Source organism: Modestobacter sp. SYSU DS0290 (assembly GCF_054050955.1).
On the sequence record NZ_JBJHAI010000010.1, the window covers coordinates 56,085 to 149,249 of the forward strand.

The following is a 93,165-nucleotide window of genomic DNA, read 5'->3' on the forward strand; positions in this document are numbered from 1 at the left end:
AGGCCCCGGCCGAGGGAGGGCACCGCTGATGCGCGTGGCCATCGTGGGGGCGGGCGCCGTCGGCCGTTCCATCGCCACCGAGCTGCTCGGCAACGGGCACAGCGTGATGCTCATCGAGCGCAACGGCTCGCGGGTCAAGCCCAAGGCCGTGCCGGGCGCGGAGTGGGTGCAGGCCGACGCCTGCGAGGTCTCCTCCCTGGAGGAGGCCCAGCTGGCCACCTGCGACGTGGTCATCGCCGCCACCGGTGACGACAAGGCCAACCTGGTCGTCTCGCTGCTGGCCAAGACCGAGTTCGCGGTGAACCGCGTCGTCGCCCGGGTCAAGGACCCGCGCAACGAGTGGCTCTACACCGAGGCCTGGGGCGTGGACGTCGCGGTCTCCACGCCGCGCGTGCTGGCCGCGCTGGTCGAGGAGGCGGTCACCGTCGGCGACGTCGTGCGGCTGATGAGCTTCCGCAAGGGCGCGGCGAACCTGGTGGAGATCACCCTGGCCGAGGACACCCCCTGGGTGGGCCGGCCGCTGCGCGAGGTGCCGCTGCCCCGGGAGACGGTGCTCACCACGATCCTCCGCGGCGACCGGGTGATCACCCCCGACCCCGACGAGCCGCTGGAGGCCGGGGACGAGCTGCTGTTCGTCGCCCACGGCGACATCGAGGACGAGCTGCAGCAGACCCTCTGCCCCGACGGCAGCTGTTGAAGGACCCCCGTGACTAGGCGGGGCGCTGCTCGTCGGGAGCCGGCTCCGGGGAGCGGTGGCGGTGCAGGCGGGCGACCACCCAGAGCGTGACGACCAGCTGGACGGCGGTCACCGGCAGGCCGAGCACCACCGAGGACGTGCCCAGCCAGCCCACCTCGTCAGCCCAGTAGAAGACACCCTGGACGACGGCGCGGAGCAGGAACACCCCGCCCCAGAGCACGGTGAGCCAGGAGTAGGCCCGCAGCATCCGCGGGTCGTCCCGCCAGTGGACCTCGGGTGCGACGTCCGGCTGCCGGGCCTGGGTGACCGCCTCGGCGGCGGCGTCGACGTCGACCGCGGGCACCGGCCTGCGGCTCCCGGGGAGCCGGTCCCGGAACGAGGGCAGCCGGTGGGCCGCCATCGCGCCGAGGTGGCTCGGCGCCAGCCACTCGGCGACGACGCCGACGAGGGGCCGGCGGAACGCCAGCGAGCCGATCAGCACCACGCCGATGCCGGCGTTGCGCACGATCCCCAGCACGAAGAAGTCCCGTGCCTCGCCGGTCCGCCAGGCGATGACGACGGCGACCGCCACGGCGAACAGGCCGCTGATGGCCTGCTGCACGGTCTGCCGCCGGACCAGCCGCAGCAGGAAGACCACCACCGCTGCGGCGACCGCCGTCCAGATGCCGACCCGCAGCCCGCCGATGGCGTTGGCGACGACGAAGGCGACGGTCGGCAGCGAGGCGTCGACCATGCCGCGCCAGCCGCCGAGCTGGTCGAGCACCAGGTGGCGGTCGAACGTGAACGCCGCCGAGTCGTCGGCCGGGCCGCTCCCCGGTGCCCCGGTCACCGCCGGGTCACCCGGCGCTCAGCTCGTACCAGGGGTTGTAGATGACCTGCCGGCCGTCGAAGGCGGCGAAGCGGCCGCGCGCGGTCAGCCGCCGCCCGGGCTCGATCCCGGGGATGCGCCGCCGGCCGAGCCAGACGAGGGTGACCGACCCGGAGCCGTCGAACAGCTCGGCCTCCAGGGTGGGGACCGTCTCGCGGGGGGTGTAGACGACCGACTTCAGCCGGCCGGTGACGGTGACCACCTCGCCCTTGCGGCAGGCGCTGACCGGGGCGCAGCCGGCGGAGACGACGTCGGACTGCAGGGCGCGGGCGTCGACCTCGTGGTCGTCGGCGGTCAGCTTCTGCAGGGTGCGGGACAGCCAGCCCCGCGCTCCCGGCTGGGCGGCCGGTGCCCCGCCCCGTGTCTCGGCCCTGGTCTCGGTCACGGTCCCAGCGTAGTGCCGCGCCGGGCGGCTGTCGGGCGTGTGCTGAGCCACTCGACGGTGCGTCGCCAGGGCTCACCGGCGACGTCGATGAGGGCCATGTGGTCACCGGCCACGAGGTCGACCTCGACCCGGTCACCGGCGCGCCCGGCCGCCGCGGCGTACCGCTCGCTCTGCGCCGGCGGGACGGAGGTGTCCTGCCTCCCGTGCACGCACAGCGTCGGGGCTCCGGTGGGCAGCAGCCGGACCGGGTCGGCGGCGGCGTACCGCTCGGGGACGTCGTCCGGGCCGCCACCGAGCAGCTCCTGGGTCGCGCCGTCGCCCAGCCCCGCCTCGGCCGCGGCCACCAGGTCGAGCACCCCGGCCTGGAGCACCGCGCTGGTCACCCGCACCCGGGGCCCGGCACCGGGTGCGCCCGGCGGCAGCGACCCGCGTCCGGCCAGCCAGGCGGCCAGGTGCCCACCCGCCGAGTGGCCGACCACCGTGACGTCGTCCAGGTCCAGGCGGCCACGCTCGGGCAGCTCCGCCAGCGCGTCGACCGCCGCTGCGACGTCGGCGAGGGTGGCCGGCCAGCCACCGCCCGCGCCGACCCGGCGGTACTCGACCGCGACCGCCGCCCACCCGCGGCCGGCCAGGTCGGCGGCGAGGGGGCGGGCCAGCTCGATGCCGTACGGAGCGCGCCAGAAGCCGCCGTGCACGACCACCGCGACCGGCGCAGGTGCGTCCCCGTCCGGCAGGGTCAGCTCGAGGAACTGGTCGGCCGCCGGCCCGTAGCGGTGCACCGCGGGGGTGGTCACCCGACCCCGCCGGCCGGCGGGGTCGCCGGACGGCCGGCCTGCTGCTGGCGGGCGAGCTGCTCGGCGGCCTGCGCGGCGGCCTGCGGCGGCAGGGACAGCGGCAGCGGGTCCCGCACCGGCATCGGCTGGCTGCCGCGCACCACGACGATGTCCCGGAACGCGTCCTCCAGGGCGGTCGCGTCGCCGTCCGGCGCCGCGGCCGGCCCGCTCAGCAGCCCGCGCAGGAACCACCGGGGGCCGTCGACCCCGAGGAACCGGGCCGCCCGGCGCTCCGGCCTGGGCGTCGCAGGCTGACCGGGCTGGGCCGCCGTCGTCGCCACCACCGTGCCGGTCAGCTCCGGGCCGAACGGCCCCTCGGTCTCGGCGAGGCGCCCGCCCTGGCCGCTGGCGCTGCGGGCCAGCTCCGCGCGGACCTCGTCCCACAGACCGCCGGCGCGCGGCGCGGCGAACGCCGAGACCTGCAGCAGCGACTCCCCCGCCCGCAGCGTGGCGGCGACCACCTGCTGCTGCTGGTTGACCTCCACCCGCAGCTCCATGCCGGGGACGGCCGGCAGCCGGAGTGACCCGAGGTCGATGCGGGGCAGTCCGTCCTCCGGGGCGTCCGCGGCGTCCCACGGCCCGGAGGTCTCCAGCTCGACCCGCTCGCGGACCTGCGGCTCCGGCGGGACGCCGCGCTCGCGCAGGGTCCGGTCGATCCGGTTGCGCCGTCGTCCGATGGGCATCTCAGGGCCGTCCTTCCGTGGGGTCTGCGGTCAGCGCCGTGTCGTCTGCGGCCAGTGCCGCGGCGCCGCCGGTGGAGCCGTGACCGCCGCTGCCGCGCTCGCTGCGGGGCAGCTCGGTCACCGGGACGAAGCGCGCCCGCACCACCGGCTGCACGACCAGCTGGGCGACCCGGTCGCCGCGGGAGAGCCGGAGGGTGGCGCTGGGGTCGAGGTTGACCAGGTTCACCCTGATCTCGCCGCGGTACCCGGAGTCGATCGTGCCGGGGGCGTTGACCAGGCTCAGTCCCAGCCGGTGGGCGAGGCCGGACCGCGGGTGCACGAACCCGGCGTACCCGGCGGGGATGGCCACCGCCACCCCGGTGCCGACCAGCGCCCGCTGGTGCGGGGCGAGCTCGACGTCCTCGGCCACGCACAGGTCGGCGCCCGCATCACCGGGCAGGGCGTACGCGGGCGCCACCGCGTCGGCCGCGGTGAGCAGGACCGGGACGTCGAGGGAGTCGTCGGCCGGGGCCGGGCTGCCGGGGTGGAGTGCGGACACGGCGCGAGGCTAGCCGCGGGGCAGGGCTCAGGACCGGGGCGGGGGCAGCGGGGTCCGCAGGTCGGCGCGCACCCGGTCGGCCAGCGTGACGGTCGCCTTCCGGTTGCCCCGCGCGGCCAGCGTGGCACCGACCAGCAGCGGGGCCAGCGAGGTGGTGCTGCGCGCCATCCGGCGGGTGAGCTGACGGCGCAGCGCCGACGCCCCGGCCGAGCCGATCATCCCGAACAGCCCACCGCCGGAGGACGTGCCGACGGCGCGCTGGGTGCTCCAGCTGGTCAGGTAGGCGGAGGCGCGCTGACGGGCGTCACCGGCTGCCGGTCGCCCGGCGAGCTCGTGCAGCTCCCCGACGAGGACCACCTCGACCGCGGCGGTCAGCGCGGTCTGCGCGCCGAGCTCCAGCGGGACGGCGAGCAGGGTCGGCGGGGCGAACCACTGGGCCGCCGCCAGCCCACCGGTCGCCGCGCCGACGGCGCCGGTCAACCGCGCCGCCCGGGCGACCAGGGCCTCGGCGATCTCCTCGTCGGTGGCGCCGGGGTGGGCGGCGCGCAGCCGCGCCCGGTCCCGGACCGGCAGCCGCGGGGCGGCGGCGGTGAGCAGGTCACCCAGCAGCCCACCCGGTGCCGAGGCCCCGCCCGACCGGCCGGCCCCCCGCCCGGTGCCCGCAGCGCGGTCGTCGCCGCTCCGTGCCGATCGGGCCGCGCCGGCGATGGCGGCGGCCACCTCCGACAGCACCCGGCCAGCGGCGGCCGCACCGGGCCGGTCCTGGCCCGGCGACGGGTCCGAGGGCCGGGTCGGCGTCCCGTCCCGGCCCAGCAGCCCGGCGACGGCCTCGGCCAGCGCCCGGGCCGCGGGCCCGAGTCCGGAGCCGACGACCTCGCCGACCAGCGGCTCCTCCCCCGCCCCGACGGGTCGGGTCGGGGGGACGTCCCGCGGCGCGCCGCTGCGGTGACCGGGCTGGCTCATGGTCTTCCCCCAGGTGAGGTGCTGGAACGGCCCCGCTGCAGGGCCCCGCCGCGAGCGTGCGAGGGGTGGCGAGCAGCGGGGTCCTGCATCAGGAGCAGTCGCGGCAGAACAGCTGGTCGCCACGGGTGGAGGCCAGCCGGCTGCGGTGCTGCACGAGGAAGCAGCGGGAGCAGGTGAACTCGTCCTCCTGCTTGGGGAGCACCCGGACGGTGAGCTCCTCGTTGGAGAGGTCGGCGCCGGGGAGCTCGAGGTTCTCGTTGAAGTCGGTCTCGTCGACGTCGACCGAGGACGACTGCGCCTCCGCGCGGCGGGCCTTGAGCTCCTCGAGGGAGTCCTCCCCGAGCTCGTCGGCCTCGTTGCGGCGGGGGGCGTCGTAGTCGGTGGCCATGGGGTGCCCCTTCTCTGTAGTCATCGCGGGCGCGCTGCCCGTTCGTCGCCGGCGGCGCCGTGGCGCCACCGGCCGGTGGTACCGGCCGCCGGAGCGGCCAGGTGTCTGTCGCCGGCCGGGGCCCACAGGTGGGCGCCAGCACTCCGGCAGGCCCCCCAACGCGGTCCGGCCCCGGTTTGTGCCCGCCCCGGCGGGAGCGACACATCGGGCGTGCGGAGCGGCCGCCGAACGGCTGCCCAGCACGGGGAGCGCCAGAGGCTACCCTGCGCCGATGGCGACTCCGGTGGGTGCCGATCCGGCCGTGCTCGGGCCCCATCTGGCCCGCGTCCTCGGGGACGAGGCGTGGCGTTCGGTGCGGGTGGAACTGATCACCGCGGGCATGTCGAACCTCACCTACGTCATCACCCCCGCGGGCGGCTCCGCCGACGACGCGCTGGTGCTCCGCCGGCCGCCCACCGGCGCCGTCCTGGCGACGGCGCACGACATGGCGCGGGAACACCGGGTGATCTCCGCCCTCGCCGGCACCCCGGTCCCGGTGCCGCGGACCGTGCACCTGGAGACCGACCCCGCCGTCCTGGGTGCGCCCTTCTTCGTGATGGAGCGGGTGGTCGGCGTGCACGTGGCCACGGCCCTGCCACCGGGCTACGCCGACGACCCCGGACGGCGCCGGGCGGTGGCCGACGGCCTGGTCGACGTGCTCGCCGACCTGCACGCGGTCGACCCGGCCGCCGTCGGGCTGGCCGACTTCGGCCGGCCCGAGGGGTTCCTGCACCGCCAGGTGCGCCGCTGGACCACCCAGTGGGAGGCGACCCGGGACACCGACCGCCCGGCGCTGGACGCCCTGGCCGCCGAGCTGGCCGCCCGGGTGCCGGAGAGCCGGCGGTCGGGCATCACCCACGGCGACTACCGGCTGGACAACTGCCTGCTCGACCCGGACCGGCCGGGCCGCGTGCGCGCGGTGCTGGACTGGGAGATGTCGACGCTGGGCGACCCGCTCACCGACCTCGGAATGCTCTTCGTCTACTGGCCCGAGGCAGGCGAGGACGCCGCCCTCACCATCTCGTCGGTCACGACCCTGCCGGGCTTCCCCACCCGCCGGGAGCTGGCGCAGCGGTACGCCGAACGCACCGGGGCCGACCTGACCGAGCTGTCCTGGTACGTCGGCTTCGCCTGGTTCAAGTTCGCCGCGATCGTGGCCGGAGTGGTGGCGCGGTCCCGGGCGGGCGCGATGGCCGGCAAGGACACCGCCGGTTTCGCGGAGAAGATCGGCCCGTGCGTCGAGCGGGGACGCGCCGCGCTGGCCGACGGTGCGCTCTAGCGACCCCACCCGCCACTAGAGTCACGGGCCGTGAGCGAGCCGGGAAGTGACAGCACGCAGCGTCCCCCCGGCACGCGAGGGCGCCGCCCCCTCCCGGCGCTGGTCTTCCTGCTGGTGCTGGCGCTGGCGGCGCTGGCCGTCTGGTGGAACGTGCTCGGCGACGAGCGCGATCGCGAGGAGGCCCGGGCGGCCGCGTGCAGCAGCGCCGACGCCGTCCCGACCGAGCTCGACCCCGCGACGGTGACGCTCCGGGTGTTCAACGCCACCGACATCGGGGGCCGGGCCGGCGAGGTCGCCACCCAGCTGCAGTCCATCGGCTTCGTGGTCGAGGAGATCGCCAACGACCCGACCGACAACGAGGTCACCGGCGTCGGCGAGCTGCGGTACGGGAAGGCCGGCCGCGAGGCCGCCGACTACGTCCAGCTCTACCTGCCGCAGGCCACCGAGCGCCGGGACACCCGGTCGACGGCCCTGGTCGACGTGGTGATCGGGCCGGACTACGCCGGCCTGGCCTCCGCGGAGGAGGTCGCCGCCGCGCTCGCCCCGGCCGAGGACACCGCCACCTGCTGAGCGGGCCGGCGGGCACCGTGGTCAGCCGGCGGCGTGCAGTCGCTCCAGCAGCTCCACCAGCGCCCCGGCCACCTGCGGGGCCGCCGCCACCGCCATCGGCTCGGCGAAGGGCCGCCCGGCGGTCCCGGTGACCACCAGCCCGGCCTCCTCGGCCACCAGCGCCCCGGCCGCGTGGTCCCAGGGCTTGAGGTCCAGTTCGTAGTAGGCGTCGACCCGCCCGGCGGCCGCGGCGCACAGGTCCAGGGAGGCGCAGCCCCACCGGCGGATGTCGCGCACCTCGGGCAGCAGCTGCGCCACCACGGCGCCCTGGGCCCGCCGCTGCTCGACCCGGTAGCCGAACCCGGTGGCCACCAGTGCCTGCTCCAGCGACGCCGGCGAGCTGCCGTGCAGCTGCATCGCGGCGCTGCCCGGGGCGGTCAGCCAGGCGCCGCCGCCGCGCACCGCGGTGAACAGCTCCCCGGTCGCCACGTTGAGCACCACCCCGACCTGGGTGCGGCCGTCGACCTCGGCGGCGATGGAGACGGCGTACGCCGGCAGCCCGTAGAGGAAGTTGACCGTCCCGTCGATCGGGTCGACGACCCACCGGACGCCGCTGGTCCCCTCCCGCGCGGCGCCCTCCTCGCCCAGCACGCCGTCGTCGGGCCGGGCCTCGGCGAGCCGGCGGACGATCAGCGCCTCGCTGGCGGTGTCCACGGCGGTGACGACGTCGACCGGGCTGGACTTGGTGTCCACCTGGTCGGCCGCGGTGCTGCGGCCCGCCCCGACCAGCGCGGCGGCCTCCTCGGCCGTGGCCCGGGCCAGCTCGAGCAGCTCGGCGCGCAGGTCGGGCGCCGCGGCGCCCCGGGGGGATGAGTGGGTGCCGGAGGTCATCACGGAGAGGGATCCTGCCCGACCTGCGTGCCGTCGTCCCGACGGGTCGCTAGCCTCCCCCCGTGCAGGGCTTCGGAGTGGACATCGGTGGCAGCGGCATCAAGGGCTGCGTGGTCGACCTGGACAAGGGCGAGCTGGTCGGTGAGCGGGTGCGGATCCCGACGCCGCAGCCCGCGCTGCCCGACCCGGTCTACGACGTGGTCGGGCAGATCGTGACCTCCTTCGGGTGGGAGGGGCGGATCGGCGTCACCTACCCCGGGGTGATGAAGCACGGCGAGGCGTTCACCGCCGCGAACATGGACAAGAGCTGGATCGGCACCGACATGGCCGCGGGGCTGGAAGCGGTCGTCCCGGGCACGGTGCAGACCCTCAACGACGCCGACGCCGCCGGCATCGCCGAGATGGCCTACGGGGCGGGCCGGGACGAGCGCGGCCTGGTGCTCATGCTGACCTTCGGCACGGGCATCGGCAGCGCGCTGTTCATCGACGGCCGGCTCGTGCCCAACACCGAGTTCGGGCACATCGAGGTCGACGGCGAGGACGGCGAGAAGCGCGCCTCCGCCTCCGCCCGCGAGCGGGAGGACCTGAGCTACCCGGAGTGGGCCAAGCGCGTCGACCGGTACCTCGACGTGCTGGAGCAGAGCCTCTGGCCCGACCTGATCATCGTCGGCGGCGGGGTGAGCAAGAAGTCGGAGAAGTGGGTGCCGCTGCTGTCCACCCGCACCCGGGTGGTCCCCGCGCAGCTGCTGAACGACGCCGGCATCGTGGGCGCAGCGCTCGCCGCGGAGCAGCACATCGGCCAGTGAAGGCCGGCCGGGGCCCCCGACCCTCCCCCGGCGGGGGGACGGCGCAGGTGACGGGGCCGCTTCCCGGCCAGAACCAGTGGACCGGTGCCCAGGCGTCGTTACAATGGAAGAGCCCCACCAGCGCCGCTCCCCCAGCCAGCAGGACATCCCCTCTCGATCACCCGGTCAAACACCGGGCGGTCCGCCGTCGGGACCTGCCGCCGGGTCGGCGCCCGGGGCCGCTGCCCGCGGGCCACACGGTCCTCGAGGAACGCACCGCAGTACGGGAAGGAACCTGAGTGCCCGCCGATCAGCAGGGTCCGGAAGCAGCCGGCGTGAGCCGCCCGAGGACGGTCGCCGCGCGTGCCAGTGCCTCGTCGCAGTCCACCGCCACCGTGACCGCCGCCGCGAAGAAGGCCCCGGCCAGGAAGGCCGCCGCCAAGACCACGGCGAAGAAGGCCCCGGCACGCAAGCCGACCATCACCCCCTCCCCCGGCAGCGGTGAGGGCACCGTGCTGACCGCGGTCGCCTCCGACGGCGCAGCCGTCGCCGTCGTCGACGCGGGCGCCGAGGGCCTCAAGCTCGACGAGACCGTCGTCACCGGCAAGGACGGTGTCGCGGTCGCCGAGAGCGACGAGAAGGAGGCCGAGGGCGGCACCGACTTCGAGTGGGACGACGAGGAGGAGTCCGAGGCGCTGCGCCAGGCGCGCAAGGACGCCGAGCTCACCGCGTCGGCCGACTCCGTCCGCGCCTACCTCAAGCAGATCGGCAAGGTCGCGCTGCTCACCGCCGAGGAGGAGGTCGACCTCGCCAAGCGGATCGAGGCCGGCCTCTACGGCGCCGAGCGGCTGCGCCAGGTCGAGGAGGAGGGCCAGAAGATCTCGCCGCAGATGCGGCGGGACCTCAACTGGATCGTCCGTGACGGCGAGCGCGCCAAGAACCACCTGCTGGAGGCCAACCTCCGTCTGGTGGTCTCCCTGGCCAAGCGCTACACCGGCCGCGGCATGGCGTTCCTGGACCTGATCCAGGAGGGCAACCTGGGCCTGATCCGTGCGGTCGAGAAGTTCGACTACACCAAGGGCTACAAGTTCTCCACCTACGCCACCTGGTGGATCCGCCAGGCGATCACCCGCGCCATGGCCGACCAGGCCCGCACCATCCGCATCCCGGTGCACATGGTCGAGGTCATCAACAAGCTCGGCCGCATCCAGCGCGAGCTGCTCCAGGACCTGGGCCGTGAGCCCACCCCGGAGGAGCTGGCCAAGGAGATGGACATCACCCCGGACAAGGTGCTGGAGATCCAGCAGTACGCCCGGGAGCCGATCAGCCTCGACCAGACCATCGGCGACGAGGGCGACAGCCAGCTCGGCGACTTCATCGAGGACTCCGAGGCGGTCGTCGCGGTCGACGCGGTCAGCTTCACGCTCATGCAGGACCAGCTGACCAGCGTGCTGCAGACGCTGTCGGAGCGGGAGGCCGGCGTGGTCCGGCTGCGCTTCGGCCTCACCGACGGCCAGCCGCGCACGCTCGACGAGATCGGCCAGGTCTACGGGGTGACCCGCGAGCGGATCCGGCAGATCGAGTCCAAGACGATGTCGAAGCTCCGGCACCCGAGCCGGTCGCAGGTGCTGCGCGACTACCTGGACTGAGGAAGGACCCCTCTCCACCCACGCCTCGCAGGCTCGGCGCGGGACCCTGGAGAGGGGCCGGACAGGGCCCCCGAGCGATCCGCTCGGGGGCCCTGCTGCGTGCCGGGGCCGCTGCGGGACGGCGCCCTCAGGGCTCGTCGTCCTCCGCCGGGATCGTGTCCAGCACGGTGGCGGCGACCGCGCGGGCCTCGTCCTCGAACTCGGCGTGCAGGGACCGGAACACCTGCTGGGCCCGCTCCGCCGGCCAGCCGGGCGGCAGGTGCCGGGCCGGCAGCCGCGGGTCCCGGCGGATCACCTGCAGCCAGTCGGCGTCGAGGGTGAGCTGCTGAGCCAGCCCGGGCAGGCGCGGCCGCCGCTCGGGGTCCTCCCACCGCTCCAGGAAGCCGGTGTAACGGCTCGCGATCGCCGCCAGGTCCCAGGCGTCCCGGACCATCGCATCGACGTCGGTCGGTGGCAGGGCGCTGGCGGCGAAGACCCGGAGGAGCGGGGCAACCGCCGGGTCCTGGCCCACGGCGGTCAGGTCGACACCGGAGGGCGCCACCCACAGGCCGCCCTGCAGCGGGGCGAACCCTGCCCACGTCAGCTGGGAACGCAGCTCGTGCCGCTGCCGCTGCCAGGACTCCGGCAGCGAGAAGCCCAGCAGCACCCACGTGCCGTCCCACTGCTCGTTCACCACGCCCGTCTGCCACACCCGCCGGCCGCCCTCGCGCAGGACCTCCTGGCAGCGCCGGGTCAGCCCCAGGTAGACCTGGCGGCCACGGCGGACCCGGCGGAGCAGGCCCGCCCGGGCCATCCGGCTCAGCGTCGAACGCGCCGCGTGCTCGGACACCCCGGCCCGCTCCAGGACCTCGAGCAGGCTCCCGGTGGCCACCAGGACCTGCCGGTCGAGCACGTGCTCGCCGAAGAACGCCAGCAGCAGGCCCTGAGGGCGCAGGCCGCCGGCAGCCATGTCGGCCACGCCCTCGGCCCCGGCGCCCACGCCGTCCCCGAGCGCACCGGCCCGGACCACGACGTCGGCCGGATCCGTCTCGTCGGACAGCACCACGGCACGACCCTAGCCGACCGCGTTGGGCGCTGTGACGACGGCCACAACAGTGGCGCCCGGTCTCAGCGCCGGCACCGTCCCGTCAGCTGGACGGCGGCCGGGCCGCCCTGGGCGCGTCGTCGCGACCACTGGCAGCATCCGGGGCGCTCGGTGTGCGTCGGAGCACACCCAGGTGAGACCGGGGGACGACCATGACCCACCCTGCACGCCGGCGGCGCCCACGAACCGTGGCCCTCGCCGCTGCCCTGCTGCTGGCCGCACCGCTGGCCGGCGGCGCCGCCCAGGCGACGCCACGGACCGCGGCCGCACCGGCCACCGCCGGCTGGGTCAACGGGTGGCAGGGCAGCCCCACCGCAGGCGGCACCTTCGACCGGGCGTCCTGCCCCGCCGACGTGGGCCTGGACAACCAGACCGTCCGCAACATCGTCCCGGTGAGCGTCGACGGCAGCCAGGTCCGGGTGCGGATCTCCAACGCGTTCGGCCGGGCCCCGCTGCGGGTGGGGGCCGCCTCGGTCGCCGTGGCGGGCCAGGGTGCGGCCACCGCCCCCGGCACCCTCCGGCCGGTGCTCTTCTCCGGGAAGCCCACCGTGCTCGTCGCGGCCGGCGGCGAGGCGCTCAGCGACCCGGTGCGGTTGGACGTGCAGGCGCTCCAGCGGCTCGCCGTGAGCGTGCACCTGCCGGGGAAGACCGGCCCGGCCACCCAGCACAACAACTCGCGCGAGACCAACTACCTGGCCAGCGCCAACCGCACCGGCGACGCCGCGGGGACGCCCTTCACGACCCGGATCGGGTGCTGGATGTTCGCCTCGGGGGTGGACGTGCTGGCCGGGCCGGACGTGGTGGGCACGGTCGTGGCCCTCGGTGACTCGATCACCGACGGCGACCAGTCGACGGTCGACGCCGACCAGCGGTACCCCGACTGGCTGGCCCGTCGGCTGGACGAACTGCCCGGCCCCACGCTGGCCGTCTCCAACGCCGGCATCGGCGGGAACGAGCTGCTGTACGACCGGGTGCCCGAGCTGTTCGGCGTCTCCGCGGCGGCGCGGTTCGACCGGGACGTGCTCACCCAGGCCGGCGTCCGTTCGGTGATCGTCCTCGAGGGGATCAACGACATCGGTGCGGAGGGAGCGCGGGCCGGGGACCTGATCGAGGTCTACCGGCAGCTGATCACCCAGGCCCACGCCGCCGGCCTGACCGTCTTCGGCGGCACGCTGGTGCCCTTCGGCGGGTCGAACGCCCAGTTCGGCGGCGACTACGGCAGCCCGGTCGGCGAGGCGCAGCGCCGCGCGGTCAACGACTGGATCCGGGGCAGCGGGGCCTTCGACGGCGTCTTCGACTTCGACGCCGCCCTGCGCGACCCCCGCGACCCGAGCCGCCTGCTGCCGGTCTACGACAGCGGTGACCACCTGCACCCCAGCGACGCCGGCTACCGGCGCATGGCCGAGGTGGTGGACCTGGGCCAGCTGGTGGCCGGGGCGACCCGGCGCTGAGCCGCGGCGGCCACCCGCCGGGGGACCGGCCCCGGCGGGTGGCCGCTCCGTCCGGCTCCCGGGCGACCGTTCCGCCACTGACGGGTGACGAGGCGGTGTACTGCGGCACGGACCGGGTAGACGGCGTAGCGTGGGCCCCGTCAGAACAGCAGCGGACCCACCGCCGGCCTGTGCCGGCGCAGCACGATCAGCACATGAACCACTCGGACCCAGTTCCGAAACCAGTGACGTCCCCTGCTGACCCGATATCGGCACCACTGCACCCCGTCGGTCACGTACTCATCTCATTCGGCGAGTCCGTGCACACCGGGGTGTGGATCGGGAACACGAGGGGCCATCCTGGCGCTGTGCAGGAGGCCGATCCGCAGCCGCGGGTCCGTGCGGTAGAGAGCGAGTGATGAGCCAGATGACCCAGACGCTGACGACGACCCCGCCCACCGACGACCTCGTCGTTCCCTTCCACTGCGACCGCTGTGGGGCTCTGGCCAAGGTGCGCGTGGTCCTCGGTAACGGAAGCGACCTCGTGTTCTGCGGGCACCACGCCCGCGAGTACGACAGCAAGCTCCGCGACATCGCCGTCGACATCATCGAGACCGACGGCGAGGCGCGCTTCAGCAACTGACGAGGGCCTCTATCGTCGCGCCAGCGATGAAGCCCTCACTCGACGAAGCCGCCGGCTCCCCGCACCCGCCCCGCGCGGACGGGGGGCCGGCGGCTTCGTCGTCCCCGGGGCGGCGCGGCCGCCCCGACCGAGCAGGAGTGCGTGACATGCCGCAGGAGCCCGCCCGAGACAGCGACACGGTGCGGCTGCACCCGGACGGCACGGTGAGCAGCGCCCGCCCGGCCCCGCCGCCGGCCGCCGTCACCCCGCCTCGCACCGCCGCCGCCGTCGGGCCGTCGGAGCCGGACGCAGTCGTCGAGGCCGCGCCGGCCGACGAGGCCGCCCCGGCCGACGAGGCCGCCCCGACCGACGAGACCGCCCCGACCGACGAGACGTCCTCCTGGTCGGCCACCCGGCCGGTCGAGGTGGCTGCGGCCGGGTCCGGGGTCCCCGGCGCCGGACCCTCGGGTGGGTCCGGGGACGACGCCCCCGCTGCCGACGAGACCCGGCAGCTCGACCCCACCCCCGCGGAGTCCACGCCCCTGCTGCCGGTCGATCCGGGGACGCCGGCCGACGTCGATCCGCCCGCAGACGCAGCCGCAGCCGCCGGCGACGGAGAGGGCGACGGCCCGGACGGCCCGCCCGCCGATGACGACGCCCCCGGCCGCCCGTGGTGGCGGCGCACCGCCGTCCTGGCGCCCGTGGCCGCGGTCGTCGTGCTCGGCGGCGCCTACGGCATCGACCTGGCGGTCTCCTCCGGCGACGTGCCCCGGGGCACCGTCGTCGGCGGCGTGGACGTCGGTGGCCTGACGCCGGCCGCGGCCGCCCAGCGGCTGGAGGACGAGCTGGCGCCCCGGGTCACTGCCGACCACCCGGTGCGCGCCGGTGACGTCGAGGGCGTCGTCCACCCGCCGGCCGCGGGGATCACCCTCGACGTCCCGGGCACCGTGGACGCCGCCGACGACCAGCCGCTCAACCCCTGGACGCGGTTGACCTCGCTGTTCGGCGACCGCACCGTCACCCCGGTGCTCACCGGCGACGAGACGGCGCTCACCGCCCAGGTCGACCAGCTGGCCGCCACGGTCGACCAGCCCCCGGTCGAGGCGACCGTGGCCATCGAGGGCACCGAGGCCCGGGTGGTCCAGGCCGAGGACGGGCGCACCCTGGACCGCGAGGGCGCCGCCGAGGCGATCACCGACGCCCTGGCCAGCGGTGGCGACCCGACGCAGACCATCGAGCTCCCCGTCGAGGTCGACCCGGCGAGCGTGCCCGACAGCGAGGCCCGGCGCGTGCTGGAGGAGACGGTCACCCCCGCCCTGTCGGCCCCGGTGCGGGTCGTGGGCACCGACGGCGCAGACTCCGCGGAGATCCCGGTGCCGGCGATCGCCGCGGCGCTCACCTTCACCCCGCAGGAGGACGGCACCCTCACCGCCGCCATCGACCCCGAGACGCTGCAGACGCAGATGGGCGAGCAGTTCGCCGTCTTCGGCTCCCCCGCCCAGGATGCCCGCTTCGAGGTCTCCGGTGGCTCGATCGCCGTCGTCCCCTCGGTCGACGGGCAGGGCATCAACCCCACCGACCTCGCCCAGCAGCTGATGCCGGTGCTCACCCAGCCGGCTCCGCGCGAGGTCACCGCCGTCCTCGGCCCGGTGCCGGCGTCCTTCACGACCGAGCAGGCGGAGGCCCTGGGCATCAAGGAGGAGGTCAGCTCCTTCACCACCAACTTCACCAGCGCCGCCAGCGGCACCAACATCCGGGTCGTGGCCGCCGAGGTGGACGGCGCCCTCGTCCGCCCCGGTGAGACCTTCAGCCTGAACGGCTACACCGGGCCCCGTGGCACGGCGCAGGGCTACGTGCCGGCCGCGGTGATCAGCGGCGGCGAGCTCTCCCAGGCGGTCGGCGGCGGGATCAGCCAGTTCGCCACCACGATGTTCAACGCCGTCTTCTTCGCCGGCCTCGAGGACGTCTACCACAAGCCGCACAGCTTCTACATCAGCCGCTACCCCGCCGGCCGGGAGGCGACGGTGTACGAGGGGCAGATCGACCTCAAGTGGCGCAACGACACCGACACCGGCATCTACGTGCAGACCGAGTGGGTGCCCGGGTCGATCACGGTGACCTTCTGGGGCACCAAGTACTACGACGTGAAGTCGCTCAGCAGCGAGCGCCGCAACCTCCGCGCCCCGGCCCAGCAGGAGAAGATCGACGACGGCAACTGCACCCCGCAGTCCGGCTCCACCGGGTTCGACATCACCGTGACCCGGGTGTTCCAGGACCTGAACACCGGCGCCGAGCTGCGGCGGGAGGCCTTCCAGACCCGCTACGCCGCCGAGGCGGTCATCCGGTGCGTCCCGCCGCCGGCCGAGCCGGCACCGGCTGACCCGGCCGCGTCCGGGTCGCCGACATCGACGCCGCCGGCCGGCTGACCCCTCCCCCGCGCGGGGGCGGCCCGCCCGGTGGACCGGGCACGCGCCGGCGGGGAGACGTGCACACTGGGCAGGTGGCCGCCGCTGTTCCGCACCCCTCCGTGGAACGGACGACCCCCGAGCGGGACCCCGCGGACCCGGTGGCGCCACCGCCCCCGGGCGCCACGCGGGTCCGACGCACCCGGGTGGCGGGCTGGCCGGCCCCGATCCGGGTGCCGCTGCAGGTGCTCGGGCGCACGCTGGCCAAGGCCTGGCAGGACCGCATCCTCGGGCTCTCCGCCGAGGCCGCGTTCTGGCAGATCCTCTCGGTCCCCCCGCTGCTGATCGGGCTGCTCGGTTCCCTGGGCTACCTGAGCTCGTGGATCGGGGAGGATGCGGTGCGGGAGGTCGAGGCCGAGCTGGTCGCCGCCTCCGCCGAGGCGCTCACCGAGGGGGTCGTGGCCGACCTGGTCCAGCCGACGCTGAACGACATCCTCGGCTCCGGCCGGCTGGACGTCGTGAGCCTGGGTTTCCTGGTCTCGTTGTGGGCCGGTTCCTCGGCGACGGCGACGTTCATGAACACGATCGTCATCGCCTACGACCAGCGCGACGTCCGGGGCCCCATCCGGACCCGCCTCATGGCGCTGTGGCTGTTCGTGATCGGCCTGGTCATCGCCGTGCTGACCCTGCCGTTGCTGGTGCTCGGCCGCGGGACGCTGGTCGCGCTGCTGCCGGCCGACTGGCGGAGCACTGCCACGGTGCTCGTCGACGCGGTGTACTGGCCGGTCGTGGTGATCGGGCTCGTCCTGGCGCTGACCAGCTTCTACCACGTGATCCTGCCCCGGCGGATCCCCTGGCACCGGCACCTGCCCGGCGGGCTGTTCGCCGTCGGCTTCTTCATCGCCGCGGCGGTGGTGCTGCGCGGCTACGTCGCAGACATCCTCACCACCGCGCTGCCCTACGGCGCGCTGGCGGCGCCGATCGCGGCGCTGCTGTACTGCTTCCTGCTCGGCTTCTCCATGCTGCTGGGCGCCGAGCTCAACGCGACGGTCGAGGCCCGCTGGCCGGCGCCGCGCAAGCGCCACGAGGACCGTCGGCAGCGCCGCCGCGCCGCGAAGATCGAGCTGGAGGCCCACAAGCTGGGCATGCGCTGAGGCCGTGTGCACTGTCGGCCTACCGGCCTCCCCGCGGCCACGTGCCTGGTGCCGGTGCACTGAGCCGTTGCCCGGACCCGCGGCGGGAGCCTCCGGCCCCACCCCGCCGCTCCGGACGCGCGGCGCGCGACGAGCGCCGGTAGGCCGGCAGGTCGCCCAGCCCCTTCCCCGCTACTTCTTGAGCTGGTTGTAGACCTCCTGGCAGGCCGGGCAGACCGGGCTGCCCGGCTTCGGGCTCTTGGTCACCGGGAAGACCTCACCGCAGAGCGCCTCGACCATCGTGCCCATGACCGCACTCTCGGCGATCTGGTTCTTCTTCACGTAGTGGAAGACCTCGTTGGCGTTGCCGGTGTCGGCGTCGCGGACGTCCGGGCGCTCGAGGATGTCGGCGCTGCTCATGGGCTGCTCCCTCAGTTCTCGGGTTCGGGCCGGGATCCGGTCCGTAACGGGCCGCCACCATGATGACAGGGTGCCGAACACCTCCCCCGTCCCTGCGCCCGTCGTCTCACCCGAGGTGGCCGACGCCCTCGCCGCCGGCCGCCCCGTCGTCGCCCTGGAGAGCACCCTGCTCGCCCACGGCCTGCCGCGTCCGGAGAACCGGGCCGCCGCGGACCAGGTGGAGGCCGCGGTCCGGGCCGGCGGGGCCGTGCCGGCGACCATCGCGGTGCTCGACGGGGTGCCGCACGTCGGGTTGACCGCAGCGGAGGTCGACCGGGTCTGCGCCGACGAGGAGCTGGCCAAGCTCGGCGTCCGCGACCTGCCGGTCGCCGTGGCGCTGGGGCTCAGCGGCGCCACCACCGTCTCCAGCACCGCTCTGCTGGCGGCCCGCGCGGGGATCGGGGTGTTCGCCACCGGAGGCCTGGGCGGGGTGCACCGGCACGCCACCGACACCTTCGACGAGTCCGCCGACCTGGTCGCGCTGGCCCGCACCTCGCTGGTGGTGGTCTGCGCCGGGGTGAAGTCGATCCTCGACGTGCCGGCGACGCTGGAGCGGCTGGAGTCCCTGTCGGTGACCGTCGTGGGCTACCGGACCACCCGGTTCCCCGGCTTCTACGTGGCCGACTCCGGCTCCTCGGTCGACTGGTCGGTCGACAGCCCGGCCGAGGCGGCCGCGGTCTTCGCCGCCCGCCGGGACCTGGTGCCCGGCGCCGTCGTCGTCGCCCATCCGCTGCCGGCCGACCAGCAGCTGGACGCCGGCCTGCACGACCGGGTGATCGCCGACGCGCTCGCCGCAGCCGACGCGGCCGGCGCCCGCGGCAAGGACGTCACCCCGTTCGTCCTCGGCCACCTGCACGAGGCGAGCGGTGGTGCGAGCCTCGAGGTGAACGTGCGGCTGGTGCTGCGCAACGCGGAGCTCGCCGGCCGGATCGCGGCGGAGCTCGCGGCGCTCCCCCGCTGACCCGGCGGTGACCAGCTCCCGGATCGTCGTCGTCGGTGACGTCTGCACCGACGTCGTCGTCCTGCTGGCCGGCGAGCCCACCCCGGACTCCGACCGCCCGGCGCGGATCAGCAGCTCCGGCGGTGGGGCCGGGGCGAACGTCGCCGCTCACCTGGCCGGGCTCGGGACGCCGGTGCTGCTGGCCGGCTGCACCGGGGACGACCTGCCCGGCCGGGCGCTGGCGGCCGACCTGGCCGCGGCCGGGGTCGGCCTGGGCCTGCGCACCGTCGCGGGCGAGGCCACCGGGACGGTCGTCAGCCTGGTCGAGCCCGGCGGTGAGCGCAGCATGCTCGCCGACCGGGGCGCCAACCTCGCGCTGCAGCCGGACGACGTCCCGGCTCCGGGGGCCGGTGGCCACCTGCACCTGTCGGGGTACACGCTGCTGCACCCGCGCCCGCGGGTCGCCGGGCTGGCCGCGATGGCGGCGGCCCGGGCGGCCGGGTGCACGGTCTCGGTCGACCCGGCCTCCACCGGTCCGCTGCGCGAGCACGGCGTCGACCGCTGGCTGGCCGACACCGCGGGCGCGACGGTGCTGCTGCCCAACGCGGCCGAGGCGTGCCTGCTGGCCGGCACCAGTGACCCGGCGGAGGCGGCCCGGCTGCTGGCCGAGCGGCACCCGGTCGTGGTGGTCAGCCTCGGTGCCGACGGCGCGCTCTGGGCGGCGGGGGACGTCCTGGTGCACCGGCCGGCGTATCCGGCCACCGTCGTGGACACCACCGGGGCCGGGGACGCGTTCGCCGCCGGCGTGCTCGCCGCCTGGCACGCGGCCGGCGGCCACCCGGAAGCCGGGGCGGCGCTCGACGCGGGGTTGGCCAGGGCCGCCGCGGTGGTGGCCAGGGCCGGAGCCCGCTGACTCACATGTCGATGACGCGGGCCTTGCTGCTGCCGGACTCCAGGATCCGGTCCGGCGGCGAGGGCCGGTAGCGGTTCGGGTCGAGCTTCTTCTTCGGCGGCCGGTCGTTGGCCATCACCACCGCGATCCACGGCAGGATCGTGCCGAGGACCGCGAAGCCGATCATCAGCCACAGCGAGTACTGGTAGCTGACCGCTGCGGCGATGACGCTGAGGCAGCGGATGCCCATGGTGATCAGGTATCGCCGCACCCGGGCGTCGTGCTGTTCGGAGACGCTGGGAGCCGCCTCGGTGATGAGCAGCGGCTCGCTGCTGTGCTGCCGGCTGGTCGACTGACTGGAGGCCACGGACGCCCTTCCCTGGACCGGGCCGGGGGAAGGGCGGCGGTGGTCGGCTGTGGGTCGTGCTGGGTGGAACGACCGGCCCCCGGAGCCCCCGGCTCCTCGCCCGCCCATCGTGCCACTCGATCGCGCACCATGCAGGTGCCCGGACGGGCTCGTCCGGCGAGTCAGCCGCGGGTGGCCTTCGCCTCCTTGGCGGCCTGCTTCACCGACTGCTTGTGAGCGCGCACCTCGGCCAGCGAGGCCGGGTCGGTGATGTCGGCGACCGAGCGGCGCGAACCCTCCTCGCCGTACTCCCCCGCCGCCTCCCGCCACCCCGGCGGGGTGACGCCGTACTGCTTGCCGAGCAGGGCGACGAAGATCTTCGACTTCTGCGCGCCGAAGCCCGGCAGCGCCCCGACCCTCCGCAGCAGCGTCGCGCCGTCCGGGGCCTCGGCCCACAGCCGCTCCGCCGAGCCGTCGTAGCGCTCGACGAGCAGCTGGCACAGCGCCTGGGCGCGGGTGGCCATCGAGCCCGGGTACCGGTGCACGGCCGGAGGGCCCTGGAACACCTGCGCCAGGTGCTCCGGGTCGGCGGTGGCGATCGCCGTGGCGTCCAGCGGGTCCACGCCCAGCCGGTCGGCCAGCAGGCGGGGGCCGGCGAACGCGCGCTCCATCGGGAACTGCTGGTCCAGGAGCATCCCGAGGACGAGCGCGAGCGGGTCGCGCCCCAGCAGGTCGTCGGCGGCGTCGTCCTGGGTCAGGTGGAGGGTCGGCACGCGGTGATCCTGCCGCACGGGGAGCGGCAGGTGCCGGGGATCGCCCGGTCGGGCGAGCAGGTACCCGCACGCGGAGTCGACGTGGAGCTCGCGGAGCGCGGGAAGCCGGCGGAGCGTCTCGACCCCCTCGGCGATGACGTGGGCGCCGAGGGCGTGGGCCAGGGGGACGATCCCGGCGAGACGGCGTGGCCACCCGCGCGGGGCGCCACCCCACCGGCCGGCGCCGGGCCACCGTCAGGATGGCCCGGTGCGTGCGGTCGTGACGAGGGTGAGCTCGGCGTCGGTGACGGTGGACGGCGAGGTCGTCGGGGAGATCGGCGCGGGGCTGCTCGCCCTGGTCGGCGCCGGGCGCGACGACGACGCCGACCGGGCCCGGGCGCTCGGGCGGAAGGTGCAGGAGCTGCGGGTCTTCCCCACCGACGACGGCGCCCGCTCGGTCGCCGACCTCGGCCTGCCGGTGCTGGTGGTCAGCCAGTTCACCCTCTACGCCGACACCCGCAAGGGCCGCCGTCCCTCCTGGCAGGACGCCGCGCCGGGCGAGGTCGCCGAGCCGCTGGTGGCGGAGGTCGTCGCCGAGCTGCGCCGCCGGGGAACGGTGGTGGCGACCGGGCGGTTCGGCGCACGGATGCAGGTCGCCTCGGTGAACGAGGGCCCGATGACCTTGCAACTGGAGGTCTGATCCGGTCAGCACCGGGTACGGGACAGAGTGCTGTCAGTCACACCTGGCCGTTGCCTGTGAGTTGTCCGGGGTCGGAACACCCACCCCACCCGGTCCGTTGCACACGACGTACCACACAGGACCTCACGGGCGGAGAGCCACCCCGGGCGCCACCGGGCCGACGCTCTGACCGACCACGCCGGGATGTACAGCGAGCCGACGCAGGCCGCGGTGCATCCGGACACCGAAGCAAGGACGAAGACTCATCGTGACGCTGCTGCAGTCCTCCACCACCGACACCCTCGAGGTGCGCTCGCCGCGCCGCGCCCCGGACACCAGTGGCCTGGTGTCGACGGACCTGGTGCGCGTCTACCTCAACACCATCGGCAAGACCGCGCTGCTGACCGCCGAGCAGGAGGTCGAGCTGGCCAAGCGCATCGAGGCCGGCCTCTACGCCGACCGGCTGCTGGGCGAGAAGAAGCTGACCCCGGCGCTGACGCGTGACTACAAGCTGCTCGCCGCGGACGGCAAGGCGGCCAAGGCGCACCTGCTGGAGGCCAACCTCCGGCTGGTCGTCTCGGTGGCCAAGCGCTACACCGGCCACGGCATGACGTTCCTGGACCTGATCCAGGAGGGCAACGTCGGCCTGATCCGCGCGGTCGAGAAGTTCGACTACACCAAGGGCTTCAAGTTCTCCACCTACGCCACCTGGTGGATCCGTCAGGCGATCACCCGCGCCATGGCCGACTCCGGCCGGACGATCCGGCTGCCCGTGCACCTGGCCGAGCAGGTCAACAAGGTGGTGCGCACCCGCCGCCGGATCCACCAGGAGCTGGAGCGGGAGCCCACCCCCGAGGAGCTGGGGCTCGAGCTGGACATGACCCCGGAGCGGATCACCGAGCTGCTCGAGTACTCCCGCGACCTGGTCAGCCTCGACCAGACCGTCGGCGCCGACGAGGAGTCCCGGCTCGGGGACTTCATCGAGGACGCCGACGCCGCGGTCGCCGAGGACGCCGTCGCCTTCCAGATGATGAAGGGCGACGTGCGCAACGTCCTGGAGACCCTGGAGGAGCGCGAGCGCGACGTCGTGATCATGCGCTTCGGCCTGGACGGCGAGCAGCCGCGCACGCTGGAGCAGATCGGCAAGCGGTTCGGGCTCTCCCGCGAGCGGGTGCGCCAGATCGAGCGGGAGACGATGGCCAAGCTGCGCGACCCGCAGCGGGCCGACGCCCTCCGGGACTACCTGGGGTGAGGACCCGCTGACCGCCACGCGTCGCACGCTCGGCGCGGGCCCCTGCAGCGGGGCCGACCACGAGAGCCCGTCACCCACTGGGTGACGGGCTCTCGTCACGTCCCCGGGCGGAACATCCGGCGGGGGCCGGTGTCGATGCGGGCGGTGGGCGGCCCCACCCGGACCGCCGCGCCGGCCACCACCAGCGAGCGGCCGCCGTGCCAGGCGTCGGCCGGGCCGACGATCACCGGCTCCAGGGTCAGCCCGAGCACCTCCGGCAGGTCGTCGGCCAGCCGGGCCACGCGCAGCAGCAGCTCCTCCAGGGCGGCGGTGTCCACCGGCGCGCTGCCCCGGTAGCCGTCGAGCAGCGGCCAGGCCCGGGGCTCCCGGACCAGCTCGTGCGCATCGAGGTCGGTCAGCGGCAGCGTCCGGTAGGCGCGGTCGCCCAGCAGGTCGGTCGCCACCCCGCCGAGCCCGAAGCTGACCAGCGCACCGAACGACGGGTCGTCGACCACCTCGACCACGGTGCCCACCCCGGGCGCCGCCTGCTCCTGCACGATCACCGGGTCACCGGCCGGGATCGCCGCGAACGCGCCGCGCACGTCCTCGGCGTCGGCCAGGTCGAACCGCATCCCGCCCAGGTCGCGGCGGTCGCGCAGCCACGGCGCCGTCGACTTGAGCACCACCGGGTAGCCGATCTCCTCCGCCGCGGCGACCGCCGCTTCGGCGTCCTCCACCCGGCGCGTGCCCAGCAGCGGGATGCCGTAGGCCCGCAGCAGGGCCATCGTCTCCTCGTCGGTGAGGTCCCGACCGGCGGGCGTGCCGGTCAGCGCCGCCAGCACCACCGAACGGCCGGCGTCCTCGTCGACCCCCGGCAGCTCCGGGACGACGCCGATCGGCCGCCGTCGCCAGCGGGCGTACTCGCTGACCTTGGCCAGCGCGATCACCGCCCGCTCCGGCGTCGAGAACGACGGCACCGACCCGCGGGCCGGCATGCCGTGCTCGTCGCGCACCGCGAGCTCGTCGGGGATGCCGTCGGTCGAGAGGTAGTTGGCCACCACCGGCTTCGCCGACGCCACGGAGACCTCGCGCAGCACCCGGCCGAAGGTGTGCTCCCCGCTCAGCAGGGGCGGCAGGAACACCGCGACCACCGCGTCGACCGCGTCGTCGTCGACCGCGGCCTGCAGGGCGGCGCGGAAGTCCTCCGGGCCGCCCTGGGTGCCGATGTCCACCGGCCGGTCGTGCGCCAGCTGCAGGCCCTGGTCCAGGACGGCGTCGGCGACCAGCACCCCCATCGCCGTGGAGTTGCCGACGATCGCCACCCGGTCCCCGGCCGGCAGCGGCTGGTGGGCCAGCAGGGTGCCGACGTCGAACAGCTGGGCCAGGGTGTCGACCCGGATGACCCCCGCGGAGGCGAACAGCGCCGCGACCGACTGCTCGGGCACCGCGACGCTGGTGCCGGCCAGCCCGGCGGTCATCTTCACGTGCCGGCCGCTCTTCACCGCGACCACCGGCTTGGTGCGGCCGACGCTGCGGGCCAGCCGGGCGAACTTGCGCGGGTTGCCGAAGCTCTCCAGGTGCAGCAGCACCACCTCGGTGGCCGGGTCGGTGGCCCAGTACTGCAGCAGGTCGTTGCCGCTGACGTCGGCGCGGTTGCCCGCGGAGACGAAGCTGGACAGCCCGATGCCGCGGCCGCGGGCCCGCTCCAGCAGGGCGACGCCCAGCGCGCCGGACTGCGCGAAGAACCCGACGCGGCCGCGCCCGGGGACCTGGGGCGCCAGGCTGGCGTTGAGCCGGATCGCCGGGTCGGTGTTCACGATGCCCAGGCAGTTGGGGCCGACCACCCGCATGCCCGACGCCCGCGCCGAGGCCACCAGCGCGCGCTCCGCGGCCCGCCCCTCCGGCCCGGTCTCGCCGAACCCGCCGGAGATCACCACCAGCCCCTTGACCCGCTTGCGGCGGCAGGCCTCGACCACCCCGGCGACCTCCTCGGCCGGCACGGCGAGCACCGCCAGGTCGACGTCGTCCGGGATCGCCTCGATGTGCGCGTACGCCGGCACGCCGCGGACGTGCCGCACCGCGGGGTTGACCGGGTAGATCGGCCCGGCGAACCCGTACTCCAGCAGGTCGTGCAGCACCGCCGACCCGACCTTGGTGGGGTCGTTGCTCGCGCCGACCACCGCCACCGAGCCGGGGGTCAGCAGCCGGCCGATGGACCGCGACTCGCTGCGCTGCTCCCGCTCGTGCGCCACCGCCAGTGACTGCTCGGTCGGGGCGATGGGGAAGGTCAGGTGCACGACGCCGTCCTCGTAGGACCGCTTGGCCGAGTAACCGGCGTCCTGGAACACCCGCACCATCGCGCTGTTCTGGCTGAGCACCTCGGCGACGAAGCGGCTGATCCCCCGCTCACGGGCGGCCGCGGCCAGGTGCTCCAGCAGCACCGACCCCAGGCCGCGGCGCTGGTGGGCGTCCTCGATGAGGAAGGCCACCTCCGCGTCGGCGGTGCCCGGCAGCCGGTCGTAGCGGCCCACGCCGATCAGCTCGTCACCGAGCAGGACGACGAAGGCGACCCGGTCGACGTGGTCGACGTGGGTGAACCGGTGCAGGTCCTTGTCCGACAGCCGCCGCACCGGCCCGAAGAACCGGTAGTAGCGGGTCTGCTCGCTGCTGCGGTCCATCAGCCCGACGATGCCGTCGGCGTCCTCGGGCGTGATCGGGCGCAGGTGCACGGTGCCGCCGTCGGCGGCGACGACGTCGGCCTCCCAGTGCGGTGGCGGGGGCGCGGGAGCCGGGCTGGTGGGGGTGCTGGTCGGTTCAGTCACGAGGGTCGTCCGGGTCGAGTCCGAAGTAGGGGAAGGCGGCGGTGCGGGTGCGCAGGATGGCCCGGTCGACCCGGTTCTCGGTGAACGGGTCCCACCGGGAGAAGCCCACGTAGCCGCCCTCGGTCATCGAGTCGGGTGGTTCGGCCCGCAGCCCGCGCCGGCGGACGTCGTCGCGCCAGGTCTGCGGGATCTCCGTGGTGGGGGCCAGCCGGTCGCCGCCGGCCTCGGCGATCAGGTGGGTCCAGGCCCGGGGCACGCAGCGGACCAGCCCGTAGCCGCCGCCGCCCAGCGCGATCCAGCGGCCCTCGCAGACCTCGTGGGCCAGGTCGTGCACGGCCCGGTAGGAGGCCCGCTGACCGTCGACGGTGAGCCCGAGGTCGGCCAGCGGGTCCTCGTGGTGGGCGTCGCAGCCGCACTGGGTGACGAGGATCTGCGGGGCGAAGGCGCGCACCACGCTGGGCACGACGGCGTGGAAGGCACGCAGCCAGCCGGCGTCGTCGGTGCCGTTGGGCAGGGCCAGGTTGACCGCGCTGCCCAGGGCCTTCTCCGGGTCGCCGGTCTCCTCCGGGTAGCCGGTGCCGGGGAAGAGGGTCAGCGGGGTCTGGTGGATGCTGACGGTGAGCACCCGCGGGTCGTCGTAGAAGGCGGCCTGCACGCCGTCGCCGTGGTGGACGTCGAGGTCCACGTAGGCGATCCGCTCGTAGCCCTGACGCAGCAGCCAGGCGATCGCCACCGCCGCGTCGTTGAAGACGCAGAAGCCCGACGCCGAGGCACGCATGGCGTGGTGCAGCCCCCCGGCGATGTTCACCGCGTGCTGCGCCCTGCCGGAGTGGACCTGCTGGGCGGCGAGCACGCTGCCGCCGGTGATCAGCGCCGCGGCGTCGTACATGCCGGGGAAGACCGGGTTGTCGGCGGTGCCCAGGCCGTGCCCAGCCGCGGCCGGGTCGTCCGGAGCACGCCGCACCGCCTCCAGGTAGGCCGGGTCGTGCACGAGGGTGAGCAGCTCGGCGTCGGCCGGGGTGGGGCGCAGCACCTTCAGCCGCGGCCGGTCCAGCACGCCGAGCGACTGCGCCAGCCCGACGGTCAGCTCCAGGCGCAGCGGGTGCATCGGGTGGTCGCCGCCCATGGTGTAGCCGAGCAGGGCGTCGTCCCAGACGACCGCGACGGAGTCGCTCACGGCCCCTCCCTCGCTGGTCCTCGTCCGCAGCAGGCCACGGCGGCGCCGCGGCCGCTGCTGCTCCCCGGTGAGCAGCAGGCACTGCCGTCCCCGGACGCTACCGGGCACCGGCCGTCCCGCGCCGCCGCCGGCGTCGGGCTCGGCGGAGCCCGCCCGGTGTCCGCCGCCTCGTAGAATCGTCGGCACCTGACGGAGGAGTGGACGTGAACGACCTCATCGACACCACGGAGATGTACCTCCGGACCATCTTCGAGCTCGAGGAAGAGGGCATCACCCCTCTCCGGGCCCGCATCGCCGAGCGCCTGCACCAGAGCGGCCCGACCGTGAGCCAGACCGTGGCCCGCATGGAGCGCGACGGGCTGCTCACCGTGCAGGGCGACCGGCACCTGCAGCTGTCCGACGAGGGGCGGGCGCTGGCCACCGCGGTCATGCGCAAGCACCGGCTGGCCGAGTGCCTGCTCGTCGACGTCATCGGCCTGGACTACGCCGACGTCCACGAGGAGGCGTGCCGCTGGGAGCACGTCATGAGCGAGGCGGTGGAGCGCAAGCTGCTCAGCCTGCTGAACAACCCGACGGTCTCCCCGTTCGGCAACCCGATCCCCGGCCTCGACGCGCTGGGCGGCGACACCTCCGCGGTGCTCGACGCCCTGACCCTGCTGTCGACCACGGCCACCCCGGAGGGGCGCCAGGTCGTCGTCCGGCGGATCAGCGAGCAGCTGCAGGAGGACGCCCAGCTCCTCCGGTCGCTGGCCGACCAGGGCGTGCGCCCGGGGTCGACGGTGACCGCGTCGCTGTCCAACGGTGCCGTGCTCGTCGACGGCGTGCCGCTGGAGGCCGGCGTCGCCCAGCACGTCTTCGTCAGCGCGGTCGACGAGGACCTCACGCCGGTCGAGGCCGCCGAGGCGACCGCCGGCGTCAGCTGACCGCACCACCGGCCCCCTCCGTGAGCCGCGACCCCACCCGGGGTCGCGGCTCACGGCGTTCCACGGGCCCCCACCCGCCCATCGGGTGACCAACTCCTTCGCCGGGCTCATGACCTCCTCACTACGCTCGGGGCACCCGCCCGGACGCACAGAGAGAAGGCCCCGGTGAGCGACTCCGCAGCTCCCTCCGGCGAGCAGCCGCAGGACACCCCGCCCACCCCGTTCCACCGCCTCGCCGACTTCGTGGCCCTGCCGCGGCTCGGCGGGCTGGCGCTCTCGCCCGACGGCACGCGGCTGGTCACGGCGGTGGCGACGCTGGACCCGGCGGGCACGGCCTGGCAGTCGGCCCTGTGGGAGGTCGACCCCGCCGGCACGCGCCCCGCGCGGCGGCTGACCCGAGGGCCGGTCGGTGAGTCCGCACCGGTCTTCACCCCCGCGGGCGACCTGCTGTTCACCTCCGCCCGCCCCGACCCCGACGCGGGCAAGGACGCCGGTGACCCGAAGCCGGCGGTGTGGTGCCTGCCGGCCGACGGCGGGGAGGCGCGGCTGGTCCTGCAGCGCTCCTCCGGGGTCAGCGGCGTGCTGGTGGCCGCCGACACCGGCGAGGTCGCGGTGATCGCCTCGACCCTGCCCGGCGCCACGGACGCGGAGGCCGACCAGGCCCGGCGCACGGAGCGCAAGGACGCCGGCGTCACCGCGGTGCTCCACGAGAGCTACCCGGTGCGGTTCTGGGACCACGACCTCGGCCCCGCCGTCCCGCACGTGTACTGGGTGGGGCGGCTGCCCGCGGACCCGGCCGCCGGCACCCGCCCGGAGCCGGCGGAGTGGCGGGACCTGACGCCCGCGGCGGGCGCCCCCCTGGGCGCGGGCGACGACCTCGCCGTCTCCCCCGACGGGCGGTTCGTGGCCCGCGGCGAGGACGTGCCCGACGGGCCGGCGGGCCGCCGCTCCCGGCTGGTGCTCACCGAGGTGGCCACCGGGGAGACCCGGGTGCTCGTGGACGACCCGCAGGCCGACGTCCACTCCCCCGCCTTCTCGCCTGACTCGGCCCGGCTGGTGTGCGTGCGCGAGTCGGTCTCCTCGTTCGCGGAGCCGCCGGACTACACCCTGCTGCTCGTCGACCCGGACACGGCCGACTCCCGGGACCTCACCGCGGGCTTCGACCGCTGGCCCAGCGCGCCGCAGTTCTCCGCCGACGGCACGACCGTGTACTTCCTCGCCGACGACGACGGCCGGCACGCGGTCTTCCGGGTGACCCTGGACGGGGCGGCGCCCGTGCGGCTGACCGGCGACGGGGCCTACAGCGACCTGCAGGTGGCCCGGGACGGCACCGCGCTGTACGCGCTGCGCTCGGGCTACGACTCCCCGCCCGTGCCGGTGCGGCTGGACCCGGTCGCCACCGGTCAGGAGCCGGCGCCGCTGCCCAACCCCGGCACCGTCGACTCCTTCCCCGGCACGCTGCGGGAGCTCCAGGCCACCGCCACCGACGGCACCCGGGTGCAGTCCTGGCTGGTGCTGCCCGAGGGGGCGAGCGCCGAGCGGCCCGCGCCGCTGGTGCTGTGGGTGCACGGTGGCCCGTTGATGAGCTGGAACTCCTGGTCCTGGCGGTGGACGCCGTGGGTGCTGGCCGCCCGCGGCTACGCCGTCCTGCTGCCCAACCCGGCGCTGTCGCAGGGCTTCGGGCAGGACTTCGTCCGGCGGGGTTGGGGCGAGTGGGGCGGCGCTCCCTACACCGACCTGATGGCGGCGGTGGACGCTGCGGAGGCGCTCCCGGAGATCGACGAGACGCGGACCGCGGCGATGGGCGGCTCGTTCGGCGGCTACATGGCCAACTGGATCGCCACCCAGACCGACCGCTTCCGGGCGATCGTCACCCACGCGAGCCTGTGGCACCTGGACCAGTTCGGCGGGACGACGGACGCGGCCTACTACTGGGAGCGCGAGTTCGGCGACCCGCTGACCGAGCCCAAGCGGTACGAGCAGAACTCCCCGCACCGCTACGCCGACGCGATCCGCACGCCGATGCTGGTCATCCACGGCGACAAGGACCACCGGGTCCCGATCGGTGAGGGCCTGCGGCTCTGGTACGACCTGCAGAAGCGCGGGGTGCCGTCGAAGTTCCTCTACTTCCCCGACGAGAACCACTGGGTGCTCACCCCCGGCAACGCGACGGTCTGGTACGAGACGGTGCTGGCGTTCCTCGCCGAGCACGTGCTGGGCCAGGAGTGGGAGCGCCCTGCCCTGCTGTGACCCCCGTACGGCGGTGACCCCTCACCAGGGCCACCAGTCCGGCGCCGGGGGGGGGGGGGGGGGCCCGCCCCGCCCGGCGGCGGCGGGGGTGGGGGCCCGAGTCCCGGGATCCCCCCGCCGCCGCGACCCCGCCCATCCCCCCCCCCCCCCCCCCCCCCCCCCCCCCCCCCCCCCCCCCCCCCCCCCCGCCCCCCCCCCCCCCCCCCCCCCCCCCGGGCCGGCGGCGGCTTCGCGGACCAGCTCGCGGATCGCCGCCGGCGGCAGGCACGCGTCCAGTGCCCGCCGGAGCAGCACCGCCAGGGTGTAGCCCGGCTCGCTGGCCAGCGCCCGCTCCAGGGCCACGTTGGCCAGCCCACCGTCGCCGCGGGCCCACGCGGTGACCGCCAGCAGGGTGGCCGGCGCCGCGTCCAGCGGCGCCGGTGCCCGCCGGGTCAGCTCGGTGAACACCTGCTCGGCGCCCGCCGCCGACGAGCCGGTGCACAGCCCCATCGCGCGGTCCCGGACGTCGACGTCGCGCAGTCCCCACGCCAGCCGGGCCACCTCGAGGTCCGGCAGCCCGGTCGTCGTGCCCGGGCCGCACCGGTCGACGGCCGCCCGGAGCAGCTGCCAGGACTCCTCGGCGACCTCCTCCCACGCGGTGCCCAGCAGCCGCCGGGCCATGGCCTGCCCGATCTCGTCGCAGGCGCGGGCCATGCCCTCGGCCGCCAGGAAACCGACCGGGGCGACCCGCCGGACCAGCGCTGCCCGGTCGGGCTCCACGACCCGGCCGTCGACCGCCGCGGCTGCGGCCAGCTCGGTGCCGGACGGCACCGGCGTGCCGGCGCCCGGGCCGCAGCAGGCGTCCGGGCAGTCGTAGGACCACCAGCGGCCCTGCCGCACCAGCAGCACGTCCCGGACCGGCACCCCCGCCGCGTGGAACTCGAGCACCACCCGGCGGACCAGCTCGCGCTGCGGCAGCTGTGGGTCGGGGGCCAGGTCGTCGTCCTGGTCGGTCACCACCGCCACGACGACGGCCGCCGGGCGGTCGGTGAGCAGTGAGCGGACCAACCCGCGCACCACCTGGTCCCGGTGCTCGGGCAGAGGCAGGTCGACCCGCCCGGTGAGGCCCACCTCGGACGGCCGGGAACCCCGCAGGCTCACCGCGACCAGCGACTCGGCCGGGCGGAAGCCGACCAGGACGGGCAGGGCGGCGGCGAGGGCACCGGGGTCGGAGAGGCGGACGGGGAGCGGGCGTTCGGCTGCGGGCATGGCGACGACCCTGACCGCGGAACGGCCGGCGATCACCGGTCCGGGGCAGGTTGTGGACGGAGCGGCCGACTGTGGACGGCGACCGGCCGGCGGCGCCGCTGACCGGCCAGGCTGCTGCCCGGCGTGGACAGCACCGAACTCATCCGCGTCACCACCACCGGCGGTCAGACCGACACCTACACCTACGGGCGTAAGGACTCCGACGGCGTCCCGCTGGTCGAGGCACACCGTCGGCAGCAACAGCACCGCCTGCATCGCCCACGACCCACAGGGCACCCCCCCTCGCACTCCGCACCGCTGACGGCCAGGTGCACTACTACGCCCAGGACGGCCTCGGCCCCATCCCCAGCCTGACCAACCAGGACGGGGTCCACCACCGGCACCGACAGCTACGACCCCTGGGGTGTGACCACCACGGCACAGAACAGCTCCGAGGCGACCCGCTACAACCCCTACGAGTACGCCGGCGGCACCGCCGACCCCACCAGCAACCTCACCCACTTCGGGCAGCGCTGGTACGACCCCGACACCGGCCGCTTCACCCAGCAAGACCCCCTTGAGACCCTCGCCGGCCCCACCCGCGCCAACCGCTACGAATACGCCGCCAGCAACCCCAGCAACTACGTTGACCCAGTCGGCCAGGACTGGCAGGACTGGGTTGCGGGAGCCGCCAGCGCAGTCGGCGGCTGCCTGGGTGGCCTCTCGGCTAGCAGCACCGCAGCTGGCTACGCGACCGCTGTAACTGCCAATCCGCTCGCAGGGGGGGGCAGTGCTCGGAGCATCGTGTCCGGGAGGTGGAGCGCTTGGAGTTTGGGGAGGTGCGGAGGCACTTGGATAAGTTGGGCTGGAGCGCTCGATGACACCGCGGCAGCAGTTGATCGCAGTTCTTCTCATCCAACTGATGGTGGGAATCGCTGGGATCTATTGGGGAGTGCAAGAGGGTGGCGTGCGAGGCACCTTGGTGCTGATCCTGTGCATTGGGGTGATGGCCTGTCTCACCGTCTTCTTGGTGGTCTTCGCCCGGAGTCGACGAAACGACAGGTAGCCCCTCTGTCACGCATCACTTGAGCGTTACGCTCAGGTGATGTGTTCGGGCCGTTGATTACCACTGGTACTGCGTCAGTCTTTTGACTGGCGCAGTACCAGTGGCATTTGTTGGTCACCTTTTCGAGAATCGGCTCAGCGGCACTGGGAGCTGTCTCCTGCCTCCAGGGCGAAGTCACAACGGCTCGCTGCGCCATATGAGGTTTCGCAGATGGCAGGTCAGGAAGCGGCACCCCGAGAGGCCGCTCCGCAGCGGGCACCTGTTGGCGCAGGAGGAACCGACGGTCACAGATGAACTGAATGCGGGTACTACGCCCGGTCGGGTGGCGCCTGCCCCGGCCCGAGGGCTTCTGGAGGCTCCACGGCCGCGTCGGCTGCAGTCGGGGCCGAGGTGGCTCCGCCACCCTGCTCGAGCCGCCGGATGTGCTCGATCATGTCCGCGACGCCGGTCAGGCTCGCCGGGGAGGCGCAGCGCGACGTTCTGCCCGTGCCCGCTCCCACGACCGCCCCGACGGTGGCCCGCGCGGCGGAGCGCGGTGGCCGACCCGCGCGACGCTCCCGGTCAGACCTCGTACTGGACCGCCGACCTGCTCGCCAGGTGCGGGCGCACGTGCTCGGCGATGACGGCCAGGTGCCGGGGGTCCTCGGCATAGGCGCGGAAGGCCTGGACGTCGGGGAAGTCGGCCACCAGCGCCGTGTCGGCGTTGCCGTCGACCAGGCCGGCGTCCGGGCCCACGGCGAAGGACGTCATGCCCCCGACCTCCTCCGGCAGCCGGCGCAGCGCGGCCAGGGTGGCGAGGCGGACCTCCGGGGAGGTGTCCGGGGTCCAGGTGAAGAGCACGACGTGGCGCAGCATGCCCGCACCCTGCCAGGCCGCCGGCCGGCGTGCGACGGGGCGCCTCCGCCGGTCCCGGCCGTGCACGGGACCGGCGGGGGCCGCTGGTTAGAGTCCGGGCATGGGACGGTCGTTGCGCGTCGCACTGCTGTCCTACCGGAGCAAGCCGCACGGCGGGGGGCAGGGCGTCTACGTCCGGGCCCTCTCGCACGAGCTGCGCGAGCTCGGCCACCGGGTGGAGGTGTTCAGCGGCCAGCCGTACCCCGAACTGGCCGACGGGGTGCCGCTGACCCGGGTGCCGAGCCTGGACCTGTACCGCGAGCCCGACCCCTTCCGCACGCCCCGGCCCGGCGAGTTCCGCGACCTGGTCGACGTCCTGGAGTGGGCGACGATGTGCACCGCAGGCTTCCCCGAGCCGCTCACCTTCAGCCTGCGGGCGGCCCGTCTGCTCCGCCGCCGCACCGGCGAGTTCGACCTGGTGCACGACAACCAGTCGCTGGGGTGGGGGCTGCTCGGCCTGCGCCGCGCCGGGCTCCCGACGGTCGCCACGGTCCACCACCCGGTCGCGATCGACCGGGACCTGGAGCTGGCTGCCGCGACCGGGCTGCGGCGGCAGCTGACCCTGCGCCGCTGGTACGCCTTCACCGGCATGCAGGCCCGGGTGGCCCGGCGGCTGGACGGGATCACCACCGTCTCGGAGAACAGCCGGGCGGACATCGCACGGCACATGCGGGTGCCGTCCGGCGCCGTCGACGTCATCCCGGTCGGCATCGACCCGGAGGTGTTCCACCCCGGGAACGCACCCCGCGACCCGGCGACGGTGCTGGTCACCACCAGCGCCGACGTACCGCTGAAGGGGCTGGTGCCGCTGCTGGAGGCGGTCGCCAAGCTGCGCACCGAGCGGGAGGTGCGCCTGGTCGTGGTGGGCAGCGTCCGCCCCGGTGGCCCGGCGGCCACCGCCCTGGAACGGCTCGGGCTCCACGAGGCGGTGCGCGTGACCGGGCCGGTGCCGCAGGCGGAGCTGGTGCGACTGCTGCAGACCGCCACGGTGGTCGCCGTCCCGTCGCTGTACGAGGGGTTCTCGCTGCCCGCGGTCGAGGCGATGGCCTGCGCGACGCCGCTGGTGACCACCGACGCCGGGGCGCTGCCGGAGGTGGTCGGTTCGCACGCCGGCGTGCAGGTGCCCGCCGGCGACGTCGACCGGCTCGCCGCCGCGTTGCAGCTGGTGCTGGACCATCCCTCGCTGCAGGAGCAGCTGGGCCGGGCCGGGCGCACCCGCGTTCTGGCGAACTACACCTGGCGCCGCACGGCCGAGCGCACCGCCGCCTGGTACGAGGAGGTGCTCGCCCGCCGCCCGCGGGACGGGCACCGGGCAGGGAGCGCGACCGCGTGCTGACCGTCGACTACGAGCTGCTCGACGTCGGCCCGGGGATGCGGGTGCTCGACCTGGGCTGCGGCGAGGGCCGGCACGCCTTCGAGGCCTACCGCCGGGGCGCCTCGGTGCTGGCGATCGACTGGGGCATCGCCGAGGTGTCCACCACCCGGACCTGGCTGCGGGCGATCGCCGCCGCCGGCGAGGCACCGCCCGGCGCGGCGGCGGAGGTGGCGCGCGCCGACCTCCGCGCCCTGCCGGTGCCCGACGCCAGCGTCGACCGGGTCATCGCCTCGGAGGTCCTCGAGCACGTCCCGGACGACCGGACCGCGATCGCCGAGATCGCCCGGGTGCTCAAGCCCGGCGGCCGGGTCGCGGTCACCGTCCCCCGCTACGGACCCGAGCGGGTCTGCTGGGCGCTGTCGGACGACTACCACGCCAACGAGGGCGGGCACCTCCGCATCTACCGCGGCGACCAGCTCTGGGAGCGGCTGGCCACCGCCGGGCTGCGGCCCACCCGGACCCACCACGCGCACGCGCTGCACGCGCCCTACTGGTGGCTCAAGTGCGCCGTCGGTGTCGACCGGGACACCCCGGCCACCCGGGCCTACCACCGGCTGCTGGTCTGGGACCTGACCCGCCGGCCGTGGGTGACCCGCACCGCCGAGCGCCTGCTGGACCCGCTGGTCGGCAAGAGCCTCGTCGTCTACGCGGAGAAGCCGCCGGCAGGGGGGCCCGGTGACTGACCTGCTGCCCGAGGTGCCCGGCGTGCTGCGCGCCGACCAGGTGCGGGCGACCGTCGCCGCCATCGCCGCCGAGCAGTCCCCCGACGGGGCGCTGCCGTGGTTCCGCGGCGGCCAGCTGGACGCCTGGGACGCCGTGGAGGCGGCGATGGCCCTGGACGTCGGCGGCGAGCACGCCCGCGCGGCAGCCGCCTACGACTGGCTCGCCGCCCGGCAGCGGCCCGACGGCTCGTGGGCGGCGGAGTACCGGGACGGCGTGGTCGTCGCCCCGGGCACCGAGAGCAACCACGCCGGGTACCTGGCCGTCGGCGTCTGGCACTCCTGGCTGGCGACCGGCGACGCCGGACTGGTCGACCGGCTGTGGCCGGCGGTCCGGCGGGCGCTGGACCTGGTGACGGCGATGCAGCTGCCCGGCGGCGCGATCAGCTGGGCCCTCCGGCCGGACGGCACCCCCGACGGCACGGCGCTGCTCACCGGCAACGCCAGCCTGTTCCAGGCGCTGCGCTGCGGGATCGCGCTGGCCGACCTGGTCGGGCAGCCGCAGCCGGACTGGGACCTGGCCGCGACCGGTCTGGGCGTGGCGCTCCGCGAACGGCCCGCGGCCTTCGCCGACCGCTCCCGGTGGTCGATGGACTGGTACTACCCGGTGCTCGCCGGCGCCGTCACCGGCGGCGCCGCGCACGCCCGCCTGGCCGCCGGGTGGGAGACCTTCGTGGTCCCCCGCCTGGGGGTGCGGTGCGTCGCCGACCGCCCCTGGGTCACCGGCGCGGAGACCTGCGAGCTGGCGCTGGCGCTGGCCGCCTGCGGACGGCCGGACGACGCCGCCGAGCAGCTGGCCGCGATGCAGCACCTGCGGGCCGAGGACGGGTCCTACTGGACCGGGCTGGTCTACCCCGACGACGCGCGCTGGCCGGTGGAGCGCACCACCTGGACCGCCGCCGCGGTGGTGCTGGCCGCCGACGCGATCGCCGGCACCGGCCCGGCCAGCCGGGTGTTCGCCGACCCGGACCACCTCGAGCTCGCGGCCGGGGACCCGGTCGCCGATGTGATCGAGGACCGGGGTTGACCGGCCCCGGCCCCGGGCAGGCACCCCCCGTGATCACCGAGCTAGACCCCGCGCGGCCCGCGGTGACCTGCGTGGTGGCCAGCCGCAACCGGCGGGAGGACCTGCTCGCCAGCCTGCCCCGGCACGAGGCACCGGTGGTCCTGGTGGACAACGCCTCCACCGACGGCACCGTCGAGGCGGTGCGCGCGGCCCACCCCGAGGTCACCGTCGTCCCGCTGCCCGACAACGCCGGCGCCCTCGCCCGCACGGTGGGCGTCGAGCGCGCCGGCACGCCGTTCGTGGCCTTCACCGACGACGACTCCTGGTGGGCGCCGGGCGACCTGGCGCGCGCCGTCGAGGTCATGCGCGCCCACCCCCGCCTGGGGCTGCTCGCCGCCCGCATCCTGGTCGGCCCGGAGGAGACGCTCGACCCGGTCTGCGAGGTGATGGCGGCCAGCCCGCTGGGCACCGACCCGGACCTGCCCGGGCCCTCGCTGCTGGGCTTCGTGGCCTGCGCGGCGCTGGTGCGCACCGAGGCGTTCACGAGCGCCGGCGGCTTCGACCCGGTGGTCCGCTTCCCCGGCGAGGAGGAGCGGCTGGCCCTCGACCTCGCCGCGGCCGGCTGGGGCCTGGCCTACGTCGACGAGGTCACGGTGCACCACCACCCCTCGACCCGGCGGGAGGCATCCGCCGTCCGGCAGGCCGGCCTGTGGCGCAGCCGGGTGCTGACCGCCCTGATGCGCTACCCCCTCCGCGACCTGGCCGGCCAGCTCGCCCGCGCGGCCCGGGCCGGGCGGCCGGGGTGGCGCGGGCTCGCCGGCGCCCTCCCCCGCGTGCCCGCCGCCCTGCGCCGGCGCCGCACCCTGCCCACCAGCGTGATGACCGGAGTCCGGGAGCTGCAGCACTCATGACGAGCGAACTGGCCGAGGCGGCCACCACCGGGACGGGCGCCGACCCGCGGACCGCCGTCGTCGTCATCACGCACAACCGGCGCGACGAGCTGCTGCTCGCGCTGACCCGGCTGCGGGAGCTGCCCGAGCAGCCGCACGTCGTGGTCGTCGACAACGGCTCTGCCGACGGCACCGCCGACGCGGTCCGCCGCGAGCACCCGGAGGTCGAGCTGATCGCCAGCCCGGAGAACCTGGGCGCGGTGGGCCGCAACCTCGGCGTGGCCCGGCTGGACACCCCCTACGTCGCCTTCTGCGACGACGACACCTGGTGGGACCCGGGCTCGCTGCGCACCGCGGCCGACGTCCTCGACGCCCACCCGCGGCTGGCCGTCGTCACCGCCCGGATCGTGGTCGAGCCCGGCGGCGTCGAGGACCCGATCGTCGCCGAGCTGCGCGACTCCCCCGTCGTCGGCGCCGACTGGCTGCCCGGCCCTGCGCTGGGCAGCTTCCTGGCCGGGGCCAGCGTGGTCCGCCGCGAGGCGTTCGACGAGGTCGGCGGGTTCAACGAGCGGCTGTGGCTGGGCGGTGAGGAGGAGCTGATGGCCGGTGACCTGGCCGCCCGTGGCTGGGAGCTGTGCTACCTGCCCACCATCGGCATCCACCACCAGGCCAGCACCGCGCGCGACCCGCACAAGCGCCGGGCCGACGGCATCCGCAACACCCTCTGGACGACGTGGCTGCGGCGGCCGCTGCGGCCCGCGCTGCGACGCACCGTCCACCTGCTGCGCACCGTGCCGAAGGACCGGGTGACCGCCCGCGGGCTGCTCGCCGCCCTGGGCGGGGTGCCCTGGCTGGTCCGGGAGCGCCGGGTCCTCCCACCGCACGCCGAGGCCCGGTTCGCCGCGCTGGAGGACGCGCAGCGCAGGTCGACCGCCCGGCGGTACGTCAGCTGAGCACGGTTCGCCCGGCGCGGGCGACCGACGCGCACGCCGTCGGCGAGGCCCTCGCCGACGCCTTCACCGACTACCCGTGGGTGCACTGGGCCCTGGGCGGCGAGGGGCTGCGCGACCGGCTGACCGGCCTGTACCGGCTGGAGGCCGGGCTGCTCGGCGTCGAGACGCACGGCACCTGGCTGGCCGAGGACGACGGGCGGGTGCTCGCCGCGGCGTGCTGGGTCCGGCCCGACGCCGCCCCGTCCCCGGCCACGGCGCAGCTGGTCGCCGACCAGGTGCAGGCCCTGCTCGGGGACCGGGCCCCGGTACTGGCCGCCGCGGAGGAGGCCAGCACCGCCCTGCACCCACCTGGCGAGCACTGGTTCCTCGCCTGCGTCGGCACGCGCCCCGCGGCCCGCGGCCGCGGCCTGGCCACCGCGGTGCTGCGGGCCGGGCTCCAGGCGGTCGACGCCGCGGGGGCGAGCGCGCTGCTGGAAACCTCCGCGGCGGGCAACGTCCGGCGCTACGAACGCCTGGGGTTCGCCGTCGTCGGCGAGGTCGACCCGCCCGGCGGGGCCCCGCACACCTGGGTGATGCACCGGCCCGTCCAGCGCTGAACGGCCCCCACCGACGAGATGGTCAGCGGCGGCCGGCGAACCGGTCGAGGGCCGCCGTCATGGACGCAGCCTGCTCATCGTGCGCAGCCGATGCAGGTGCGGGCCTGGGGCCGCGCGGCCAACCGCTCGGCGCCGATCTCCCCGCCGCAGGTCTCGCAGACGCCGTAGCCGCCGGCCGCCGCCCGGGCGAGCGCGTCGTCCACGTCGGCCAGCCGGCGCCGCGCGGACTCCAGCAGCGCGGCGACCTGTTGCCGCTCGAAGGCGATCGTCGCGCCCTCCGGGTCGTGCTCGTCGTCGGCGTTCGAGGCTGCGGAGGCGGCCACCACCTCGTCGAACTCGCGGGTCAGCGCGGCGATCTGGGCGAGGGCCTCGGCCCGGGCCCGGGCCAGCTCGGCGGTGACGGTCACCGGCCCATCGTCCCCCGGCCGCCGGGTCAGGTGATCCGCCGCAGCAACCGCAGCGAGCCGGTGCCGGGCAGCTCGGTGAAGCGACCCGAGGCCACCACCCGGGAGTAGACGCCGAACGGTGCCTGCCCGCCGTCGGCCGGGTCGGGGAAGACGTCGTGGATGGCCAGCGTGCCCCCGACGGCCAGCTTGCCCACCCACGCGTCCTGGTCGCGGCGGGCCGACTCCTCGGTGTGGCTGCCGTCGAGGAACAGCAGCGCCAGCGGGGTCGACCACAGCGGCGCGAGCACCTCCGAGCGGGCGACGACGGCGACCACGACGTCCTCCGCACCGGCGTCGGCGACCGTGCGCCGGAAGCCGGGCAGGGTGTCGATCCGCCCGACCAGCGGGTCGACCAGCGAGGGGTCGTGGTACTCCCACCCGGGCTGGTGCTCCTCCGAGCCGCGGTGGTGGTCGACGGTCACCACCTGCCGGCCGGTCTCCCGGGCCGCGGCGGCCAGGTACAGCGCCGACTTGCCCAGCCAGCTGCCGATCTCCAGCAGCGGACCGGGCACCGCCACCGCGCGGGCGGCCTCGTAGAGCGCGCGCCCCTCGTCCGGCGGCATGAAGCCCGGGGCGGCGGCAGCGGCGGTCAGCAGGTCGGTGCTCACGGGTGCAGCATCCCCGCCGTCCGGGTCAGCGCGGGTCCCGGGGCCGCGGTGACCGGCCGCCGTTCCCCTCGGCCGCCGCCTCGCGCATCGCCCGCAGCCGCTCCCGGCGGCGCGCCGCCTCCTGCTCCTCCGGCGTGGGCTCGGGAGGCGGCGCGGCCGGCGCTGCCGCCGAGGCCGAGCTGGCCGCCACCAGCGCACCCACCAGGGTGGTCACCGGGACGGCGAGCACCAGCGCGATGCCGCCGACCAGAGTGCGCACCACCTCCTCGCCCACCTCCGCGCCGGTGAGCACGGTCCAGAACGGCCGCTGGTAGATCTCGAACAGCATCAGCAGCGGGAGCGCCACCCCGGCGTAGGCGAAGACGATCGTGTAGACGGTCGAGGCGATGTGGTCGCGCCCGATCGCCATGCCGCGGCGGAACAGCTGCCGCCAGCCCATCTGCGGTGAGACGTCGTGCAGCTGCCAGACCGCCGACGCCTGGGTGATGCTGACGTCGTTGAGGATGCCGAGCCCGGCGACCACCGTGGCGGCGACGACCAGCCCGGAGAAGTCCAGGCTGCGGTCCAGCTGCAGCAGCTGCAGGTTCTCCTCGTTGTTGAAGCCGATCAGGCGGGCGGCGCCCACCGCCACCGTGCCCAGCACCGCGCTGATCGCCAGCCCGAACAGCGTGCCCACCAGCGCCGTCGTCGTCCGGGCGTTGAAGCCGTGCGCCAGGTACAGGACGACGAACATGATCGCCGACGAGCCGATCAGGCTGACCCACAGCGGGGAGCCGCCGGCGAGCAGCGCGGGCAGCATGAACTCCAGCAGGACGACGAACGCGAACCCCAGCCCCAGCAGGGCGAGCAGCCCGCGCAGCCGGGCCACCGCACCCACGACCAGGGCGAAGGCGAGCGCGAGGACGACGATCGGGGTGCCGCGGGCGAAGTCCTGGAACTGGTAGGTGGCCTGCCCGCCGTCGACCGGGTCGCGGGTGAGCACCAGCTCGTCGCCGGCCTCGACACCGGCGTCGACGACCTCGGGAGGCAGGTCGACCTGCACGTAGTCGCCGCGGCTCTCCCCCTCCCCCACGACCATCACCGCGGTGGCGCAGGTCAGCGGATCACCGTCGGGGTCGGAGCAGTCGTAGGGCTGCAGGGAGGTGACGGTGGCCACCGGGTAGGTCTGCCCGGGCGGGAAGAAGGAGCCCGCTGCCTGCTCGGCCGCCGTCTGCTCGTCGTCCGGCCAGAACACCACCAGGCCGACGACGGTGGCCAGCCCGACGGGCACCAGCAGCCAGAGCATCAGCCGGACGGCCCAGCGGCGCCGCGCGACGGCGGCGGGGTCGAGGGCCAGCTCACCGTCGGACGGTCCGGAGCCGTGGGAGTGTGCCGTCACCCGGTCAGGCTAGGCGGCGAGGCGTCCGCGGCCGTGGAGCGACCGCGGTCCTCCGGCGCGCCCGGGCCCGAGGAGGCCGGCTGCCGGGGCTGGGTCACCGTGGCGGCCACCAGCGCGAGCGCGGCGGCCGCCAGGAAGGCGCCCGGCATCCCGAGGACGTCGGCCAGCGCGCCGAGCAGCACCGAGCCCAGCGCCTGCCCGACCGTCAGCGCGACGAAGAGCCGGGCGGCGGCCGACGCGGCGGCGGTCGGCCGCAGGTGCGCGGCCCAGGCGATGAGCACCCCGCTCATGGCGACGAACGCACTGCCGAACAGGGCCAGCGCGACGGCGGCGGCCGCGGTCACGCCGGGGACGACGGCCAGCAGCGCCGAGGCGCCGGCGGCGACCACCAGCGTCCCGGCCCAGGCCGCCCGCAGGCCCACCCGCTGCACCAGGGCCCCGCTGACCCCACCGGCCAGGCCCGCCGCGCCGAGCACGCACCACAGGGCGCCGGTCAGACCCGGCGGCAGGTCGCCGGGGCCGGTCAGCAGGTCCCGGCCGAACGTCCAGACGCTGGCGCACCCGGCGCCGGCCAGCACGGCGGCCAGCAGCGGCCTGCCGAGCCGTCCCGCGGGGGTCCCACCGGCCGGATCGGCCGACGCCGACCAGCGGGCCGACCGGTCGGCCCACCAGGTGACCAGCACCGCCGCCACGGCGAACGACGCCCACGCCCACCGCCAGGCACCGGGGACGGCGAGGACGAGCAGGCCCCCGGCCACCACGCCCGCACCCGTGCCGCTGTTGACCACGCCCTGGGCGCGGGGCTCCCGCGCCGGCGGCACCGTCGCCGCGACCGCCGTCACCAGGGCCGGGGTCGCCGCCCCCGCACCACTGCCGGCCACCAGGGCCCCGGCGGCGAGCAGCGGGACGGAGGTCGCGGTGGCCACCACCAGGCACCCCACCGCAGCCGCGCCCCCGGCGGCCCACAGCGCCGTCCGGCCACCGCTCCGACGGGACAGCCGGGGCGCGACCAGCGCCGCTGCGCAGTACGCCAGGTAACTCCCGGCCGCGAGCACCCCCGCAGTCCCTGCCGAGAAGCCGAACTCGGCGCGGAACTGCGGGAGGTACAGGCCGTAGCCGTAGCGGGCCAGCCCGTAGGTGACCGCGATGACCGCGAGCCCCGCCCCGACGAGTGACCGTGGCCGCCCCGCCGCCGTCTGTAACGATCGTTTCACCATAACGCTCGTTACAGTAGGCTCATGACCCGCTCCCCCGCGACCCGACCGGCCCGGGAACGCCTGCTGGCCGCCGCCGCCGACCTCTTCTACGAGGGCGGCATCGCGGCCACCGGGGTGGACGCCGTGCTGCGGCGGGCCGGCGTCGCGCCCGCCACGATGTACGCCCACTTCGCCGGCAAGGACGACCTGGTCGCCGCCTACCTGCAGGAGCGGCACGAGCACTGGCGGGCCACCTGGGACCAGGTGCTCCACGAGTGCACCGACCCGGTCGCCCGGCTGCTGTCGGTGTTCGACGCGGTGGCCCGCTACCGCGAACGGGAGGGCAACCGGCGCGGGTGCGGATTCCTCGCCGCGGCCACCGAGCTGCCCGCAGGGCACCCGGGCCGGTCCTGGTTGGACGCGGACAGCCGACTGCTCGTCGAGCGACTGCGCGACCTGGCGCGAGAGGCCGGCGCGGACGACCCGGAGTCACTGGCCGGCGAGCTGCTGCTCCTCTACGACGGCGCCCTGGCGCGGTACGCCCGGAACGCGACGACGCCGCAGCTCGCCGGCGAGGACCCGCTCCCCCGAGCACGCCGGCTGGCCGCGGCCGTCGTGCGACAGCACCTCACCGACGCCGCCGACTGACCCGGCAGGAACCTGCAGCGACGGATGGAACATTTTTCCAGCCGGGACGTTTACTCGGGTGCACGCGCGAGGTAATCTGCAGTCGCCGCTGGAGATCCACCTCGGGCGGCCTGGAGAACCCAGCGACACCACAGGAACGACACAGCACGACCCGGAGGTACTCGGCCATGATGCTGAACTCCTACGACCCCTTCGCCACCACGTCGGCCGCGTTCCGCGCGCTCGACCAGCTGACCGGTCGATCGGGCACCACGACGGCGCGCCCCCTCGCGGGCATGCCGATGGACGCCTACCGGGTGGGTGACAACTTCGTCGCCCACTTCGACCTCCCCGGCGTCGACCCCGGTTCGATCGACCTGCAGGTCGAGGGCACCACGCTGACCATCAGCGCGGAGCGCTCCGTGCCGCAGATCGAAGGCGCCCAGTGGCAGGTCGCCGAGCGTCCGTTCGGCAGCTACACCCGCCAACTGGTGCTGGGCCGCAGCCTCGACACCGACCGGCTGGAGGCCAGCTACCACGACGGCGTGCTCACCGTGAGCATCCCGGTCGCGGAGAAGGCCAAGGCCCGCAAGATCACCGTGACCCGCGCGGATGCGCCGGCCGCGGTGGAGGCGCACACCATCGAGGGCGAGCAGGCCGCGGTGGAGTCGGCGGAACCCGCACAGCGCTGACGCCGACCGACCCTCGACGGGGGCGGGGCCCGACGGCCCCGCCCCCGTCGTCGTCCCGAGCACTGGAGGACCCGTGGGCAGTGACCCGCTCGACCGGCTGGACGATCCCGACCACCCGGTCCTCACCATGAGCCAGGCGGCGGAGCTGCTCGGCGTGCAGGCGGCCTTCCTGCGCAGCCTGGACACCTCCGGCGTCCTCCACCCGCACCGCTCCCCCGGCGGCCACCGCCGCTACTCCCGGCACCAGCTGCAGCTCGCCGCCCGGGTGCGAGGGCTGCTCGACGACGGCCACCTGCTGGCCTCCGCGCAGGTCATCGTCCAGCTGGAGGACGACCTGGCCCAGGCCCGCGACGAACGCGACACGGCCCGGGACGAGCGGGACGCCGCCCGTCGCGAGGCGCCCGGCCCCGCCGTTCGATGAGCCCCGACGATCAGAAACATGACTTCACGTGTCGATCATGGGCACCGGGGTAACGGTGAGTCATGGCAAACGCAGATTCGAACAGGTCCACGACTGGCCGTACGCATGAGCACACCCGCCCGGCGGCTACCACGGGCGCCCACATCGCCACGGCCGGCGTCGTGGTCTTCCTGATCGCCACGTTCCTGGACTGGGTGTCCACCGAGGGCGAGCAGAGCACCTCCGGCTCGGGCTACGAGACCGACACCACCATCCCGCTGGTCGCGTTCCTGGGCATCGGCCTGGTCGTCGGCCTGCAGTACGCGGCCAACCGCGCCCGCGGTCGCCAGCACCGCGGCCTGTCGCTGACCGCCATGGCCGTCGGCATCGCCGCGGTCCTGCTGTCGCTGAGCTACGTCTTCGACGCGCCGGGCGCCTTCGAGCGCGGCGCCGACCTGTCCACCGAGATCGGCGCCTGGATCGGCCTCGTCGGCGGCATCGTCTGGTCCGTCGGCGCCGGCCTGCTGGCCAAGGAGCCCGAGGGCGACGACGACTGGGACGACCACACCACCGAGGCGCGCCGCACGCGCTGACCTCCCCGCGCGGCCGCACGCGCCGCGCAGCGAACGGGCACCGGCCCCAGGCAGTCCGCCTGGGGCCGGTGCCCGTTCCGCGTTCCCGGCGCACTGCCCCGCCCCCGCGCCGGAAGTGACCACGTCGGCGGCGACGCGTCAGAGGAGGGCGGGGAGCAGCAGCAGGACGGTCGGCACCAGCAGCAGCGCCAGCGCGCTCGCGATCGCCGCGACCCGGCCGCCCCGGGGCAGTGGCGCAGCCGGGGCGAGCAGCCGGCGCACCCGGACGGCGACCGCTCCCCCGGTGACCGCCAGCGCGCCGGCCGGCACCTGACCGCCCGCGCCACCCGCGGAGGCGACGATCGCCGCAGCCAGGGTGCGGCGCGGGTCCGGGCCGGGCAGCGAGGTCAGTGCGACGTCGTCGGCCCGCATCTCCACCAGGTCCCGGACGGCGTCGTGCGCCCGATCGGCGGCGGGGAGCACCGGCAGCGCCGCCCGCCAGGCGACGAAGGGCAGCAGCAGCAGGTGGTGGTGCTCCCGCAGGTGCGCCCGCTCGTGCGCGACGACGGCGGCGAGCTGGTTCCGGGGCAGCTCGGCGACCATCCCGGAGGAGAGCACCAGCAGCGGCCTGGCGCCGGGGATGCAGAAGGCGACCGGCGCCGGGTGGTCCAGCAGCAGCGCCTCGGCCGCCGGGTCGAGCGCGCCGGGCAGGCGGGGGGCGACGACGAGCTCGAGCAGCTCCCGGTGCCGCCGCCGGGTGCGGGCGGTGCGCACCCAGGACAGCGCGAGCACCCCCAGCAGCTCCAGGGCGAGCACCGCGGCGAGGGTCTGCGCGACCCAGTGGTCCCCGCGCACCGGTTCGGTGGCCGGTTGGCGGGTGACCCAGTGCCACCACGCCTCGGGCAGCGAGTGACCCCACGGCGCCAGCCCGTGCACCAGCAGTGCACCGATGATCGACAGCCCACCGGCCAGCCCGATCGCCTGCCAGCAGACCAGGGCCGCCAGCGGGTCGCGGCGCGCCCAGCCGGCCCGGGCCAGCGCTGCGGGCACCGGCCACGCCAGCAACGCGGCGAGGACGGCGAGCGCGGTCGCGGTCGCGGTCAGCACGGTCAGCGGGCGCCGGCGTCCTGCTCCGGCCGGTCGACGCCGGCCAGCAGCTCGCGCAGCATCCGCGCCTCGTCCGCGTCGACCCCACCTACGAACCGGGCCAGCACGGCCTGCCGGTCGGCGGCCTGACCGAGCACCTCCCGCATCAGCTCCGCGGCGTGGTCCTCGCGCGAGGCCCGCGGCGCGAACCGGCGGGGACGGGCGTCGTCGTGCACCAGGAAGCCCTTCTGCTCCAGCCGCCCGAGGACCGTGTGCACGGTGGTGAGCGCGAGGTCGCGGTCCCCGCCGGCGGCGTTGAGGCCGTCCCGCACCTGCGCAGCGCTCGCCGGACCGCCGGCGGTCCACAGCCAGTCCATGACGGTGCGTTCCAGCTCTCCCATCGAGGCCAAAGGTCCCTCCCTGTCCGGCGTCTCACAGCCGATTGTCTCTACCGGTCGTAGAACTTCGGTTCTACGAGGCGTAGAAATGAGTTCTACGAACCGTAGAAGAACGTGTCGATCGTACGACGCGAGAAGAGGGGCAGGCCCGTGGACGTCCTGGACGTGGCGCGCTGGCAGTTCGGGATCACCACCGTCTACCACTTCCTGATGGTCCCGCTGACCATCGGGCTGGGGATCCTGGTGGCGGTCATGCACACCATGTGGGTGCGCACCGACAAGCCCGAGTGGCTGCGCATGACGCGCTTCTGGGGTCGCGTCTACCTGATCAACTTCGTCCTGGGCGTGGCCACCGGCCTGGTCCAGGAGTTCCAGTTCGGCCTGGCCTGGAGCGAGTACAGCCGCTTCGTCGGCGACGTCTTCGGCTCGCTGCTGGCGCTGGAGGCCCTGCTGGCCTTCTTCCTGGAGTCGACCTTCCTCGGCCTGTGGATCTTCGGCTGGGGCCGGATCCCGAAGAAGCTGCACCTGGCCTCGCTGTGGGCCGCGGTGATCGGGTCGATCGTCAGCGCGTACTTCATCATCGCGGCGAACTCCTGGATGCAGCACCCGGTCGGCGTCGTCACCGACGACACCACCGGCCGCCCCGAGCAGGTCGACTTCTTCGCGGTGCTGAGCAACAACACCGCCCTGGCCGCCTTCAGCCACACCATCGCCGGTGCGCTCATGGTCGCCGGCGCCGCGCTCGTCGGCATCGGCCTCTACCACCTGCGCAAGCGCCGGCTGGCCGGGCGCTCGCCCGAGGAGACCGACCACGCCGTGTGGCGCCGCTCGGCCCGCCTCGGTGGGTACGTGTCGCTGATCGCCTTCGTGCTGGTCGCGATCACCGGTGACTACCAGGCCAAGCTGATGTACGAGCAGCAGCCGCTCAAGATGAGCTCGGCCGAGGCGCTCTGCACGACCGAGGCGCCCGCACCGTTCTCGATCTTCGCCTTCGGCAAGCTCGGCAACAACGAGTGCGACGACGTCCACTCCTGGACCGTCCCCTACCTGCTCTCCTACCTGGCGCACGGTGACTTCTCCACCGCCGTCCCCGGGGTGAACGAGCTGCAGGAGGAGTACTCGGCCGCCTACGGCGCCACCTACCCCGACGACCCGTCGTTCGGCGACAAGGCCGGCGAGCCGATCGACTACACCCCGGTGCTGGCGGTCACCTACTGGAGCTTCCGGCTGATGATCGGCATGGGCGTCGTCTCGGCCGCCGTCGGGGCCTACGCCCTGTGGTCCACCCGGCGCGGGAGGGTGCCGACGTCGCAGATCGGGGTCTACGGCTCGCTGCTGGCCGTCGGCACGCCGTTCCTCGCCAACGCCGCCGGCTGGATCTTCACCGAGATGGGCCGCCAGCCGTTCGTCGTCTACCCCAATCCCGACGTCCCGCGCGAGGAGCAGGTCTACTTCTTCACCGCCCAGGCGGTCTCCCCCGGCGTCAGCGCCGCCGAGGTGTGGACGTCGCTGATCGCGCTCACGCTGGTCTACGGGGCGCTCGCGGTCGTGGAGCTGTGGCTGCTCACCCGCTTCGTCCGCCGTGGTGTCACCACCAGCGACGGGGCCCCCACCCCCGGGCACACCCCCGAGGGCGGCCCGGACGACGACGTCAGCGGCGGCGCCGACGTCACGCCGGGCAGCGCCAGCACCCGCCGGGCCGACGAGGACGACGTCCTCTCCTTCGCGTACTGATCCGACCGAGAGCCGAGAGAGAACGACATGGACCTGCAGACACTCTGGTTCGCCGCCGTCGCGGTGCTCTGGATCGGATTCCTGCTGCTGGAGGGCTTCGACTTCGGCGTCGCCGCCCTGCTGCCGGTGATCGGCCGCAAGGAGGCCGACCGCCACCTGATGCTGCGCAGCATCGGCCCGCTGTGGGACGGCAACGAGGTCTGGCTGATCACCGCCGCCGGCGCCGTCTTCGCCGCCTTCCCCGGCTGGTACGCCACCTGGCTGCCCGCGTTGTACCTGCCCTTCGTGCTCGTGCTGTTCGGGCTGATCATCCGGGCGGTCGCCTTCGAGTGGCGGCACTCGCACCACACCGCGCAGTGGGACAGCACCTGGACCCACGTCATCACCGCCGGGTCGCTGATCGCTGCGCTGGGCATCGGTGCCGCGCTGGGCAGCACCACCCTCGGCCTGCCCATCGACGGCGACGGCACCCGGGTCGGCGGCGCGTTCGCCGGGGTCGGCTGGCCGGCGCTGCTGGGCGCGGTGGCGGTGCTGGCCTACTCGATGGTGCACGGCGCGGTGTTCCTCGCGCTGAAGACCGACGGCCCGGTCCGGGTGGCCGCCCGCCGGTTCGCCACCCGCTGGTCACCGGTCGCCGCCCTGCCGCTGCTGCTGTGGGCCGGGCTGGTACAGCTGCGCTCGGGCACGATGGTCACCGCCGTCGTGTGGCTGGTCGCCGCGCTCGCGGTGCTGCTCACCTGCAGCTACCTCCGGCTGGACCGGGAGGGTCCGGCGTTCACCGCGTGGGCGGTCGTCATGCTCGGCTCCGCCGCCACGATCTTCGGCGCCGCGTACCCGGTCGTCGTCCCCTCGACGATCGACCCCGCCTTCGACGTCACGATCGCCGACGCCTCGGTCAGCGACTACACGCTGACCGTGATGACCTGGGCCGCCGGGTTCGGGCTGCCGATCGTGCTCGGCTACCAGGCGTGGACCTACTGGGTCTTCCGCACGCGGCTCTCCGCCGAGCCGCAGACCCCGCACGAGGCGCCCGGGGAGCCGGTGAGCGCATGACCCCGGCCCCGTCCGGGGCAGGAATCACCATTTCTGCCCCGGTGGACGACCGGCGGCGCGGCCCGCTGGGCGCGCTCGCGGGCGTGCCGGGGCTGCCCGGTGCCCTCGCCCGCGCCGCCGTCCTCGCGTTCGTGCAGACCGCCGGCGTGGTGCTGCTGGCCGCCGGGCTCGCCCGGTCGGTCGCCGACGTGTTCGCCGGGCAGACCCCCGGGACGGCGCTCGGCGTGGCCCTGCTCGGTGCGGCGGTGCGGGCGCTCGCCGGCGGGGTGGGCACCGTCGTGGCCACCCGCGACGCCCGCCGCGCCGAGGACACCCTGCGGCGCCGGCTGCTGGTGCGGCTGCTGGGTGGCCAGGGCGAGGCAGTGACCGCGGCCGGGGGCACCGGCCCCGCGGCGGTGCTCGCCACCACCCGCCTGCACGACCTCGGGCCCGCGCTGGCCACCTACCTCCCGGCGCTGGCGCAGACCGCCGTCGTCCCGCCGGTGCTGCTCGTCGTCCTCGGGGTGACCGACTGGCTCTCCGCCCTGCTGGTCGGCGTGACCCTGCCCCTGGTGCCGCTGTTCATGGTTCTGGTCGGGCTGCACACCCGCGACGAGACGGCGCAGGCCGCCCGGGCGCTGGACCGGATCGCCGGGCACGTCGCCGAGCTGGTCCGCGGGCTGCCGGTGCTCAGCGGCCTGGGCCGCGCCGCCGACCAGCTGACCGCCCTCGCCGAGCTCGGTGAGACCCACCGCCGCCGCACCCTCGCCACGCTGCGCACGGCGTTCCTCTCCTCCCTCGTGCTCGAGGTGCTCGCCACCCTGTCGGTGGCGCTGGTCGCGGTCACCGTCGGCATCCGCCTGGTCGAGGGCGGCATCGACCTCGACGTCGGGCTGCTCGCGCTGCTGCTGGCGCCCGAGGCGTTCGCCCCGCTGCGCGCCCTCGGCGCGGCCCACCACGCCTCGGAGGACGCCGCCGAGGCCGCGGCCGCCGCGCGCGGGGTGCTGGACACCCCGCTGCCGCGCCCGGTCGTCGGGCCGCCGCCGGCCGGTGCGCCGCGGGGCGTGACCGTCGCCGACCTGACCGTGCGCTTCGCCGGCCGCGGCGTCCCCGCGGTCGACGGCGCCGCGCTGACCGTCGCCCCCGGCGAACTGGTCGCGCTGCGCGGGCCCAGCGGCTCGGGCAAGTCGACCGTGCTCGCAGTGCTCGCCGGTCAGCTGGCCGACGGCGCCGGGGTCGAGGTCACCGGGACCGTGCTGCGGCCCGAGGACGTCGCCGTCGTCCCGCAGTTCCCCCGCACCGTCGCCGACACGGTCGTCGACGAGCTGCGCCGGCACGCCGGGGACGTCGACGCCGAGCGCGCCACCGGCCTGGCGGAGACCGCCCTGGAGTGGGTGGAGGGCGGGCACCTGCGCGACCGGGTCTGCCGCACGCTCTCCCCCGGCGAGCTGCAGCGGGTGGCGCTGGCCCGCGCGCTCGTGCGGGTGCAGCGCGGCGCCCGGGTGCTGCTGCTCGACGAACCGACCGCCGCGCTCGACACCGCCGCCACCGCGCGGGTGGCCGCCGTGCTGCACCGGCTGCGCGGCTCGCTGTGCACCGTGCTCGTCACCCACGAGCCGGCGCTGGCGGCGCTCGCCGACCGCACGGTGGCGCTGCCGGCGCCGACCGGGACCCCGCCGCTGACCACCGTTCCCCGCACGCTCCCCACCGGCGCACCCACGCTCGGCGCCGGCATCCCCACGCTCCGCGCCGAGAGCGCCCCGCCGCCGACCACCGTGGGCGCGGGGCGTGCGCAGCCGGCGACCGCGGCGCTGGGCTGGCCGCGCCGCGTGCTGGCCAAGGCCGTGGGCTACGGCGCCGCCTCCAGCGCGGCCGGCATCGCGCTCACCGCGGTCTCCGGCTGGCTGATCGTGCGGGCCGCGGAGCAGCCGCCGATCCTCACCCTGATGGTCGCCATCGTCGCGGTGCGCGCCTCCGGCCTGGGCCGTGCGGTGCTGCGCTGGCTGGAGCGGCTGGCCACCCACGACGCCGCCTTCCGCCTGGCCTCGACGACCCGGCTGCAGCTGTGGCGGGCGCTGGTGGCCCAGGGCCCGGCCGCCGACCGGACCCCCGGCCGCGCGCTGGCCCGCCTGGTCGGCGACGTCGGCCTGGTGCAGGACCTCTCCGTGCGGGTGGTCACCCCGCCGCTGGTGGCCGGCTCGGTGCTGGTCCTCACCACGGCGGTGCTCACCGTGCTGGACCCGCGGGCCGGCGCGCTGGTGGCCGCCGTGCTGGCCGCCGCGGTGATCCTGGTGCTGCTGGTGCACCGCTGGGCGGACCGGGGCGTGTCCCGGGCCGCCGCCGAGCTGCAGACGGTGACGCTGCGGGAGACCACCGCCACCCTCGACGCGGCCACCGACCTGCGCACGCACGGCCTGGTGCCCGCGGCGGTCGACCGGCTCGACGCCCTGGGGCGCCGCCAGGGACGGGCGGCCGGTGCGGGCGCCGCCGCGGTGGCGGTCGGGGACGCGGTGGCGGCGTTCGCCACCGGGGCGGCCGCCGTGCTGGCGCTCGCCGCATGCGCGGCCGCGGTGCGCGCCGGGGAGATCTCCGCCCCGGTGGCCGCCGTGCTCGCGCTCGCGCCGCTGGCCCTGCTGGAGCCGCTGGCCGCGATCAACGCCGCCCGGCGGCACCGGCTCGCGCTGTCCGACGCCCGGGCCCGGATCGCCGCCGTGCTGACCGAGCCGGTGGCCGCCGACCCCGCACCGGCCGACCGGCTGCCCGCCCCGCGCCCCGTCCGGGAGCTGGCCACCGAGTCCCTGTCCGCCGGCTGGCCCGGGCGCCCCGGGGTGCTGCGTGACCTGGACCTGGTCGCCACCGCCGGCAACGGGTGGCTGGTGGTCACCGGCCCGTCGGGTTCGGGCAAGTCGACGCTGCTGTCGGTGCTGCTGGCCGCGCTGCGCCCGTCGTCCGGTGAGTACGTGCTCGGCGACGGCCGACGCCCGGTGCCGGTGTCCCGGCTGACCCGTGCCGACGTGCAGGCCGCGATGGCCTGGTGCCCGCAGGACGCGCACGTGTTCGACGCCTCCCTGCGGGCCAACCTCGCGCTGGCCCGGCCGCGCGGCGAGCTCGCCGGCCCTCCCGGGGAGGCGGCGATGCGGCAGGCACTGACCGACGCCGGGCTGGCCCCGCTGCTCGCCTCGCTCCCCGCCGGGCTGGACACCCCGGTCGGGGCCGGCGGGACGTCGCTGTCCGGCGGGGAGCGGCGGCGGCTCGCCGTCGCCCGCGCGCTGCTGGCCGACCGGGACGTGGTCCTGCTGGACGAGCCAACCGCCCACCTGGACCCGCCCACGGCGGCGGCGCTGGTCGCCGACCTGCGCCGGGCGCTGGCCGGCCGGCTGGTGGTGTGCGTGACCCACGACCCGCAGCTGCCCGACGAGGACGACACGGTGCTCACCCTGCCCGGCGCATCGGTGCAGTCCGCCCGCCGCTGACCCGGAGCGCGGGTGGCACAGGTCACCCCTGCGGGTCACCCCGGCCCTGCACCGGCTCCAGTCGAGCCCGGGCGGTACCGAAACGATCGTGTCCGCCCATTCAGGCGGCTCGACCGCATCGGCACCGGAGGCACCTCGCCATGAACCACCTCTCCGCTGCGCCACAGCGCGCCGGGCGCGACTCCCCGTCCATCCTGCTGGTGGACGACGAGATCGCGATCCTCGACGGTCTGCGCCGCCAGCTGCGCAAGCAGTTCACGGTGCACACGGCCACCGGTGGGGCCGCCGCCCTCGAGCTGCTCGAGACCGAGTCCGTGCACGTCATCGTCTGCGACATGCGCATGCCCGAGATGGACGGGGCGACACTGCTGTCCCGCATCCGCGAGCAGCACCCGGAGATCGTGCGCGTCCTGCTCACCGGCCAGGCCGACACGCAGGCCGCCATCGCCGCGGTGAACGAGGGGCACGTCTACCGGTTCCTCACCAAGCCCTGCCCCCCGGAGGTCCTGCTCGAGGAGCTGGACAACGCGGTGGAGCTGAACCGGCTGATGAGCGCGGAGAAGGAGCTGCTGGCGACCACGCTGCGGCGCACCGTCGACGCGCTGACCGCCACCCTCGCACTCGCGCAGCCCACCGCGTTCGCCCGGGCGTCGCGGATCACCCGCACCGTCCTGGAGCTCGCGGTGGCCCTCGAGGTGGAGGACCCCTGGGAGATCGAGATCACCTCGATGCTCGGCTCCTTGGGTCTGGTGAGCATCCCCCCGTCCGTCTTCGCCAAGATCGACGCCGGACGGCCGCTCGACGAGGACGAGCTCGCGATGGTGGGCCGGATCCCGCAGGTCAGCCGGGACCTCGTCGGCCGCATCCCGCGCCTGGAGCACGTGGCCGACGCGATCGGCTGGCAGCCGGCCCGCTACGACGGCCGTGAATCGGGACCCGGCGTCCCCGTGGGCGCCGACCTGCCCATCGGATCCCGGATCCTCAAGGTGGCGGTGGACTTCCACAAGGGCTTGGACCAGCGCCCCTCCGTGCAGGACACCATCGCCGCCCTGCGGGCCGACGCCGGCGCGTACGACCCGGTGGTGCTGGACGCGCTCATCAGCTGCCACGAGACCGAGGGGGACGCCCCGGTCCCCTACGAGGTCACCGTCCCGGAGCTGCGCCCCGGGATGGTGGTGTTCGACGACGTCGCCACCACCTCCGGGGTCCTGCTCGTGGGCCGCGGGACGATCGTCACCGAACCGCTGGTGCAGCGCCTGGAGAACTTCCTCCAGCAGGAGCAGATCACCGGCCGGCTGTCCGTCACCGGGACCGGTGCCTGATGACCGACGCACGCACCACCGAGCTGATGACCGCGACCGAGGAGGCCCTGGTCCCCCCCGCGCACGTGCGTGCGCTGCTGGACGCCTGCGCCGACGGCATCTACTCCGTCGACACCGACGGCGTCTGCCGCTACGCCAACCCGGCCGCCGCGGCGCTGCTCGGCCACCACCTGCACGACCTGGTGGGCGCCCAGCTGCACTCGCTCATCCACCACTCCCGCCCGGACGGCTCACCCTTCCCGTTCCAGGAGTGCCCCCAGCGCCAGGTGCTCGCCGAGGGAATCCCCTTCGTCGACGAGGACACGCTCGTCTGGCGCGGGGACGGCTCGCTGATCGCGATCGAGGGCCGCAGCCAGCCGGTGCTGGTCGACGGCCGGATCGTCGGCGCGGTCAGCAAGTTCTGCGACAGCACCCGGCAGCGCCAGAGCGACGCCCAGCTGGGCGGTGTGCTGGCCACCACCGGGGACGGCTTCGTCGGCATGGACCACGACGGCACGATCAACGGCTGGAACGGTGCGGCGCAGTCGCTGCTGGGCTGGTCCGCCGCGGAGGCGCTCGGGCAGCCGCTGCTGGACCTGATCGTCCCGCGCCGGCTGCGCGACGAGTACCGGGACGCCCTGACCCGGCTGCACGAGCTGGACGACGCCGAACTGCCGCTGGGCCCGGTGGAGATGCGGGCACAGCACAAGGACGGCCGGCAGATCGAGATCGAGCTCACCGTCGGTCGGATGCGGTGGGGCGGCGCATGGCGGTTCCACGCCTTCCTGCGCGACATCACCGAGCGGCGTGCCGCAGCGGTCTCACTGGCCCGGTCCGAGGCGCTGCACCGCCTGCTGGCCGAGAACAGCGGTGACCTGATCAGCCAGCACGACCCGGACAGCACGATCCGGTACGTCTCACCGGCGATCGCCTGCGTCCTGGGCATGGACCCCGAACAGGTGATCGGCGCGCGGGCGCTGGACTTCGTGCACCCCGACGACCTCGGCACCCTGCTGCACAGCGACGGGCGGTTCCGCGCCGATGCCGGACGTGGCGAGCTCACCTTCCGGCTGCGGCACCGGGACGGCCATTGGGTCTGGGTGGAGGCCATCTCCTCGGTGTTGCGCGACGCCGACGGCCGGATCACCGAGGTGCAGATGTGCACCCGCGACATCACCGACCGCAAGGCTCGCGACGCCGAGATGCACCGGGAGTCCAAGCTCGAGTCGCTGGGGCGGTTGTCGGCGGGGCTGGCGCACGAGATCAACACCCCGATCCAGTACGTCGGGGACAACGCGCGGTTCCTGGCCGACGCGTTCGGTGACCTCATGTCGATGCTGGTCCTGTACCGCGAGATGCTGGACCGCGAGGACCCGCTGGAGTGGCGGGAACGGCAGACCCGGATGCGCGAGGCCGAGGCCGGCATCGAGTTCGACTTCCTGCAGACCGAGGTGCCCAGCGCGGTCGCCCAGACCCTGGGCGGGATCGACCGGGTGGCGACGATCGTGCGGGCGATGAAGACGTTCAGCCACCCCGGCCACCCCGAGCTGGTGCCCGCGGACCTCAACGAGGCACTGACCGCCACGGTCACGGTGGCCGGGCACCAGGTGCGGAGCGTCGCCGACCTGGAGCTGGACCTGACGGAGATCCCGCCGGTCCGGTGCAACATCGCCGACCTGAACCAGGTCTTCCTCAACCTGCTCGTCAACGCCGCCGACGCGGTGGAGGAGACCGGCCGGCGGGGGACGATCGAGGTGCGGAGCGCGGTCGACGGCGACCAGGTCGTGATCCGGATCAGCGACACCGGGACCGGCATCCCCGACCACGTGCGCGCGAAGATCTTCGACCCGTTCTTCACGACGAAGGACGTCGGGCGCGGCACGGGCCAGGGGCTGCCGCTGGCCCGCGCAGTGGTCCAGGAGGCGCACGGCGGCACGTTGACCGTCCGGTCCGAACCGGGCGTGGGCAGCACCTTCACCGTGCGCCTGCCCATCGACGGGCCGCGGCGGGAGGAGCCCGGGGTCGCGTGACCGGTGCACGGTCGCTCCCCGCGCCGGAGCGGCCAGCCGGGCGTGTCGCCGCGCCGCCGCCGGCTGGTGGTGCGGGCCGGGCGGACCTGGCCGCGTTTCGGGCCGCCCGGGACGGCGCACTCCTGCGGGCGTGGGCCTGGGACGGCGCTTCGCCGCTGCACTGGCGAGCGAGCAGGCCGATGGCCAGGACCCCGCGCTGCTGCCCGACCGGCTGGCCCGGGCAGCCGCCGGGGTGCTCGCGGTGGACGGGGTCGGGTTCAGCGTGCGGGCCGGCACCCGGGGCCGCATACCGCTGGGCGCGAGCTCGCCGGAGGCGAGCCGGGCCGAGCGACTGCAGTTCACCGCCGGCGAGGGGCCGTGCACGGCGGTCTACGGCACCGGGCACCCGGTCCTCGCGATGCCGCAGGACCTCCGGCACCGCTGGCCGGCCTACGCCGATCTGCTCTTGACCGGCACGCCGTTCCGGGGGGTGGTCTGCCTGCCGCTGCGGTCGGCGCTGACCGGCGTGGGAGTGCTCGACGTCTTCCTGGCCGAGCCGGCCGACGTCCCGCAGCTGGACGTCTTCGACACCCTCGCGGTCGGCGAGCTGATCACCTCCGCGCTGGGTGACGCGGCGCTGTGGTCGTCCTGGACGGCGGCGGACGGCCCGGGGTGGCTGCACACCCCGGCCGCGGCCCGGCGCGCAGCGGTCTGGGAGGCGGTCGGACGGGCCACGACGGCATGGGACGTCGACGCCCCCGCGGCGCTGGCCATGCTGCGGGCGCACGCGTGGGCCACCGGCCGGTCGGTGGACTCGGTCGCCGCGGACCTGCTGGCCGGCCGGCTCACCCCCGCCGACGTGTCCGGCCGCCCCGCGGACTGACCCGCGTCAGCGGCAGGGCGCGTCGAGGGCGACGTCGACGCGGATCTCCGGGCCGAGCTGGGCGTCGATGAGCTCCAGCGCGTCGCCGGACCAGAAGCTGCCCGGGTCGAAGGCGGTGAGCGGCCGGTCCGCGGGCAGCAGCCCCATCGCGGTGTAGGTGGCGGCGACCAGCTCGGCACAGAACACCGTGTCGTTGGTCTGGTGCCGCCGCAGCCGGCCGTTGACCCAGCCCCGGGCGAGCCCGCGGGTGGTCGGGAACGGCTTGCCGTCCAGCCGCGCGATGGTGCGCAGCACGGCGTCCTCCATCGCCCGGGTCACCCCGCCGTCGTCGGCCGGGCCGACCAGTTGCCGCAGCCAGGCCTGCTGCCCGTACCGCTTCTTCCAGACGCAGACGGCGTCGGCGAGGTCGTGCAGCTGCACCCCGCGTTGGTGCCGGCCGGTCCAGACGTCGGCCAGCGAGTGGCCGAGCTCCGCGTGCCACAGCAGCGGCGGCAGGTCGTCGAGGACGACGGCCATGCCGACGTGGTTGACCGGGGCGTTGGTGACCGTCTGGATGGCGCGGTCGGCCAGCGAACCACCGCGGAACACCCACACGTCGCCGGTCCGGGTCAGCTCGCCGGCCTCGTGCAACGAGAGGGCCCGCGCGGAGGTGCCACGCACGAACCCGGTGCGATTGTGAGCCACACCACTACGGTACGGGTCATGCGGGTCGGGAAGCTGCTCGGAGTCGCCGGGATCACCGGGGTTGCCGCCACCGGGGCGGTGCTGCTGCGCCACGAACGGCACCGCCGGTCCTACACCGCCGAGGAGGTGCGGGCCAGGCTGCAGGGCCGGATGGCCGACGCCGAGGCCGCCCCCGCCGACCCGGACATGGTGCCGGACTGGCCGGCCGAGGTGCAGCCGCCGCGGCGGCACCCGATGGAGGCGGTGCTCAGCTCGGTGATGCGGATCGGGCCGCTGCGCCGACTGCCCCGGACGACCCCCGCCGACCCCGCGGGCCTGTGATCGCGCCTTCACCGACGGTCGTGTTTGCCGCGCCTGCCCGGCGATCATGGTCTTCGGGTGACGAGCGGCAGCGGCTTCGGCGAACCCGGACGGCAGCATCCGAGCACCGAGAGCGTGGGTGAGCGGCTGCTGGGCGCGCTGCTCGACCGGGCGCACCTCATCCCCCCGCGGCTCGTGGGCCCGCTCGTGGCCCAGGAGGCGGGCAGCGCCGGCGCCCGCGACGTGAGCATCCACCTGCAGGACTACGACCAGGTGTGGCTCCAGCCGCTCAGCGGGCGGGGCCTGGTCGGCGACCCGGCGCGCATCGACGGCAGCGACATCGGGCGGGCGTTCACCACCAACGCCCCGGTCGAGGTGCCGCAACCCGGCGGTGCGGTGCGGCTGCACCTCCCGATGCTCGACGGCTCCGACCGGGTCGGGGTGCTGTCCCTGACCCTGCCCCGCCTCGACGACCACGACCGGCAGCTGGCCCAGCGACTGGCCGGGCTGGTGGCCGACCTGGTGGTGACCAAGTCCGCCTACACCGACACCTTCGTCCAGACGCGCAAGACCCGGCCGATGACCCTGGCGGCACAGCTGCAGTGGCAGACCCTGCCCCCGCTGATGATGACCACCCCGGACATCGACCTGGCCGGGGTGCTCGAGCCCGCCTACGAGGTCGGTGGGGACGCCTTCGACTACGCCCTGAACGAGCACCTGCTGCAGGTGCTCGTCGTCGACGCCATGGGCCATGGCCTCGACGCGGCGACCATGGCCACCGTCGTCGTCGGCGCCCACCGGCACGGACGGCGGGCCGACGCGCCGCTGGACGGGATCTACGCCGAGATGGACCAGGTGGTCGCCGGCTCGTTCCCGGACCGGTTCGCCACCGCCCAGCTCGGCCGGCTGGACACCCGGACCGGGGAGTTCACCTGGGTCAACGCCGGCCACCCGGCCGCCCTGTGGGTGCGCGGCGGGCGGGTGATCGGCGAGCTGACCGGTCCGGTCAGCCGGCCGGTGGGCCTGGGCGCCGGGCGCCCGCAGGCGCGCTCGGTCCACCTGGAGGCCGGGGACCGGCTGCTGTTCTTCACCGACGGGGTGGTCGAGGAGCGGCTCGACGGCGGGGAGCAGTTCGGTGAGGCCCGGCTGCAGGCGCTGCTGGAGGAGCACACCCAGGCCGGGCTGAACTGCGCGGAGACCGTGCGCCGGCTGTCGCACGCCCTGATGGCCGCCCGCGCCGGGCGGACCAGCGACGACGCCTCCCTGCTGCTCGTGGAGTGGAAGAACCCGCCGCGGGACGACGAGCTGGACCCCCAGATCCCGGAGTCGACGCCGGCCGACTGAGGTTGCACCCGGCGTGGTCCCCGGAGATGACCGGCGAGCAGCACCCAGCCGGCGTCTCCGCCGCGGAGGTGCCTGCGGTCGACCCCCGCCCGGGTCCATTCGGCGTTCGGGCGACTGCGGGTCGGACGGTCATCTGCGGACCTCCGGCTCAGGGCCCCGGACCAGGCCGGGGGCTCCAGGAGGACGTCAGCGTGCTCGCCCCGACCCGGCCCGTTGACGGGGTGTGGCAGAACGGGACGCCGAGTCCACGCACGGCTCGACGGGCCCGCGGTCGGTGCGGCGAGCGACCTCCCGGTCAGCCGACCTCGAGCAGCTGCAGGTCCCGCAGGTAGCTGCAGACGCCGACGTGCGCGCGGACCGCCGCCGGGCGCAGCACGCCGCTGACCGGCCGCAGCACCACCGCCACCGGACGCCTTCCGAACGCCACCGGCTGCGCCCAGCCCCAGCGCGGCAGCACCGGGCGCCGCACCCGCTCCTCCTCGATGCCCAGGACGAGCACCGCGGCCAGCACCGCCACCAGCGCCACCGTGCCCAGGGCCGCGGGCAGCCCGGCGTGGTCGGCGAGGAAGCCGATCAACGGCGGGCCACCGAGCAGACCCGTGTACCCGACCGTGGTGGACAGCGCGACGCCCGAGGGCCCACCGAGTGCACCGGCCCGGGCGATGGCCAGCGGGAAGACGTTGGCCAGTCCCAGGCCGACGACCACGAAGCTGGCCAGCGCCACCGGCAGGGACGTGGTCGTCACCGCGACCAGGGCGCCGGCCGCGGCCAGGAGCGAACCACCGACCAGCAGGCGCCGCTCGCCGAGGGCGAGCACCAGCCGGCCGCCGGCCAGCCGGCCGGCGGCCATCGCCGAGGAGAAGCCGGCGTAGCCGGCGGCCGCGAGGGCGGGCGCGGCCGCCACCTGCTCGCGCAGGTGCAGCGCACCCCAGTCGCTCAGCGCACCCTCGCCGTAGGCGGTCGCCCCGGCCACCGCGCCGAGCAGCACCAGGACGCCGGTGGGGCGTCGACCGCGTGCCTCGTCGGCGACGGGGACGGACCGGCCGGCCGAGGGGCGGCCGACGTCGCCGCGGACGAGCACCGGTCCGGCCCAGGCCATCGCGCCCAGCCCGACGACCGCCACGGCGGCCAGGTGGGGTGCCACCCCCGTCACGGCGGAGGCCAGCCCACCGACCAGCGCACCGACCAGCCCGCCACCGCTGAACGCCGCGTGCAGACCGGACAGCAGCGGCCGCCCGGCCCGGGCCTCCACCTGCACCCCAACGCTGTTCGCGGCGACGTTCACCGCACCTGTGACGGCGCCGAAGCAGAGCAGCCCGGCGCACAGCGCGGGCACCGAGCCGGCCAGCCCGGGCAGGACGGCGCTGACGCTGGCGGCCACCCCGGCCAGCGCCGCCACCCGCCCGGTGCCGAACCGGGCGCACAGGCCGCCGGTGATCTGCATGCAGGCGAGCGCGCCGAGCGAGAGGCACAGCAGCGCGACCCCCAGGGCGGAGTGGCCCGCGCCGGTGGCCGCGCCGACGTCGGGCACCCGGGCGGCCCAGCTGCCGAACACGAAACCGTCGAGACCGAACAGGACGGCGACGGCGACCTGCAGCCGCCGCAACGACGGCGGCGCGGCGGGCGGACCGGAGGACGGCGCGGGCCGGCTCACCGCAACGCGCAGCGGTGCGGGAACCCGGTCACGGACACGGGAGGACACAGGCATGACCATGGGAGACCTTCGGGGAGTGGACGCGCAGCACCGCGGAGCGGCTGCGGGGGTCGGGGTGCACACGACCTCGGGCGCTGTTCTCCACGATGCCACCGGGAGGTGTGCCCTGCCGTCCCCGACGTGGTGAGAGCGCCCACGGTGCCGCCCCACCAGGCCCGTCCGGCTCTGCGGTTGCCGGGGGCCCGATCCCCGCGCAGGGTCAGAGCATGACCGGGACCTTCACCCGCGGCCTGCTCGCCGGCGCCGCCGGGACCACCGCTCTCAACGCCGTCACCTGGCTGGACATGGCCGTGCGCGGCCGGCCGGCGAGCACCCTGCCCGAACGGACCGCCGAGGCGCTGGCGAACGCAGCCGGCACGCCGATCAGCGGGAGCGGCCGGGAGCGGGAGTCACGCCGCACCGCGCTGGGTGCGCTGGCCGGGATCACCAACGGCGTGGCCCTGGGCGTGGTGTCCAGCGTCGTCCGGTCCGCCGGGGTGAAGCTGTCGTTCCCGGTCGGCACCGTGGTCAAGGGCGCCGCGTCCAGCGCGGCGACCAACCTGCCGGTGGCCGCGCTCGGGGTCGACGACCCGACGGCGTGGAGCAGCCGGGACTGGGTCGCCGAGGCGCTTCCCCACCTGGCCTACGGGGCGACCGTGCAGGCGGTGGTGTCCGGGCTGCCGACCCCCCGGGAGCGCGTGCTCCCCCGGCAGAAGGCGCGCCCCGGGCTGGTGGCCCGCTCGCTGCTGCTCGGGGTGGCCACCGGCGGCCGGAGCTCGCTCGGCATCGCCGCACCGACAATCACCGCGCAGGACACCGGGGCGCTGAAGAAGCTCGCCTCCCTGGCCTCGGTGGGCGCTGAGATCTACGCCGACAAGCAGCCGGGCGTTCCGGCGCGCACCAGCGCGCAGGCGCTGCCGGGCCGGCTGGTCAGCGGCGCCGGCGGCGGTGCCCTGCTGGCCCGGCGGGCCGCGGCGAACGCCGCCCTGCCGGCGACCGCGGGGATCGCCGGCGCCCTGGCCGGCTCCTACGGCGGCGTCGCCTGGCGGCGGTGGGCCGGGCGGCTGATGCCGGACTGGCAGGCCGCCGTCATCGAGGACGGCGCGGCGGTGCTGCTCGCCCTCGCCGCGTGCCTGCCGGGGCGGCGCCGCTCGACCCGGCTGAAGGTGGTCCGCCTCCCCGCCCGCTGAGCCCGGTCAGCGCGCGGGATCGCGGCCGGTCAGCGCGAGCGCGCGGTCCAGCGGGCCCGCGTCGGCCGACACCGGGACGGCGGGGCCGTACCAGCCGCCGTCCCGGCCCATCGGCGCCAGCTGCTCGACGGCGGCGAGGGTGCGGTCCGCCAGGCCCGACGGGACGGACAGCGGCGCGCCCACGGCCGTGGCCAGGTCCCAGCCGTGCAGCGCGAACTCGGTCAGCATCAGCGACCCCACGACGGTGGCTGGCAGCGGGGCGCCACCCATCACCGTGTCGCCCTCCCAAGCGGCCGGGTCGGCCCACGCGTCGGCGGCGGCGTCGAGCTCCGGGACGACCGCCGCGGCCCACTGCTCAGGGAGCAGCCCGTCGAGGAAGGGCGCGGGCCGGCCCGGGGCCGGCGGGTCGAGCGGCATCCGGGTGGCCGACCGCTGGGCGATCAGCGCAGCCCAGGCCAGGTGGTCCAGCAGTGCCCGGACGTCCCAGTCGGCGCACGGCGTGCGGGCGGCCAGGTGCTCGGGGCGGACCGCGGCGAGCGCGGTGGCGGCCAGGTCGGCGGCGGATCGGACGGCCTGGGGCGGGATGACGGGGTCGGTCATGCACGCAGCCTGCACCGACCGCGCGCCTTCGCGCTCGACCGGGGACGAAGCCCGAGCGGTGGGCCAGCACGACGGCCTGCGTCCGGTCCCGGGCCCCGGTCCTGGCGAGCACCCCGGCCACGTGGCTGCGCACCGCCTCCACGCCGAGGAGCAGCCCGGTGCCGGCGCCGGCGAGGGCGGTCCACGCCGTGGACGTGCGATCGAGGAGCGACGGGCGTGCCGTGCCCCGCGGTGCGGGAAGGCGCGGTGGGTGCGGGGGCGAGGGCACGGTGGACCTCCGGATCAGTGCTCCGGGTAGCTGCCCGAGCGCCGTCCAGCGTCGTGAGCGCGGGCGGCCACCGGCGCCCCCGCGCGGGAGAGCCGACTCCGGCGTCCGGGTGGGCTCAGCCCCCGCGGGCGTCGGCCGCCGACAGCAGCCAGCCGGGACCGGTGACCCGGGCCGCCGCCGGCAGCCGCGCGCGCAGGCCGCGGTCGGCGGTCACCACGAGCACGTCGTCGTCGCCGTCCGCGAGTTCGGCGGCGGTGGCGGCGAGCGCGTCGTCCCCGCTGCCGGGGGCGCGGACGAGCCGCATCCCGGCGGGTGCGTCGACGTCCCGCGCCTGTCCCTCGACGACGGCGACCAGCCCGGCGACGGTGACCTGCCCGCCGTCCGGCGCGTCGAGGGTGGCCGTCCGGAGGGTCGCGAGGCGGTCCAGCAGCCGGGCCGTCGCGCCGGCGCGGTCCCGCCACCAGCCGTCGGGGCGGGAGCCGAGCACGTTGGCGACGTCGACCAGCACGACGGTCACCGGCTCAACCCCGGCGGGAGGAACCCAGGACGGCGGTGCCGGCGACGACGGCCAGCGCGACGACGGCGAGCCAGAACAGCCCCTTCAGCACCCAGCCGACCACGCTCAGGGCGACCCAGACGAGCACCACCAGGGCCAACAGGAGCAGCAGTGTCCGCAGCACACCCCGACCGTAGAGCGCCTCGGGCGGCTCCGCTCAGCTGCCTTCCGCGGCGCCGGTCCGCCAGTACCCCATGAAGGCCACGGAGGTGCGCGGGACGCCGAGGTCGCGCACCAGCCGGCGGCGCAGCTTCTTGACCATGCCGGCCTCCCCGGCCAGCCAGGCGTAGCAGCCGTCGGCGCCGGCCTCGGGGACCTCCCAGAGGATTCCGCTCCCCAGGTCGACGTCCTCGGGCTCCTGGCCAGGCGTGGGCTTGGCGACGCCGAGCTCGCACAGCGCGGCGTGCACGGCCGGGCCGAGGGCTTCGCCCCGGGCCCGCTCGCCGCGTACCAGCCAGCGGACCTCGACACCGGCGGGGACGGCGAGGGAGAGGACGTCGCCGGCGACCGGGACCTCCAGCACCGCGATGGTGCGGCGGCCGGCGGGCAGCGCCTCGACGATGGCGCTGATCGCCGGGACCGCGGTCTCGTCGCCGGCGAGGAAGAGGGTGCCGTCGGCCGGCGGCGCCCACTCGACGCCCCAGGCGCGGCCGGTGCCCGGCCGGTCGGGGCCGAGGACCACGATGCGGTCACCGGGGACGGCGGCGGCGGCCCAGGAGGCGGCCGGGCCGGCGTGGCCGTCGTCGATGCCGTGCAGGACGACGTCGACGTCCAGCTCGCCCAGTTCGGGGCGGGCGTCGCGCACGGTGTAGGTGCGCAGGTACGGACGGCGGTCGTCGGGCAGCGCGCAGTACTCCTGGTACCAGGAGGGGCCGTCGGTGAGCAGCTCCTCGACCGGGGCGCCGTCGCGGGAGAGGACGAGCTTGATCCGCTGGTCGGCGCCACCGGCGCCGAAGCCGGTCAGCTCCGGCCCGGCCAGGGTGAGCCGCCGGAAGGTGGGGCTGATCCGCTGCACACGGGCGACGCGTACGGCGAAGAAGCGGTACTCGGGAGCCGCGGCCGGGGTGGAGGACGCTGCTGAGGCAGTGCGGGCGGGACGTTCGGTCGTCGCCGTGCTCATGGTGCTCTCCCGGTTCGGCAGACCGGCGCTTCCGCCACCGGACGTTGGTGAGGCTAGCCTAACCAGCCCGTCAGGGGAACCGCCTGCCTGGAGCCGCCTCCTTCGGTCACTGCCCCGCCGGCTGCTGCACAGACCCCGCCGCCCACCGCTGAACCCGCACGGCCGCTTCCCAGCCGATCTCGGGCCGCGGGGGTTCGATGCTCACCGCAGTCGCGCAGCGCAGCGCAGATCCGATCGACGACCGCATCAGGGTCCTCGTGCTCCCAGAACCGCAGCACACGCCAGCCCAGCCCGGTGAGCACTGCGTCCGTCCGCCGGTCCCGCTGGACGTTGCCGGCCAGCTTCGCCGAGCGGCCCCTCTGCAGGGGCCCGCCGCGAGCGTGCGAGCGGTGGGGGGCAGAGGGGTCCTTCGACCGTCGATGAAGACGACGACGCGGCGGCCCTTCCAGACGAGGTCCCCCCGAGCCCGGGTCTCCCGGCAGGGCCGCACGTCGACCCGGTACCGGACACCACGGGCGTGCAGGCGGCGCCGCACCGCCAGTTCCGGTGCGGTGTCCCGGCGCCCCTGCCGCCGAAAGCGCTCGCGCACCGGTGCCGACGACGGAGGCGGCGCGACCCGGAGGTCGACCGGGACTGTCATGCGCTGGTCGGGGCGGCGGGGGTGCCGGTGGCGACCTCCACCAGGCGGCACAGGCCGTTGACCAGGCGGAGCTGCTCGGGGGTGTGCACCGGCGAGGTCAGCAGCGCCGGGCTGCCCACCAGGTAGGCGACGGTCTTCGCCCGGGACAGCGCCACGTTGAGCCGGTGCCGGTCGAGCAGGAACTCCAGCCGGCGCGGCACGTGGGCGCCGCTGGACGCCGCCAGCGAGAACACCGTCACCGCGGCCTCGCGCCCCTGGAACTTGTCGACGGTGCCGACCTCCACGCCGCCGAGCCCGGCACCGGCCAGTGCGCTGCGGACCTGGTTGACCTGCGCGTTGTACGGCGTGACCACCAGGACGTCGGCCTGGCCCATCACCCGCTCCTGGCCGCCCGCCCGCCAGGTACGGCCCATCAGGTCACCGACCAGCTCCGCGACGACCGCGGCCTCCTCGGCCGACGCCGCGCCGTTGCCCTCGTGCACCACGGGGACCCAGCCGATGCCGGCCGGCGCGGCCCAGCGCGGTGGCGCGTCCAGCGCGTTGTCGGCGGTCACCCACGCCGGCTGCAGCTGCCCGTCGTAGGCGAGGCCGCTCACCACCGAGCACAGGGCGGGCGCCATCCGCCACGAGCGGTCGAGGAAGACCCCGCGGTCGGCCGGGAGCACCTCGTCGCCGCCGAGCACGTGCTCCAGCGCGGACACGTCGGCGCCGTCGGGGTGGATGCCGCGGCCGGGCTGCCGCAGCTGCTGCGGGTCGCCGAGCAGCACCAGGTTCCGCGCGGCCCGGCTGACCGCCAGGGTGTTGGCCAGCGACAGCTGGCCGGCCTCGTCGACCACCAGCACGTCGAGCCGGCCGGCGAGCTCCTCGCGGGTGAACAGCCACGAGGTGCCCGCGACCAGGTCGACGTCGCCGCCGTCCAGGGCGTCGACGACCTGGCCGTTGCTGCCGACGCACTGCACGTCGCGGTCGCTGCACCGCTGCAGTTCGTCGGCCTTCTGCAGCGCCCGGACCGGCACCCCGGCCTCCCGGGCGGCGGCCATCACCGCGTCGAGCAGGTTGCCGATCACCTTGTGGCTGGAGGCCGTCAGCCCCACCCGTCGGCCGGCGCGGACCAGGTCGACGACCGCCCGGGCACCGGTGTGGGTCTTGCCCGCGCCCGGTGGCCCCTGCACGGCCAGCACCCCGCCGTCCAGCGCGGCGGCCAGCCGGCGCGCCGTCGCCCCCGGCTCCTCCCCCGGCTCACGCAGCCGGGTACCGGTGACCAGCCGCGGCGGGCGGCGCAGCAGCAGGTCGCGGGCGGCCCGGCGCGGGCCGTCGGCGTCGATGCCGGTGGCCGCGACCTGTTCGCCGAGCTCGGCCAGCGCGGCCCGGAACAGCGCGTCGCTGGGCGGGGCGGTGGGCAGCAGGCCGGTGGGGTGCTCGGCGGCCGTGGCCGTTCCGCGGGCGAGGACCACCCAGCCGGCGGTCGGGTCGATGTCCACGACCGTGCTGGTGACCCGCCCCCCGTCCACCGCCGGCAGCAGGTGCTCGAACCGGGAGCCCGCCGACACCTTGGTCTCCTGCGGCGGGAACGTGTAGCGCCAGTGCTGCGACCGCCGTTGCGCCCCGAGGAACTCCGGGTCGGTCAGCGGGCCGAGGGCGGCGGTCTCCCGCTCGAGGTCGTCGGCGGGGAGGTCGCGCAGCCGGAAGTACTCCCACCAGGCCGACCTCGCCTCCCGCGCGTGCCAGCCCAGCTGCTGGGCGAGCAGCCAGGTGGCCTCCTCCTCGGGGGTGCGACCGGCCGGCGGCAACCCGGCGGTCAGCCGCTCCTCGAGCTCCTCGCGCAGCGCCTGCGCCGCGACGAGTTCCGCGGATGCGTCCGGGTCGCCGTCGGCCGGCCGGCGCAGCTCGGCGCCGGAGCGGAGCAGCTCGGTGCGGCGCTCCTCCAGCCAGTCGCGCAGCTCCCGGGTGGAGAGGCAGTCGTCGCGGTTGTAGGCCTCGATCTGGTCGAGCAGCCCCTGGTCGCGGGTGGCCAGCCAGCGCTCGAAGGCGACGATGCTCTCCCCGGCGTCGGAGACGTCCGCCCCGTGTGCGCGGGTGGCGCCGCGGTAGTAGTCCTCGACCTGCTTGATCGAATAGGACTCCTTGCTCAGCCGCAGCCCCTGCCGGACCACCGCGTAGAGGTCGACCAGGACGTCGGCCCGCAGCAGCCGGTCGACCTCGGCCTCCCGGGTGCCGAGCCGGGCGGAGAGGGTCTTCAGCCGGGTCGGTTCGTAGGGCGCGTAGTGGTAGACGTGCATCGCCGGGTCGGCGGCGTGGGCCGCCGTCAGCTGGTCGACCAGCGCCTCGAAGGCCCGTTGCTCGGCGTCCGCGTGCTCGTTCCCGGTGGGGTCGCAGCCCCAGTGGGCGGTGAACGCACCGGCCGCGTCGAGGACCCCCCAGAGGTACTCCAGCCCGGTGTCGCCGGCGAACGGGTCGCCCTCGATGTCGAAGAAGAGGTCGCCGCCGCTCGGCGGGGGCAGCAGCTCGAACCCGCGGCCGGGCTCCCGGGGCAGGAACTCGTAGGACGGCTGGCCGGTGGCGCGCTCGGCCACCTGCAGCCGCGCCTGCTGGGTGAGCCGTTCCCGGGACGTCCGCCCGATCCCATCGGGCAGCGCATCAGGGCTGTGCTCGGCGAGTGCGCGCACCGTGGAGATGCCGGCCGCGGTCAGCGCGAGGGCGTGGTCGCGGCGCATGAACGCCACCAGCGAGAGGGAGTCCTCCCCGCGCCAGCGTTCGGTGCAGGTCTCCCGCCACGGGCAGACCCCGCAGTGCGCGTTCGGGTAGGGCGGGGCGAGCTCGCCGTCGGCCAGCCGGTCGAGGAAGCGCTGCCGGGTGCTCCGGGTGTAGGCCGCCGCGTCGGCGTAGCGGAAGACCAGCTCCTGCTGGTCACCGGTGACCACGGTGAGCAGCTCGGGCGGCGTGCCCTGCAGGGACGCCAGCAGGTCGCCGTAGAGCGCCATCTGCAGCAGGGCCGGGACCTTGATCCGCCGCGCCAGCTTGGTGTCGGCGACGTCGTAGGCCCAGGGACCCAGGTCGCTGACCCGGTCGGTGCGCTTGAGCAGGAAGTCGGCGTGCCCGCGCCAGGTGCCGTCGGTGAAGGTCGCCTGGTAGACGACGTCGGCGCCGGCGCGCATCGCAGCGAGGGTCTCGGCCTGGGCGCGGCGCAGGGCCGCCGGGTCCTTCCCGGTGGGGCCGGCGATCTCGACGACGGACAGCCCGCGGTCACGCAGCCGCTGGAGGTGCCGGGCCTCGTGCTCGATGCCGTGCGCGGCGACGAGCTCGGTCATCGGGTCGACGGCGGCGGGCCGGGCGCGTTCACCGCGGGCCACCTCCAGCGAGAGCCGGGTCAGGTGCTCGCACTCCAGGAACCCGGTCAGGTCGCTCGCGCTGACCACCAGCCCGCCGTCGATCTCGTACACCGCGCCCCCGTTCCCTCCCCCGGCGGAGGAGCTGCGGACGACGCTAGGGCCACGGTCCGACGGTTCCGGGTCCGGGCGTCCGCCGCACTGACGGAACGATCATGAACCCGTACCTATAGTGATGAATCGTGTCTGCCACGCTCTCCTCCGTCGCGGCCTACGCGGGGGTCAGCACGAGCACCGCGAGCCGGGCGCTCTCCGGCCACCCGGCGGTGCTGCCCAGCACCCGGGCCCGGGTCGAGGCAGCCGCCGCGGCCCTGCAGTACCAGCCGAACCGGATGGCCAGCGCACTGCGCACCCGGCGCTCGGGGCTGCTCGGCCTGGTGATCAACAACCTGCGGAACGCCACCTTCCACACCATCGCGGAGACGCTGCAGAACTGGGCCGCCGGGCAGGGGTACCAGGTGCTGGTCTGCACCACCGGTGGCGACCCGGCCCGCGAGGCGGCGTTCCTGCGGACGGCCCGCGCCCACCACTTCGACGGGATCGTCGTCGCCGGGTCGGGCGCGAACACCGACCTGGTCAACGCCCTGGTCGCCGACGGCCGGGCGGTGGTGACGATGAACCGCGAGGTGCCCGGGTCGCTGGCGCCCTCGGTGATGTCGGACTACCGCACCTCGGCCCGGCTGGGCACCGAGCACCTGCTCTCCCTCGGGCACGTCCGGATCGGCGTGGTGCAGGGGCAGCCCGACGTCACCTCCGGCAGGCTCAGCGACGCCGGTTTCCGGGAGGCGATGGCCGCCACGGGCACCCCTGTCGACCCGGACCTGGTGGCACCCGGCCGCTTCGTCGTCGACTTCGGCCAGGAAGCGGCCACGACGCTGCTCGGGCTCGCCGCACCCCCCACGGCGCTGCTCGTGACCAACCACGAGGCCTCGCTGGGCGTGTTGCAGGTGGTCGCCACCTCCGGCCTCCGGGTGCCGGACCAGCTCTCGGTGATCTGCACCGAGGACGAGCCCTCGTGGGCGTGGTGGACCCCGCCGATCACCACCGTCGACAACCAGGCGCGGGTGCTCGCCGAACGGGCGGCGGCGGTGCTGCTGGCGCAGCTGACCGGCACCGAGAGCGCCTACCCGGTGAGCCGCGAGGAGCTGGTGGAACCGGTGCTGGTCGAGCGGGCGTCGACGGCACCGCCGGCCTGAGGGGCCGCCGTCAGCTCACCCGCTCGAAGACCGCGGCCAGGCCCTGGCCGCCGCCGATGCACATCGTCTCCAGGCCGTACCGGGCCTCGCGCCGGCGCATCTCGTGGGCCAGGGTGGCGAGGATGCGGGCGCCGGTGGCGCCGACGGGGTGGCCCAGGGAGATGCCCGAACCGTTGACGTTGACCCGCTCGCGGTCGTCGGTACCGAGCCCCCAGGCCTGCAGGCAGGCGAGCACCTGGCTGGCGAACGCCTCGTTGAGCTCGATGAGGTCCATGTCGGCCAGGGTCAGGCCGGTCCGCTCCAACACGGCGGCGGTGGCCGGCACCGGGCCGATGCCCATCGTCTCCGGCGGCACGCCGGCCACCGACCAGCCGACCAGCCGGACGAAGGGCTCCCAGCCGCGCCGATCGGCCTCGGCCCGGGTGGTGACGACGCACGCCGCGGCGCCGTCGTTCTGCCCGGAGGCGTTGCCGGCGGTGACCGTCGCCTCGGGGTCGACCCGGCCCATCACCGGACGGAGCTTCGCCAGGTCCTCCATGGTGGTGTCCGGCCGGGGGTGCTCGTCGTCGAGGACGACGCGGGCGGGGGTCTTGCGCGTGCCCGGCACCTCGACGCCGATGATCTCGTCCTCGAACCGGCCCTCGCGGATCGCGGCGCCCGCCGCCTGCTGCGAGCGGAGTGCCCAGGCGTCCTGCTCCAGCCGGTCGATGCCGTGCTCGCGGCGCACGTTCTCCGCGGTCTCCAGCATGCCACCGGGCACCGGGTGGTCGACGCCGCCGGCGGTCTCGCGGGCGCGGGCGAGGCGGTCGTGCAGCATCACGCCGTCACCCTTGGCGCCGGTGCGCAGCCCGAGTGCGTAGTGCTCGACGTTGCTCATCGACTCCACGCCGCCGGCGATCACCACCTTCCCGGCGCCGGAGGCCACCTGCATGGCCGCGTAGATGACCGCCTGCAGCCCGGACCCGCAGCGCCGGTCGATCTGCAGCCCCGGCACCTGGACCCCCAGCCCCGCGTCGAGCGCGGCGATGCGGCCGATGGCGGGGTTCTCACCGCTGGGGTTGCAGTGGCCGAGCACGACGTCGTCGACCTCGCCCTCGGCCAAGCCGGTCCGCTCGGCGATGGCCCGCAGCGCGGTGGCGGCGAGCTGGTTGGCGCTCAGGCCGGCGAAGACGCCGCCCATGCGGCCGACGGGCGTGCGCACCGGGGAACAGATGACGACGTCGTCCATGCACTCACTGTGCCAGCCCACCCCCGTGCCGGCGCTGCGTCGGCCTCCGCTCAGCGGAAGCCCGGACCGGACGACGCCCGTCCCGGCGGACCGGGAGGGGCGCCGTGCGGAGCGGTCGGGCGGGAGGTCAGTCGCGCGGCTTGGCCATCGCCTCGTGCGCGGAGGTCTTGAAGGCATCCGGCAGGACCTTGTTCATCGCGCCCTGCGCCTTGGTCATCAGCGAGGCGGCGACGACCTGCTTCTCGCCCTTCATCATCGCCTCGAAGCCCTGCTCGGCGACCTCGGCGGCGCCGTCCTTGGGGCCCTTGCCCATGGCGGTGTCCTCCAGGTCGGCCCGCCGGAAGAAGTCGGTGTCCGTCGGGCCGGGCATCAGCGAGGTGATGGTGACGGCGGAGTCCTTGAGCTCCTGCTGCACGGCCTCGGTCAGCGACTGGACGAAGGACTTCGAGGCGTTGTACACCGGCTGGTAGGCCCCGGGCATGGTGGCGGCGATCGAGGAGGTCACCAACACCCGGCCCTCGTTGCGGCCGGTCATCTCCACCAGCACCAGCTTCAGCAGGGCGGCGGTGGAGACGACGTTGAGCTGCATGACCTCGAGGTCGTCGGCCCAGTCGGTGTCGACGAAGGCGCCGCCGCGACCGACGCCGGCGTTGAGCGCGGCGGCGTGCAGCGGCCGCCCGAGGCCCTGGACCCGGGTCCACAGCTGCTCGATGCCCTCCGGGGTGCGGAGGTCCGCCTGGACGGGGATCACCTCGGTGCCCTCGGCGCGCACCTTCGCCGCAGCGGTGTCGATGGTGTGGTCCTCGGCGTTCACCACGACGTCGTAGCCGTGCTGGGCGAACTGCTTGGCGAGCTCCAGCCCGATGCCGCTGGAGGCACCGGTGACCAGGGCGAGCGGCTTGGTCTCAGTCATGGGCGTGCGGATACCCCGGCCCGGTGGAACGGAACCGTGCGCCGGGCAGGCCAGCTCGTCGGCTCAGGTCAGCAGTGCCCGATGCACGACCCGTGCAGCTCATCGGTCGCCAGCGCGTCCAGTGCCGAGCCCGACCGCACCGCGAGCGGACACTCCGGGTCATCGGCAGGGAGTCCGGCCACCACGTTCGGCGGCAGGGGCGCCCGGCAGACTGCGCGGGTGACCGAAGCGACGACCCCGGTGATCTGCTCGGGCAAGGGCTGCACCCACCCCGCCCGCTGGCGGCTGGTCTGGAACAACCCGAAGCTGCACACGCCGGACCGGGAGAAGGTCTGGACGGCGTGCGACGACCACCGCGAGCCGCTCTCGCACCACCTGGCGATCCGCTCGTTCCTGCGCCGCGTCGAGCCCTTCGGGCACGCCGGGTAGGTTCTGCGCTGCACACGGGAGCCCGGGCGCGGGCTGAGACGGCGGACGATCCCCGCCGACCGTCCAACCTGATCCGGTTCGTACCGGCGGAGGGAGCTGCCCGATGCTCGCTGCCCGTTTCCACGCGGCACACCAGCCACTGGCCCTGGACGACGTCCCGGTGCCCGAGCCCGGCCCGGACGAGGTGCGCGTGCGCATCGGCGCCGCCGGGGTCTGCGGCACCGAACTGCACTTCACCGACGGGCTGTACGCGCCGGCGAAGACCCCGATGACGCTGGGCCACGAGGCCGCCGGCACGGTCGAGGCGGTCGGCTCCGCGGTCACCGGGTGGGCCCCGGGCGACCGGGTGGCCGTCTACTACTACCTCTTCTGCGGCGCGTGCCGCTGGTGCCTGCGCGGCCGGCAGAACCTCTGCCTGGCACCCCGGGGCGTGCTCGCCTTCGCCGCCGACGGCGCCTTCGCCGAGCAGCTCGTCGTCCCGGCGCACTGCCTGGTGCGGCTGCCCGACGAGCTGTCGTTCGCGGCGGCCGCGCCGCTGTGCTGCGCCGGCACGACCGCGGTGCACGCGCTGACCGAGGCCGCCGTCGAGCCGGGCGATCTGCTGGTGGTCATGGGCAGCGGTGGAGTGGGGCTGGCCGCGGTGCAGGAGGCCCGGCGCCGGGGCGCCACCGTCGTCGCGGTCAGCCGGGACGACGCCCGCCGCGCCGCCGCCCGCGCGGCCGGGGCGACGGCAGCGGTCTCCCCCGCCGACCTGGCCGACACCGTGACCCGGCTCTCCGGGGGCCAGGGCGCCGACGTCGTCGTGGAGCTGGCCGGCGTGACCGCCACGCTGGAGCTGTCCACCGCGGTGCTGGGCCGGCGCGGCCGGCTGGTCCTGGTCGGCTACAGCGCCGACTCCCTCACCGTGAGCCCGCTGGCGATGGTCGTGGCCGAGCAGCGGGTGCTCTCCAGCGTGGGCAACACCCTGGCCGAACTGGAGCAGGCGGTGGCCCTGGCCGCGGCCGGCCAGCTCGCTCCCCCGGTGGCCGGCACGCTGCCGTTGAGCCAGGTCAACGACGCGCTGGAGCGGCTGCGCGCCGGCGACGTCGCCGGCCGGCTGGTGCTCACGCCATAACGGTCGGGGGGCCGTGTCAGGATCGCTCCTCGTGCGACGCCACCGCGGGGAGACCGCACTGCCCCGCGAGGTCGGCGTCCTCGCCATCGTCGCCTTCGTCGTCGCGCTGGGCTTCGGCGTGGTCGCGCCGGCGATCCCGCTGTTCGCCCGGTCCTACGGGGTGGGGACGACGGCGGTCGGCTTCGCGATCAGCGCGTTCGCCTTCTTCCGGTTCGTCTCCGCGTTCGCCGGTGGCTCGCTGGTCGAGCGGATCGGCGAGCGGGTGGTGCTGGCGGCCGGGCTGCTGATCGTCGCGGTCACCACCGGCGCGGCCGGGCTCGCCGGCAGCTACCCGGTGTTCGTCGCGCTGCGCGCGGCCGGCGGGGTGGGCAGCGCGATGTTCACCGTGGCCGCGCTGTCGCTGCTGCTGCGCACCGCCCCGCCCGCCCAGCGCGGCCGGGCCGCGGCCACCTACCAGGGCGGCTTCATCCTCGGCGGCATCGCCGGTCCGGGCGCCGGCGGCTTCCTCGCCGAGGTCTCCCCACGGCTGCCGTTCTTCGTCTACGCCGGCTTCCTGCTGGTCGCCGGGGCGGTCGCGCTGGTCCTGCTGCGGACCCCCACGCGACCGGCAGTCGAGGTGCCGGCCGCGCCGGTGGCCTCCGGCGTCGACCAGGGCGGCGGAGCCGACACGGCGGCCGCCCCCGGCGTGGAGGCGCCCAGCGGAGGCCTCCGGGCGGCGCTGCGCTCGCGGGCCTACCTGGCCGCGCTGGTGGCCAACCTCGGCGTGGGCTGGGTGCTGTTCGGGGTGCGCAACTCGCTGGTGCCGCTGTACGTGACCGAGGAGCTCGGCAAGACGGTCGCCTGGGCCGGTGCCGGGCTGCTGGCCGGGTCGGTGGCCCAGGCGGTCGGCCTGCTGCGCGCCGGGGCGCTCGCCGACCGCTGGGGCCGCCGCCCTTCGCTGGTCCTCGGCTCGGCCCTGGCCACCGCGTCGCTCGCCGTGCTGGTGCTGCCGCCGGCGACGGGTGCGTTCCTGCTCTCCATGGCCAGCTTCGGCCTGGCCGCCTCGCTGCTGGCCAGCGTGCCGGCCGCGGTGGTGGGCGATGTGAGCCCGGCCCGCAGCGGGCAGGTGGTCGCGGTGTTCCAGATGGTCGCCGACCTGGGGGCGGTCTGCGGGCCGCTGGTCGCCGGCTGGCTGACCGACGCCCTCTCCTACCAGTGGGCCTTCGGGGTGAGCACCGCCGTCCTCGCGCTCGGCTTGGTCATGGCGCTGGCGATGCCGCGCACCATCCGCGCGGTGAGCTGATCCTCAGCCCGGGCGGACCACCCGGTGCCCGTGGTCGGCCGCGTAGGCCTCGAGCACCTCGTCCACCCCTGCGCCCACGTGCAGGAACCGCTCGTCCAGGATCCCGGCGAAGTCCTCCACCGCCAGACCGAGCAGTTCCCCCGCGACCCGGACGTCCTGGCGGGGTGCCTCCCGCGCGGCGTCGCGGAACTCCAGGGCCGTGCCGAGCATGGCCGCCAGGGACGCTTCCTCCACCCCGTCGCGGAAGTAGTAGGTCTCGGAGTACTGGGTCAGGTCCACCCGGACCTGCACGAGATCACCGGCCAGGCCCTCCAGCACCGGCGCGGCGAGCTGCCCCTGCGGGTCGCCGGTGAAGCGGGCGGCCCGCACCCGGCGCAGCCCGGCGAGCCGCAGCGCCAGCACACGGCGCCGGACCAGGGCCGGATAGATCTGCAGCACCCAGGTGACCGAGGCGGTGAGCAGCCCGAACCCGAGCAGCGCCTGGACCGGGACGACGATCCGCAGCCAGTCCGCGGCCGGCGTGACGTCACCGAACCCGAGGGTGGCCAGCGTGACCGTCGAGGTGTAGAGCGCGTCCAGCCAGCCACCCCGCTGCGACGGGTCGAGCGAGCTGCCCAGCAGGAACCCGTCGGACATGTGCGGCCCGTAGACCAGTGCGCCGCCGAGCACGAGCACCGCCACCCACGCCACGATGACCAGCACCATCGACGTCGGCCCCGCCAGCACGCCGGAGTGCCCGCCCTCCCGACGGCGTCGCGCCAGCCGCCACACGGCCGACATCAGGTGGCTGCTCAGCCAGCCGCTGCCGGTCGGGTGCCACAACGTCTGGAAGACGTCCCGCAGACCGAGGAGGACCACCAGTCCGCCGACGGCGGTCACGACCCAGCCCCATGCCCCGTCCACCCGGCCAGCCTGCCAGGCGCCGGGGGCGAGCGCGGAACGGCTACCGGTGAGGGGTCCGGAGGGGTTGGATGGGAGGTGCCACCGGGGGCGCCCCCACCGGGGCGACCACCCTCGCGGCCTCGACCGGAGGTGCCGTGCCCGCAAGACCCGTCCTGCTCACCGTCGACGACGACCGCGCCGTCAGCCGCGCGGTCGCCCGCGACCTCCGCCGCCACTACGGCGACCGGTATCGCGTCGTCCGCGCCGAGAGCGGCGCCGACGCGCTCGCCGTGCTCCGCGAGCTCACCGCTCGCGGCGAGGTGACCGCCCTGCTGCTCGCCGACCACCGGATGCCCGGGATGACCGGCGTCGAGTTCCTCGAGCAGGCGATGGACCTCGTGCCCACCGCGAAGCGCGTGCTGTTGACCGCCTACGCCGACACCGACACCGCGATCCGGGCGATCAACGACGTCGACCTGGACCACTACCTGCTCAAGCCCTGGGACCCGCCGGAGGAGAAGCTCTACCCGGTCCTCGACGAGCTCCTGGAGCAGTGGGGCCGGGCGGCGCCCGCGTCGTTCGAGGGGATCACCGTGCTCGGCCACCAGTGGTCGGCGGAGACCCAGGAGCTCAAGGAGTTCCTCGCGCGCAACCAGGTGCCTTACCGGCACCTGCAGGGCGATGCCGCGACCGGGGTGCGCACCGCCGCCGGGCTGACCGAGGACGCCCTGCTGCCGGCCACCGTCTTCCCCGACGGTGCGGTGCTCAGCCGGCCCACGCTGCGCGACGTCGCCGAGCGGTGCGGCCTGCCGACCAGCGCCGGCAGCCCGTTCTACGACGTGGTCGTCGTCGGCGCCGGGCCTGCCGGGCTGGGCTCGGCGGTCTACGCCGGCAGCGAGGGGCTGCGCACCCTGCTGGTCGAGCGGACGGCGACCGGAGGGCAGGCGGGCACCAGCAGCCGGATCGAGAACTACCTGGGCTTCCCCCGCGGGGTCTCCGGCGCCGAGCTGGCGCGGCGGGCGCGGGACCAGGCGGTGAAGTTCGGCGTCGAGGTGCTCACCACCGCCGAGATCACCGAGATCACCCCGCACGGCGAGGGCCGGGTGCTGCGCTTCGCCGACGGCAGCGAGGTCACCGCGCACGCCGTCGTGCTGGCCACCGGGGTGCAGTGGACCCGGCTGCCGGCGACCGGCGCCGAGGAGTTCTCCGGCCGCGGCGTCTACTACGGCGCCGATCCGCACGAGGCGCTGAGCTGCCGGGACGAGGAGGTCTACGTCGTCGGCGCGGCGAACTCCGCCGGCCAGGCGGCGCTGCACTTCGCCAAGTACGCCCGCCGGGTGGTGATGCTGTGCCGCGGCCCGGACATCCGTCGCGGCATGAGCGAGTACCTGGTGTCGCGGATCGAGGCCTCCGACGTCATCCAGGTGCGCACCTGCACCCAGGTCGTGGCGGTCGAGGGCGGTGACCACCTGGAGCGGCTGGTGCTCACCGACACGGCCGGCGGCGGCACGGAGACCGTCGCGGCGTCCCGGTTGTTCGTCTTCATCGGCGCCCGGCCGCTCACCGACTGGCTCGGGGACGCCTTCTCCCGCGACGACCACGGCTTCCTGCGCACCGGCCCCGCGCTGCTCGACGGTGACGGCCGCCCACCCGCGGGCTGGCCGCTGACCCGCGCGCCCTACCACCTGGAGTGCTCGGTGCCCGGGGTGTTCGCCGCCGGCGACGTCCGCGCCGAGTCGGTGAAGCGGGTCGCCGGTGCCGTCGGCGAGGGCGCGATGGCCGTCACCCTCGTGCACCGCTACCTGGAGGGGACCCGATGACCAGCACGAGCCAACGGATCGGCGTCGACGAGCTCCGGTCGCTGTTCCTGTTCGAGTCCCTCGACGACGACGTGCTGGCCTGGCTGGCCGGGCGCGCCGAGGTGCGGGTGTTCGACGCCGACGCCGTCGTCTTCGCCGAGGACGAGCCGGCCGAGGCGCTGTTCGTGCTGCTGGAGGGCAGGCTGCTGCTCACCAAGCACGCCACCGACGAGGACGTGGTGATCAACGAGACGTCGCACCGCGGGTCGTACTCCGGCGCCGTGCGGGCCTTCACCGCCGGTCCGCCCGAGCGGTACCAGACCTCGATGCGCGCCTCCCGACCCAGCCGGTTCCTGCGGATCGCGGCTGCCGACTTCGCCCAGCTGGTCCAGCAGCAGTGCCCGATGGCGGTGCACCTGCTCGACGGCATCTACGAGGGCGTGCGGGCGACCGAGTCGACGATGCGCCAGCGGGAGCACCTGGTGCAGCTCGGCGTGCTGTCGGCCAACCTCGCGCACGAGCTGAACAACCCCGCCGCCGCCGCGGTCCGCGCCACCGAGCAGCTGCGCACCCGCATCTCGGGGATGCGCAACAAGCTGAGCCTGCTGGCGAAGGAGGGGCTGTCGCCGGAGATGGTGGCCAAGCTGGTCGCGGTCCAGGAGCAGTCCGTCGAGCGGGCGCTGAAGCCGCGGCCGGAGCTCAGCGCACTGGAGGAGAGCGACCTGGAGGAGGCGATCTCCGACCGGCTGGAGGAGCGCGGCGTCGCGCACGCCTGGGAGCTGGCCCCGGTGTTCGCCGCCGCCGGGCTGGACGCCACCTGGGTCGACGACGTCGTCGAGCAGGTGGACGGCGGGCTCAAGTGGGACGCCGCCTTCGGGTGGATGCGCTACACGCTGGAGACCGAGGCGCTGATGAGCGAGATCGAGGAGGCCACCACCCGGGTCTCCGCGCTCGTCGGCGCGGTCAAGCAGTACTCGCACATGGACCAGGCGGAGCACTCCGAGGTGCCGCTCAAGCCCGGCCTGGAGAGCACCCTGGTGATGCTCGCCCGCAAGCTCACCGGCATCGAGGTGCGCCGGGAGTACGCCGCCGACCTGCCCGTCGTGCCCGGTTACCCCGCGGAGCTGAACCAGGTGTGGACCAACCTGATCGACAACGCCGCCGACGCGATGAACGGCTCGGGGGTGCTGACGCTGCGCACCCGCGCCGACGACGCCTCGGTGTTCGTGGAGATCGCCGACGACGGGCCGGGCATCCCCGAGGAGCTGCAGCCGCGGCTGTTCGAGCCGTTCGTGACCAGCAAGCCCGCCGGCCAGGGCAGCGGGCTGGGCCTGGAGAACGCCAAGCGGATCGTCGAGCGCCGGCACGGCGGCTCGCTGACCTACACGACCGGCCCGGCGGGGACGACGTTCTGCGTGCGCCTCCCCCGGCGCAACCGCTCCTGAGGAGGACGCGATGACCAGCTGGCAGGTGCAGGACGGCGTTGCCTGCGCGCACGGCGCCGGGCTGCCCGAGCCGCCCGGTGCTGCGGCGGCGTGCGAGGACTGCCTGGCGATCGGCGGCTCGTGGGTGCACCTGCGGCGCTGCCTGAGCTGCGACCACGTGGGGTGCTGCGACTCCTCCCCCCACCGGCACGCCACCGCGCACTTCGCCGGCACCGCCCACCCGGTGGTCGCCTCCGCGGAACGGGGCGAGCACTGGGCCTGGTGCTACACCGACTCCGCGGTGCTCCTCCCCCGCTGACCGGTCAGGCCGGCGCGCTCCGCCGTTGCGCGGCACCCGGGGTGATGTCCCCGGACGTCGCCCCGACGACTGCGCACCGGCAACGGACGCGACGACGGCGCCGCCCCGGTCGGGGCGGCGCCGTCGTGTCGGGCTCGCTGCTCAGGCGGGGCGGCGGCCGGCCAGCTCGCGGGCCGCGGTGACCGCCGCGGCGTCCAGGGCGTCGGCGTCGCCGCGCTCCCGTGCCTGCGCCTGCCCGTCGAGCCAGGCGATGTGGCGCTCCCACGCGGCCCGGGGGGAGACGCCCAGCGCCCGGGCGATCTGCTGCCAGTCGGCGCCACCGCGGAGGGCCGCGCGGATGCCCAGGTGGCGGCTGCTGTGCGCCTTGCGGGCGACGACCTCGCCCAGGGCCAGCAGCTCGAGCGCCTCCTCGACGTCCAGCGAGGTGCCGACGTCCTTGATGGCCAGCCAGTCGTCGTCGGTGTCGGCGTTGTCGATCGGCTTGTCGATGACGACGTTGTCCCGGCGGCTCAGGAAGTCCAGCCGGGTCACGGCGGTCATGAGCGAGAACTCGCTCTCCAGCACCTCGGGGGTGATGGCGACCTCAGGCGGAGTGGTCATGAAGCACTGTGTTTCCCGACGACCGCCAGCCATAACCGTGATGCGCACGACACCTGTTTGTCACGGGCTGTCGTACCGGTGGGTGACCGGCCGCGGACGACCGGCCCGCGTCCGGCGGACGCGGGCCGGAGCGGGTCAGTCGGTCACGCCGACGGCCTCCTTGGCCAGCGCCGCGAGCCGGGTCTGGGTCGCACTGACCACGCTGGAGCGCGCCTTGTGCGTCTCCTCGTAGCGGATGATGGTGTTCACGTCGGCGGCATCGTCGAGCTGCTCGACCGCGCTGGCGATCTGGGCGGCGGACATCGAGTCGTAGCCGGGGATCGGCAGCTCGTCGGCGGTGACGTCACCGAGCTCCCGGCGGGTGGCGGCGACCGCCTCGGCCGCCTCGGTGTCGCCCTCGCGCTGGGCAATCCGCTCCGCGCGGCGCAGCGAGGCCAGCCGGCCCACGGTCAGCGTCTCGCGGACCGCGCCGGTGAACGCCGTCGCCCGGTCACGGACGTCGTCCACCACGCTGGTCAGCGTGCCGCCGGCGGAGTCGCCGGCGTGCTGGGCGCTGCCGACGGCGCGGTTGACCGTGTCGGCCGCGAACCGGACCGGCATGTTGACCAGCTTGGTGGCTCCGCCGGCCACCTTCTGGAACGGGGTGGCCCGCAGGGCCGCCGGGCCGCCGAGGGCCTGCTCGGCGAGCACGACGGTGAGCCACTCGACGGTGGCGGAGTGCGCCGTCACCAGCCGGTCGGCGAGCTCCTCCACGGCCGGCTGCTCGGCGGCCTGCGCGAGGACCTTGAGGTAGGTCGCGCGGTCGAGCAGCTGGTGCTCGAGCTGGAGGTCGCCCAGCAGCGCCTCGTCGATCGGCTCGGCCTGCTCCAGCGTGCCCTTGACCAGCGCGGTGAGCCGGCCGACGACGGGGGCGACGACGTCGCCCATGCCGGAGACGGCGCGCAGCTGCTCGGTGATCGCCGTCGCGCGTTCGACCGCGTGCTCGGCGTTCTGCTGGAGCTCGCGGCGGACGGCGTCGGTGCGCGCCTGGGTGATGCGGATCCGGGCGATCTGCTCCTCGGTCTGGGTGAGGGTGAGCAGCGCCCGCAGCTGGGTGATGAGCGGAGTGTGGTCGGTCACGAGGACTCCCGGGTCGGCGGCTGGCCTGACGCCCTCCCCCTACCCACCGCCGGCCGGCGCTAACTGCAGCAAGCAGTTCGCTAGCGCACGGCCCACCCGCCCGGGGCAGCCGGCCCGGGGGCGCCCACCGCCCGCCGCCGGGAACGGGGACACTGAGCCCGGGGGCCAGTCGAGGAGACGAGCAGTGGTGGAGACGACGAGCGACGACGAACGCGACCCCGATCTGGTGGCGGTGACCGAGGGCACCGAGGCAGCCACCGAGCTGACCCGGCCGGCGGGCCTGGACCGGGAGCGGATCCTGCAGGCGGCGATCGGCTTCATCGACGAGCACGGCCTGAGCGCGCTCACCATGCGCCGGCTGGGCGCGGCGCTGGGCGTGGAGGCGATGGCCCTCTACCGCTACGTGCCCGGCCGGGAGGACCTGCTCGACGGCGTGGTGGACACCGTCGTCGAGAGCCTCTTCGACGACGACGACGCGCCCGACGACATCCACCTGGAGCACGCCAGCGGCTGGCAGGACTACCTGATGCGGCTGGCCCACGGGGTGCGCCGCATCGCCCTGGCCCACCCGGCGGTCTTCCCGCTCGTGGCCAGCCGCCCCCCGGCGGCCCCGTGGGTGCGGCCACCGCTGCGCAGCCTGCGGATGGTCGAGTCGTTCCTCCGCACGCTGTGCGACAGCGGCTTCACCGACCAGGCCGCCGTCGCCGCCTACCGGGCGTACTCCAGCTTCCTGCTCGGGCACCTGCTGCTGGAGGTCACCCAGATCGGTGCCCAGGTCAGCCTGCTCGACCAGCCCGAGGGCGACCAGGGGGCCCAGCAGGCCACCGACCTGACCGACTACCCGGCCCTGCTGCGCACCGAGCCGCTGCTGTCCCAGGACAGGTCGGCCGCGGAGTTCGAGGAGGCGCTGGAGAACCTCCTCGACCGGCTGGAGCGGGTGCTGCACGAGGCGAAGAACTCCGACGACGGCTCCGTGCTGGACCTCTGAGCGCGGGGCCGGCGCGGTCACCGCCAGCGGTACTCGTGCTCGGGGCCGCCCTGGGCCGCCGTACCGGGGCACCCGGTCGGGCCCCCGCGCTCGGCGAGGTGCCCCAGGTGGCGGCGGGCGGTGCTCCACGAGACACCCACCCGGGCGGCGAGCTCGGTGGCCGACAGCCCGTCCCCGCCGCGCAGCGCCCCGACGACCAGGTCCGGCGTCTCGCAGCCCATCCCCTCGGGCAGCGCGGCGCATCGCGAGGTCGCGCTCCCCCACTGACCGCGGTCCCCGACAGCGGCGCCGCCCCGGATCCACCGGCGCCGCGCCGCTGCGCGCCCGGGTACGGAGTGGTGCCGGAGCGTGACCGCCGCGCTCCGGCACGTACCCGGACGACGGCGCTCGTTTACGGCGTAAACGGCTGGGCTACCAGTGCTCCGCAGGGGCGGCCGGCGCACGGTGCGACACCGCCCGGCACCCCACGAACCCGCCGCTGAGGAGTACGAACGTGATCACCGAGCAGGACATCACCACCGTCATCGGAACGACCGCCGTGGACGCCGACGGCGACAAGCTCGGCAAGGTCGGCCAGGTCTACCTGGACGACCAGACCGGCCGACCCGAGTGGGCCACCGTGAGCACCGGCCTGTTCGGCACCTCGGAGACCTTCGTCCCGCTCGCCGAGGCCCAGCTCGCCGACGGCCACCTGCGCGTCCCCTACCAGAAGGCCAAGGTCAAGGACGCCCCGCGGATGGACGCCGACGCCGGCCACCTGAGCCCCGACGAGGAGGCCGAGCTCTACCGCTACTACGGCGTGGGCACCGGCACCGCCGACACCACCGCCGGGTACACCGACACCACCACCGGCCGCGCCGAGGGCGTCACCGACACCAACCGGCACGGGACCACCGGTCACGACACCTCCGGCCCCACCACCGACGACGCCATGACCCGCTCCGAGGAGCAGCTCCGGGTCGGCACCCAGCAGGTCGAGACCGGCAAGGCCCGGCTGCGCAAGTTCGTCGTCACCGAGAACGTGACCACCACCGTGCCGGTCTCCCACGAGGAGGTCCGGCTCGAGCGCGAGCCGATCACCGACGCCAACCGCGAGGCCGCCCTCGACGGCCCGGCGATCTCCGAGGAGGAGCACGAGGTCGTGCTGCACGCCGAGCGCCCCGTGGTCGCCAAGGAGGCCGTGCCGGTCGAGCGCGTGCGGCTGGACACCGAGACGGTGACCGAGCAGGAGACGGTGACCGACTCGGTGCGCAAGGAGCAGATCGAGGCCGACACCGACGGTGTCACCGAGGGTCGCCGCACCCGCTGAGCCACCCCCCGGCCGGCGGGTGAGACCCCCGCCGGCCGGGTACCCACCGAGCCCTCGACCCCCCGGGAGATCCCATGGCCACCAGCTCGTCCCCCGAACCCACCGGCGCGGCCACCAGCGCCCGGGACACGGAGTTCCGCAACAACGCCGCCGGCGCCCGCGCCACGAGGGGCACCGCCCGCGACGCGGTCGACGCCCAGCACGCCCGCTTCGGCGGGATCAAGTGGGGCGCGGCGTTCTTCGGCTGGCTCTCCGCCAACGGCCTGGCCGTGCTGCTGATCGCACTCGTCTCCGCCGCCGGCGTCGCCCTCGGTCTCACCGAGAACCTCGACGTCGCCGAGGCCACCGACCAGCCCGGCACCGTGGGCATCGGCGGCGGCATCGCGCTGCTGGTGATCCTCTTCCTGGCCTACCTGGCCGGCGGGTACGTCGCCGGCCGGATGGCCCGCTTCGACGGGATCCGCCAGGGCATCGCCGTCTGGGTCATCGGACTGCTCGTGGTGATCGCGCTCGCGGTCGCCGGCGCCGTCCTCGGCTCGCAGTACAACGTGCTGTCCCAGCTGAACCTGCCGCGCATCCCCGTCGACGAGGGCACCGCCACCACCGCCGGGATCATCGCCCTGGTCGCCGTCCTGGTGGTCACGCTGATCGGCGCGGCCCTGGGCGGCAAGCTCGGCGAGCGCTTCCACCGCAAGGTCGACCGCGCGGGCTTCGACGCCTGATCGACGTCCCCGCACGCCAGGGGCCTGCCCACCGGGACCACCCGGTGGGCAGGCCCCTGTGGTGCGTGGGGTGGGTGGGGCGGCGAGCGGGCGGCACCTGGCGTGTTGACCCACGGATCGCCGTCGACAACTCACATGGTGGCGGGCATGGGATTCACCTACCGCACGGCACGCGCCGTGATGATGGTCGGGTCCATGTCGGACCCGGCCGGCCAGCAGGCCCAGCTCATCGGCCCCGCCCACGCGACGCTGGGGCTCCGCGGCGCCCGCGGCCGCACGGCCCTGTGCGGGGTCTACGTCGCCCGCGACGAAGAGGTCGCCTGGCCGCCACAGCCCGACGTGTGCGACTCGCTCTGCCCCACCTGCAGCCAGCTCGCGCTGCTCTGAGATCGGTGACATCCGTCCCCACCAGGCACCTGTCGTCACACCCGCACCACCCGTCGGCCGGGTGCGCCGGACCGGTCCGTCCGAACCGGTAGACAGGGCCCATGGGGAACGCCGCCGACCTGCAGCACCAGCCCGACGGGCCGGTTCCGCCGCCTGCTGAGCAGCCGGGCCCCCCGCCTGCCCCGGTGTCCCTCGAGCTCACCGCGACCCCGGTGCTCAGCTACGCGCTGGCGCACAACGACGTCCCGGTCGTCTCCCGGCTGGTGGTGCACAGCGCCGCCACGACCGTCCGCGGCGCCACCGTCCGGCTGTCGGTGACCGACGACGGGGGGCCGGTGGGCCCCGCGGTCGAGCGGCTGGTCGACCTGGAGGCCGGGCGCACCACCGTCGTCGGCGACGTGGGGCTCACCCTGGACGCCGCAGCCCTGCTGCAGGTGCCCGAGCGCCGGTCCGGCTGGGTCCGCGCCGAGCTGACCGCCGAGGGCCGCACGCTCGCGTCCCACCGGACGCCGGTGCACGTGCTGGCCCCGGGCCAGTGGCTGGCCACCCCGCTGCCGCTGGCGCTGGAGCTGCTGGCGGCCCACGTCCTGCCGCACGACCCGGCGATCGGCCGGCTGCTGGACGACGCCTGCGACCTGCTGGAGGAGGGCACCGGCAGCCGCGCGCTGCCCGGCTACGACGACGGCCCCGAACGGGTCGACGAGGTGGTCGACGCCCTGGTGTGGGCGATGCGCCGGCGCAGCGTGCGGCCCACCCTGCCGCCGGTGAGCTGGACCGACGTCGGCCAGGTCGTGCGCACCCCCGACGAGGTGCTCGACGGCGGCGTCGGCACCAGCCTGGACACCACGCTCACCCTCGCCGCCGCCTGCGAGCGGGCCGGCGTCCGGCCGTTGGTCTGGGTCGCCGACGGGCACGCCTTCTGCGGCTACTGGCGCGCGGAGCGCAGCAGCGAGACCGCGGCCACCACCGACGTGGCCGGCCTGGTCAACCTGGTCGACCTGGGCGTGATCCGGCTGGTGGAGACGACGCTGCTGGCCGCCGGCGGGAGCAACGTCGCCGACCTGCACCGCCCCGCCTACGCCGCCTGGCTCTCCGGCGACCTCGGGCGGCTGCTGGGGGTCACCGACGTGACCCGCGCCCGGCGCGAGGGCGTGCGGGCACTGCCGGTGCACCCCACCGGCGAGGACGGCGACGGCGTGCTGGCGCACCGGGCGGCCGCCGGACCGGCCGGCACCGCCGAGGCGGCGCAGACGCCGCCGGCGCCCGATGGCCGGCCCCCGGCGCCCCCGCGGGTGCAGCAGTGGAAGAACGCGCTGCTGGACCTCAGCCTGCGCAACCGGCTGCTGAACTACGGCGAGCGCTCCGGGGTGCCGCTGACCGTGCCGCACGACGCACTGCCGCTGCTGGAGGAGCTGCTCACCGGCGGCACCACGATCACCCTGCTGCCGGCCGACGCGCTCTCCGGCGTGCAGCGCGAGCGCGGGATGCGCGGTGCCCGCGAGCTGCCCGGTGAGCTGCTCACCGAGACCCTGGCCGAGCGCCGCGCCGTGCACACCGACGTCCCCGAGACCGCTTACCTCTCCCGGCTGCGCGGCCTGGCCCACCGGGCCCGCACGGTCGTCGAGGAGACCGGCGCGAACAACCTGTACCTGGCGCTGGGCAGCCTGGTGTGGGAGGCCGAGGGCCGCCCGCTGCGCTCCCCCCTGGTGCTGCTGCCGGTGCTGCTCAGCCCGGCCTCGCGTACCGGCGCCTACCGGCTGACCGTCGACGAGGCCGGCGTCGCCACCCCGAACTGGTGCCTGCTGGAGAAGCTGCGCCAGCTGCACGGGCTGACCGTGCCCGGCCTGGCCGAGGGCGCCGACGGCGTGCGGCTGGAGACCGCGCTGCAGGCGGTGCGCGAGGCGCTGGCCGAGCGCGACCTGCCGTGGCGGGTGGAGCCGACCGCCGACCTCGCGGTGCTGCAGTTCGCGAAGTTCCGGCTCTGGCAGGACCTGGACCAGCACTGGGCGGACTTCGCCCGCAACCCGCTGGTCGCCCACCTGGTCCGCGACCCGAACGCACCCTTCGCCGACCCGGCGCCGGACGCCGCCGGGCAGGTCGACCTCGACGAGCTGGCCGCCGGCTGCCCGGTGCCGGCCGACGCCTCCCAGCTGCGTGCGGTCGCCGACGCGGTCGCCGGGCGCACCTTCGTGCTGGAGGGGCCGCCCGGGACGGGCAAGTCGCAGACGATCACCAACCTGCTCACCCGCGCCGTCGCCGAGGGCAAGCGGGTGCTGTTCGTCGCCGAGAAGCGGGCCGCGCTGGACGTGGTGGCCCGCCGCCTGGACGCCGTCGGCATGGGCCCGTTCGCGCTGGACCTGCACGACAAGGGCAGCCGCCCGGCCGTCGTCCGGGCGCAGATCCGGGCGGCGCTGGACCACGCGGTGGAGGTCGACGAGCAGGGCCTGGCCGCCGACGCCGAGGACCTGCGCTCGGCCCGCCGCAGCCTGGACCGCTACGCCGAGCGGCTGCACGCCCCCAACCCGGCCGGGTTGTCGTACTACTCGGCACGCACCGCCGTGCTGGCCGCCGGGAACGCGGTGCCGCCGCTGCCGGTGCCACCGGCCTTCGCCGGCCAGGCCGACGCCGAGACGGTCACCGAGGTGCGCCGGGCGCTGGCGCTGCTGCCGGACATCGCCGACCTGGCCCGCCCCTCCGCCGGTCACGCCTGGGCCTTCCTGGACACCGTGGACGTGGACATCGAGGTGGTCCAGCGGGCGGCGGTCGCCGTCGACGCCGCCATCCGTGAGCTGCCCGGCGACGGCGCCCTGGCCGCGGTGCTGCGGGCGGTGCGCACCCCGGAGGACCTCGACGACCTGGCGCACCTGCTGGCCGGGCCGCCGCTGGGCCTGGACGTGCTCGACCAGGTCTGCACCGCCCGCTGGGCGGCCGCGACGGACGACCTCCTCGCCGACGTGGAGGCGCTGGCCGAGGCCGGGTCCCCGGCGTTCGACGTCGTCACCCCCGCGGCCCTCGACCTGCCGCTGGGCGAGCTGTTCGTGCAGGCGCAGGAGGCGGCCGCCGGCTCCTTCCTGGGCCGGCGCGGCAAGCTCGCCGAGGTGCGCGCCCGGTTCGCCGAGGTGCTGGCCGACGGCGCCACGCTGCGCACCAAGGACGTGCCGGAGCTGACCGCGTCGCTGCGCGCCGTGCAGGCCGCCGTGCAGTCCCTGGCCGCGCGCGCCACCGCCGTCCCGGGGCTGCAGGTGCCCGCCGGCTGGAGCCCCTTCACCGAGGCCGGCCGCACCCTGCTGGCGGCCGAGGCCCGCTGGCTGCGGCGGGCTGCGGCGACCGCGGACGGGAGCACCGGCCTGGCCGGTGCGGTGCGCCGGTGGCTCGTCGCGGTGCCGGCCTCCGACCCCGCCGCTGCGCGGCTGGTGCTGCGGCTGCGCGACGCCGTCCGCGCGCTGCTGGCCGCCTGCGCCAGCTCCTCGGCCCAGCTCGCCGCCTGGAGCGGCGAGCAGGGGCTGGTGCTGCACTGGACGATGACCCGCCCGGAGCGGGGCGTGGAGTACATCCACCCGATGTCGCTGCGGCGCTGGGTGAGCCTGCTGGACACCCTGGAGCCGCTGCGGCTGGCCGGGCTCACCGAAGCCCGGCGGCTGCTGGTCCACGGGGAGCTGCCCGCCGAGGACGCCGTGCGTGCCTTCGACCGCGGCCTGGCCGAGGCGTCGCTGGCCGAGCGCCGGGCGGCCACCGGTCTCGGCGCGTTCGACGCCGGCCGGCACGAGGCGACGATCACCCGGTTCGCCGCGGCGTCCCGGGCGGTCCGGTCGCACCTGACCTGCGCCGTGCCCGCCGGCGTGCTGGCCGCCCGCCCGTTCGACCCGGCGACCGGGGACAGCCGGGTGGGCGCACTGCAGCGCGAGCTGGCCAAGCAGCGCCGGGGCCTGGGCGTCCGCGGGCTGCTGGCCGCCCACGGTGACCTGATCACGTCGGTGCTGCCCTGCGTGCTGGTCAGCCCGGACTCGGTGGCCCGCTTCTTCCCCGCCGACGCCGACCTGTTCGACCTGGTGGTGTTCGACGAGGCCTCGCAGATCCGCGTCGCCGACGCGATCGGCGCGCTGGGCCGGGCCCGCGCCGCGGTCGTGGTCGGGGACAGCAAGCAGCTGCCGCCGACGACGTTCGGCGAGCCGTCCGCGGCCGACGAGGAGCCGATCGAGGACGCCGTCGCCGACGAGGAGTCGATCCTGTCGGAGTGCGTGCAGGCCCGGGTGCCGCGGCAGTGGCTGTCCTGGCACTACCGGAGCCAGGACGAGACGCTGATCGCATTCAGCAACGCCCAGTACTACGACAACCGGCTGGCCACGTTCCCGGCGCCGTCGCACGGCCGCGCGTCCGCGGGCCCGGAGGGCCGCGGGGTGTCGCTGGTGCAGGTCGAGGGCACCTTCCACCGCACCGGGGGTGGCCGGCTGCTGCGCACGAACCCGGTGGAGGCCGCCGCCGTGGTCGCGGAGGTGCTGCGCCGGTTCGAGCTGGCCGCGCCCGCGGTGCCCTCGATCGGGGTGGTGACGTTCAACGCGCCGCAGCGGTCGCTGATCGAGGCACGGCTGCGCGACAGCGGCGACCAGCGGGTGGTCGACGCGCTGGACCGCACCGATGGCGAGGGCCTGTTCGTGAAGAACCTGGAGAACGTGCAGGGCGACGAGCGCGACGTCGTCTTCTTCTCCACCGGCTTCAGCCCCGACGAGCGCGGGCACCTGCCGCTGAACTTCGGCCCGCTGAACCGGGCCGGGGGCGAGCGACGGCTGAACGTGGCCATCACCCGGGCCCGCCGCCAGGTCGTCGTCTTCACCTCCTTCGCCCCGGAGCAGCTGCGCGCCGAGCAGACCGCGTCGCTGGGGGTGCAGCACCTGCGGGCCTACCTGGACCTGGCGGCGCTGGGCACCGACGCGCTGCCGCGCGGCGCCCGGCCGGCCGGGGCGCCGGACCGGCACCGCGACGAGGTCGCCGCGGGGCTGCGGGAACGGGGGCTGGTGGTGCGCACCGACGTCGGGCTGTCGGACTTCCGCGTCGACCTGACCGTCGCCCGCTCGATCGCGCCGGACGCCCCGGTGCTGGCGGTGCTGCTGGACGGGCCGGCCTGGGCGCGGCGGAAGACCGTCGGCGACCGGGACGGGCTGCCGGCGGAGGTCCTCTCCGGGCTGCTGGGCTGGCCGGCGGTGGAGCGGGTCTGGTTGCCGACCTGGCTGGCCGACGCGGACGCCGTGCTGGACCGGCTGGTCGCCGCCGTCGAGGCCACTCCCCTGCCCCGCCCCGCCGTCCCGACGGAGCCGGTGGCTCGGTCGGTGGCGGCGGCGCCGGCCGAGGAGGCAGCCGAGGCCGAGGGGCCGCTGGCCGACGTCATCCCGATCCGCCCGGCGGCGCGGGTCGCCGAGCCGGCCGTCGAGGAGCCCGTCGTCGCAGCGGAGCCCGTCGTCGCCGCCGAGCCCGTCGTCGCCGCCGAGCCCGTCGTCGCCGCCGAGCCCGTCGGCGAGGAGCCGGTGGTCGAGGAGCCGGTGGTCGTCGCCACGCCGCGGACGCGGTCGGCGGAGCCGGTCGCCCCGCTGGACGAGGAGCTGCCGTTCATCGCCTGGTCGCCCAAGCCGGCCGGGGAGAAGAAGCAGCTCGACCAGCTCAGCGACCCGGCGGTCGCGCGGGCGGTCCGCCGGGTGCTCAACGCCGGCATCCGGGCCGAAGGGCCGGTCCACCGGGACCGGCTGGCGCGGCTGACCGCCGGCGCGTTCGGCCTGACCCGGGTCGGCACGGCCCGCCGGGACGCCCTGATGGACCTGCTGCCGCCCAGTGCCCTGCAGGGCGAGCACCTCTGGCCCAAGGGCGCCGACCCGGCCGAGTGGACCTGGTTCCGCCGGCAGGCCACCGCCGCCGAGCGGCCGCTGGAGCACGTCGCCCCGCGCGAGATCGGCAACGCGATGGTCGCCCTCACCCGGGCGGCCGGGCGCCTGCCCGGCGAGGAGCTGCGAGCCCGCACGGCGGAGGTCTTCGGGCACCGCCGCCGCACCCCGGCCGTCCAGGCACTGCTCGACGCCGCACTGCAGGCCGCCGTCGAGGCCGGGCGCCTGACGGTCGCCGAGGACGGGACCGTCACCGCCTGACCCACTCCGCGGACAGTCGTGGTCTGTCCACCCCCGGTGGGCAGACCACGACGTCCCACCGGGCACCTCCTGACCGGCCGGCGCCGGCCGGTGGGGGTTAGCGTCGGGCGGGTGCGCCGAGATCCGGCGCCGGGAGAGGACGGCGATGGCGGCCGACACGGGCACCGGCACGGGCGCGGTCGCGCAGGCCCTCGCCGCGGTGCTGCCGGCCGGCCGCCTGGTCACCGACCCCGACGTGCTCGCCGCGCACGCCCACGACCACGGCGAGTGGGCCCCCTGGGAGCTCCCCGCCGCGCTCGTGCGGCCGCGCACCGCCGAGGAGGTGCAGGCCGTCGTCCGCGCCTGCATCGAGCACCGGGCACCGGTCGTCCCCCGCGGGGCGGGCACCGGGCTCTCCGGCGGCGCCAACGCCACGGCCGGGTCGGTGGTGGTCGGGCTGGAGCGGATGGACGCCGTCCTGGAGGTCGACGGGCTGGAGCGGCTCGCCGTGGTCCAGCCCGGGGTGGTCAACGACCACCTCCGCGCGCACGTGGCCGCCTTCGGGCTCTGGTACCCGCCGGACCCGGCGAGCTCGCCGTGGTCGACGATCGGCGGCAACGTCGCGACCAACGCCGGCGGGCTGTGCTGCGTCAAGTACGGGGTCACCCGCGACTACGTGCTCGGGCTGCAGGTGGTCACCGGCACCGGTGAGCTGGTGCGGCTGGGCCGCCGCACGGCCAAGGGCGTGGCCGGGTACGACCTCACCGGGCTGCTGGTCGGCAGCGAGGGCACGCTCGGGGTGATCACCGAGGTGACCGTCCGGCTCCGTCCGCTCCGCGAGCCCGAGCGCACCGTCGCCGGGTACTTCGACTCGGTGGTGGAGGCCGGCCGCGCCGTCACCGCGGTCGCCGCCGCCGGGCTGACGCCCTCGGCGCTGGAGCTGGTCGACCGGCACTGCCTGGCCGCCGTCGACGCGTGGAAGAACATGGGGCTCTCCGCCGACGCCGGCGCGGTGCTGCTCGGCCGGGTCGACACCCCCGGCGCGGCCGGGGACGCGGAGGCCGCGGAGATGCTCGCCGCGTTCGAGGGCGCCGGCGCGACGTTCGCCGCGGTCAGCACCGACCAGGCCGAGGCCGATGCGCTGTTCGCCGCCCGCCGGCTGGCCTACCCGGCGCTGGAGCGGCTCGGGCCGGTGCTCACCGAGGACGTCTGCGTGCCCAAGGGAGCGGTGCCGGAGATGCTGGCCCGGATCGAGGCGATCGCCGCCCGGCACGACACGCACATCGCCAACATCGCGCACGCCGGCGACGGCAACCTGCACCCGCTGCTGGTCACCCCGGTCGGCGACGAGGCGGCCCGCGCCCGGGCGCAGCGGGCCTTCGACGAGATCATCACCGCCGCGCTCGCGCTGGGCGGCACGGTCACCGGCGAGCACGGCGTCGGCCTGCTCAAGCGCGACGGCCTGCGGGCCGAGCTGGCGCCGGCGGTGCTGGCGATGCACGCCGCGGTCAAGGCGGCGCTCGACCCGCACGGGATCCTCAATCCCGGCAAGGTGGTCTGAGCGGTCAGCGGTCCAGCGGGTTGGCTCGGACCCGCTGGGCGAACCCGCCGGCGACGAACCGGCCGGCCAGGGAGCCGGGCTTGCGCTCGGCCTGCGCGGTGAAGCAGCCGAGGAACTCCTCGGCCAGCCCGCGCCGGGGGTGGCGGGCCAGCACCTCCGCGCGGAAGCCCTCGGCCCACTCCTCGGGCCGGCGGCCGGAGACGTCCAGGCCGGTGGCCAGCTCCAGGAGGTGCGCTTCGGGGTCGACGGCGACGTCGACCTCGGCCCACATGTGCCGCACGATCACGTCGGAGACGCGGCGCCGCCGGTCGGCGTCCCAGCCCGCACCGGCAGCGAACACCCAGCCGACCGCTCCCCCGGCCTCCTCGAAGGGCTCGGTCACGCTGTCGAACACCGGCACCAGGCCCAGGTCGTGCAGCATCGCGGCGACGTACAGCAGTTCGGCGTCGAAGCCGATGCCGCGGGCCCGGCCGTACTCCGCGGCCCAGAGGTGGGAGCGGTCGCAGTGCGCGAGCAGCGCGGGCGAGGAGAAGGCCGCGGCCACCTCACGGGCGGCACGAGCGGCGGCGGAGCGGGGGACCAGGTCATCGAGGGGCACGGACGGCAGTCTGGCCGCCGTCCGTGCCCTCACCTCGCCGATCCCGGCCGGATGGCAGGAACCCTGCGGAGGTCGGCAGGGTGCCCGGCCGTCCTCCGCTGCGGCGTCAGCCGCGGCGCGTGCCGCCCGACGTCCCGCCGCTCTTGCCGCGGTTGGTCACCGACGAGATCGCGCTCTTGATCTTCGCCTGGTTCTGCGGCTTGCGCGCCTCGTTCATCGCCTTCTTCGCCACGCCGGCCTTGGTGAGCTTGCTCAACAGCCCCATGACTGCCTCCTCGTCTCGTTGCGGTTGACCACTGGTGGGTGCCCTGGGGAGGACGGCGCCAACCCCCGCGGGCCCTGCCTTCCAGTTCGCGGCCGACCCGGACCGCTCAGCCGGCGGAGGGCGACCGGCGGTCCTCGCCGGCCCCGGCCTCGTCGTCCTGGTCGTCCTCGTCGCCCTCCCCGCTGTCCCGGGCGAGCAGGTAGGTCGCGCCGCCGAGCAGACCCCCGGCCAGCAGCGACAGCAGGACGACGGCCGTGGTGCCGATCGGTCCGACGACGGCGGTCAGCAGCGACCGGGACCGGGACGTCGGGTCGGCCAGCACCACCCCGACGAAGACGGCGACCAGCGTGCCGGCCAGCCCGGCGAACAGGTGCGCAGCCCGGCCGGCCAGCCCGACCCGGGCGGCGAGCACCCGCGCGGCCCGCACGATGCGCCCCGCCCGCAGCACCCGCAGCGCCCCGACCGTGCGGATGAGCCGCAGCACCTGCACCGGCCCGACGGCGAGCACGATCGCCACGACGATCCCGAGCGTGAGCAGCAGCATCCCGCGGTGACCGCGGATCCAGGCCCGCTTGTTCTCGGCCACCGCGAGCAGCACGACCGACTCGGCGACCAGCACGACGCCGCTGACGGCGTCGATCGCCCGGCCGGCGGTGCCGAGCGTGCCCCCGGCGAAGGTCAGGAACATCGCCGGGATCGAGGCCAGGGCAGCCACCAGCACCGGCAGCGCCAGCCGCCGTTCCCAGCGTTCCTCGCGGCTCATCGGCGACCGTCGCGGTGTTCCGGGGTGGGGGGGGGGGGGGGGGGGGGGGGGGGGGGGGGGGGGGGGGGGGGGGGGGGGGGGGGGGGGGGGGGGGGGGGGGGGGGGGGGCGGGGGGGGGGTGGG

Annotated in this window: 87 protein-coding genes, 3 pseudogenes and 1 riboswitch (1 of these 91 cut by a window edge); of the genes and pseudogenes, 49 read left to right on the plus strand and 41 right to left on the minus strand. The window is 75.6% G+C overall.

What is annotated here, in order from left to right; all coding sequences use genetic code 11:
• Together ACI795_RS10655 and ACI795_RS10660 are read left to right on the plus strand one after the other, a co-directional pair.
• Positions 1 to 29, plus strand: the 3' end of a protein-coding gene (locus tag ACI795_RS10655) for a potassium channel family protein (RefSeq protein WP_457075469.1). It extends 643 nt beyond the left edge of the window; only the last 29 of its 672 coding nucleotides appear in the window; its start codon lies off the left edge, out of view; it ends in the stop codon at positions 27 to 29.
• Positions 29 to 697 (plus strand): potassium channel family protein, encoded by a 669-nt coding sequence (locus tag ACI795_RS10660; RefSeq protein ID WP_457075470.1) that lies wholly within the window; start codon positions 29 to 31, stop codon positions 695 to 697. The genes ACI795_RS10655 and ACI795_RS10660 overlap by 1 nt, the downstream gene beginning before the upstream one ends.
• 13 nt (positions 698 to 710) lie before the next feature.
• Here the strand turns inward: ACI795_RS10660 and ACI795_RS10665 are convergent, their stop codons facing one another.
• The 7 genes from ACI795_RS10665 to ACI795_RS10695 form a co-directional block, all read right to left on the minus strand.
• The gene (locus tag ACI795_RS10665; protein ID WP_457075471.1) at positions 711 to 1,526 is read right to left on the minus strand and encodes a DUF3159 domain-containing protein; all 816 of its coding nucleotides are present in this window, start codon (positions 1,524 to 1,526) and stop codon (positions 711 to 713) included.
• A gap of 7 nt (positions 1,527 to 1,533) precedes the next feature.
• Positions 1,534 to 1,950, minus strand: coding sequence for an OB-fold nucleic acid binding domain-containing protein (locus ACI795_RS10670; protein WP_457075472.1), 417 nt, complete (start codon positions 1,948 to 1,950; stop codon positions 1,534 to 1,536).
• On the minus strand, positions 1,947 to 2,744 hold the full coding sequence (locus tag ACI795_RS10675) for an alpha/beta hydrolase family protein (RefSeq protein ID WP_457075473.1): 798 nt from the start codon (positions 2,742 to 2,744) through the stop codon (positions 1,947 to 1,949). Before ACI795_RS10675 ends, ACI795_RS10670 begins: the two co-directional genes overlap by 4 nt.
• Entirely contained in the window at positions 2,741 to 3,466 is a 726-nt protein-coding gene (locus ACI795_RS10680) for a DUF3710 domain-containing protein (protein WP_457075474.1), read from the minus strand. Before ACI795_RS10680 ends, ACI795_RS10675 begins: the two co-directional genes overlap by 4 nt.
• 1 nt (position 3,467) lies before the next feature.
• Positions 3,468 to 4,004, minus strand: a complete 537-nt coding sequence (gene dut, locus ACI795_RS10685) for a dUTP diphosphatase (RefSeq protein ID WP_457075475.1) — start codon at positions 4,002 to 4,004, stop codon at positions 3,468 to 3,470.
• 27 nt (positions 4,005 to 4,031) lie between these two features.
• Positions 4,032 to 4,967 carry a hypothetical protein gene (locus ACI795_RS10690; RefSeq protein WP_457075476.1) on the minus strand — a complete coding sequence of 312 codons (936 nt, stop codon included), beginning with the start codon at positions 4,965 to 4,967 and terminating at the stop codon, positions 4,032 to 4,034.
• Positions 4,968 to 5,055: 88 nt separating this feature from the next.
• Entirely contained in the window at positions 5,056 to 5,355 is a 300-nt protein-coding gene (locus ACI795_RS10695) for a DUF4193 domain-containing protein (RefSeq protein WP_153356348.1), read from the minus strand.
• A 271-nt stretch (positions 5,356 to 5,626) separates the two neighbouring features.
• On the opposite strand from ACI795_RS10695, the gene ACI795_RS10700 reads away from it, so the two are divergent.
• Together ACI795_RS10700 and ACI795_RS10705 are read left to right on the plus strand one after the other, a co-directional pair.
• Positions 5,627 to 6,673 (plus strand): phosphotransferase family protein, encoded by a 1,047-nt coding sequence (locus tag ACI795_RS10700; protein ID WP_457075477.1) that lies wholly within the window; start codon positions 5,627 to 5,629, stop codon positions 6,671 to 6,673.
• Positions 6,674 to 6,703: 30 nt separating this feature from the next.
• A complete protein-coding gene (locus ACI795_RS10705) occupies positions 6,704 to 7,243 on the plus strand; it encodes a LytR C-terminal domain-containing protein (protein WP_457075478.1) in 540 nt (179 codons plus the stop codon).
• A 21-nt stretch (positions 7,244 to 7,264) separates the two neighbouring features.
• Here the strand turns inward: ACI795_RS10705 and ACI795_RS10710 are convergent, their stop codons facing one another.
• Positions 7,265 to 8,113, minus strand: a complete 849-nt coding sequence (locus ACI795_RS10710; RefSeq protein WP_457075479.1) for an inositol monophosphatase family protein — start codon at positions 8,111 to 8,113, stop codon at positions 7,265 to 7,267.
• Positions 8,114 to 8,175: 62 nt separating this feature from the next.
• On the opposite strand from ACI795_RS10710, the gene ppgK reads away from it, so the two are divergent.
• Both ppgK and ACI795_RS10720 read left to right on the plus strand, forming a co-directional pair.
• The gene (gene ppgK, locus ACI795_RS10715; protein WP_457075480.1) at positions 8,176 to 8,919 is read left to right on the plus strand and encodes a polyphosphate--glucose phosphotransferase; all 744 of its coding nucleotides are present in this window, start codon (positions 8,176 to 8,178) and stop codon (positions 8,917 to 8,919) included.
• A 314-nt stretch (positions 8,920 to 9,233) separates the two neighbouring features.
• Positions 9,234 to 10,547, plus strand: a complete 1,314-nt coding sequence (locus ACI795_RS10720) for an RNA polymerase sigma factor (RefSeq protein WP_457075481.1) — start codon at positions 9,234 to 9,236, stop codon at positions 10,545 to 10,547.
• Between the two features lie 127 nt (positions 10,548 to 10,674).
• Here the strand turns inward: ACI795_RS10720 and ACI795_RS10725 are convergent, their stop codons facing one another.
• The gene (locus ACI795_RS10725; RefSeq protein WP_457075482.1) at positions 10,675 to 11,592 is read right to left on the minus strand and encodes a PaaX family transcriptional regulator; all 918 of its coding nucleotides are present in this window, start codon (positions 11,590 to 11,592) and stop codon (positions 10,675 to 10,677) included.
• Positions 11,593 to 11,783: 191 nt separating this feature from the next.
• Here ACI795_RS10725 and ACI795_RS10730 point away from each other — a divergent pair, with 191 nt between their 5' ends.
• From ACI795_RS10730 to ACI795_RS10745, 4 genes are all read left to right on the plus strand, one after another.
• Entirely contained in the window at positions 11,784 to 13,082 is a 1,299-nt protein-coding gene (locus tag ACI795_RS10730) for an SGNH/GDSL hydrolase family protein (protein WP_457075483.1), read from the plus strand.
• 397 nt (positions 13,083 to 13,479) lie between these two features.
• Complete coding sequence (locus ACI795_RS10735) at positions 13,480 to 13,704, plus strand: DUF7455 domain-containing protein (RefSeq protein WP_457069649.1); 225 nt, start codon at positions 13,480 to 13,482, stop codon at positions 13,702 to 13,704.
• Between the two features lie 146 nt (positions 13,705 to 13,850).
• Complete coding sequence (locus tag ACI795_RS10740; RefSeq protein ID WP_457075484.1) at positions 13,851 to 16,109, plus strand: VanW family protein; 2,259 nt, start codon at positions 13,851 to 13,853, stop codon at positions 16,107 to 16,109.
• A 185-nt stretch (positions 16,110 to 16,294) separates the two neighbouring features.
• On the plus strand, positions 16,295 to 17,242 hold the full coding sequence (locus ACI795_RS10745; RefSeq protein WP_457075485.1) for a YihY/virulence factor BrkB family protein: 948 nt from the start codon (positions 16,295 to 16,297) through the stop codon (positions 17,240 to 17,242).
• Positions 17,243 to 17,413: 171 nt separating this feature from the next.
• Here ACI795_RS10745 and ACI795_RS10750 read toward each other — a convergent pair whose 3' ends face one another.
• Positions 17,414 to 17,641 (minus strand): DUF3039 domain-containing protein, encoded by a 228-nt coding sequence (locus ACI795_RS10750; protein ID WP_457075486.1) that lies wholly within the window; start codon positions 17,639 to 17,641, stop codon positions 17,414 to 17,416.
• 70 nt (positions 17,642 to 17,711) lie between these two features.
• On the opposite strand from ACI795_RS10750, the gene ACI795_RS10755 reads away from it, so the two are divergent.
• Positions 17,712 to 18,641: a pseudouridine-5'-phosphate glycosidase gene (locus ACI795_RS10755; RefSeq protein WP_457075487.1), complete on the plus strand. Its 930-nt coding sequence runs from the start codon at positions 17,712 to 17,714 to the stop codon at positions 18,639 to 18,641.
• Positions 18,642 to 18,648: 7 nt separating this feature from the next.
• Positions 18,649 to 19,533, plus strand: a complete 885-nt coding sequence (locus tag ACI795_RS10760) for a carbohydrate kinase family protein (RefSeq protein WP_457075488.1) — start codon at positions 18,649 to 18,651, stop codon at positions 19,531 to 19,533.
• A gap of 1 nt (position 19,534) precedes the next feature.
• Here ACI795_RS10760 and ACI795_RS10765 read toward each other — a convergent pair whose 3' ends face one another.
• From ACI795_RS10765 to ACI795_RS10775, 3 genes and pseudogenes are all read right to left on the minus strand, one after another.
• Positions 19,535 to 19,879 carry a DUF3099 domain-containing protein gene (locus ACI795_RS10765; protein WP_457075489.1) on the minus strand — a complete coding sequence of 115 codons (345 nt, stop codon included), beginning with the start codon at positions 19,877 to 19,879 and terminating at the stop codon, positions 19,535 to 19,537.
• Between the two features lie 161 nt (positions 19,880 to 20,040).
• On the minus strand, positions 20,041 to 20,631 hold the full coding sequence (locus ACI795_RS10770; RefSeq protein WP_457075490.1) for an HhH-GPD-type base excision DNA repair protein: 591 nt from the start codon (positions 20,629 to 20,631) through the stop codon (positions 20,041 to 20,043).
• Between the two features lie 57 nt (positions 20,632 to 20,688).
• Positions 20,689 to 20,802 (minus strand): annotated as a pseudogene (locus ACI795_RS10775) (hypothetical protein); the annotation flags it as partial.
• Positions 20,803 to 20,878: 76 nt separating this feature from the next.
• Between ACI795_RS10775 and dtd the strand changes: the two are divergent.
• Both dtd and sigB read left to right on the plus strand, forming a co-directional pair.
• Positions 20,879 to 21,310, plus strand: coding sequence for a D-aminoacyl-tRNA deacylase (dtd, locus tag ACI795_RS10780; protein ID WP_457075491.1), 432 nt, complete (start codon positions 20,879 to 20,881; stop codon positions 21,308 to 21,310).
• Positions 21,311 to 21,557: 247 nt separating this feature from the next.
• Positions 21,558 to 22,541 (plus strand): RNA polymerase sigma factor SigB, encoded by a 984-nt coding sequence (sigB, locus tag ACI795_RS10785; RefSeq protein WP_457075492.1) that lies wholly within the window; start codon positions 21,558 to 21,560, stop codon positions 22,539 to 22,541.
• Positions 22,542 to 22,636: 95 nt separating this feature from the next.
• Here sigB and ACI795_RS10790 read toward each other — a convergent pair whose 3' ends face one another.
• Both ACI795_RS10790 and ACI795_RS10795 read right to left on the minus strand, forming a co-directional pair.
• The gene (locus ACI795_RS10790; RefSeq protein ID WP_457075493.1) at positions 22,637 to 25,342 is read right to left on the minus strand and encodes a bifunctional acetate--CoA ligase family protein/GNAT family N-acetyltransferase; all 2,706 of its coding nucleotides are present in this window, start codon (positions 25,340 to 25,342) and stop codon (positions 22,637 to 22,639) included.
• Positions 25,335 to 26,519, minus strand: coding sequence for an acetoin utilization protein AcuC (locus ACI795_RS10795; protein ID WP_457075494.1), 1,185 nt, complete (start codon positions 26,517 to 26,519; stop codon positions 25,335 to 25,337). The genes ACI795_RS10790 and ACI795_RS10795 overlap by 8 nt, the downstream gene beginning before the upstream one ends.
• A 203-nt stretch (positions 26,520 to 26,722) precedes the next feature.
• Here ACI795_RS10795 and ACI795_RS10800 point away from each other — a divergent pair, with 203 nt between their 5' ends.
• Positions 26,723 to 27,442 (plus strand): metal-dependent transcriptional regulator, encoded by a 720-nt coding sequence (locus tag ACI795_RS10800; protein WP_457075495.1) that lies wholly within the window; start codon positions 26,723 to 26,725, stop codon positions 27,440 to 27,442.
• 165 nt (positions 27,443 to 27,607) lie between these two features.
• Complete coding sequence (locus ACI795_RS10805) at positions 27,608 to 29,692, plus strand: alpha/beta fold hydrolase (protein WP_457075496.1); 2,085 nt, start codon at positions 27,608 to 27,610, stop codon at positions 29,690 to 29,692.
• A 21-nt stretch (positions 29,693 to 29,713) separates the two neighbouring features.
• Here the strand turns inward: ACI795_RS10805 and ACI795_RS10810 are convergent, their stop codons facing one another.
• Positions 29,714 to 30,940, minus strand: a complete 1,227-nt coding sequence (locus tag ACI795_RS10810) for a DUF4192 domain-containing protein (protein WP_457075497.1) — start codon at positions 30,938 to 30,940, stop codon at positions 29,714 to 29,716.
• 402 nt (positions 30,941 to 31,342) lie between these two features.
• On the opposite strand from ACI795_RS10810, the pseudogene ACI795_RS10815 reads away from it, so the two are divergent.
• A pseudogene (locus ACI795_RS10815) lies at positions 31,343 to 32,008 on the plus strand (RHS repeat-associated core domain-containing protein); the annotation flags it as partial.
• Between the two features lie 538 nt (positions 32,009 to 32,546).
• On the opposite strand, the gene ACI795_RS10820 reads toward ACI795_RS10815, so the two are convergent.
• Complete coding sequence (locus tag ACI795_RS10820) at positions 32,547 to 32,840, minus strand: Dabb family protein (protein WP_457075498.1); 294 nt, start codon at positions 32,838 to 32,840, stop codon at positions 32,547 to 32,549.
• A gap of 100 nt (positions 32,841 to 32,940) precedes the next feature.
• On the opposite strand from ACI795_RS10820, the gene ACI795_RS10825 reads away from it, so the two are divergent.
• From ACI795_RS10825 to ACI795_RS10850, 6 genes are all read left to right on the plus strand, one after another.
• Complete coding sequence (locus tag ACI795_RS10825) at positions 32,941 to 34,215, plus strand: glycosyltransferase family 4 protein (RefSeq protein ID WP_457075499.1); 1,275 nt, start codon at positions 32,941 to 32,943, stop codon at positions 34,213 to 34,215.
• Positions 34,209 to 34,937 carry a class I SAM-dependent methyltransferase gene (locus tag ACI795_RS10830; protein WP_457075500.1) on the plus strand — a complete coding sequence of 243 codons (729 nt, stop codon included), beginning with the start codon at positions 34,209 to 34,211 and terminating at the stop codon, positions 34,935 to 34,937. Before ACI795_RS10825 ends, ACI795_RS10830 begins: the two co-directional genes overlap by 7 nt.
• Entirely contained in the window at positions 34,930 to 36,000 is a 1,071-nt protein-coding gene (locus tag ACI795_RS10835) for a prenyltransferase (protein WP_457075501.1), read from the plus strand. The genes ACI795_RS10830 and ACI795_RS10835 overlap by 8 nt, the downstream gene beginning before the upstream one ends.
• Positions 36,001 to 36,029: 29 nt before the next feature.
• Positions 36,030 to 36,890 (plus strand): glycosyltransferase family 2 protein, encoded by an 861-nt coding sequence (locus tag ACI795_RS10840; protein ID WP_457075502.1) that lies wholly within the window; start codon positions 36,030 to 36,032, stop codon positions 36,888 to 36,890.
• Positions 36,887 to 37,822: a glycosyltransferase family 2 protein gene (locus ACI795_RS10845; protein WP_457075503.1), complete on the plus strand. Its 936-nt coding sequence runs from the start codon at positions 36,887 to 36,889 to the stop codon at positions 37,820 to 37,822. Before ACI795_RS10840 ends, ACI795_RS10845 begins: the two co-directional genes overlap by 4 nt.
• 80 nt (positions 37,823 to 37,902) lie before the next feature.
• Positions 37,903 to 38,418: a GNAT family N-acetyltransferase gene (locus tag ACI795_RS10850; RefSeq protein ID WP_457075504.1), complete on the plus strand. Its 516-nt coding sequence runs from the start codon at positions 37,903 to 37,905 to the stop codon at positions 38,416 to 38,418.
• A gap of 74 nt (positions 38,419 to 38,492) precedes the next feature.
• Here ACI795_RS10850 and ACI795_RS10855 read toward each other — a convergent pair whose 3' ends face one another.
• From ACI795_RS10855 to ACI795_RS10870, 4 genes are read right to left on the minus strand one after another with little or no spacing between them, the layout of a single operon-like run.
• Positions 38,493 to 38,825 carry a TraR/DksA family transcriptional regulator gene (locus ACI795_RS10855; protein WP_457075505.1) on the minus strand — a complete coding sequence of 111 codons (333 nt, stop codon included), beginning with the start codon at positions 38,823 to 38,825 and terminating at the stop codon, positions 38,493 to 38,495.
• A gap of 26 nt (positions 38,826 to 38,851) precedes the next feature.
• Positions 38,852 to 39,472 carry a class I SAM-dependent methyltransferase gene (locus tag ACI795_RS10860; RefSeq protein ID WP_457075506.1) on the minus strand — a complete coding sequence of 207 codons (621 nt, stop codon included), beginning with the start codon at positions 39,470 to 39,472 and terminating at the stop codon, positions 38,852 to 38,854.
• Between the two features lie 25 nt (positions 39,473 to 39,497).
• Complete coding sequence (locus ACI795_RS10865; protein WP_457075507.1) at positions 39,498 to 40,850, minus strand: YibE/F family protein; 1,353 nt, start codon at positions 40,848 to 40,850, stop codon at positions 39,498 to 39,500.
• Entirely contained in the window at positions 40,847 to 42,067 is a 1,221-nt protein-coding gene (locus tag ACI795_RS10870) for an MFS transporter (protein ID WP_457075508.1), read from the minus strand. The genes ACI795_RS10865 and ACI795_RS10870 overlap by 4 nt, the downstream gene beginning before the upstream one ends.
• 21 nt (positions 42,068 to 42,088) lie before the next feature.
• Between ACI795_RS10870 and ACI795_RS10875 the strand changes: the two genes are divergently transcribed.
• From ACI795_RS10875 to ACI795_RS10890, 4 genes are all read left to right on the plus strand, one after another.
• Positions 42,089 to 42,694 carry a TetR/AcrR family transcriptional regulator gene (locus ACI795_RS10875; RefSeq protein ID WP_457075509.1) on the plus strand — a complete coding sequence of 202 codons (606 nt, stop codon included), beginning with the start codon at positions 42,089 to 42,091 and terminating at the stop codon, positions 42,692 to 42,694.
• Positions 42,695 to 42,861: 167 nt separating this feature from the next.
• Positions 42,862 to 43,365 carry an Hsp20/alpha crystallin family protein gene (locus ACI795_RS10880; RefSeq protein WP_457075510.1) on the plus strand — a complete coding sequence of 168 codons (504 nt, stop codon included), beginning with the start codon at positions 42,862 to 42,864 and terminating at the stop codon, positions 43,363 to 43,365.
• Positions 43,366 to 43,438: 73 nt separating this feature from the next.
• Positions 43,439 to 43,786, plus strand: a complete 348-nt coding sequence (locus ACI795_RS10885; RefSeq protein WP_457075511.1) for a MerR family transcriptional regulator — start codon at positions 43,439 to 43,441, stop codon at positions 43,784 to 43,786.
• 161 nt (positions 43,787 to 43,947) lie between these two features.
• Positions 43,948 to 44,358 (plus strand): hypothetical protein, encoded by a 411-nt coding sequence (locus ACI795_RS10890; protein WP_457075512.1) that lies wholly within the window; start codon positions 43,948 to 43,950, stop codon positions 44,356 to 44,358.
• Positions 44,359 to 44,496: 138 nt separating this feature from the next.
• Here the strand turns inward: ACI795_RS10890 and ACI795_RS10895 are convergent, their stop codons facing one another.
• Together ACI795_RS10895 and ACI795_RS10900 are read right to left on the minus strand one after the other, a co-directional pair.
• Positions 44,497 to 45,444 carry a M56 family metallopeptidase gene (locus ACI795_RS10895; RefSeq protein ID WP_457075513.1) on the minus strand — a complete coding sequence of 316 codons (948 nt, stop codon included), beginning with the start codon at positions 45,442 to 45,444 and terminating at the stop codon, positions 44,497 to 44,499.
• A 2-nt stretch (positions 45,445 to 45,446) separates the two neighbouring features.
• On the minus strand, positions 45,447 to 45,824 hold the full coding sequence (locus tag ACI795_RS10900; protein WP_457075514.1) for a BlaI/MecI/CopY family transcriptional regulator: 378 nt from the start codon (positions 45,822 to 45,824) through the stop codon (positions 45,447 to 45,449).
• A 147-nt stretch (positions 45,825 to 45,971) separates the two neighbouring features.
• Between ACI795_RS10900 and ACI795_RS10905 the strand changes: the two genes are divergently transcribed.
• The 6 genes from ACI795_RS10905 to ACI795_RS10930 all read left to right on the plus strand — a co-directional run bounded on the left by ACI795_RS10905 (position 45,972) and on the right by ACI795_RS10930 (position 56,253).
• Positions 45,972 to 47,555, plus strand: a complete 1,584-nt coding sequence (locus ACI795_RS10905; RefSeq protein WP_457075515.1) for a cytochrome ubiquinol oxidase subunit I — start codon at positions 45,972 to 45,974, stop codon at positions 47,553 to 47,555.
• 27 nt (positions 47,556 to 47,582) lie between these two features.
• On the plus strand, positions 47,583 to 48,608 hold the full coding sequence (gene cydB, locus ACI795_RS10910) for a cytochrome d ubiquinol oxidase subunit II (RefSeq protein ID WP_457075516.1): 1,026 nt from the start codon (positions 47,583 to 47,585) through the stop codon (positions 48,606 to 48,608).
• Positions 48,609 to 48,649: 41 nt separating this feature from the next.
• The gene (cydC, locus tag ACI795_RS10915) at positions 48,650 to 52,060 is read left to right on the plus strand and encodes a thiol reductant ABC exporter subunit CydC (RefSeq protein ID WP_457075517.1); all 3,411 of its coding nucleotides are present in this window, start codon (positions 48,650 to 48,652) and stop codon (positions 52,058 to 52,060) included.
• A 140-nt stretch (positions 52,061 to 52,200) separates the two neighbouring features.
• On the plus strand, positions 52,201 to 53,382 hold the full coding sequence (locus ACI795_RS10920; protein WP_457075518.1) for an HD domain-containing phosphohydrolase: 1,182 nt from the start codon (positions 52,201 to 52,203) through the stop codon (positions 53,380 to 53,382).
• On the plus strand, positions 53,382 to 55,391 hold the full coding sequence (locus ACI795_RS10925) for a PAS domain-containing sensor histidine kinase (RefSeq protein WP_457075519.1): 2,010 nt from the start codon (positions 53,382 to 53,384) through the stop codon (positions 55,389 to 55,391). Before ACI795_RS10920 ends, ACI795_RS10925 begins: the two co-directional genes overlap by 1 nt.
• Positions 55,392 to 55,521: 130 nt before the next feature.
• Positions 55,522 to 56,253, plus strand: a complete 732-nt coding sequence (locus ACI795_RS10930; protein WP_457075520.1) for a GAF domain-containing protein — start codon at positions 55,522 to 55,524, stop codon at positions 56,251 to 56,253.
• Between the two features lie 6 nt (positions 56,254 to 56,259).
• On the opposite strand, the gene ACI795_RS10935 is transcribed toward ACI795_RS10930, so the two are convergent.
• On the minus strand, positions 56,260 to 56,937 hold the full coding sequence (locus tag ACI795_RS10935) for a hypothetical protein (protein WP_457075521.1): 678 nt from the start codon (positions 56,935 to 56,937) through the stop codon (positions 56,260 to 56,262).
• 18 nt (positions 56,938 to 56,955) lie between these two features.
• Here ACI795_RS10935 and ACI795_RS10940 point away from each other — a divergent pair, with 18 nt between their 5' ends.
• Together ACI795_RS10940 and ACI795_RS10945 are read left to right on the plus strand one after the other, a co-directional pair.
• Complete coding sequence (locus ACI795_RS10940; protein WP_457075522.1) at positions 56,956 to 57,258, plus strand: hypothetical protein; 303 nt, start codon at positions 56,956 to 56,958, stop codon at positions 57,256 to 57,258.
• A gap of 57 nt (positions 57,259 to 57,315) precedes the next feature.
• On the plus strand, positions 57,316 to 58,581 hold the full coding sequence (locus ACI795_RS10945; RefSeq protein WP_457075523.1) for a PP2C family protein-serine/threonine phosphatase: 1,266 nt from the start codon (positions 57,316 to 57,318) through the stop codon (positions 58,579 to 58,581).
• Between the two features lie 295 nt (positions 58,582 to 58,876).
• Here the strand turns inward: ACI795_RS10945 and ACI795_RS10950 are convergent, their stop codons facing one another.
• Positions 58,877 to 60,235 (minus strand): MFS transporter, encoded by a 1,359-nt coding sequence (locus ACI795_RS10950; protein ID WP_457075524.1) that lies wholly within the window; start codon positions 60,233 to 60,235, stop codon positions 58,877 to 58,879.
• Between the two features lie 266 nt (positions 60,236 to 60,501).
• Here ACI795_RS10950 and ACI795_RS10955 point away from each other — a divergent pair, with 266 nt between their 5' ends.
• A complete protein-coding gene (locus ACI795_RS10955; RefSeq protein WP_457075525.1) occupies positions 60,502 to 61,464 on the plus strand; it encodes a hypothetical protein in 963 nt (320 codons plus the stop codon).
• 6 nt (positions 61,465 to 61,470) lie between these two features.
• Here the strand turns inward: ACI795_RS10955 and ACI795_RS10960 are convergent, their stop codons facing one another.
• From ACI795_RS10960 to ACI795_RS10990, 7 genes and pseudogenes are all read right to left on the minus strand, one after another.
• The gene (locus tag ACI795_RS10960; protein WP_457075526.1) at positions 61,471 to 62,064 is read right to left on the minus strand and encodes a TIGR03086 family metal-binding protein; all 594 of its coding nucleotides are present in this window, start codon (positions 62,062 to 62,064) and stop codon (positions 61,471 to 61,473) included.
• A 383-nt stretch (positions 62,065 to 62,447) separates the two neighbouring features.
• On the minus strand, positions 62,448 to 62,849 hold the full coding sequence (locus ACI795_RS10965; RefSeq protein WP_457075527.1) for a hypothetical protein: 402 nt from the start codon (positions 62,847 to 62,849) through the stop codon (positions 62,448 to 62,450).
• 4 nt (positions 62,850 to 62,853) lie between these two features.
• Positions 62,854 to 63,012 carry a hypothetical protein gene (locus ACI795_RS10970; RefSeq protein ID WP_457075528.1) on the minus strand — a complete coding sequence of 53 codons (159 nt, stop codon included), beginning with the start codon at positions 63,010 to 63,012 and terminating at the stop codon, positions 62,854 to 62,856.
• 33 nt (positions 63,013 to 63,045) lie between these two features.
• Positions 63,046 to 64,008: a siderophore-interacting protein gene (locus tag ACI795_RS10975; RefSeq protein WP_457075529.1), complete on the minus strand. Its 963-nt coding sequence runs from the start codon at positions 64,006 to 64,008 to the stop codon at positions 63,046 to 63,048.
• A gap of 53 nt (positions 64,009 to 64,061) precedes the next feature.
• Positions 64,062 to 64,490: a DUF559 domain-containing protein gene (locus ACI795_RS10980; protein ID WP_457075554.1), complete on the minus strand. Its 429-nt coding sequence runs from the start codon at positions 64,488 to 64,490 to the stop codon at positions 64,062 to 64,064.
• Positions 64,433 to 64,648, minus strand: a pseudogene (locus ACI795_RS10985) (hypothetical protein); the annotation flags it as partial. The gene ACI795_RS10980 and the pseudogene ACI795_RS10985, both read right to left, overlap by 58 nt.
• Positions 64,645 to 68,088, minus strand: a complete 3,444-nt coding sequence (locus ACI795_RS10990) for a TM0106 family RecB-like putative nuclease (protein ID WP_457075530.1) — start codon at positions 68,086 to 68,088, stop codon at positions 64,645 to 64,647. The pseudogene ACI795_RS10985 and the gene ACI795_RS10990, both read right to left, overlap by 4 nt.
• A 128-nt stretch (positions 68,089 to 68,216) precedes the next feature.
• On the opposite strand from ACI795_RS10990, the gene ACI795_RS10995 reads away from it, so the two are divergent.
• Entirely contained in the window at positions 68,217 to 69,230 is a 1,014-nt protein-coding gene (locus ACI795_RS10995) for a LacI family DNA-binding transcriptional regulator (protein WP_457075531.1), read from the plus strand.
• Between the two features lie 10 nt (positions 69,231 to 69,240).
• On the opposite strand, the gene ACI795_RS11000 is transcribed toward ACI795_RS10995, so the two are convergent.
• Together ACI795_RS11000 and ACI795_RS11005 are read right to left on the minus strand one after the other, a co-directional pair.
• The gene (locus tag ACI795_RS11000) at positions 69,241 to 70,458 is read right to left on the minus strand and encodes an acetyl-CoA C-acetyltransferase (RefSeq protein WP_457075532.1); all 1,218 of its coding nucleotides are present in this window, start codon (positions 70,456 to 70,458) and stop codon (positions 69,241 to 69,243) included.
• 127 nt (positions 70,459 to 70,585) lie between these two features.
• Positions 70,586 to 71,371, minus strand: a complete 786-nt coding sequence (locus ACI795_RS11005) for an SDR family NAD(P)-dependent oxidoreductase (protein WP_457075533.1) — start codon at positions 71,369 to 71,371, stop codon at positions 70,586 to 70,588.
• Positions 71,372 to 71,590: 219 nt separating this feature from the next.
• On the opposite strand from ACI795_RS11005, the gene ACI795_RS11010 reads away from it, so the two are divergent.
• The 3 genes from ACI795_RS11010 to ACI795_RS11020 all read left to right on the plus strand — a co-directional run bounded on the left by ACI795_RS11010 (position 71,591) and on the right by ACI795_RS11020 (position 74,196).
• Entirely contained in the window at positions 71,591 to 71,800 is a 210-nt protein-coding gene (locus tag ACI795_RS11010) for a hypothetical protein (RefSeq protein WP_457075534.1), read from the plus strand.
• 4 nt (positions 71,801 to 71,804) lie between these two features.
• Positions 71,805 to 71,913: riboswitch (TPP riboswitch) on the plus strand.
• Positions 71,904 to 72,914 (plus strand): alcohol dehydrogenase catalytic domain-containing protein, encoded by a 1,011-nt coding sequence (locus tag ACI795_RS11015; RefSeq protein ID WP_457075535.1) that lies wholly within the window; start codon positions 71,904 to 71,906, stop codon positions 72,912 to 72,914. (Overlaps the previous riboswitch by 10 nt.)
• A gap of 31 nt (positions 72,915 to 72,945) precedes the next feature.
• The gene (locus ACI795_RS11020; protein ID WP_457075536.1) at positions 72,946 to 74,196 is read left to right on the plus strand and encodes an MFS transporter; all 1,251 of its coding nucleotides are present in this window, start codon (positions 72,946 to 72,948) and stop codon (positions 74,194 to 74,196) included.
• A 3-nt stretch (positions 74,197 to 74,199) separates the two neighbouring features.
• On the opposite strand, the gene ACI795_RS11025 is transcribed toward ACI795_RS11020, so the two are convergent.
• Positions 74,200 to 75,099: a potassium channel family protein gene (locus ACI795_RS11025; protein ID WP_457075537.1), complete on the minus strand. Its 900-nt coding sequence runs from the start codon at positions 75,097 to 75,099 to the stop codon at positions 74,200 to 74,202.
• A 134-nt stretch (positions 75,100 to 75,233) separates the two neighbouring features.
• Here ACI795_RS11025 and ACI795_RS11030 point away from each other — a divergent pair, with 134 nt between their 5' ends.
• The 3 genes from ACI795_RS11030 to ACI795_RS11040 are packed head-to-tail and all read left to right on the plus strand — an operon-like array spanning position 75,234 to position 78,620.
• Positions 75,234 to 76,898: an FAD-dependent oxidoreductase gene (locus ACI795_RS11030; RefSeq protein WP_457075538.1), complete on the plus strand. Its 1,665-nt coding sequence runs from the start codon at positions 75,234 to 75,236 to the stop codon at positions 76,896 to 76,898.
• A complete protein-coding gene (locus ACI795_RS11035; protein ID WP_457075539.1) occupies positions 76,895 to 78,322 on the plus strand; it encodes a sensor histidine kinase in 1,428 nt (475 codons plus the stop codon). The genes ACI795_RS11030 and ACI795_RS11035 overlap by 4 nt, the downstream gene beginning before the upstream one ends.
• 10 nt (positions 78,323 to 78,332) lie before the next feature.
• On the plus strand, positions 78,333 to 78,620 hold the full coding sequence (locus ACI795_RS11040) for a UBP-type zinc finger domain-containing protein (protein WP_457075540.1): 288 nt from the start codon (positions 78,333 to 78,335) through the stop codon (positions 78,618 to 78,620).
• A gap of 141 nt (positions 78,621 to 78,761) precedes the next feature.
• Here the strand turns inward: ACI795_RS11040 and ACI795_RS11045 are convergent, their stop codons facing one another.
• Both ACI795_RS11045 and ACI795_RS11050 read right to left on the minus strand, forming a co-directional pair.
• A complete protein-coding gene (locus ACI795_RS11045; RefSeq protein WP_457075541.1) occupies positions 78,762 to 79,220 on the minus strand; it encodes a hypothetical protein in 459 nt (152 codons plus the stop codon).
• A 135-nt stretch (positions 79,221 to 79,355) separates the two neighbouring features.
• Positions 79,356 to 80,339, minus strand: coding sequence for a ferritin-like domain-containing protein (locus tag ACI795_RS11050; RefSeq protein ID WP_457075542.1), 984 nt, complete (start codon positions 80,337 to 80,339; stop codon positions 79,356 to 79,358).
• 187 nt (positions 80,340 to 80,526) lie between these two features.
• On the opposite strand from ACI795_RS11050, the gene ACI795_RS11055 reads away from it, so the two are divergent.
• On the plus strand, positions 80,527 to 81,327 hold the full coding sequence (locus tag ACI795_RS11055; RefSeq protein ID WP_457075543.1) for a TetR/AcrR family transcriptional regulator C-terminal domain-containing protein: 801 nt from the start codon (positions 80,527 to 80,529) through the stop codon (positions 81,325 to 81,327).
• A 17-nt stretch (positions 81,328 to 81,344) separates the two neighbouring features.
• Here ACI795_RS11055 and ACI795_RS11060 read toward each other — a convergent pair whose 3' ends face one another.
• Complete coding sequence (locus ACI795_RS11060) at positions 81,345 to 81,548, minus strand: winged helix-turn-helix domain-containing protein (protein WP_457075544.1); 204 nt, start codon at positions 81,546 to 81,548, stop codon at positions 81,345 to 81,347.
• Positions 81,549 to 81,820: 272 nt separating this feature from the next.
• Here ACI795_RS11060 and ACI795_RS11065 point away from each other — a divergent pair, with 272 nt between their 5' ends.
• From ACI795_RS11065 to ACI795_RS11085, 5 genes are all read left to right on the plus strand, one after another.
• Entirely contained in the window at positions 81,821 to 82,636 is an 816-nt protein-coding gene (locus tag ACI795_RS11065) for a DUF2382 domain-containing protein (protein WP_457075545.1), read from the plus strand.
• A 74-nt stretch (positions 82,637 to 82,710) separates the two neighbouring features.
• Positions 82,711 to 83,358 carry a hypothetical protein gene (locus ACI795_RS11070; protein WP_457075546.1) on the plus strand — a complete coding sequence of 216 codons (648 nt, stop codon included), beginning with the start codon at positions 82,711 to 82,713 and terminating at the stop codon, positions 83,356 to 83,358.
• 147 nt (positions 83,359 to 83,505) lie between these two features.
• Positions 83,506 to 83,745 (plus strand): hypothetical protein, encoded by a 240-nt coding sequence (locus ACI795_RS11075; RefSeq protein WP_457075547.1) that lies wholly within the window; start codon positions 83,506 to 83,508, stop codon positions 83,743 to 83,745.
• 185 nt (positions 83,746 to 83,930) lie between these two features.
• Positions 83,931 to 89,876, plus strand: coding sequence for a DUF3320 domain-containing protein (locus ACI795_RS11080; protein WP_457075548.1), 5,946 nt, complete (start codon positions 83,931 to 83,933; stop codon positions 89,874 to 89,876).
• Positions 89,877 to 90,021: 145 nt separating this feature from the next.
• On the plus strand, positions 90,022 to 91,416 hold the full coding sequence (locus ACI795_RS11085; RefSeq protein WP_457075549.1) for an FAD-binding oxidoreductase: 1,395 nt from the start codon (positions 90,022 to 90,024) through the stop codon (positions 91,414 to 91,416).
• A gap of 4 nt (positions 91,417 to 91,420) precedes the next feature.
• Here the strand turns inward: ACI795_RS11085 and ACI795_RS11090 are convergent, their stop codons facing one another.
• The 3 genes from ACI795_RS11090 to ACI795_RS11100 all read right to left on the minus strand — a co-directional run bounded on the left by ACI795_RS11090 (position 91,421) and on the right by ACI795_RS11100 (position 93,042).
• A complete protein-coding gene (locus tag ACI795_RS11090) occupies positions 91,421 to 92,014 on the minus strand; it encodes an HD domain-containing protein (RefSeq protein ID WP_457075550.1) in 594 nt (197 codons plus the stop codon).
• 106 nt (positions 92,015 to 92,120) lie between these two features.
• Complete coding sequence (locus ACI795_RS11095) at positions 92,121 to 92,279, minus strand: hypothetical protein (protein ID WP_457075551.1); 159 nt, start codon at positions 92,277 to 92,279, stop codon at positions 92,121 to 92,123.
• Positions 92,280 to 92,385: 106 nt separating this feature from the next.
• Positions 92,386 to 93,042 carry a hypothetical protein gene (locus ACI795_RS11100; RefSeq protein WP_457075552.1) on the minus strand — a complete coding sequence of 219 codons (657 nt, stop codon included), beginning with the start codon at positions 93,040 to 93,042 and terminating at the stop codon, positions 92,386 to 92,388.
• Between the last annotated feature and the right edge of the window lie 123 nt (positions 93,043 to 93,165).

Excerpts from the sequence above, each read along its gene's own strand:
- ACI795_RS10660 (WP_457075470.1), top strand. The coding sequence starts at position 29 with ATGCGCGTGGCCATCGTGGGGGCGGGCGCCGTCGGCCGTTCCATCGCC.
- ACI795_RS10680 (WP_457075474.1), bottom strand. The coding sequence starts at position 3,466 with ATGCCCATCGGACGACGGCGCAACCGGATCGACCGGACCCTGCGCGAG.
- ACI795_RS10690 (WP_457075476.1), bottom strand. The coding sequence starts at position 4,967 with ATGAGCCAGCCCGGTCACCGCAGCGGCGCGCCGCGGGACGTCCCCCCG.
- ACI795_RS10695 (WP_153356348.1), bottom strand. The coding sequence starts at position 5,355 with ATGGCCACCGACTACGACGCCCCCCGCCGCAACGAGGCCGACGAGCTC.
- ACI795_RS10700 (WP_457075477.1), top strand. The coding sequence starts at position 5,627 with ATGGCGACTCCGGTGGGTGCCGATCCGGCCGTGCTCGGGCCCCATCTG.
- ACI795_RS10710 (WP_457075479.1), bottom strand. The coding sequence starts at position 8,113 with ATGACCTCCGGCACCCACTCATCCCCCCGGGGCGCCGCGGCGCCCGAC.
- ACI795_RS10730 (WP_457075483.1), top strand. The coding sequence starts at position 11,784 with ATGACCCACCCTGCACGCCGGCGGCGCCCACGAACCGTGGCCCTCGCC.
- ACI795_RS10735 (WP_457069649.1), top strand. The coding sequence starts at position 13,480 with ATGAGCCAGATGACCCAGACGCTGACGACGACCCCGCCCACCGACGAC.
- ACI795_RS10740 (WP_457075484.1), top strand. The coding sequence starts at position 13,851 with ATGCCGCAGGAGCCCGCCCGAGACAGCGACACGGTGCGGCTGCACCCG.
- ACI795_RS10750 (WP_457075486.1), bottom strand. The coding sequence starts at position 17,641 with ATGAGCAGCGCCGACATCCTCGAGCGCCCGGACGTCCGCGACGCCGAC.
- ACI795_RS10810 (WP_457075497.1), bottom strand. The coding sequence starts at position 30,940 with ATGCCCGCAGCCGAACGCCCGCTCCCCGTCCGCCTCTCCGACCCCGGT.
- ACI795_RS10820 (WP_457075498.1), bottom strand. The coding sequence starts at position 32,840 with ATGCTGCGCCACGTCGTGCTCTTCACCTGGACCCCGGACACCTCCCCG.
- ACI795_RS10825 (WP_457075499.1), top strand. The coding sequence starts at position 32,941 with ATGGGACGGTCGTTGCGCGTCGCACTGCTGTCCTACCGGAGCAAGCCG.
- ACI795_RS10845 (WP_457075503.1), top strand. The coding sequence starts at position 36,887 with ATGACGAGCGAACTGGCCGAGGCGGCCACCACCGGGACGGGCGCCGAC.
- ACI795_RS10870 (WP_457075508.1), bottom strand. The coding sequence starts at position 42,067 with ATGGTGAAACGATCGTTACAGACGGCGGCGGGGCGGCCACGGTCACTC.
- ACI795_RS10875 (WP_457075509.1), top strand. The coding sequence starts at position 42,089 with ATGACCCGCTCCCCCGCGACCCGACCGGCCCGGGAACGCCTGCTGGCC.
- ACI795_RS10880 (WP_457075510.1), top strand. The coding sequence starts at position 42,862 with ATGATGCTGAACTCCTACGACCCCTTCGCCACCACGTCGGCCGCGTTC.
- ACI795_RS10900 (WP_457075514.1), bottom strand. The coding sequence starts at position 45,824 with ATGGGAGAGCTGGAACGCACCGTCATGGACTGGCTGTGGACCGCCGGC.
- cydB (WP_457075516.1), top strand. The coding sequence starts at position 47,583 with ATGGACCTGCAGACACTCTGGTTCGCCGCCGTCGCGGTGCTCTGGATC.
- ACI795_RS10920 (WP_457075518.1), top strand. The coding sequence starts at position 52,201 with ATGAACCACCTCTCCGCTGCGCCACAGCGCGCCGGGCGCGACTCCCCG.
- ACI795_RS10925 (WP_457075519.1), top strand. The coding sequence starts at position 53,382 with ATGACCGACGCACGCACCACCGAGCTGATGACCGCGACCGAGGAGGCC.
- ACI795_RS10940 (WP_457075522.1), top strand. The coding sequence starts at position 56,956 with ATGCGGGTCGGGAAGCTGCTCGGAGTCGCCGGGATCACCGGGGTTGCC.
- ACI795_RS10955 (WP_457075525.1), top strand. The coding sequence starts at position 60,502 with ATGACCGGGACCTTCACCCGCGGCCTGCTCGCCGGCGCCGCCGGGACC.
- ACI795_RS10960 (WP_457075526.1), bottom strand. The coding sequence starts at position 62,064 with ATGACCGACCCCGTCATCCCGCCCCAGGCCGTCCGATCCGCCGCCGAC.
- ACI795_RS10975 (WP_457075529.1), bottom strand. The coding sequence starts at position 64,008 with ATGAGCACGGCGACGACCGAACGTCCCGCCCGCACTGCCTCAGCAGCG.
- ACI795_RS11000 (WP_457075532.1), bottom strand. The coding sequence starts at position 70,458 with ATGGACGACGTCGTCATCTGTTCCCCGGTGCGCACGCCCGTCGGCCGC.
- ACI795_RS11005 (WP_457075533.1), bottom strand. The coding sequence starts at position 71,371 with ATGACTGAGACCAAGCCGCTCGCCCTGGTCACCGGTGCCTCCAGCGGC.
- ACI795_RS11015 (WP_457075535.1), top strand. The coding sequence starts at position 71,904 with ATGCTCGCTGCCCGTTTCCACGCGGCACACCAGCCACTGGCCCTGGAC.
- ACI795_RS11035 (WP_457075539.1), top strand. The coding sequence starts at position 76,895 with ATGACCAGCACGAGCCAACGGATCGGCGTCGACGAGCTCCGGTCGCTG.
- ACI795_RS11040 (WP_457075540.1), top strand. The coding sequence starts at position 78,333 with ATGACCAGCTGGCAGGTGCAGGACGGCGTTGCCTGCGCGCACGGCGCC.
- ACI795_RS11045 (WP_457075541.1), bottom strand. The coding sequence starts at position 79,220 with ATGACCACTCCGCCTGAGGTCGCCATCACCCCCGAGGTGCTGGAGAGC.
- ACI795_RS11060 (WP_457075544.1), bottom strand. The coding sequence starts at position 81,548 with ATGGGCTGCGAGACGCCGGACCTGGTCGTCGGGGCGCTGCGCGGCGGG.
- ACI795_RS11070 (WP_457075546.1), top strand. The coding sequence starts at position 82,711 with ATGGCCACCAGCTCGTCCCCCGAACCCACCGGCGCGGCCACCAGCGCC.
- ACI795_RS11075 (WP_457075547.1), top strand. The coding sequence starts at position 83,506 with ATGGGATTCACCTACCGCACGGCACGCGCCGTGATGATGGTCGGGTCC.
- ACI795_RS11085 (WP_457075549.1), top strand. The coding sequence starts at position 90,022 with ATGGCGGCCGACACGGGCACCGGCACGGGCGCGGTCGCGCAGGCCCTC.
- ACI795_RS11095 (WP_457075551.1), bottom strand. The coding sequence starts at position 92,279 with ATGGGGCTGTTGAGCAAGCTCACCAAGGCCGGCGTGGCGAAGAAGGCG.
- ACI795_RS11100 (WP_457075552.1), bottom strand. The coding sequence starts at position 93,042 with ATGAGCCGCGAGGAACGCTGGGAACGGCGGCTGGCGCTGCCGGTGCTG.